General features: G+C 51.6%; 103 protein-coding genes, 1 tRNA gene, 4 other RNA genes, 14 pseudogenes and 1 riboswitch (2 of these 123 cut by a window edge). Of the genes and pseudogenes, 67 read left to right on the forward strand and 55 right to left on the reverse strand.

Features of this window, described 5'->3' with window-relative positions; genetic code table 11:
• Window positions 1–516, reverse strand: partial view of a thymidine kinase gene (gene tdk / locus ACQ29O_RS11830; RefSeq protein WP_000068095.1) — the 5' portion only. The gene continues 102 nt to the left of window position 1, outside the view; only the first 516 of its 618 coding nucleotides appear in the window; its start codon is at window positions 514–516; its stop codon lies beyond the left edge, outside the window.
• A gap of 662 nt (window positions 517–1,178) precedes the next feature.
• Here tdk and hns point away from each other — a divergent pair.
• A complete protein-coding gene (gene hns / locus ACQ29O_RS11835; RefSeq protein ID WP_001287383.1) occupies window positions 1,179–1,592 on the forward strand; it encodes a histone-like nucleoid-structuring protein H-NS in 414 nt (137 codons plus the stop codon).
• A 131-nt stretch (window positions 1,593–1,723) separates the two neighbouring features.
• Here the strand turns inward: hns and galU are convergent, their stop codons facing one another.
• The 3 genes and pseudogenes from galU to rssA form a co-directional block, all read right to left on the reverse strand.
• Window positions 1,724–2,632, reverse strand: coding sequence for a UTP--glucose-1-phosphate uridylyltransferase GalU (gene galU, locus ACQ29O_RS11840; RefSeq protein ID WP_000729450.1), 909 nt, complete (start codon window positions 2,630–2,632; stop codon window positions 1,724–1,726).
• Between the two features lie 202 nt (window positions 2,633–2,834).
• The gene (rssB, locus tag ACQ29O_RS11845; protein WP_000193432.1) at window positions 2,835–3,848 is read right to left on the reverse strand and encodes a two-component system response regulator RssB; all 1,014 of its coding nucleotides are present in this window, start codon (window positions 3,846–3,848) and stop codon (window positions 2,835–2,837) included.
• Window positions 3,849–3,938: 90 nt separating this feature from the next.
• A pseudogene (gene rssA, locus ACQ29O_RS11850) lies at window positions 3,939–4,844 on the reverse strand (patatin-like phospholipase RssA).
• Between the two features lie 110 nt (window positions 4,845–4,954).
• Here rssA and ACQ29O_RS11855 point away from each other — a divergent pair.
• The 7 genes from ACQ29O_RS11855 (at window position 4,955) to ACQ29O_RS11885 (ending at window position 7,256) form a co-directional block, all read left to right on the forward strand.
• Window positions 4,955–5,413: a YchJ family protein gene (locus ACQ29O_RS11855; protein ID WP_001540172.1), complete on the forward strand. Its 459-nt coding sequence runs from the start codon at window positions 4,955–4,957 to the stop codon at window positions 5,411–5,413.
• 50 nt (window positions 5,414–5,463) lie between these two features.
• Window positions 5,464–6,306: a formyltetrahydrofolate deformylase gene (gene purU / locus ACQ29O_RS11860; RefSeq protein ID WP_001191156.1), complete on the forward strand. Its 843-nt coding sequence runs from the start codon at window positions 5,464–5,466 to the stop codon at window positions 6,304–6,306.
• Window positions 6,307–6,476: 170 nt separating this feature from the next.
• Window positions 6,477–6,618: non-coding RNA, RtT sRNA (locus tag ACQ29O_RS11865), on the forward strand.
• Window positions 6,619–6,646: 28 nt separating this feature from the next.
• Window positions 6,647–6,731 (forward strand) — tRNA-Tyr (locus tag ACQ29O_RS11870).
• A gap of 44 nt (window positions 6,732–6,775) precedes the next feature.
• Window positions 6,776–6,907: non-coding RNA, RtT sRNA (locus tag ACQ29O_RS11875), on the forward strand.
• Window positions 6,908–6,950: 43 nt separating this feature from the next.
• Window positions 6,951–7,081: non-coding RNA, RtT sRNA (locus tag ACQ29O_RS11880), on the forward strand.
• 43 nt (window positions 7,082–7,124) lie between these two features.
• Window positions 7,125–7,256: non-coding RNA, RtT sRNA (locus tag ACQ29O_RS11885), on the forward strand.
• 102 nt (window positions 7,257–7,358) lie between these two features.
• Here the strand turns inward: ACQ29O_RS11885 and ACQ29O_RS11890 are convergent.
• The 6 genes and pseudogenes from ACQ29O_RS11890 to narK form a co-directional block, all read right to left on the reverse strand.
• Window positions 7,359–8,886 (reverse strand): annotated as a pseudogene (locus ACQ29O_RS11890) (tetratricopeptide repeat protein).
• A 241-nt stretch (window positions 8,887–9,127) separates the two neighbouring features.
• Window positions 9,128–9,805 (reverse strand): respiratory nitrate reductase subunit gamma, encoded by a 678-nt coding sequence (gene narI, locus ACQ29O_RS11895; protein WP_000545594.1) that lies wholly within the window; start codon window positions 9,803–9,805, stop codon window positions 9,128–9,130.
• The gene (gene narJ, locus ACQ29O_RS11900; protein WP_000571673.1) at window positions 9,805–10,515 is read right to left on the reverse strand and encodes a nitrate reductase molybdenum cofactor assembly chaperone; all 711 of its coding nucleotides are present in this window, start codon (window positions 10,513–10,515) and stop codon (window positions 9,805–9,807) included. Before narJ ends, narI begins: the two co-directional genes overlap by 1 nt.
• A complete protein-coding gene (gene narH, locus ACQ29O_RS11905) occupies window positions 10,512–12,050 on the reverse strand; it encodes a nitrate reductase subunit beta (RefSeq protein ID WP_000702615.1) in 1,539 nt (512 codons plus the stop codon). Before narH ends, narJ begins: the two co-directional genes overlap by 4 nt.
• Complete coding sequence (locus tag ACQ29O_RS11910) at window positions 12,047–15,790, reverse strand: nitrate reductase subunit alpha (RefSeq protein ID WP_000032882.1); 3,744 nt, start codon at window positions 15,788–15,790, stop codon at window positions 12,047–12,049. Before ACQ29O_RS11910 ends, narH begins: the two co-directional genes overlap by 4 nt.
• Before the next feature lie 387 nt (window positions 15,791–16,177).
• The gene (gene narK, locus ACQ29O_RS11915; RefSeq protein WP_000510134.1) at window positions 16,178–17,575 is read right to left on the reverse strand and encodes a nitrate transporter NarK; all 1,398 of its coding nucleotides are present in this window, start codon (window positions 17,573–17,575) and stop codon (window positions 16,178–16,180) included.
• A gap of 340 nt (window positions 17,576–17,915) precedes the next feature.
• Between narK and narX the strand changes: the two are divergent.
• Both narX and narL read left to right on the forward strand, forming a co-directional pair.
• Window positions 17,916–19,712: pseudogene (gene narX, locus ACQ29O_RS11920) on the forward strand (nitrate/nitrite two-component system sensor histidine kinase NarX).
• Window positions 19,705–20,355 (forward strand): two-component system response regulator NarL, encoded by a 651-nt coding sequence (narL, locus tag ACQ29O_RS11925; protein ID WP_001064598.1) that lies wholly within the window; start codon window positions 19,705–19,707, stop codon window positions 20,353–20,355. Before narX ends, narL begins: the two are co-directional and overlap by 8 nt.
• On the opposite strand, the gene ACQ29O_RS11930 is transcribed toward narL, so the two are convergent.
• Window positions 20,356–21,780: a YchO/YchP family invasin gene (locus tag ACQ29O_RS11930; protein WP_001116349.1), complete on the reverse strand. Its 1,425-nt coding sequence runs from the start codon at window positions 21,778–21,780 to the stop codon at window positions 20,356–20,358.
• A gap of 176 nt (window positions 21,781–21,956) precedes the next feature.
• On the opposite strand from ACQ29O_RS11930, the gene ACQ29O_RS11935 reads away from it, so the two are divergent.
• Window positions 21,957–22,310, forward strand: coding sequence for a DsrE/DsrF/TusD sulfur relay family protein (locus ACQ29O_RS11935; RefSeq protein ID WP_001179798.1), 354 nt, complete (start codon window positions 21,957–21,959; stop codon window positions 22,308–22,310).
• Window positions 22,311–22,389: 79 nt separating this feature from the next.
• Here the strand turns inward: ACQ29O_RS11935 and chaB are convergent, their stop codons facing one another.
• Entirely contained in the window at window positions 22,390–22,620 is a 231-nt protein-coding gene (gene chaB / locus ACQ29O_RS11940) for a putative cation transport regulator ChaB (RefSeq protein ID WP_001674919.1), read from the reverse strand.
• Between the two features lie 266 nt (window positions 22,621–22,886).
• On the opposite strand from chaB, the pseudogene chaA reads away from it, so the two are divergent.
• A pseudogene (gene chaA / locus ACQ29O_RS11945) lies at window positions 22,887–23,986 on the forward strand (sodium-potassium/proton antiporter ChaA).
• Between the two features lie 53 nt (window positions 23,987–24,039).
• On the opposite strand, the gene kdsA reads toward chaA, so the two are convergent.
• From kdsA to hemA, 6 genes are read right to left on the reverse strand one after another with little or no spacing between them, the layout of a single operon-like run.
• The gene (gene kdsA, locus ACQ29O_RS11950) at window positions 24,040–24,894 is read right to left on the reverse strand and encodes a 3-deoxy-8-phosphooctulonate synthase (RefSeq protein ID WP_000811046.1); all 855 of its coding nucleotides are present in this window, start codon (window positions 24,892–24,894) and stop codon (window positions 24,040–24,042) included.
• Window positions 24,895–24,931: 37 nt separating this feature from the next.
• Window positions 24,932–25,741: an invasion regulator SirB1 gene (sirB1, locus tag ACQ29O_RS11955; RefSeq protein WP_001257065.1), complete on the reverse strand. Its 810-nt coding sequence runs from the start codon at window positions 25,739–25,741 to the stop codon at window positions 24,932–24,934.
• A 3-nt stretch (window positions 25,742–25,744) separates the two neighbouring features.
• Window positions 25,745–26,134 carry an invasion regulator SirB2 gene (gene sirB2, locus ACQ29O_RS11960; RefSeq protein ID WP_000150667.1) on the reverse strand — a complete coding sequence of 130 codons (390 nt, stop codon included), beginning with the start codon at window positions 26,132–26,134 and terminating at the stop codon, window positions 25,745–25,747.
• Window positions 26,131–26,964, reverse strand: a complete 834-nt coding sequence (gene prmC / locus ACQ29O_RS11965) for a peptide chain release factor N(5)-glutamine methyltransferase (protein ID WP_000347317.1) — start codon at window positions 26,962–26,964, stop codon at window positions 26,131–26,133. The genes sirB2 and prmC overlap by 4 nt, the downstream gene beginning before the upstream one ends.
• A complete protein-coding gene (gene prfA / locus ACQ29O_RS11970) occupies window positions 26,964–28,046 on the reverse strand; it encodes a peptide chain release factor 1 (RefSeq protein WP_000804703.1) in 1,083 nt (360 codons plus the stop codon). Before prfA ends, prmC begins: the two co-directional genes overlap by 1 nt.
• Window positions 28,047–28,086: 40 nt before the next feature.
• Entirely contained in the window at window positions 28,087–29,343 is a 1,257-nt protein-coding gene (gene hemA / locus ACQ29O_RS11975) for a glutamyl-tRNA reductase (protein WP_000173208.1), read from the reverse strand.
• 313 nt (window positions 29,344–29,656) lie between these two features.
• On the opposite strand from hemA, the gene lolB reads away from it, so the two are divergent.
• The 4 genes from lolB (at window position 29,657) to dauA (ending at window position 34,151) form a co-directional block, all read left to right on the forward strand.
• Window positions 29,657–30,280, forward strand: a complete 624-nt coding sequence (gene lolB, locus ACQ29O_RS11980; RefSeq protein WP_000174484.1) for a lipoprotein insertase outer membrane protein LolB — start codon at window positions 29,657–29,659, stop codon at window positions 30,278–30,280.
• Complete coding sequence (ispE, locus tag ACQ29O_RS11985; protein WP_000988260.1) at window positions 30,277–31,128, forward strand: 4-(cytidine 5'-diphospho)-2-C-methyl-D-erythritol kinase; 852 nt, start codon at window positions 30,277–30,279, stop codon at window positions 31,126–31,128. Before lolB ends, ispE begins: the two co-directional genes overlap by 4 nt.
• A 265-nt stretch (window positions 31,129–31,393) precedes the next feature.
• Window positions 31,394–32,341 (forward strand): ribose-phosphate diphosphokinase, encoded by a 948-nt coding sequence (gene prs, locus ACQ29O_RS11990; protein WP_001518537.1) that lies wholly within the window; start codon window positions 31,394–31,396, stop codon window positions 32,339–32,341.
• Between the two features lie 124 nt (window positions 32,342–32,465).
• Entirely contained in the window at window positions 32,466–34,151 is a 1,686-nt protein-coding gene (gene dauA / locus ACQ29O_RS11995; RefSeq protein WP_001037184.1) for a C4-dicarboxylic acid transporter DauA, read from the forward strand.
• Between the two features lie 44 nt (window positions 34,152–34,195).
• Here the strand turns inward: dauA and ychH are convergent, their stop codons facing one another.
• Window positions 34,196–34,474 (reverse strand): stress-induced protein YchH, encoded by a 279-nt coding sequence (gene ychH / locus ACQ29O_RS12000; RefSeq protein WP_000823878.1) that lies wholly within the window; start codon window positions 34,472–34,474, stop codon window positions 34,196–34,198.
• Window positions 34,475–34,749: 275 nt separating this feature from the next.
• Here ychH and pth point away from each other — a divergent pair, with 275 nt between their 5' ends.
• The 16 genes and pseudogenes from pth (at window position 34,750) to ACQ29O_RS12080 (ending at window position 51,281) form a co-directional block, all read left to right on the forward strand.
• Window positions 34,750–35,334 carry an aminoacyl-tRNA hydrolase gene (pth, locus tag ACQ29O_RS12005; RefSeq protein WP_000985595.1) on the forward strand — a complete coding sequence of 195 codons (585 nt, stop codon included), beginning with the start codon at window positions 34,750–34,752 and terminating at the stop codon, window positions 35,332–35,334.
• A 116-nt stretch (window positions 35,335–35,450) separates the two neighbouring features.
• Window positions 35,451–36,542 (forward strand): redox-regulated ATPase YchF, encoded by a 1,092-nt coding sequence (gene ychF / locus ACQ29O_RS12010; RefSeq protein ID WP_000505850.1) that lies wholly within the window; start codon window positions 35,451–35,453, stop codon window positions 36,540–36,542.
• Between the two features lie 758 nt (window positions 36,543–37,300).
• Window positions 37,301–37,921, forward strand: a complete 621-nt coding sequence (locus tag ACQ29O_RS12015; protein WP_000376823.1) for a hypothetical protein — start codon at window positions 37,301–37,303, stop codon at window positions 37,919–37,921.
• Window positions 37,922–37,959: 38 nt separating this feature from the next.
• Entirely contained in the window at window positions 37,960–38,412 is a 453-nt protein-coding gene (locus tag ACQ29O_RS12020; protein ID WP_000487333.1) for a hypothetical protein, read from the forward strand.
• Between the two features lie 494 nt (window positions 38,413–38,906).
• Window positions 38,907–38,978 (forward strand): annotated as a pseudogene (locus ACQ29O_RS12025) (hypothetical protein); the annotation flags it as partial.
• 348 nt (window positions 38,979–39,326) lie between these two features.
• Window positions 39,327–40,445 carry a hydrogenase 1 small subunit gene (hyaA, locus tag ACQ29O_RS12030; RefSeq protein WP_001058309.1) on the forward strand — a complete coding sequence of 373 codons (1,119 nt, stop codon included), beginning with the start codon at window positions 39,327–39,329 and terminating at the stop codon, window positions 40,443–40,445.
• On the forward strand, window positions 40,442–42,235 hold the full coding sequence (gene hyaB, locus ACQ29O_RS12035; RefSeq protein ID WP_000070981.1) for a Ni/Fe-hydrogenase large subunit: 1,794 nt from the start codon (window positions 40,442–40,444) through the stop codon (window positions 42,233–42,235). Before hyaA ends, hyaB begins: the two co-directional genes overlap by 4 nt.
• Window positions 42,236–42,253: 18 nt before the next feature.
• Complete coding sequence (hyaC, locus tag ACQ29O_RS12040; RefSeq protein WP_000147027.1) at window positions 42,254–42,985, forward strand: Ni/Fe-hydrogenase b-type cytochrome subunit; 732 nt, start codon at window positions 42,254–42,256, stop codon at window positions 42,983–42,985.
• Entirely contained in the window at window positions 42,982–43,578 is a 597-nt protein-coding gene (gene hyaD, locus ACQ29O_RS12045) for a hydrogenase 1 maturation protease (protein ID WP_000993794.1), read from the forward strand. Before hyaC ends, hyaD begins: the two co-directional genes overlap by 4 nt.
• Window positions 43,568–43,972 (forward strand): hydrogenase-1 operon protein HyaE, encoded by a 405-nt coding sequence (gene hyaE / locus ACQ29O_RS12050; RefSeq protein ID WP_001262580.1) that lies wholly within the window; start codon window positions 43,568–43,570, stop codon window positions 43,970–43,972. The genes hyaD and hyaE overlap by 11 nt, the downstream gene beginning before the upstream one ends.
• The gene (locus ACQ29O_RS12055; protein ID WP_000063376.1) at window positions 43,969–44,817 is read left to right on the forward strand and encodes a hydrogenase expression/formation protein; all 849 of its coding nucleotides are present in this window, start codon (window positions 43,969–43,971) and stop codon (window positions 44,815–44,817) included. The genes hyaE and ACQ29O_RS12055 overlap by 4 nt, the downstream gene beginning before the upstream one ends.
• Before the next feature lie 74 nt (window positions 44,818–44,891).
• Window positions 44,892–46,436 (forward strand): cytochrome bd-II oxidase subunit 1, encoded by a 1,545-nt coding sequence (appC, locus tag ACQ29O_RS12060; RefSeq protein ID WP_253336062.1) that lies wholly within the window; start codon window positions 44,892–44,894, stop codon window positions 46,434–46,436.
• A gap of 11 nt (window positions 46,437–46,447) precedes the next feature.
• Window positions 46,448–47,584 (forward strand): cytochrome d ubiquinol oxidase subunit II, encoded by a 1,137-nt coding sequence (appB, locus tag ACQ29O_RS12065; protein WP_001747095.1) that lies wholly within the window; start codon window positions 46,448–46,450, stop codon window positions 47,582–47,584.
• A 12-nt stretch (window positions 47,585–47,596) separates the two neighbouring features.
• Window positions 47,597–47,686, forward strand: coding sequence for a cytochrome bd-II oxidase subunit CbdX (cbdX, locus tag ACQ29O_RS12070; RefSeq protein ID WP_000270301.1), 90 nt, complete (start codon window positions 47,597–47,599; stop codon window positions 47,684–47,686).
• A 394-nt stretch (window positions 47,687–48,080) separates the two neighbouring features.
• Entirely contained in the window at window positions 48,081–49,355 is a 1,275-nt protein-coding gene (locus tag ACQ29O_RS12075; RefSeq protein WP_001526439.1) for a Glu/Leu/Phe/Val family dehydrogenase, read from the forward strand.
• 213 nt (window positions 49,356–49,568) lie between these two features.
• Window positions 49,569–51,281, forward strand: a complete 1,713-nt coding sequence (locus ACQ29O_RS12080) for an alpha,alpha-trehalase (RefSeq protein WP_000612838.1) — start codon at window positions 49,569–49,571, stop codon at window positions 51,279–51,281.
• Window positions 51,282–51,343: 62 nt separating this feature from the next.
• Here the strand turns inward: ACQ29O_RS12080 and ACQ29O_RS12085 are convergent, their stop codons facing one another.
• Window positions 51,344–51,598 (reverse strand): GlsB/YeaQ/YmgE family stress response membrane protein, encoded by a 255-nt coding sequence (locus ACQ29O_RS12085; protein WP_000511321.1) that lies wholly within the window; start codon window positions 51,596–51,598, stop codon window positions 51,344–51,346.
• A 168-nt stretch (window positions 51,599–51,766) separates the two neighbouring features.
• Here ACQ29O_RS12085 and ycgR point away from each other — a divergent pair, with 168 nt between their 5' ends.
• Entirely contained in the window at window positions 51,767–52,501 is a 735-nt protein-coding gene (gene ycgR / locus ACQ29O_RS12090) for a flagellar brake protein YcgR (RefSeq protein ID WP_000017414.1), read from the forward strand.
• 13 nt (window positions 52,502–52,514) lie between these two features.
• On the opposite strand, the gene emtA is transcribed toward ycgR, so the two are convergent.
• Window positions 52,515–53,126: a membrane-bound lytic murein transglycosylase EmtA gene (gene emtA / locus ACQ29O_RS12095; protein ID WP_020937003.1), complete on the reverse strand. Its 612-nt coding sequence runs from the start codon at window positions 53,124–53,126 to the stop codon at window positions 52,515–52,517.
• A gap of 170 nt (window positions 53,127–53,296) precedes the next feature.
• On the opposite strand from emtA, the gene ldcA reads away from it, so the two are divergent.
• Both ldcA and ACQ29O_RS12105 read left to right on the forward strand, forming a co-directional pair.
• Window positions 53,297–54,211, forward strand: a complete 915-nt coding sequence (gene ldcA, locus ACQ29O_RS12100; RefSeq protein WP_000051603.1) for a muramoyltetrapeptide carboxypeptidase — start codon at window positions 53,297–53,299, stop codon at window positions 54,209–54,211.
• 96 nt (window positions 54,212–54,307) lie between these two features.
• A pseudogene (locus tag ACQ29O_RS12105) lies at window positions 54,308–56,023 on the forward strand (potassium/proton antiporter); the annotation flags it as partial.
• Here ACQ29O_RS12105 and ACQ29O_RS12110 read toward each other — a convergent pair.
• The 3 genes and pseudogenes from ACQ29O_RS12110 to ACQ29O_RS12120 form a co-directional block, all read right to left on the reverse strand.
• A pseudogene (locus tag ACQ29O_RS12110) lies at window positions 55,979–56,071 on the reverse strand (hypothetical protein); the annotation flags it as partial. The pseudogenes ACQ29O_RS12105 and ACQ29O_RS12110 overlap by 45 nt on opposite strands.
• A 32-nt stretch (window positions 56,072–56,103) precedes the next feature.
• Window positions 56,104–57,174 carry a catabolic alanine racemase DadX gene (gene dadX / locus ACQ29O_RS12115; protein WP_001747098.1) on the reverse strand — a complete coding sequence of 357 codons (1,071 nt, stop codon included), beginning with the start codon at window positions 57,172–57,174 and terminating at the stop codon, window positions 56,104–56,106.
• 13 nt (window positions 57,175–57,187) lie between these two features.
• A pseudogene (locus ACQ29O_RS12120) lies at window positions 57,188–58,485 on the reverse strand (D-amino acid dehydrogenase).
• A 322-nt stretch (window positions 58,486–58,807) separates the two neighbouring features.
• On the opposite strand from ACQ29O_RS12120, the gene ACQ29O_RS12125 reads away from it, so the two are divergent.
• Complete coding sequence (locus tag ACQ29O_RS12125; protein WP_001240771.1) at window positions 58,808–60,340, forward strand: SpoVR family protein; 1,533 nt, start codon at window positions 58,808–58,810, stop codon at window positions 60,338–60,340.
• A gap of 46 nt (window positions 60,341–60,386) precedes the next feature.
• Here ACQ29O_RS12125 and fadR read toward each other — a convergent pair whose 3' ends face one another.
• A complete protein-coding gene (gene fadR / locus ACQ29O_RS12130; RefSeq protein WP_000234826.1) occupies window positions 60,387–61,106 on the reverse strand; it encodes a fatty acid metabolism transcriptional regulator FadR in 720 nt (239 codons plus the stop codon).
• Window positions 61,107–61,325: 219 nt separating this feature from the next.
• Between fadR and nhaB the strand changes: the two genes are divergently transcribed.
• From nhaB to ACQ29O_RS12145, 3 genes are all read left to right on the forward strand, one after another.
• Entirely contained in the window at window positions 61,326–62,870 is a 1,545-nt protein-coding gene (nhaB, locus tag ACQ29O_RS12135; protein WP_000406438.1) for a Na(+)/H(+) antiporter NhaB, read from the forward strand.
• Window positions 62,871–63,011: 141 nt separating this feature from the next.
• The gene (gene dsbB / locus ACQ29O_RS12140; protein WP_020937004.1) at window positions 63,012–63,542 is read left to right on the forward strand and encodes a disulfide bond formation protein DsbB; all 531 of its coding nucleotides are present in this window, start codon (window positions 63,012–63,014) and stop codon (window positions 63,540–63,542) included.
• Between the two features lie 108 nt (window positions 63,543–63,650).
• Window positions 63,651–63,992, forward strand: a complete 342-nt coding sequence (locus ACQ29O_RS12145; RefSeq protein WP_253336064.1) for a DUF1971 domain-containing protein — start codon at window positions 63,651–63,653, stop codon at window positions 63,990–63,992.
• Between the two features lie 71 nt (window positions 63,993–64,063).
• Here the strand turns inward: ACQ29O_RS12145 and ACQ29O_RS12150 are convergent, their stop codons facing one another.
• The 5 genes and pseudogenes from ACQ29O_RS12150 to ACQ29O_RS12170 all read right to left on the reverse strand — a co-directional run bounded on the left by ACQ29O_RS12150 (window position 64,064) and on the right by ACQ29O_RS12170 (window position 66,458).
• Window positions 64,064–64,237 (reverse strand): GnsA/GnsB family addiction module toxin, encoded by a 174-nt coding sequence (locus tag ACQ29O_RS12150; protein ID WP_001083582.1) that lies wholly within the window; start codon window positions 64,235–64,237, stop codon window positions 64,064–64,066.
• Window positions 64,238–64,428: 191 nt separating this feature from the next.
• The gene (locus tag ACQ29O_RS12155) at window positions 64,429–64,566 is read right to left on the reverse strand and encodes a hypothetical protein (RefSeq protein ID WP_014341098.1); all 138 of its coding nucleotides are present in this window, start codon (window positions 64,564–64,566) and stop codon (window positions 64,429–64,431) included.
• Between the two features lie 351 nt (window positions 64,567–64,917).
• Window positions 64,918–65,364: a YcgN family cysteine cluster protein gene (locus tag ACQ29O_RS12160; protein ID WP_001285703.1), complete on the reverse strand. Its 447-nt coding sequence runs from the start codon at window positions 65,362–65,364 to the stop codon at window positions 64,918–64,920.
• Window positions 65,365–65,456: 92 nt separating this feature from the next.
• Window positions 65,457–66,116: a fumarylacetoacetate hydrolase family protein gene (locus ACQ29O_RS12165; RefSeq protein WP_001519895.1), complete on the reverse strand. Its 660-nt coding sequence runs from the start codon at window positions 66,114–66,116 to the stop codon at window positions 65,457–65,459.
• A gap of 49 nt (window positions 66,117–66,165) precedes the next feature.
• Window positions 66,166–66,458 (reverse strand): annotated as a pseudogene (locus ACQ29O_RS12170) (YcgL domain-containing protein).
• A 125-nt stretch (window positions 66,459–66,583) separates the two neighbouring features.
• Here ACQ29O_RS12170 and minC point away from each other — a divergent pair.
• Genes minC through minE form a run of 3 tightly spaced genes read left to right on the forward strand, consistent with a single transcriptional unit; the run spans window position 66,584 to window position 68,397 of the window.
• Window positions 66,584–67,291 carry a septum site-determining protein MinC gene (gene minC / locus ACQ29O_RS12175; RefSeq protein ID WP_000072527.1) on the forward strand — a complete coding sequence of 236 codons (708 nt, stop codon included), beginning with the start codon at window positions 66,584–66,586 and terminating at the stop codon, window positions 67,289–67,291.
• Between the two features lie 23 nt (window positions 67,292–67,314).
• Window positions 67,315–68,127 (forward strand): septum site-determining protein MinD, encoded by an 813-nt coding sequence (gene minD, locus ACQ29O_RS12180; protein ID WP_000101047.1) that lies wholly within the window; start codon window positions 67,315–67,317, stop codon window positions 68,125–68,127.
• A 3-nt stretch (window positions 68,128–68,130) separates the two neighbouring features.
• On the forward strand, window positions 68,131–68,397 hold the full coding sequence (minE, locus tag ACQ29O_RS12185; RefSeq protein ID WP_001185666.1) for a cell division topological specificity factor MinE: 267 nt from the start codon (window positions 68,131–68,133) through the stop codon (window positions 68,395–68,397).
• 121 nt (window positions 68,398–68,518) lie between these two features.
• Here the strand turns inward: minE and rnd are convergent, their stop codons facing one another.
• From rnd to ACQ29O_RS12210, 5 genes are all read right to left on the reverse strand, one after another.
• Window positions 68,519–69,646, reverse strand: a complete 1,128-nt coding sequence (gene rnd, locus ACQ29O_RS12190; RefSeq protein ID WP_001109121.1) for a ribonuclease D — start codon at window positions 69,644–69,646, stop codon at window positions 68,519–68,521.
• Between the two features lie 71 nt (window positions 69,647–69,717).
• Window positions 69,718–71,403: a long-chain-fatty-acid--CoA ligase FadD gene (fadD, locus tag ACQ29O_RS12195; protein WP_024143597.1), complete on the reverse strand. Its 1,686-nt coding sequence runs from the start codon at window positions 71,401–71,403 to the stop codon at window positions 69,718–69,720.
• A gap of 204 nt (window positions 71,404–71,607) precedes the next feature.
• Window positions 71,608–72,189 carry a Slp family lipoprotein gene (locus ACQ29O_RS12200; RefSeq protein ID WP_000290594.1) on the reverse strand — a complete coding sequence of 194 codons (582 nt, stop codon included), beginning with the start codon at window positions 72,187–72,189 and terminating at the stop codon, window positions 71,608–71,610.
• A 71-nt stretch (window positions 72,190–72,260) separates the two neighbouring features.
• Window positions 72,261–72,956: a tRNA (adenosine(37)-N6)-threonylcarbamoyltransferase complex dimerization subunit type 1 TsaB gene (gene tsaB, locus ACQ29O_RS12205; RefSeq protein WP_001221017.1), complete on the reverse strand. Its 696-nt coding sequence runs from the start codon at window positions 72,954–72,956 to the stop codon at window positions 72,261–72,263.
• Between the two features lie 57 nt (window positions 72,957–73,013).
• The gene (locus tag ACQ29O_RS12210; RefSeq protein ID WP_045161383.1) at window positions 73,014–74,924 is read right to left on the reverse strand and encodes an ATP-dependent DNA helicase; all 1,911 of its coding nucleotides are present in this window, start codon (window positions 74,922–74,924) and stop codon (window positions 73,014–73,016) included.
• A gap of 130 nt (window positions 74,925–75,054) precedes the next feature.
• Here ACQ29O_RS12210 and ACQ29O_RS12215 point away from each other — a divergent pair, with 130 nt between their 5' ends.
• Window positions 75,055–75,399 (forward strand): RidA family protein, encoded by a 345-nt coding sequence (locus ACQ29O_RS12215; RefSeq protein WP_000029550.1) that lies wholly within the window; start codon window positions 75,055–75,057, stop codon window positions 75,397–75,399.
• A 5-nt stretch (window positions 75,400–75,404) separates the two neighbouring features.
• On the opposite strand, the gene ACQ29O_RS12220 is transcribed toward ACQ29O_RS12215, so the two are convergent.
• The gene (locus tag ACQ29O_RS12220) at window positions 75,405–75,584 is read right to left on the reverse strand and encodes a YoaH family protein (protein ID WP_000457328.1); all 180 of its coding nucleotides are present in this window, start codon (window positions 75,582–75,584) and stop codon (window positions 75,405–75,407) included.
• Between the two features lie 80 nt (window positions 75,585–75,664).
• On the opposite strand from ACQ29O_RS12220, the gene pabB reads away from it, so the two are divergent.
• The 4 genes from pabB to ACQ29O_RS12240 all read left to right on the forward strand — a co-directional run bounded on the left by pabB (window position 75,665) and on the right by ACQ29O_RS12240 (window position 80,978).
• The gene (gene pabB, locus ACQ29O_RS12225) at window positions 75,665–77,029 is read left to right on the forward strand and encodes an aminodeoxychorismate synthase component 1 (protein WP_000978451.1); all 1,365 of its coding nucleotides are present in this window, start codon (window positions 75,665–75,667) and stop codon (window positions 77,027–77,029) included.
• Window positions 77,030–77,032: 3 nt separating this feature from the next.
• The gene (locus ACQ29O_RS12230; protein WP_000381544.1) at window positions 77,033–77,611 is read left to right on the forward strand and encodes a CoA pyrophosphatase; all 579 of its coding nucleotides are present in this window, start codon (window positions 77,033–77,035) and stop codon (window positions 77,609–77,611) included.
• A gap of 263 nt (window positions 77,612–77,874) precedes the next feature.
• On the forward strand, window positions 77,875–79,239 hold the full coding sequence (gene sdaA / locus ACQ29O_RS12235; RefSeq protein WP_000624273.1) for an L-serine ammonia-lyase: 1,365 nt from the start codon (window positions 77,875–77,877) through the stop codon (window positions 79,237–79,239).
• A 137-nt stretch (window positions 79,240–79,376) separates the two neighbouring features.
• The gene (locus tag ACQ29O_RS12240; RefSeq protein WP_001192535.1) at window positions 79,377–80,978 is read left to right on the forward strand and encodes an EAL domain-containing protein; all 1,602 of its coding nucleotides are present in this window, start codon (window positions 79,377–79,379) and stop codon (window positions 80,976–80,978) included.
• Between the two features lie 21 nt (window positions 80,979–80,999).
• On the opposite strand, the pseudogene yoaE reads toward ACQ29O_RS12240, so the two are convergent.
• Together yoaE and ACQ29O_RS12250 are read right to left on the reverse strand one after the other, a co-directional pair.
• Window positions 81,000–82,557, reverse strand: a pseudogene (gene yoaE, locus ACQ29O_RS12245) (CNNM family cation transport protein YoaE).
• The gene (locus ACQ29O_RS12250; protein ID WP_011233029.1) at window positions 82,545–82,877 is read right to left on the reverse strand and encodes a protein YoaL; all 333 of its coding nucleotides are present in this window, start codon (window positions 82,875–82,877) and stop codon (window positions 82,545–82,547) included. Before ACQ29O_RS12250 ends, yoaE begins: the two are co-directional and overlap by 13 nt.
• A gap of 152 nt (window positions 82,878–83,029) precedes the next feature.
• Between ACQ29O_RS12250 and manX the strand changes: the two genes are divergently transcribed.
• The 5 genes and pseudogenes from manX to mntP all read left to right on the forward strand — a co-directional run bounded on the left by manX (window position 83,030) and on the right by mntP (window position 87,208).
• The gene (gene manX / locus ACQ29O_RS12255; protein ID WP_000150523.1) at window positions 83,030–83,998 is read left to right on the forward strand and encodes a PTS mannose transporter subunit IIAB; all 969 of its coding nucleotides are present in this window, start codon (window positions 83,030–83,032) and stop codon (window positions 83,996–83,998) included.
• A gap of 52 nt (window positions 83,999–84,050) precedes the next feature.
• Complete coding sequence (gene manY / locus ACQ29O_RS12260) at window positions 84,051–84,851, forward strand: PTS mannose transporter subunit IIC (protein ID WP_000406920.1); 801 nt, start codon at window positions 84,051–84,053, stop codon at window positions 84,849–84,851.
• A 12-nt stretch (window positions 84,852–84,863) separates the two neighbouring features.
• Window positions 84,864–85,715, forward strand: coding sequence for a PTS mannose transporter subunit IID (locus tag ACQ29O_RS12265; RefSeq protein WP_001518647.1), 852 nt, complete (start codon window positions 84,864–84,866; stop codon window positions 85,713–85,715).
• 58 nt (window positions 85,716–85,773) lie between these two features.
• Window positions 85,774–86,232, forward strand: a pseudogene (locus ACQ29O_RS12270) (DUF986 family protein).
• Window positions 86,233–86,428: 196 nt separating this feature from the next.
• A riboswitch (yybP-ykoY riboswitch) is annotated at window positions 86,429–86,530 on the forward strand.
• Between the two features lie 111 nt (window positions 86,531–86,641).
• Entirely contained in the window at window positions 86,642–87,208 is a 567-nt protein-coding gene (mntP, locus tag ACQ29O_RS12275; protein WP_001518359.1) for a manganese efflux pump MntP, read from the forward strand.
• Here mntP and rlmA read toward each other — a convergent pair.
• The 6 genes and pseudogenes from rlmA to mgrB all read right to left on the reverse strand — a co-directional run bounded on the left by rlmA (window position 87,205) and on the right by mgrB (window position 91,559).
• Window positions 87,205–88,014 (reverse strand): 23S rRNA (guanine(745)-N(1))-methyltransferase, encoded by an 810-nt coding sequence (gene rlmA, locus ACQ29O_RS12280; protein WP_000010915.1) that lies wholly within the window; start codon window positions 88,012–88,014, stop codon window positions 87,205–87,207. The genes mntP and rlmA overlap by 4 nt on opposite strands.
• 65 nt (window positions 88,015–88,079) lie before the next feature.
• Complete coding sequence (gene ftsI, locus ACQ29O_RS12285) at window positions 88,080–89,825, reverse strand: peptidoglycan glycosyltransferase FtsI (RefSeq protein ID WP_000730310.1); 1,746 nt, start codon at window positions 89,823–89,825, stop codon at window positions 88,080–88,082.
• Window positions 89,826–90,044: 219 nt separating this feature from the next.
• A complete protein-coding gene (gene cspE / locus ACQ29O_RS12290) occupies window positions 90,045–90,254 on the reverse strand; it encodes a transcription antiterminator/RNA stability regulator CspE (RefSeq protein WP_001062678.1) in 210 nt (69 codons plus the stop codon).
• A gap of 12 nt (window positions 90,255–90,266) precedes the next feature.
• A complete protein-coding gene (locus tag ACQ29O_RS12295) occupies window positions 90,267–90,410 on the reverse strand; it encodes a DUF2627 domain-containing protein (RefSeq protein ID WP_001537930.1) in 144 nt (47 codons plus the stop codon).
• A 648-nt stretch (window positions 90,411–91,058) separates the two neighbouring features.
• Window positions 91,059–91,345 (reverse strand): annotated as a pseudogene (locus tag ACQ29O_RS12300) (YebO family protein).
• 70 nt (window positions 91,346–91,415) lie between these two features.
• Window positions 91,416–91,559 carry a PhoP/PhoQ regulator MgrB gene (gene mgrB, locus ACQ29O_RS12305; protein WP_000714548.1) on the reverse strand — a complete coding sequence of 48 codons (144 nt, stop codon included), beginning with the start codon at window positions 91,557–91,559 and terminating at the stop codon, window positions 91,416–91,418.
• A gap of 157 nt (window positions 91,560–91,716) precedes the next feature.
• Here mgrB and yobH point away from each other — a divergent pair, with 157 nt between their 5' ends.
• Window positions 91,717–91,956 carry an invasion protein YobH gene (gene yobH / locus ACQ29O_RS12310; RefSeq protein WP_001236777.1) on the forward strand — a complete coding sequence of 80 codons (240 nt, stop codon included), beginning with the start codon at window positions 91,717–91,719 and terminating at the stop codon, window positions 91,954–91,956.
• A 211-nt stretch (window positions 91,957–92,167) separates the two neighbouring features.
• Here yobH and kdgR read toward each other — a convergent pair whose 3' ends face one another.
• Entirely contained in the window at window positions 92,168–92,959 is a 792-nt protein-coding gene (gene kdgR / locus ACQ29O_RS12315; RefSeq protein ID WP_001262195.1) for a DNA-binding transcriptional regulator KdgR, read from the reverse strand.
• A gap of 175 nt (window positions 92,960–93,134) precedes the next feature.
• Here kdgR and ACQ29O_RS12320 point away from each other — a divergent pair, with 175 nt between their 5' ends.
• Window positions 93,135–94,508 (forward strand): MFS transporter, encoded by a 1,374-nt coding sequence (locus ACQ29O_RS12320; protein WP_001747327.1) that lies wholly within the window; start codon window positions 93,135–93,137, stop codon window positions 94,506–94,508.
• Between the two features lie 47 nt (window positions 94,509–94,555).
• On the opposite strand, the gene htpX is transcribed toward ACQ29O_RS12320, so the two are convergent.
• The 4 genes from htpX to ACQ29O_RS12340 all read right to left on the reverse strand — a co-directional run bounded on the left by htpX (window position 94,556) and on the right by ACQ29O_RS12340 (window position 98,979).
• Complete coding sequence (htpX, locus tag ACQ29O_RS12325; RefSeq protein WP_000984498.1) at window positions 94,556–95,437, reverse strand: protease HtpX; 882 nt, start codon at window positions 95,435–95,437, stop codon at window positions 94,556–94,558.
• Between the two features lie 192 nt (window positions 95,438–95,629).
• Window positions 95,630–97,678 (reverse strand): carboxy terminal-processing peptidase, encoded by a 2,049-nt coding sequence (gene prc / locus ACQ29O_RS12330; RefSeq protein WP_001091237.1) that lies wholly within the window; start codon window positions 97,676–97,678, stop codon window positions 95,630–95,632.
• A gap of 19 nt (window positions 97,679–97,697) precedes the next feature.
• The gene (gene proQ / locus ACQ29O_RS12335; RefSeq protein ID WP_000431401.1) at window positions 97,698–98,384 is read right to left on the reverse strand and encodes an RNA chaperone ProQ; all 687 of its coding nucleotides are present in this window, start codon (window positions 98,382–98,384) and stop codon (window positions 97,698–97,700) included.
• A 97-nt stretch (window positions 98,385–98,481) separates the two neighbouring features.
• Window positions 98,482–98,979 (reverse strand): GAF domain-containing protein, encoded by a 498-nt coding sequence (locus ACQ29O_RS12340; RefSeq protein WP_001674914.1) that lies wholly within the window; start codon window positions 98,977–98,979, stop codon window positions 98,482–98,484.
• A 128-nt stretch (window positions 98,980–99,107) separates the two neighbouring features.
• Between ACQ29O_RS12340 and yebS the strand changes: the two genes are divergently transcribed.
• From yebS to ACQ29O_RS12365, 5 genes are all read left to right on the forward strand, one after another.
• Window positions 99,108–100,391: a membrane integrity lipid transport subunit YebS gene (yebS, locus tag ACQ29O_RS12345; protein WP_001207294.1), complete on the forward strand. Its 1,284-nt coding sequence runs from the start codon at window positions 99,108–99,110 to the stop codon at window positions 100,389–100,391.
• Window positions 100,360–102,993, forward strand: a complete 2,634-nt coding sequence (locus tag ACQ29O_RS12350) for a PqiB family protein (RefSeq protein WP_014341101.1) — start codon at window positions 100,360–100,362, stop codon at window positions 102,991–102,993. Before yebS ends, ACQ29O_RS12350 begins: the two co-directional genes overlap by 32 nt.
• A gap of 77 nt (window positions 102,994–103,070) precedes the next feature.
• Window positions 103,071–104,510, forward strand: coding sequence for a 16S rRNA (cytosine(1407)-C(5))-methyltransferase RsmF (gene rsmF / locus ACQ29O_RS12355; RefSeq protein WP_023164993.1), 1,440 nt, complete (start codon window positions 103,071–103,073; stop codon window positions 104,508–104,510).
• 117 nt (window positions 104,511–104,627) lie between these two features.
• The gene (locus tag ACQ29O_RS12360; RefSeq protein WP_024131108.1) at window positions 104,628–104,864 is read left to right on the forward strand and encodes a YebV family protein; all 237 of its coding nucleotides are present in this window, start codon (window positions 104,628–104,630) and stop codon (window positions 104,862–104,864) included.
• A gap of 110 nt (window positions 104,865–104,974) precedes the next feature.
• Window positions 104,975–105,166, forward strand: a complete 192-nt coding sequence (locus ACQ29O_RS12365) for a YebW family protein (RefSeq protein ID WP_000457838.1) — start codon at window positions 104,975–104,977, stop codon at window positions 105,164–105,166.
• A gap of 18 nt (window positions 105,167–105,184) precedes the next feature.
• Here ACQ29O_RS12365 and pphA read toward each other — a convergent pair whose 3' ends face one another.
• The 4 genes from pphA to sopE2 form a co-directional block, all read right to left on the reverse strand.
• Entirely contained in the window at window positions 105,185–105,835 is a 651-nt protein-coding gene (gene pphA, locus ACQ29O_RS12370; RefSeq protein ID WP_000986172.1) for a protein-serine/threonine phosphatase, read from the reverse strand.
• Between the two features lie 17 nt (window positions 105,836–105,852).
• Window positions 105,853–106,068: a hypothetical protein gene (locus tag ACQ29O_RS12375; protein ID WP_001574231.1), complete on the reverse strand. Its 216-nt coding sequence runs from the start codon at window positions 106,066–106,068 to the stop codon at window positions 105,853–105,855.
• Entirely contained in the window at window positions 106,059–106,223 is a 165-nt protein-coding gene (locus tag ACQ29O_RS12380; protein WP_001134856.1) for a membrane protein, read from the reverse strand. Before ACQ29O_RS12380 ends, ACQ29O_RS12375 begins: the two co-directional genes overlap by 10 nt.
• 285 nt (window positions 106,224–106,508) lie before the next feature.
• Window positions 106,509–107,231, reverse strand: a complete 723-nt coding sequence (gene sopE2 / locus ACQ29O_RS12385) for an SPI-1 type III secretion system guanine nucleotide exchange factor SopE2 (protein ID WP_000182072.1) — start codon at window positions 107,229–107,231, stop codon at window positions 106,509–106,511.
• A 683-nt stretch (window positions 107,232–107,914) separates the two neighbouring features.
• Here sopE2 and ACQ29O_RS12390 point away from each other — a divergent pair.
• Both ACQ29O_RS12390 and ACQ29O_RS12395 read left to right on the forward strand, forming a co-directional pair.
• The gene (locus ACQ29O_RS12390) at window positions 107,915–108,310 is read left to right on the forward strand and encodes a DUF1398 domain-containing protein (protein ID WP_000422882.1); all 396 of its coding nucleotides are present in this window, start codon (window positions 107,915–107,917) and stop codon (window positions 108,308–108,310) included.
• A gap of 329 nt (window positions 108,311–108,639) precedes the next feature.
• On the forward strand, window positions 108,640–109,116 hold the full coding sequence (locus ACQ29O_RS12395; protein WP_000030934.1) for a hypothetical protein: 477 nt from the start codon (window positions 108,640–108,642) through the stop codon (window positions 109,114–109,116).
• 372 nt (window positions 109,117–109,488) lie between these two features.
• On the opposite strand, the gene ACQ29O_RS12400 is transcribed toward ACQ29O_RS12395, so the two are convergent.
• Window positions 109,489–109,908: a GNAT family N-acetyltransferase gene (locus ACQ29O_RS12400; RefSeq protein WP_253336066.1), complete on the reverse strand. Its 420-nt coding sequence runs from the start codon at window positions 109,906–109,908 to the stop codon at window positions 109,489–109,491.
• A 372-nt stretch (window positions 109,909–110,280) separates the two neighbouring features.
• Here ACQ29O_RS12400 and ACQ29O_RS12405 point away from each other — a divergent pair, with 372 nt between their 5' ends.
• Window positions 110,281–110,550, forward strand: coding sequence for a hypothetical protein (locus ACQ29O_RS12405; protein ID WP_001576019.1), 270 nt, complete (start codon window positions 110,281–110,283; stop codon window positions 110,548–110,550).
• A 165-nt stretch (window positions 110,551–110,715) separates the two neighbouring features.
• The gene (locus ACQ29O_RS12410; RefSeq protein WP_001576018.1) at window positions 110,716–110,856 is read left to right on the forward strand and encodes a hypothetical protein; all 141 of its coding nucleotides are present in this window, start codon (window positions 110,716–110,718) and stop codon (window positions 110,854–110,856) included.
• A gap of 145 nt (window positions 110,857–111,001) precedes the next feature.
• Here ACQ29O_RS12410 and ACQ29O_RS12415 read toward each other — a convergent pair.
• Window positions 111,002–112,209 (reverse strand): annotated as a pseudogene (locus ACQ29O_RS12415) (IS256 family transposase).
• Between the two features lie 69 nt (window positions 112,210–112,278).
• Between ACQ29O_RS12415 and ACQ29O_RS12420 the strand changes: the two are divergent.
• From ACQ29O_RS12420 to ACQ29O_RS12435, 4 genes and pseudogenes are all read left to right on the forward strand, one after another.
• Window positions 112,279–112,745: pseudogene (locus ACQ29O_RS12420) on the forward strand (tyrosine-type recombinase/integrase); the annotation flags it as partial.
• Window positions 112,746–113,994: 1,249 nt separating this feature from the next.
• Window positions 113,995–114,909, forward strand: coding sequence for a DMT family transporter (locus ACQ29O_RS12425; protein WP_001233445.1), 915 nt, complete (start codon window positions 113,995–113,997; stop codon window positions 114,907–114,909).
• A 132-nt stretch (window positions 114,910–115,041) separates the two neighbouring features.
• The gene (locus ACQ29O_RS12430) at window positions 115,042–115,200 is read left to right on the forward strand and encodes a DUF5993 family protein (protein WP_000480735.1); all 159 of its coding nucleotides are present in this window, start codon (window positions 115,042–115,044) and stop codon (window positions 115,198–115,200) included.
• A 9-nt stretch (window positions 115,201–115,209) separates the two neighbouring features.
• A protein-coding gene (locus ACQ29O_RS12435; protein WP_000848072.1) for a disulfide bond formation protein B crosses the window boundary here: on the forward strand, window positions 115,210–115,343 show its 5' end (the start). It continues 481 nt past the right edge of the window; the window shows 134 of its 615 coding nt (coding positions 1–134); it begins with the start codon at window positions 115,210–115,212; the stop codon falls past the right edge of the window.

A 115,343-nucleotide genomic window follows, 5' to 3' on the forward strand; every position in this document is an offset into this window, starting at 1 on the left:
AATAACCACCTGTTCGCCTTCGTTATAAGGCCTGCCGTCCTGATCAAGGCGCAGAACCATACTGGCTTTACGACCGCAGAAACAGATAGTTTTTAATTCCACCAGCTTATCTGACCATGCCAGCAAGTATTGGCTGCCGACAAAGAGCTCCCCACGAAAGTCTGTTCGTAGCCCATAGCAAAGTACTGGAATATCTAATTTGTCGACAACCTCGGATAATTGATAAACCTGCTGGCGAGTCAAAAACTGGCTTTCGTCGACTAACACGCAATGTATTGTCTGCCGCGCGCTCTCGGCACGAATCTCTTCAAACAAGGATGTATTTTGGTTAAACAATTTTGCCGGCGACGACAAACCGATACGAGAGCTGACTTTGCCTGCGCCGAAACGATCGTCGATTTCCGCCGTATATACGACGGTACGCATCCCGCGTTCCTGATAATTGTATGAAGATTGCAGCAGTGCAGTCGACTTACCCGCATTCATTGCCGAATAGTAGAAATATAGCTGTGCCATTGGTCGCAGGACCTCACCTGAGTGAAATAAAGATTGGCGGGATTGTACCATAATTTACCGACGCGACGGCGCGGCTCGCGCTCCGGTGAGTATTAAGAATTGTACAAACATCGCTCACTATACCCAAAATAATTCGCGTTGCTTAAAGGCGGCAAGGGAGTGAGTCCCTAGGAGCATAGATAACTATGTGACTGGAGTGAGCGAGCGTAGCCAACGCATAAGCAACTTGAAGTATGAAGGGTATATACACATTCCTTCACAAATTATGCCGTTAAAATTCATCAACAATGCTTATCATCACCCGCCAATATGAAAACCTTGTACTTATTGTTACCGTTACTCATACCCGGTGCAAAGTAATAGGGTTTTCTTGTAAGGAAATCTAATACAAGAGATTGATATCTCAGCAATGAGATCGTATTTCATCATGATAAAATGTGACCTGACTCCTAAATTTTTAGCGACAGACGGTGAGTATCCCCCCTGCCAATAAGCTCTTTTTTGTGCGGCGCCTCAAGGAAAATTTAAGTTGAGATAATTAAAACGTGTGCTTAATAAAGCGTAATTTTGAATTCCTTACATTCCTGGCTATTGCACAACTGAATTTATCGCTCTATTATTAGCTCAACAAACCACCCCAATATAAGTTTGAGATTACTACAATGAGCGAAGCACTTAAAATTCTGAACAACATCCGTACTCTTCGTGCGCAGGCAAGAGAATGTACTCTGGAAACGCTTGAAGAAATGCTGGAAAAATTAGAAGTTGTCGTTAATGAGCGTCGTGAAGAAGAAAGCGCTGCTGCTGCTGAAGTGGAAGAACGCACTCGTAAACTGCAACAGTATCGTGAAATGTTAATTGCCGACGGCATTGACCCGAATGAACTGCTGAATAGCATGGCTGCCGCTAAATCCGGTACCAAAGCTAAACGCGCAGCTCGTCCGGCTAAATATAGCTATGTTGACGAAAACGGTGAAACTAAAACCTGGACTGGCCAGGGTCGTACACCGGCTGTAATCAAAAAAGCAATGGAAGAACAAGGTAAGCAACTGGAAGATTTCCTGATCAAGGAATAATTTACTTCCTGGATGCTTAAAATCCCGCCGCTGGCGGGATTTTTTTTGCCTGAGTTCTCCGCTGACGACCCCAGGCATAAAAAAAGCGCCGGATTTACCAGCGCTTCTGTTAAAAAATTTATAACGTATCGTTACTTCTTAATACCCATTTCTTCTTCAAGCCAGGCTTTAAATTCAGCACCCAGCGAATTATGACGGATGCCATATTCAACGAATGCCTGCATATATCCTAACTTATTACCACAGTCATGGCTTTTACCCTTCATGTGGTAGGCTTCAACCGTTTCTTTTTCGATCAGCATATCGATAGCATCGGTCAACTGAATTTCATCCCCGGCGCCCGGAGGGGTTTTCGCCAGCAACGCCCAGATATCCGCGCTCAACACATAACGCCCGACAATCGCAAGGTTAGACGGCGCGACATCCGCTTTTGGTTTTTCAACCACGCCAACCATCGGCACACTTTCGCCCGGTGCCAGCTCAACGCCTTTACAATCGACCACGCCGTATGCAGTCACATCTTCTACTGGCTCAACCATAATCTGGCTATTGCCGGTTTCATCGAAACGGCGGATCATTTCAGCCAGGTTATCCTGAGACAGGTCGGACTCATATTCGTCAAGAATAACGTCTGGCAGAATAACAGCGACAGGTTCGTTTCCGACAACGGGATGCGCGCACAATACGGCATGGCCCAGGCCTTTTGCCAGCCCTTGACGTACCTGCATAATAGTGACATGCGGAGGGCAAATAGACTGAACCTCCTCCAGAAGCTGACGCTTAACGCGTTTTTCCAGCATCGCTTCCAGCTCAAAACTGGTATCAAAGTGGTTTTCAATAGAGTTTTTAGACGAGTGCGTAACAAGCACGATTTCAGTAATGCCAGCAGCGATACATTCGTTCACGACGTACTGAATTAATGGCTTATCAACCAGCGGCAGCATCTCTTTCGGGATAGCTTTGGTCGCTGGCAGCATCCTGGTTCCCAATCCCGCGACCGGGATAACGGCTTTTTTGACTTTCGAATTAAGGGCAGCCATTTAAAATTCTCCTGGACTGTTCATGTATTGAACGTGTTCATTAATCTGTATCGTGTTCCAGTATATCAGTACCAGAACAAGCCTCAGGTCCAAAAAGGACTTATATTGGTATAATTAAGACAAATACTTATAAATCTGCCGCAGATAGTAACACTCGTCGGGAAAGGCCGGTAAAGCAATTTCCGCTCACTCTTCCGTTTGGTCATTCCGCAGACAACATCAATCGCAGACGCCCTCCTGCGCCCCATATTTGACACTGCCACGAGTCGCAACGCTGGCTTAATTGGTTAAGGTAGGCGTTACCCAATGTTCCTAGCGGCACGCCGCTGCTAATTTGAACCTGATGAGCGCCCGTATTTAAGGTGGCGTTCAATCCGGCGGAGACGAGAATCAAATTTTTGAGCTCACTGTGATAGTAGCCGACAAATAGCGGGAATTGCCCAGGTAAATTGGCTTGTCTGAGCAGATGATTTACCTGTTTTAATAGCGCGCCTAACTCCGGTAAACGGTGCTTTTGTTGGCCGAGCTGATCCTGCAATAAGCCGTTAAATAGCGCCCGCAGCAACAATGCGGCTAACACGCCGTTATCGCCCGCCCGGGTGACATCCAGGCAATAAAATGCCAGTTCGTTATCAGATAGCGGCGCAATATCCAGCACCAGTCCAGGCTGATCGGCGGAGACGAGCTGCCGGTAATTAATGCGGCAATGAGAAATCACCTGCTGTACCGGGGGCTGCAATTCCTGCAACAATTGCGCTGCGGCGGTCGGATTACTCACCATTGCATCCCAGTCACGAAACAGGCGTTCTTCTTCTTCAACCCGCGAGTTAAACATATTAGGGTACAAGCAAGCGAATACGGTTTCCCGCAAGCGGTTGAGATCTTTTACCGGCTTCAGCAAGACATCTTCAACCCCAAGGCGTAACGCTTTGGCGATATCCGCCATATTTTCTGTTGCGGAAATAACCAGAATAGGCGTCTGGTCTCCGCGATTACGTAAGTTTTCTACCAGTTTGAGACCGTTCATTCTCGGCATAGCGATATCACATATCATGAGATCAGGGGTAAAACGCCCCATCAACTCCAGGGCATCTACCCCGTCGCCTGCCAATGCCGTTGTCGCTCCCAAAGAGGAAAACCACGAATCCAGAAGCGAGCGAAATACAGGCTCGTCTTCAACAATAAGAATCTGTTTTCCGACCAATGGCTGCGTCATGTTCTCTCCCCTGACTGGCTTTAATCAATAGTGGCATGGTATTGCCGCTTGCGCCTGTCAGAATTTGCTTAAGTGATCGTAAAAGGTACATTAAACGTCGGTACGCACCAAGGGTATAAGTTCGTCCATCTTTTTCTCTACGGCTAACTGACCCGCCGCAATAGCGGCATGGGCGCGATGAAAATCCAGCGTTGAGATTTGCGGACAGAATGGTTGAATGAGAATATCAGGCGGATCGCCAGCCATACGGTTACGTTTAAGACGATTTTCCAACACCTAGATGGAGGTTGTCATGATTTCCATTGCCCCAGGCGAACTCACGCCACGGCGTGAAGTCAGGCTACTGAAACGTTCTTTTAAACGCTTATGCCAGGGCAGCGCATCATCGCTCTCTTCATTGATATTCCCGACATTTACAGAGAGCAAATCTTGCTGCATGAGGTGGGCATCATGTTGCAGGTCTACCGCAATAACGATATCAGCCCCCAGCGCCCTGGTTAACGAAACAGGTACCGGATTAACGACTGCGCCATCTACCAGCCAGTAACCGTTATGCTCAACCGGAGACATCAGCCCTGGCATACTGCACGACGCGCATACAGCAAGGTGTAGATCGCCTTCAGTAAACCATAGCTCTCGTCCCGTGCTAAGATTCGTCGCGACCGCGCCAAAACGTCTTGAACAGTGGTCAAAATCCGTGACGGGCATAATATCCCGATAGTGATTAAATACGCGTTCGCCGCGAAGCAACCCTCCTCTGCCCCAGGATACATCCATCAGGCGTAAAACATCCCAGTAGCGGAATGAACATACCCACTGTTCAAGCGCCGATAATTTATTACAGGCATACGCGGCGCCGACCAGCGAACCTATTGAGCATCCTGCAACGATATCAATATCAATGCCTGTTTGCTTGAGGGCTTTGATGACCCCAATATGAGACCATCCTCTCGCTGCGCCAGATCCCAGCGCCAGCCCTATTTTCATTTTTCTCATCGTACTTAACGACTTCCCCTGGCTTCAAGACGTAGCAACATCGCCACTGCTCAGTTAACATAATGCCACCCTGGCGTTCAACGCCGTTTTTTATATTCAGGGAGATTATTGTGTCTCAGCCTTGTCCCTGTGGTAGCGCTGACGAGTATAGCCTATGTTGTGGTCGTATTGTGTCCGGAGAACGAGTAGCACCCGATCCGTCACATCTCATGCGCTCTCGTTACTGCGCTTTTGTGATGAAAGACGCAGATTACTTAATTAAGAGCTGGCATCCAACCTGCAATGCGGCCGCGTTTCGTGATGATATCATCGCCGGATTTGCCAATACCAGGTGGCTCGGCCTGACTATTTTTGAACATACCTGGTCAGAAGCAGAAAATACAGGGTATGTTAGTTTTATCGCGCGTTTTTCCGAACAAGGGAAAACCGGGGCGATTATCGAACGTTCTCGTTTTATCAAAGAAAACGGTCAGTGGTATTATATTGACGGTACCCGCCCGCAGTTGGGTCGAAATGATCCCTGCCCGTGCGGTTCAGGCAAAAAATTTAAAAAGTGCTGCGGCCAGTGACGCCTGACAGTATCGATACAGCAAACACTCTCAACAGGATTTTTCCGGCAATGCAATCACTACAACGTAAAGTTCTGCGTACTATTTGTCCCGATCAAAAAGGCCTTATCGCGCGGATTACCAACATTTGCTATAAGCACGAGCTTAATATTGTGCAAAACAATGAATTTGTGGACCATCGCACCGGACGCTTTTTTATGCGGACCGAGCTGGAAGGCATCTTCAATGATTCCACTCTCCTGGCCGATCTGGATAGCGCCTTACCGGAAGGCTCTGTTCGTGAACTCAATCCCGCCGGACGCCGTCGGGTAGTGATTCTGGTTACCAAAGAGGCGCATTGTCTGGGCGACCTGCTGATGAAAGCCAACTATGGCGGGCTGGATGTTGAAATCGCCGCGGTCATTGGCAACCATGAAACGTTACGCTCGCTGGTTGAACGTTTTGAGATCCCTTTCGAACTGGTCAGCCATGAGGGATTAACGCGTGAAGAGCATGACACGAAGATGGCGGACGCCATTGATGCCCATCAACCGGACTATGTAGTGCTGGCCAAGTATATGCGTGTTTTGACGCCAGGTTTTGTGGCGCGCTTCCCGAACAAAATTATCAATATCCACCACTCATTCCTGCCGGCGTTTATCGGCGCGCGTCCTTATCATCAGGCCTATGAGCGCGGCGTGAAAATCATCGGCGCTACCGCGCACTATGTGAATGATAATCTGGATGAAGGCCCAATCATTATGCAGGACGTGATTCACGTCGATCACACCTACACCGCAGAAGATATGATGCGTGCCGGGCGCGACGTTGAGAAAAACGTATTAAGCCGCGCGCTGTATCAGGTTCTGGCACAGCGAGTCTTTGTTTACGGCAATCGGACGATTATTCTTTAATCGTCAGTAATATGAATTGATTAGCTTTAATCCGTTACGGATGAAAAGTACGCAAACAGTTCATTTCAGGCAAAGGAATGCTTTACAGCGGCGTGTCATTTGATATGATGCGCCCCGCTTCCCAAAAGGAAGCGGGCCAGTATTAAGCATTACCCCGTGGTGGGGTTCCCGAGCGATCATAAGGGAGCTGACTGCAAATCTGCCGTCATCGACTTCAAGGTTCGACTCGAGCAATAGTGAGAGAACGTTGCCGCAGGCAACGGCCCGAAGGGTGAGGAGCTTTAGCTCCGAATAATCCTTCCCGCTATAGAATGCAAGCAGCATAATGAATTTATCCCGTGGTGGGGTTCCCGAGCGGCCAAAGGGAGCAGACTGTAAATCTGCCGTCATCGACTTCGAAGGTTCGAATCCTTCCCCCACCACCATTATTCACTACAGCGATGTAGTTAACTCGATGAGCAATGCAGAAGTCTGCACTTGTCGGGGAAGGGTGAGAACCCTCGATTAAGGTTCGACTCGAGCGAAAGCGAGAGAACGTTGCCAACGGCAACGACCCGAAGGGCGAAGCGCGCAGCGCTGAGTCATCCTTCCCCCACCACCATCACTTCCGTCGCGTATCTTATCCCCGTTAAGCACAGTGTCTCATATCTCTCCGTACGGGAAGGATGAGAAGCTTCGATTAAGGTTCGATTCGAGCGCAGCGAGAAAGCGTTGCCGCAGGCAACGACCCGAAGGGCGAAGCGCGCAGCGCTGAGTCATCCTTCCCCCACCACCATCACTCCCGTCGCGTATCTTATCCCCGTTAAGCATAGTGTCTCATATCTCTCTGTACGGGAAGGATGAGAAGCTTCGACTAAGGTTCGATTCGAGCGAAAGCGAGAAAGCGTTGCCGCAGGCAACGACCCGAAGGGCGAAACGCGCAGCGCTGAGTCATCCTTCCCCCACCACCATGACTTCATAAGGCACCAATTTCAAATCAATCAGCACTGCCCCGTATCCTTACCCCACAGGCAGACTTCACACCATGGCGCCATAGCTTATTGGCTATCTTATCAATACTTCTTCCTGGCAATCTTTTTCGCCTCCTTTGACTGGTTGATTTTTCGCCTGATGAGATCAAAGGCGGCATATGTCTCGCTAAGTTGATCTGGGGTAAGCGTTCCCTTGAGTCGGTTTCTTTCGGCAATGAGCGCTGAACAATCATCCTTAGATTTTTCCGTATATATACTTGCCATGTAATACCAAATATAGGCCTGCTTATTATCTTTAGGCACCCCCTGGCGCCCATGAGCATAAATTTCCCCAAGCGCTAATTGTGCCGGAGTAAACCCCTGCTCTGCCGCTTTAAGGTACCACTTCAGCGCATTCCGGCTATTTTCAGGCACGCCTCTTCCCGTGCTATATGCTACGCCAAGCTGATATTGCGCTTTCGCAAAATCCTGTTTTGCTGCTTTTCGATACCATGCGATAGCCTGTCTGTCGCTTTGCGCGACGCCGCGACCAAAAGCAGACATGATGCCCAGATGCGTTTGCGCAGCAGGCAGTCCCTGGCGTGCGGCTTTGCGATACCACGCCAGCGCCTGTTGGTAGTCCTGAGATACGCCCTCACCCTGCATAAACATCACGCCGATCGCATCCTGCGCCTCGGCCAATCCTTGCGCTGCGGCTCTGCGATACCACTCCAGCGCCAGGTTGTGATCTTTCAATAAGTGATAACCGTTGTAATACCATACGCCAAAATTGTACTGTACCTTTGCCATCACGCGTTGCGCTGTTTTTCGATACCACGTCTGAGAGTGAACCTGGTCAGCGGGATGCGCTTTATCATAGAGCGCATTCAGCGGAATGTGGCCTGGCGTATAGCTGCTTGGTATACCTTCATTAAGCCAGTAAACTGCCTGACGATAATCCTGAGGCACGCCTTCACCATAAAAATAGGCAACACCGAGATAAAGTTGCGCGGGGTAGTACATATTTTCCGCCGCTTTACGCATCAAGATCGCCGTTTGCTGATAATCCTGAGGGACGCCCTGACCGTGGGCGTACATTACTCCAAGCTTAAATTGTGCTGACGAATCTGAACCCTGGCCGCGGACAACGCCCGCATCATTGGTTGGAGAGGCGGCTTTTCGATACCACTCCAGCGCTAGCTGGGTATTTTGGGGAAACCCATCGCCATACATATAGGCGTCACCGAGGATTTCTTGCACTACTATCCCCTAGCTCTGCCGCCTTGCGATACCACTCCAGCGCTTTTTGTCGACTAAGTGGAAAATTTTCACCATAGTTGTAATGATAGCCAAGGATGAAATAGGAAAAATCAGAACCTTGTTTACCCGCTTTCTCCAGCCATTTTATGGCTAGTTTATAATCAGGCTTAACATATCGCCCCTCCGCATACCAGCTTCCAAGCGCGAACTGCGCGCTTTCATCTCCTTGTTCCGCTTTTTGCTCTAATTCCTGAACGTACTGGCATTCTTCTGAGTCGGGGGGATAGCGCTCCTCGCAGACAGCAGAGTGAGCCATTTTTGAAATAAATATATTTAATATTATTATTTTGAAAATTGATGAAAAACGCATACAACTATCCTTATTGTCGTTTATGGCGTGATTATATGCTGCATCATCCTTTTTCTGCTTACAAAAAACTCGCACAGATGCTGAATAAACTCAGAAACAAAGAGTCCGGATTCAGATGCCAGACATGGCAGATCCGCTGTAAACGAAACAAGGCGGCGGTCGATAAGGCATTTATGCCGCACTCCGGCAAACAGCCATAAAAAAACTCCGCCGAAGCGGAGTTTAGGGCATCGAGAGAAAATCAGTGACGTGCACGAACAATCTGGTATTTGCGGGTCAGGTACTCGACCGGCACGCTCCAGATATGCACCAGGCGCGAGAATGGGAATAACAGGAACAGCGTCATCCCCAGTACCAGGTGCATACGGAAGATAAAGGCCACACCGTCCAGATGTGCGGATGCGCCACCGTGGAAGGTCACAACTGACTGCGCCCACCCGACCAGCTTCATCATTTCACTCCCGTCCATATGCTGGGCGGAAAACGGAATGGTCAGCAGGCCCAGCGCGCACTGAATCACCAGCAGCGAGAGAATCAAAATATCTGCGCCGGTAGTGGTGGCGCGGACACGTGGGCTAAACAGACGACGCTTGAGCAGTAAAATACCGCCAACCAGTGTCAGCACGCCGCAGGCGCCGCCGGCAATCATCGCCATCTTCTGCTTCACGTCGACCGGCAGAAAAGCTTCATACATCCAGTGCGGCGTTAACATGCCCAGGAAGTGACCGGCGAAAATACCCAGAATCCCAATGTGGAACAGGTTTGACGCCAGGTTCATTCCTTTGCGATCCAGCATCTGACTGGAAGCCGCCCGCCAGGTGTACTGGCCGTAGTCGTAACGTAACCAGCTACCGATCAGAAATACCGATCCGGCAATGTACGGGTAGATATCAAAGAAGAACATATTCAGGAAGTGCATTAGTGCTGTCCTCCGGTGGTGATATTCAGATATTGCGGTGCCACGGCCCCGGCAAAACGACGCTGGTGAGCGGAGATTTCCGACTCACCACACCCTTGATCGGCGAAGAATTTCACCTGCTCTTCTTCCCAGACCGCATCCAACGCCTGCGGGGTATCATCACGTGCTTCATTCGCAATTTTTTCAGCCACTTTATCGCTGTCGATAACGGTATTCGCCAGTTTTAACAGCAGATCGAACAGCACCGCATAACGGCTGTCACGCTGTTGCAAACGTGCGCTGAGCAGCGCCAGAATCGGCGCGATATCCTGTAAACCCCCTAACGCTTCGCTTTTCGGCAATTGCGCAAGGTATTCCAGATACAGCGGCAGATGATCGGGAAGTTCGCGACTGTCGAGCTGCAAACCGTGCTGCTCATACTGTGCCATCAGGTCAACCATCGCCTGACCGCGATCGCGGGATTCCCCGTGTACATGTTCAAACAGCAGCAGCGATGTGGCGCGACCACGGTCAAACAGTTCGCTATAAGCGGCCTGTACATCCAGCAGGTCCTGCGCGGTTAAATCGCGCAGGAAAACGCCCAGAGTCTGGGCATCCTCTTTCTCCAGGTTCTCAGATGACGCGAGCGCATCGAACAACTCCTGCTGATGCTGCCACAGGGCAGCATCCGGGTACTCGAGCAGACGCGAAACAATGACGAGTTCAATCATGCGTGCGGCTCCGTTTTGCTGGTCACATCAACAGCGTCGATGCGGCGGCTGTTGAACAGATTGAATTTGGTATCAGACCCGTGGCAACCATCGCCGAAGGTAAAGCCACAACCGCTTTTCTCCGGGAATGCGTCACGCGCCAGTTCACGATGGCTGCTCGGCACCACAAAGCGATCTTCATAATTAGCAATTGCCAGGTAACGATACATTTCCTGCGCCTGGGCTTCGCTTAAACCCACCTCTTCCAGCGCGCGGGTATCCACTTTACCGTCTACGGTTTCCGCACGTTTGTAGTGACGCATCGCCAGCATCCGTTTCAGCGCCAACAGTACCGGCTGAGTGTCGCCAGCGGTCAACAAATTCGCCAGGTACTGCACCGGGATACGCAGACTGTCTACATCCGGCAGAATACCGTTGCTGCCCAGTTCACCCGCGTCGGCGGCAGACTGAATCGGTGACAAAGGCGGCACGTACCAGACCATCGGCAGCGTGCGGTATTCCGGATGCAGCGGCAGCGCCAGCTTCCAGTCCATCGCCATTTTGTATACTGGCGATTGCTGCGCCGCATCGATCACGCTCTGCGGCACGCCGTCCTTCAACGCCTGCTCAATGACAGCCGGATCGTTCGGATCGAGGAACACGTCCAGTTGACGCTGGTACAGATCTTTTTCGTTTTCCGTACTGGCGGCGCTTTCAATGGCATCGGCGTCATACAGCAGTACGCCAAGATAACGGATACGGCCCACGCAGGTTTCCGAGCAAACAGTCGGCTGACCCGCTTCAATACGCGGATAGCAGAAGATGCATTTTTCAGATTTGCCGCTCTTCCAGTTGAAGTAGATCTTCTTGTACGGGCAGCCGGTAATACACATCCGCCAGCCGCGGCACTTGTCCTGGTCGATCAGCACAATGCCGTCTTCTTCACGCTTGTAGATGGCACCGCTTGGGCAGGTCGCCACGCACGCCGGATTGAGGCAGTGCTCGCACAGGCGCGGCAAGTACATCATGAAGGTGTTTTCGAACTGGCCGTACATCGCCTTCTGCATGTTTTCGAAGTTCTGGTCTTTGGCGCGTTTTTCGAACTCGCCGCCCAGAATCTCTTCCCAGTTTGGCCCGCTGGTAATTTTGTCCATCCGCTGGCCGGTAATCAGCGAGCGCGGACGCGCGATCGGCTGATGTTTGCTGCCTTCCGGCGCGGTATGCAGGTTCTGGTAGTCGTAATCAAACGGCTCGTAGTAGTCGTCGATGCCCGGCAGATGCGGGTTAGCGAAGATTTTACCCAGCAGCAGCGCCCGGTTGCCCATGCGCGGCTGTAGTTTGCCGTTGATTTTGCGGATCCAGCCGCCTTTCCATTTTTCCTGATTTTCCCAGTCATTCGGAAAACCAACGCCAGGCTTACTTTCTACGTTGTTGAACCACGCGTATTCCATACCTTCGCGACTGGTCCAGACGTTTTTACAGGTGACTGAACAGGTATGACAGCCGATGCACTTATCGAGATTCAGCACCATGCCGACTTGTGAACGAATTTTCATTTTACGCTCTCCTGTACCTGGTCATTGCCTTCGCCATCCAACCAGTTAATGTTCTTCATCTTACGTACCACCACAAACTCATCGCGGTTGGAGCCGACGGTACCGTAGTAGTTAAAGCCGTAGGCTAACTGCGCATAGCCGCCGATCATATGGGTCGGTTTCGGCGTAATGCGCGTCACCGAGTTATGAATACCGCCGCGCTGCTGGGTAATTTCCGACCCCGGCAGGTTTACGATACGTTCCTGCGCGTGGTACATCATGGTCATGCCCGTCGGTACACGCTGGCTGACCACTGCGCGTGCGGTCAATGCGCCGTTGCTGTTGAAGACTTCGATCCAGTCGTTATCTTCAATGCCCAGATCTTTGGCGTCGGTTTCGCTCATCCATACAATCGGGCCGCCACGCGACAAGGTCAGCATCAACAGGTTATCGCTGTAGGTCGAGTGGATACCCCATTTCTGGTGCGGCGTCAGGAAGTTGAGCGCCTTCTCCGGATTACCGTTGGATTTACGCCCCATCACCGCTTTCACCGAGCGGGTGTCGATCGGTGGGCGATACACCAGCAGACTTTCGCCGAAGTCGCGCATCCACTGGTGATCCTGATACAACTGTTGACGACCAGACAGCGTACGCCACGGGATCAGCTCGTGAACGTTGGTATAACCGGCGTTATAAGAAACATGCTCATCTTCCAGACCAGACCAGGTCGGGCTGGAGATAATTTTGCGCGGCTGGGCCTGAATATCGCGGAAGCGGATTTTCTCTTCTTCTTTATTGGTTGCCAGATGCGTATGGTCGCGACCGGTAAACTCGCTCAGCGCCGCCCAGGCTTTCACCGCCACCTGACCGTTGGTTTCCGGCGCTAACGTCAGGATCATCTCTGCCGCGTCAATCGCCGTGTTGAGCATCGGCTGGCCTTTCGCCGGACCGTCCGCTTTGGTGTAATTGAGCTTACGCAGCAAGTCCATTTCGCTCTGCGTGTTCCAGGCAATCCCTTTCCCGCCGTTGCCGATTTTCTCCATCAGCGGGCCGATAGAGGTAAAGCGTTCGTAAGTCGCCGGGTAATCGCGCTCAACGGTCATGATGTGCGGCGCGGTTTTCCCTGGAATCAGATCGCATTCGCCTTTTTTCCAGTCTTTCACGTCCAGCGGCTGCGCCAGTTCAGCGGCAGAATCGTGCTGGATCGGCAGCGTCACGACGTCAGTCTCTTTACCCAGGTGACCTACACAGACTTCGGAGAATTTCTTCGCAATGCCTTTGTAGATTTCCCAGTCGCTTTTCGATTCCCAGGCCGGATCTACGGCGGCAGACAGCGGATGAATAAACGGATGCATATCCGAGGTATTCATATCGTCTTTTTCATACCAGGTGGCGGTCGGCAGTACGATATCGGAGTACAGGCAGGTGCTCGACAGGCGGAAGTCCAGCGTCACCACCAGATCCAGTTTGCCGTCCAGGCCATTGTCACGCCACTCCACTTCTTCCGGCTTCACACCGCCCTGTTTACCCAGATCCAGCCCCTGAATACCATGCTCAGTACCCAGCAGATATTTCAGCATATACTCGTGACCTTTACCGGAAGACCCAAGCAGGTTTGAACGCCAGATGAACAGGTTACGCGGGTGGTTTTTACCGTTTTCCGGCTGCTCGGCGGCAAAGCGAATCGAACCCTCTTTCAGGGATTTGACGGTATAATCTACCGGCGTCATACCGGCTTTTTCCGCTTCACGCGCAATATACAGCGGGTTGGTACCTAACTGCGGTGCCGACGGCAACCAGCCCATACGCTCGGCGCGCACATTGAAGTCAATCAGATGGCCGCTATAGCGGGATTTGTCCGCCATCGGCGACAGTAATTCCTCGGCGGTCACCGTCTCGTAGCGCCACTGGCTGGAGTGGTTATAGAAGTAAGAGGTGCTATTCATGTGACGCGCCGGACGCTGCCAGTCAAGGGCAAACGCCAGCGGCTGCCAGCCGGTCTGCGGACGCAGTTTTTCCTGGCCGACGTAGTGCGCCCAACCGCCGCCGCTCTGACCAACGCAACCACAGAACACCAACATATTGATCAGCCCGCGATAGTTCATATCGAGGTGATACCAGTGGTTCAGACCGGCGCCAACGATAATCATTGAACGCCCGTGCGTTTTGTCCGCGTTATCGGCGAACTCCCGTGCGATACGGATGATCTGCGCCCGCGGCACGCCGGTGATCTGCTCGGCCCATGCTGGCGTATACGCTTTGGTATCATCATAACTGGCGGCACAATTTTCATCGTTCAGGCCGCGTTCCAGACCATAGTTCGCCATGGTCAGGTCATACACGGTGGTGACTAACGCTGAAGAACCATCGGCCAGTTGCAGACGTTTTGCCGGCAGTTTATGCAGCAGGACGTTATCCAGCGCCACATGATTAAAGTACTCTGAACCCTCGCCGCCGAAATACGGGAAGCCCACGTCAGCAATCTCATCCTGGCTGCCCAGCAAGCTGAGCTGCAATTCAGTTTCTGCACCGGTAGTCCCGTCGCGCTGTTCGAGGTTCCATTTGCCTTTTTCGCCCCAGCGGAAACCAATTGAACCGTTTGGCGCCACCATTTCACCGTTGCTGTTGATAGCGACGGTTTTCCATTCCGGGTTATTTTCCTGCCCCAGCGAATCAACGAGATCGGCAGCGCGCAGCATACGACCTGCGGCATAATAACCATCACGCTCTTCAAGCATCACCAGCATTGGCATGTCGGTATAGCGACGGACATAATCGGTGAAGTACTGGCGCGGGTTGTCGAGGTGGAACTCGCGCAGCATGACGTGGCCCATCGCCAGCGCCATCGCCGCATCGGTCCCCTGCTTCGGCGCCAGCCACAGATCGCACAGTTTGGCGATTTCAGCATAGTCCGGCGTCACCGCGACGGTTTTAGTGCCTTTGTAACGTACTTCGGTAAAGAAGTGGGCATCCGGCGTACGGGTTTGCGGCACGTTAGAGCCCCAGGCGATAATATAGCTGGAGTTGTACCAGTCAGCGGATTCCGGCACGTCGGTCTGCTCGCCCCAGGTTTGCGGGGAGGCTGGCGGCAGATCGCAGTACCAGTCGTAGAAGCTCAGGCAGGTACCGCCAATCAGTGAAAGATAACGTGCGCCGGAAGCGTAGGAAACCATCGACATCGCCGGGATGGGTGAGAAGCCCGCGACGCGGTCAGGGCCATAGGTTTTCACGGTGTACACGTTGGAAGCGGCGATCAGTTCGTTCACTTCCTGCCATGAGGAGCGAACAAAGCCGCCACGACCACGCGCCTGTTTGAAGCTTTTGGCTTTATCGGCATCTTCAATGATGGAGGCCCATGCCTCTACCGGATCGCGATGCAGTTTTTTCGCCTCGCGCCACATCTTCATCAGACGTTTGCGCATCAGCGGATATTTCAGTCGGTTAGCGCTGTAGAGATACCAGGAGTAGCTTGCGCCGCGCGGGCAGCCGCGAGGTTCATGGTTTGGCATATCGGGACGGGTGCGTGGGTAATCGGTTTGCTGTGTTTCCCAGGTCACCAGACCATTTTTGACATAAATTTTCCAGCTACAAGAACCGGTGCAGTTCACCCCATGGGTTGAGCGCACAATTTTGTCATGCTGCCAACGTTGGCGGTATCCGTCCTCCCAGTCCCGGTTTGTTTCGAGAAGCTGGCCGTGCCCATCGGCAAAGGTTTCGCCCTTCTGCTTGAAGTAGCGAAACCGGTCCAGGAATTTACTCATCGGGTTTCTCCTGTGTGGAACCTTACGGCTCTCTGATAAATCGACATTGCTTAACTAAGGGCGAAGGTAACGCGCTGAATGGGCGTGAGAATTGATAACGATCAAGGCGGACAGGGATGCAAATGGCGCGCAAACCTCCTGCATACTCCTTTTGGAGGAGGAGTTTTATTTATATATATTACTGATTTAATTACATAAAATTAAATTTACGCACAAATTGAATGTTAAATTTTCAACAAGTGGGTATTAAGGGGTATCCCCCTGGATGACCGATAAAAATGTGCGTGGTCAGCCCTGTCGCGCCTCTCTTCTTGACTATAAGTATGTTGTAACTAAATACAGGTAAAAAAAAGCGCGGTCTAACGCCGCGCAAAGGATAATCAAAAATTACTTTTTATTTTTAGAATGACGTCCATATACCGCCCAGGTAATAACGACGCAGGCGATATAGAAAATAAGAAAGACTTTCATCGCGCCGACTGGAGAACCAGTTAATGCTAAAGATGAACCAAACGCTTTCGGAATAAAAAAGCCGCCAATCGCGCCAATCGCGGAAATAAAGCCCAGCGCCGCCGCCGTATCGGTCGCCGCTTCACGCATGGCTCTTTCGTCCGACCCGCCTTCCGCTTTAACCCGGTCCATCGTCAGTTTACGGAAGATAACGGAGATCATCTGGAAGGTAGAACCACTCCCCAACCCCGCCGTCAGAAATAGCGCCAGAAATACCCCGTAGAACGCGATAAAGCTACCTCCAACGCCGCCAGTAGGTAATGTCAGGAACAGCAGACCGCTGAAAATCGCCATCAGGACAAAGTTGATAAGCGTGACGCGAGTCCCCCCCAGACGGTCAGAAATTGCGCCGCCTGCCGAACGCGCCAGCGCGCCGATAAACGGACCGAAAAACGCATAATGCAGGATCTGCACATCCGGGAATTGTGTTTTAGACAGCATAGCGAACCCCGCGGAGAAACCGATAAACGATCCGAAGGTCGCCAGATACAGCAGACTCATGATCCACAGATGACCACGTTTGAGCACCGGCAGTTGCTCTTTTAGCGAGGCCTTAGACGTCGCCAGTTCGTTCATGCCGAACCACGCCGCCAGCGTAAAAATGGCCAGGAAAGGCACCCAAATCCAGGCTGCGTTCGCCAGATAGAGCTGAGAACCGTCCGGCTGCTCTACACCGTGGCTGCCAAAGGCGGCAAAGATAGAGAGCGAAACCACCAGCGGCGCAACCAGCTGCATCACACTCACGCCCATATTGCCCAGACCACCGTTCAGACCCAGCGCGCCGCCCTGCTTTTGTTTAGGAAAGAAAAAGCTGATGTTCGCCATACTGGAGGCAAAGTTCGCGCCGGCAAAACCACACAGCAAGGAAATAATAATGAAAGTGCTAAATGGCGTACTGGTATCCTGAACGGCAAAGCCTAACCATACGCAGGGCACGATGAGGATACCGGTACTGAACGCTGTCCAGCGACGTCCGCCAAATAGCGGCACCATAAAGGAGTAAGGCACCCGTAGCAGCGCGCCGGAAACAGATGGCAGCGCAGTCAACATAAAGAGCTGATCGGTCGTAAAATTAAATCCCACTTTCGGCAGGTTCACCGCCACTGCGCTGAATAGCATCCAGACGCAAAACGCCAGCAGTAAACACGGGACAGAAATCCACAAATTACGGCTGGCGACACGATGGCCGTGCTGCTGCCAGAATGCCGGATCTTCCGGACGCCATTCCGTGATAACAGCGCCAGTTGCCCTTTCCGGGGCGGATGAGTGACCCATAGACACCTCTGATTCTTGATTTGATGTCTGCCACATTAGGGCTTACTGCCGAAGGTAAGTTGATATAAATCAAAGGAAAAGTCGTCATCACCGGCGACTAAAAAGCGTTATTACCCTTAATGAGTAGGCTATTTTGGTAAAAAAGCTGTGGTTTTTCACCATGCTGTGTCTGTCTACTCCTTCCCGTCGCAGATACCTCTCTACGGCGGCAATTAAGGAGTAACTCGTTATAGGTATGGGTATACTCCGCTGTATCGTTGAGAATAGCGGCACAGCCGATTGACGCCCCTCTTTTTTGCTACGTTTTTTCGGCGACATTACCCCGAAGAAAGAAGGTAACATGTTTAAACGGTGTTTCTCTCCTCTTACGCTGGTTAACCAACTGGCGCTGATTGTCATGCTCTCTACCGCTATCGGCGTGGCGGGGATGGCGGTTTCCGGCTGGCTGGTTCAGGGCGTGCAGGGTAGCGCTCATGCTATTAATAAAGCGGGCTCATTGCGTATGCAAAGCTATCGACTACTGGCCGCTGTCCCGCTGGATGCTAAAGATCAAAAGCTGCTGGATGAGATGGAGCAAACGGCATTCAGCCCGGAACTGACCCGCGCCGCTGAGCGAGACGGGCAGCAAAAGCAGCTTAAAGCGTTGCAGGATTACTAGCATAACGAACTCTCGCCAGGGCTACAGCACGCGCAAAACGCGCACGCGGTCGCAGAAGATGTCACGCGCTTTGTGGCGGGCCTGGATCGCCTGGTGACGTCGTTCGACCATACTACTGAATTGCGTATCGAACGCGTGGTATTAGTTCACCGGGTAATGGCGATCTTTATGGCGCTATTGCTGGTATTTACGATTATCTGGCTACGTGTTCGCCTTTTGCAGCCCTGGAAACAGTTGTTATCAATGGCGCGCGCCGTCAGTCAGCGCGACTTTACCCAACGTGCCAATATCAGTGGACGCAATGAGATGGCCGCGTTGGGTTCTGCGCTCAATAATATGTCTGAAGAACTGGCCGAAAGTTATGCGGTACTGGAACAGCGCGTACAGGAAAAAACAGCCGGTCTGGAACATAAAAACCAGATTCTCTCGTTTTTGTGGCAAGCCAACCGCCGACTGCATTCACAGGCTCCGCTATGTGAGCGTCTTTCTCCGGTACTGAATGGCCTGCAAAATTTAACCCAGTTGCATGATATTGAGCTGCGAGTCTATGACCTGGAAGATGAAGATAATCACCAGGAATTTACCTGTCAGTCGGACATCAGTTGCGATGATAAAGGCTGCCACCTTTGCCCACGTAGCGCCCTGCCGATGATTAACGGCGGCACCACCTTAAAATGGCGGCTCACCGACTCTCACACCCAATACGGTATTTTGCTGGCGACGCTGCCCTATGGACGCCATCTCAGCCACGATCAGCAACAGTTGGTGGACACGCTGGTTGAACAGCTTACCGCGACTCTGGCGCTCGACAGGCATCAGGAGCGCCAGCAGCAGTTGATTGTCATGGAAGAGCGTGCCACCATTGCCCGCGAACTGCATGATTCTATTGCCCAGTCGCTCTCTTGTATGAAGATGCAGGTGAGCTGCCTGCAAATGCAGGGCGACGTGTTACCGGAAAGCAGCCGTGAGTTACTCAGCCAAATTCGCAATGAGCTGAACTGCTCCTGGGCGCAACTGCGCGAACTGTTAACCACTTTCCGCTTACAGTTGACGGAACCCGGGCTACGTCCGGCGCTGGAAGCAAGCTGCCAGGAGTTCAGCGCCCGGTTTGGCTTTACGGTAAAACTGGATTATCAGCTTCCCCCCCGCCTGGTGCCTTCACACCAGGCGATACACCTGTTGCAAATTGCCAGGGAAGCCCTCAGCAACGCCCTTAAACACTCTCATGCCGACGATGTGGTGGTGACAGTGACGCAATGTGGCAAACAGGTCAAACTAAAAGTACAGGATAATGGCTGCGGCGTCCCGGAAAACGCCGAACGCAGTAATCACTACGGCATGATTATCATGCGCGATCGGGCGCAAAGTTTGCGCGGCGATTGCCAGGTACGCCGACGCGAGACTGGCGGAACAGAGGTCACTGTTACTTTTATTCCAGAAACAAACTTCACAGAAACCCAGGGAGATACCCATGAATAATCAGGAACCGGCAACCATCCTGTTAATCGACGACCATCCGATGCTACGCACGGGTGTAAAGCAGCTTGTGAGTATGGCGCCCGATATCAGCGTGGTCGGAGAAGCCAGCAACGGTGAGCAGGGTATTGACCTGGCGGAATCGCTCGATCCCGATCTGATCCTCCTTGATTTGAATATGCCGGGAATGAATGGCCTCGAAACGCTGGATAAATTACGCGAAAAAGCGCTGTCAGGACGTATTGTCGTTTTCAGCGTATCCAACCATGAAGAAGATGTCGTCACGGCGCTAAAGCGCGGCGCGGACGGTTACCTGTTGAAAGACATGGAGCCGGAGGACTTGCTCAAAGCGTTACAACAGGCCGCCGCCGGCGAAATGGTATTAAGTGAAGCGTTAACGCCGGTACTGGCGGCCAGCCTGCGGGCCAACCGCGCCACCACCGATCGCGATGTAACGCAACTCACCCCGCGTGAGCGCGATATTCTGAAGCTCATCGCGCAGGGATTGCCGAATAAGATGATTGCCCGGCGTCTGGATATCACCGAAAGTACGGTCAAAGTGCACGTGAAACATATGCTCAAGAAAATGAAGCTGAAATCGCGCGTGGAGGCCGCCGTCTGGGTACATCAGGAACGCATCTTTTAATTATTGCTCCTGGAACGGTTGCCAATGCGGATTATCGTCCGGCATCGTGATAAACGGTTCAGTCAGCGCGAGCGTGATCTCATTGGAAGAGACACGCTGATCTTTTTCATCCTCAACCACCACCGATAAACGCCAGCGATTTGCCGCGCCTTCGCGGTGATCCCAGGCCGGCATAATGATTGTCCAGCCCTCGGTACTGCGGGTGTCCGTTCCTGCCGTCAAACTTAATGCCTGTGTATCGCCCTGCCAGCTCAAATGACGAATACCGTGCACGCTGCGCACCTGCAATTTTAACGCAACCGTCTCACCAGGCGTAAGATCCCAGGGCGGCGTCGCCAGAAAAACCGTTAACGTTTTACGCTGCCGATACTCCATTGTCGGCAGCGAGTTACGTTGCGGCGTATCATAGCGGCTACCGCGTAATGACTGGCTTTGCGCCACTTCACTGGCGGCAAGCTGCTTTTTGAGCGGCACGCCGAAGCGGTAGTTAAGCGTCAGCCCCAGGTTATTTTGACTGACCCCGCTCTCGCCCTGTTTGTGCTGGGCGGTCATGGTAAGCAAAGGTACTGGCGTATAGTTGAGACCCAGTTTTAACGCGACAGGATTGTGATACCCCGTTCCGGAGTCAAACAGATCCACGCTATCGCCAAAGTACTGCTCCAGACTAACGCTGGTATTGATATGCTGGTAAAACGGCAGCCGCATTTGCGCGTTGATATCATACCCGCGCGCCATTCGCTGTTCTAAGGTCGCCGTATGCGTCTGCCAGTCGGCAAAAGGCTGATAATAGTTGGCGGATAAACGCAAATATTCTCCCCACGCCTCCGCGCCAAAGCCGGCGCGCTGCAGATTTTCATCCAGCAGATTATCGTAAAAGGTATTATAGCCAAGAAGCCAGCCATCCTGCGCCCAGCGCTGTCCTATGCCAACGTTGCTTACCAGTCCATCAGTCTGTTGCGTAAGACCAAGCTGGCTCCAGGTCAGATAGCGCTGTTTATCCTGTAAAGGGATAAACCAGCTTCCGTGACTGCCGTTAAAATGACCTTCGTTATCGACGTTAATATCCACGCTGGCGCTGCCCCAGGCTGATAGCCAGCTTTCAAGCTGCTGGTTAACCTGCTCGCTGACCACATCGCGTACCTGTCCGAAAGCGAATTGCCGCGCCTGTTCACCAGTATCCAGATCGTTATTTTTCATGCTGGCTTCGCCAAACGCTTTGGCCATCTCGGCAAAATGCTTTTCCCCTTCGTGGGATTCCGGCATCATGCCTAAATCCGGCAGACGGTTTTGCGTGAAAGGGTCTTGCGCCTGCGCACGGATCGTACCGCTGGCAGCCAGCAAGAGAAGCGAGAGTGAGAATGAACGAAAAACAATACGGCTCAACGTGTCGGCAACTTCTACAACAAAAGATAAGAGGAATGGCATCAGAGTAAACCATAACGTGTCCGGACAGGTTTTGCAGCCTTTTCTCGTGCTTCCAGGAATATCCTTATTTTTTCCGCAGAGCGTCCCGGGATTTTATCCACGCATTTGGCGGTACCCGGTTCCCGAGGTAACATAACGCCATTGCCGACAAAATTTCTCAAGGAGAAGGGTTATCCATGCAAAATATCGTCATTGTCGCTAACGGCGCCGCCTACGGCAGCGAATCATTATTTAATAGCCTGCGTCTGGCCATTGCGCTGCGCGAGCAGGAAAGCCATCTCGATTTACGCCTGTTTTTGATGTCAGATGCCGTAACCGCAGGGTTACGCGGTCAAAAACCAGCCGAAGGCTACAATATTCAGCAAATGCTGGAAATTCTGACCGCGCAAAACGTACCGGTAAAATTATGCAAAACCTGTGCGGACGGACGTGGTATCACTCCCCTGCCGCTGATTGACGGTGTGGAAATCGGAACGCTGGTCGAGCTGGCGCAATGGACGCTGGCGGCGGACAAAGTGCTGACATTTTGAATCTGTACGCGGGAAAAGCTCCCGCGTCAGGATAGACTTCCGGCAAGAAAATCAGGCTAACACGTGAGTAATACCGCGTTTATTTTTTCTTATGCCATTTATCATTCTCGCCTTTTTCATAATCGTTTTTAACCGCCGCCCAGGCGACTTTGTGTGCGGTTTCCTCGCGGCTGGCGTCATCACGACGATCGGCTTTATCTTTATATTGCTCCCAGGCGCTATTAAAGGCTTCTTTGTAAATGTCCTGGGCATGGGTTGGAAGAACATTCCGCACATTATCGGGTAAATCACTTTTGGCTTTATACGGCATCAGCGCCTCCGTCTTCAGGGAAAACATTAAGTGTGGTAAACAATGCGTTATTACGCCAGTCGAGGAGGATTTTTGCTTTTTACGGAAATTAACTTTTTGTTATTTAAACACTGTTAAAACAAGATCGTTGTTTTACTGACCTTGAAAGAAAAAAATCGTCTACGCCGTAAAACTACGTAAAAAACCACTAAAAAAATACAAATTTCTGCTATTTTTACCTTCTTTACTCTTTCCAAAATATTAACACCTGCACAAGGGAGACCCTCATGACACATGCCTGTGAGGCGGTGAAAACCCGCCATAAGGAGACTTCGCTTATTTTCCCGGTTCTTGCGCTGGTAGTGCTGTTCCTTTGGGGAAGCAGCCAGTCACTACCAGTGGTTATTGGCATCAATATCCTTGCACTTATTGGTATTTTAAGCAGCGCATTTAGCGTGGTCCGTCATGCCGATGTATTAGCGCACCGACTCGGCGAACCCTATGGATCGCTTATTTTAAGCTTGTCCGTCGTTATTCTTGAGGTGAGTTTAATTTCCGCGCTGATGGCTACCGGCGATGCTGCGCCAACGCTTATGCGCGATACGCTCTACTCTATTATTATGATTGTCACCGGGGGACTGGTCGGTTTCTCGTTGTTGTTGGGCGGGCGTAAATTCGCAACGCAATATATGAATTTATTTGGGATTAAGCAGTATCTTATTGCGCTATTTCCGCTGGCGATTATTGTGCTGGTTTTTCCCATGGCATTGCCGCAAGCCAATTTCTCTACCAGTCAGGCATTATTGGTCGCGTTAATTTCCGCCGCGATGTACGGCGTATTTTTGTTGATTCAAACCAAAACGCACCAGAGCTTATTTATCTATGAACATGAAGATGAAGGCGATGATGACAATCCACACCACGGTAAACCCTCCGCGCACAGTAGCGGCTGGCATACGGTCTGGTTACTCATTCATTTAATTGCGGTCATTGCCGTTACCAAAATGAATGCCAGCCCCTGGAGGCGTTGCTGACCAGCATGAACGCCCCGGTCGCCTTTACCGGTTTCCTGGTCGCGCTGTTAATTCTCTCGCCGGAAGGACTGGGCGCGCTGAAGGCGGTACTGAATAATCAGGTTCAGCGGGCAATGAATCTGTTCTTCGGATCGGTGTTGGCGACGATTTCATTAACCGTGCCGGTCGTCACGCTCATCGCCTGGGCGACAGGTAATGATCTGGTGTTTGGTTTAGGCGCGCCGGAAATGGTAGTGATGGTGGCCTCGTTAGTGCTGTGCCATATTTCGTTCTCTACCGGACGCACCAACGTGCTAAACGGCGCGGCGCATCTGGCTTTATTTGCCGCCTATCTGATGACGATTTTTGCCTGATATAAAAAAGCCGGATAGTATCTTATCCGGCCTACACAAGCTAAAAACCGCAATCAGTTCTCGGTATCCAGCTCGTCGAAGCTTTTCACCAAATCATCAATCGCTTTTATCTGGGTCAGGAACTGCTCCAGTTTCGCCAGCGGCAGCGCGGAAGGACCGTCGCACTTCGCGTTAGCCGGGTCCGGATGCGACTCCAGGAACAGGCCCGCCAGACCGACAGCCATACCGGCGCGCGCCAGCTCGGTCACCTGACCACGACGACCGCCCGAGGCAGCGCCAAATGGGTCGCGGCATTGCAGCGCATGGGTAACGTCGAAAATCACCGGCGAGTTGCCGGAGACCTTTTTCATCACGCTAAAGCCCAGCATATCCACCACCAGGTTGTCATAACCGAAGTTCGCGCCGCGGTCGCACAGAATCACCTTATCGTTACCGCCCTCATGGAACTTATCCACGATATTGCCCATCTGACCCGGGCTTACGAACTGCGGCTTTTTCACGTTAATCACAGCGCCGGTTTTCGCCATCGCTTCCACCAGGTCGGTCTGGCGCGCCAGAAACGCCGGGAGCTGAATCACGTCAACCACATCAGCCACAGGCTGCGCCTGGCTGGCTTCATGGACGTCAGTGATCACTTTTACGCCAAATGTCTGTTTGAGTTCCTGGAAGATTTTCATCCCTTCTTCCAGGCCCGGCCCACGGTAAGAGTGAATAGAGGAACGGTTGGCTTTATCAAAAGAGGCCTTGAACACGTAAGGAATACCCAGCTTCTGGGTAACGGTTACGTAGTGCTCACAAATGCGCATTGCCAGATCGCGTGACTCCAGCACGTTCATACCGCCAAACAGCACAAACGGCAGGTCATTTGCCACCTTAATGTCACCAATGTTAACCACTTTTTGTTTCATAGGATCGCCTTACACTTATAGGTAAAATGTCGGTTAATTAATGTAGAACAATTTGCTTGTGCGCAATGGTGTTGATCTGCGCACGAATCATTTCGCTGATCGGGTCTTCCGGACACTGTTCAACGAAGTAGCTTAAATCAGTCAGCGCAACGTGTTCACACTCAAGCTGCGCGTAGATCAACCCGCGGTCACGGATTTCGTAAGGATCTTCCGGGTTAAATTGCAACAATGCTTCGCTAACGCGTAGCGCCAGCTCCATTTGCCGTTCCTCCATCAGCGAGGATTTCAGCGTATCCAGTAGCTTACGAATCACTTCGGCGTTATCCGCCTCGTCCAAATCTTCGTTAAACAACTCGGCGACCGGACTAATATTGCCTTTTAACCAGACTTCGAGGGTATGTTCATCAAGCGTTTCACCGTTGAACGGGTTAATCAGCCACATTTCCCCTTCCAGCGATTCAATACGCAAAATCAACTGCGTTGGGAAGATAACGGGCACCAACGGCAAATCAAGACGGTTTGCTATCCATAATAAAATAGCGCCCAACGATACCGCGCTACCCTGGCGTTTTTTCAGGACTTTATCGAGCCATAAAGCATCAGAAAGACGGTAGACGCCGCGGGAGTCCGTGAACCCCCACTCGCCGTAAAAAAGTGCCAGCAATTTTTCCAGTTGCTCATCCTGAGACAGGAGCTGGCTAATTTCTTCCTGCGCCAGACTGACCAGACGTTCCAGTTCGTCGTAGACAAACTGCGTGGGAAAATCCAGGCGAATCATCTCTGATGCCAGGATCATGCCATCACACAGCGGCGCATTGTTAAATTCGAAATCAGCTAACGACCTCATGACTTACCCCAGTAACGGTATTTTTGTGGTGGCGAGTTTAATGATGATGTACAGCACCACCAGCGCCAGCGGGAAAGCGATAAAACGCGCCTGCTGGCTGCGCGCCTGACGATAATCAAGCGCAATAAAACCCAAAACGATGTAGATGATAACGCCAAACAGTTTTTCAGTCAGCCATGAGCCCGACTCCGTGAATGGCAGGATGTGCGTTTTAACGATTAACCCAATACCGCTAAGCAGTAACAGGGTATCTATGACGGGAGGCACGATTCGTGTCCAGCGCGCGGCGGCCAACGCATGGCCGCAATAGCGCCACCAGTAACGAGCGACAAACAAACTGACGGAGAGCGCAACACAGATAAGATGAAGCGTGAGCAACATTGCAATTGTCATGGCGTAAAACGTCCGCAGGTCACGCGTTCATTACCGCCATAATCACGACACGTTTCTACATCCGAGTAACCAGACCGCCTGAAAACCGCTCTTACCGCTTCGCCCTGCTGCCAACCGTGTTCCAGCAGCAGGAAGCCGCTGGGCGTTAACATCTGGCGGGCGTTATCGATAATATGCGTAAGATCCGCCATACCGTTTTCGTCCGCCACCAACGCCGAGCGCGGTTCAAAGCGTACATCGCCTTCGCTAAGGTGCGGGTCCTGCGCGTCAATGTAGGGCGGATTGCTGACAATCATGTCGAACTGCTGCCCCGATAGCGCGCTGAACCAACAACTTTGCAGTATACGCACACTCCGGATAGCCAAATGTTCCGCGTTGCGTATCGCCAGCGCAACCGCATCAGGCATACGATCGACCGCAGTCACCTCGCAATCCGGTCGCTCGCAGGCCAGCGCCAGCGCAATCGCGCCGGTTCCGGTGCCTAAATCCAGAATACGACAGGTTTTTACCGGCAATCGCGCCAACGCCTGTTCAACCAGACATTCGGTATCCGGGCGCGGGATTAGCGTGGCGGGAGAAACGAAGAGCGGCAGCGACCAGAATTCGCGTAAGCCCGTCAGGTACGCAATAGGTTCGCCCTGTTTACGCCGCTGCAGCAGGTCCGCGAGCTGTTGTTGCTGGACGTCGGTAAGCGGCGTTTCGCCAAAGGCCATGATATACGTCCGCCCCTTGCCCGTAACGTACTCTAGCAGGATCTCGGCGTCGCGCCGGGGGCTGTCGCTGTCCCGGAGCTGGTTTACCGCCTCATGCAGCCAGTGCTGAAAATCCATTATTCCTGCTCGGATAAGGCGGCTAACAGGTCAGCCTGGTGTTCCTGAACAATCGGCTCAATCAGCATATCCAGCTTACCCTCCATCGTTTCATCAAGGCGATATAACGTCAGATTAATACGATGATCGGTCACGCGCCCCTGCGGGAAATTATAGGTCCGGTTACGATCGCTGCGATCGCCGCTGCCAAGCAGGTTGCGGCGCGTTGACGCCTCGGCCTGCTGGCGTTTTGCCGTTTCGGCGGCGTGAATGCGCGCCCCTAGCACCGAGAGCGCTTTCGCTTTGTTTTTATGCTGCGAACGCTCGTCCTGGCATTCCACCACGATGCCGGTCGGCAAGTGGGTAATACGGATAGCGGAGTCGGTGGTGTTAACGTGCTGACCGCCCGCGCCGGAAGAACGAAACGTATCAATGCGCAGATCCGCCGGGTTAATATCCGGCAGCTCGGCTTCCGGCAGCTCCGGCATCACGGCGACGGTACAGGCGGAGGTATGGATACGCCCCTGCGACTCGGTCGCCGGAACACGCTGTACGCGGTGTCCGCCGGACTCAAACTTCAGTCGGCCATACACCCCGTCGCCGCTGATTTTGGCGATGATCTCTTTATAACCGCCATGCTCGCCTTCGCTCATGCTCATGATCTCCACGCGCCAGCGGCGCGCTTCGGCATAACGGCTGTACATGCGGAACAGATCGCCGGCAAACAGCGCGGCTTCGTCGCCGCCGGTACCGGCGCGAACCTCAAGGAACGCGTTTCGTTCATCGTCCGGATCTTTCGGCAGCAGCAGTACCTGTAACTGTTGCTCCAGTTGTTCGCTTTTTTCTTTCGCTTCGCGCAGTTCTTCCTGCGCCATTTCTCGCATTTCAGGATCGTCGAGCATCATCTGAGCCGTCTCGATATCGTCCTGAACCTGTTGCCAGTCCGTAAAACAGCGAGAAACGTCGCTTAATTGCGCATATTCGCGCGACAATGCGCGAAAGCGGTCCTGGTCGGCAATAATTCCCGCATCGCCCAGCAACGCCTGAACTTCCTCATGGCGTTCGTGCAGGGCTTCCAGTTTGGCAACGATAGAAGGCTTCATAGGCGTAAATTCACCCTGTAAAAAAGTGTGGTGTGTGCTGCTACTCCAGCCCGAGGCTGTCGCGCAGAATATTCAGGCGTTCGTCATCCCCGTCACGGGCAGCCTGTTGAAGTGATTTCGTTGGCGCATGAATCAGGCGGTTGGTCAGTTTCCATGCCAGATCCTGCAAGATAGCTTGCGCATCACCGCCCTGTTGAAGGGCCGACAGCGCTTTGGTAGTCAGTTCGTCACGAATCTGCTCCGACTGACTACGGTATTCCCGAATGGTCTCGCTGGCCCCTTGGGCGCGTAGCCAGGCCATAAACTCGCTGGCTTCCTGCTCAACAATCGTTTCCGCTTCCACCGCCGCAGCCTGACGCTGCGCCAGATTATGCGAAATGATGCTCTGTAAATCATCGACGCTATAAAGATAAGCGTTCGCCAGTTTGCCGACTTCCGGCTCAACGTCGCGCGGTACGGCGATATCCACCAGCAGCATCGGCTGGTTGCGACGGCTTTTTAATGCGCGCTCCACCATGCCTTTACCGATAATCGGCAGCGGGCTGGCGGTCGAACTGATGATAATATCGGCATCCTGCAAGCGGGCGTCGATATCGCTGAGCGAGATAACCTCAGCGCCTACCTCATCCGCCAGGGCTTGCGCGCGCTCGCGGGTTCGGTTGGCGATAATCATCTTTTGTACTTTATGCTCGCGCAGGTGACGCGCCACCAGTTCAATGGTTTCGCCCGCGCCAACTAACAGTACGGTGACCGTCGACAGCGATTCAAAGATTTGTCGGGCGAGCGTACAGGCGGCAAACGCGACGGAGACGGCGCTGGCGCCGATATCGGTTTCAGTCCGCACTCGCTTGGCGACGGAAAAAGACTTCTGAAACATTCGCTCCAGCGCGCTGGCGTTAAGGTGGCCTTTTTGCGAATCCGCAAACGCTTTTTTCACCTGACCGAGGATTTGCGGTTCGCCCAGCACCAGTGAATCCAGACCGCTGGCGACGCGCATCAGGTGGCTGACGGCGTCATTGTCCTGATGCCAGTACAGACTGTTGCGCAGATCGTCCTCGTTCAGGTTATGGTAATCGCATAACCAGCGGATCAGCGCTTCTTGCAGGTTATCCTGCTCTTCCACGCTCAGATACAGCTCTGTACGGTTACAGGTTGACAGCACGACCCCGCCCTGCACCATTGGCTGCGCAAGCAGGCTGTCCAGCGCCTGATCAAGCGTGTCCGGCGAAAACGTTACGCGTTCTCGCAGCGATACAGGTGCCGTTTTATGGTTAATACCGAGCGCTAAAAGGGTCATGTCTGCGGGAGTAGTACCAGCGTTGATATGGTTAGTCTGCTTGCATCATACAGGATGCGCGTGGTCAATAAAAGAGAGAGCCCCCTTTTGGAGTAATTGGCAGCGCTCGCTAATTTGATGATTTAAGACAACTTGAAAGTAGACGATGTCACCAGGCGGCGCTAGCATTAAAGGCTATAACTGTAACCGATAGCAAAAATTTGCCGAATCGCGGCGCGAACGTTTTTACAGCCTGCAGGTTCAGTTTTCAGGCCTGATAAGCGTAACGCCATCAGGCAATTATTGCACCGTATCACAAGGATTCGTCATCACTATGACCCTGCCCGACTTTCGCCTGATTCGTCTACTGCCGTTAGCAAGCCTGGTTCTCACCGCCTGTACGCTTCCTGGGCATAAAGGCCCGGGCAAGAGCCCGGATTCCCCTCAGTGGCGCCAGCATCAGCAAGAGGTGCGTCATCTGAATCAATACCAGACGCGCGGCGCCTTTGCTTACATCTCAGATGATCAGAAAGTCTATGCGCGCTTCTTCTGGCAACAGACCGGACAGGATCGCTACCGCCTGCTGCTTACCAACCCGCTGGGCAGCACCGAGCTGGAGCTTAACGCCCAGCCGGGCAACGTCCAGTTGGTGGATAACAAAGGCCAGCGTTATACCGCCGATGACGCCGAAGAGATGATCGGCAAACTCACCGGGATGCCGATTCCGTTAAACAGCCTGCGGCAGTGGATCCTCGGTCTGCCTGGCGATGCCACTGACTACAAACTGGACGACCAGTACCGCCTGAGCGAAGTGAACTATCGCCAGGATGGTAAAAACTGGAAAGTGGTTTACGGTGGCTATGACAGCAAAACGCAGCCTGCCATGCCTGCCAATATGGAGCTTTCCGACGGCAGTCAGCGCATTAAGCTGAAAATGGATAACTGGATTGTGAAATGATGACCCATTGGCCTTCTCCGGCAAAATTAAATCTGTTTTTATATATCACCGGACAGCGTGCAGACGGCTACCACACGCTGCAGACGCTGTTTCAGTTTCTGGATTATGGCGACACACTCCACATCGAACCGCGTCGCGATGGCGAAATCCATTTATTAACGCCGGTAACCGGCGTTGAAAATGAAGACAACCTGATCGTCCGCGCCGCGCGGCTGTTGATGAAAGTCGCCTCGGAGAGTGGACGCCTGCCCGCCGGAAGCGGCGCGGATATCAGCATTGAGAAGCGCCTTCCCATGGGCGGCGGTCTGGGCGGCGGCTCGTCTAACGCCGCGACCGTTCTGGTGGCGCTCAATCATCTTTGGCAATGCGGGCTTTCCATTGATGAACTGGCGACGCTCGGCCTGACGCTCGGCGCCGACGTCCCGGTCTTTGTTCGTGGCCACGCCGCGTTTGCCGAAGGCGTAGGCGAAATATTAACGCCGGTGAATCCGCCGGAAAAATGGTATCTGGTCGCGCACCCTGGCGTAAGCATTCCGACGCCGGTTATCTTTAAAGATCCTCAATTGCCGCGTAATACGCCAAAAAGGTCAATAGATACGTTACTAAAATGTGAATTCAGCAATGATTGCGAGGTTATCGCAAGAAAACGTTTTCGCGAGGTTGATGCGGCGCTTTCCTGGCTGTTAGAATACGCGCCGTCGCGCCTGACTGGGACAGGGGCCTGTGTCTTTGCTGAATTCGATACAGAGTCTTGTGCTCGCCAGGTGCTTGAGCAAGCCCCGGAATGGCTCAATGCTTTTGTGGCGAAGGGTGTCAACCTTTCCCCATTGCATCGAGAGTTACTCTAACGCATTCGGGTTTCAGGAAGATGGCGAAATGACGAGTCGCCGGTCATATATGCCGTATTTGACCGGTGTGAGGCATTGATACCAGCGCACATGAAACGTGAATGAAGACGAGTAAGCCGGGCAAGCTGAGCTTCGGTGACAACGTCACCTTGTTCCAGACGTTGCATCGCGCTCTTTAATACACCGCCTGGATAGGATTTTGCCTGGCCCGCACAGTTTTCGGCAGATTCTTTCCACCAATGGACGCATGCCTGAGGTTCTTCTCGTGCCTGATATGAAGCTTTTTGCTGGTAACGCCACCCCGGAACTAGCACAACGTATTGCCAACCGCCTGTACACTTCTCTCGGCGACGCCGCCGTAGGTCGCTTTAGCGACGGCGAAGTCAGCGTACAAATCAACGAAAATGTACGCGGTGGTGATATTTTCATCATCCAGTCCACTTGTGCCCCAACCAACGACAACCTGATGGAATTGGTCGTTATGGTTGATGCCCTGCGTCGTGCTTCCGCAGGTCGTATCACCGCCGTTATCCCCTACTTTGGCTATGCACGTCAGGACCGTCGCGTACGTTCCGCCCGTGTGCCGATTACCGCAAAAGTTGTCGCTGACTTCCTGTCCAGCGTCGGCGTTGACCGCGTTCTCACCGTAGATCTGCATGCTGAACAGATCCAGGGCTTCTTTGACGTTCCGGTTGATAACGTGTTCGGTAGCCCAATCCTGCTCGAAGATATGCTGCAACTGAATCTGGATAACCCGATCGTGGTTTCCCCGGATATTGGCGGCGTGGTTCGTGCCCGCGCTATCGCTAAGCTGCTGAACGATACCGATATGGCTATCATTGATAAACGTCGTCCGCGCGCGAACGTTTCTCAGGTGATGCACATCATCGGCGACGTCGCTGGCCGTGACTGCGTGCTGGTTGATGATATGATCGATACCGGCGGTACTCTGTGCAAAGCAGCAGAAGCATTGAAAGAACGTGGCGCTAAACGCGTGTTTGCCTACGCGACGCACCCGATCTTCTCAGGCAATGCGGCAAACAACCTGCGCAACTCCGTCATTGATGAAGTCGTTGTCTGCGACACCATTCCGCTGACCGACGAAATCAAAGCGCTGCCGAACGTGCGTACCTTGACCCTGTCAGGTATGCTGGCCGAAGCGATTCGCCGTATCAGCAACGAAGAATCGATTTCCGCCATGTTCGAGCATTGATCGAACCCGGATCTGAAACCCGCTGCGGCGGGTTTTTTTGTCTGTAACACCCTTTTGTATGACTTATGCCTCCTTCACCTGCCATTTAGTTGACAGATGATGCGCTCATGGATGAAACATTATTGTGAACAAATTATTTTCCTCACATGTGATGCCTTTCCGCGCTCTCATCGATGCTTGCTGGAAAGAAAAATATACCGCCTCCCGGTTCACCCGCGATGTGATAGCCGGGATCACCGTCGGGATTATTGCTATCCCGCTGGCGATGGCGCTGGCAATTGGCAGTGGCGTTGCGCCGCAGTATGGCCTCTATACCTCCGCTGTCGCCGGGATCGTGATCGCGCTAACCGGCGGCTCGCGCTTTAGCGTTTCCGGCCCTACCGCCGCGTTTGTGGTGATTTTGTATCCGGTATCGCAACAGTTTGGTCTGGCGGGCCTACTGGTCGCCACGCTGATGTCGGGCTTCTTCCTGATCCTTTTCGGCCTGGCGAGACTGGGGCGATTGATTGAATATATCCCGGTGTCGGTCACGTTGGGTTTTACCTCAGGGATTGGTATTACCATCGGTACCATGCAGATTAAAGATTTTCTTGGTCTGCAGATGGCCCATGTGCCAGAGCACTATTTGCAGAAAGTCGGCGCGCTGTTTATGGCGTTGCCCACCGTCAATATTGGCGATGCCGCCATTGGCGTGGTAACGCTGGGAACGTTGATTTTCTGGCCGCGTCTCGGTATTCGTCTGCCAGGACATCTTCCCGCGCTGCTGGCCGGTTGCGCCGTAATGGGGATTGTTAATCTGCTGGGCGGCAATGTGGCGACTATCGGCTCACAGTTCCATTACGTTCTGGCTGACGGCACTCAGGGCAACGGCATCCCGCAGCTCCTGCCGCAACTGATGCTGCCGTGGAGTCTTCCTGGCTCCGATTTCACGCTAAGCTGGGATTCACTGCGCGCGCTGCTGCCAGCGGCCTTCTCGATGGCAATGCTGGGGGCAATCGAATCATTGCTCTGCGCCGTCGTGCTGGACGGCATGACCGGCACCAAACATAAAGCTAACAGCGAACTTATCGGCCAGGGGCTGGGGAATATGGTCGCGCCGTTCTTTGGCGGCATCACCGCCACCGCCGCGATTGCCCGCTCTGCCGCCAACGTCCGCGCTGGCGCGACCTCTCCCATCTCGGCGGTAATTCACGCTATCCTGGTCATTCTGGCGCTACTGGTCTTGGCCCCGCTACTCTCCTGGCTGCCGCTTTCCGCGATGGCGGCGCTACTGCTGATGGTGGCATGGAATATGAGTGAAGCCCATAAAGTGGTGGATCTGTTACGCCATGCGCCGAAAGACGACATTATCGTTATGCTGCTGTGCATGTCATTAACGGTTCTGTTTGATATGGTCATCGCCATCAGCGTGGGGATTGTCCTTGCTTCCCTGCTGTTTATGCGCCGTATTGCGCGAATGACTCGACTTGCGCCGGTCAATGTTGATGTACCTGAAGATGTGCTGGTGCTGCGTGTTATCGGTCCGCTCTTTTTCGCCGCGGCGGAAGGGCTGTTTACCGACCTTGAGTCACGTATTAAGGGCAAACGTATCGTCGTTCTGAAATGGGACGCAGTACCAGTGCTGGATGCAGGCGGGCTTGATGCTTTTCAGCGTTTTGTGAAGCGTCTGCCGGAGGGTCGCGAATTGCGTATCAGTAATCTGGAGTTCCAACCGCTGCGCACAATGGCGCGTGCCGGTATCAAACCTATTCCTGGGCGTCTGACCTTCTTCCCAAACAGGACGGAGGCGTTAGCGGATTTACTAAGTTAATGGACAATGCCCGGTGGCGATAACGCTTACCGGGCCTGAACCGGTTAGCTATGACGACGATTGTCGTTACGGCGGCAACGTTTGTCATAGTGACGTACCCACCAATATTTGTCGCTCACCTGCTCATGCCCCCCTACACGAGCCCCTGCCAGCCAAAGAACCGCCCCGACAAAAATACTCAGTATTGCGCCATGCGCAAAAAATTGCGGCAAATTAAACTGCGGCAGTTGGTTTAAAATAGAGTAACCCACGCCGACAACCATCACGACCAGCCCCAACCCCATCAGCACGTTACCGAATAACGAAGCGTTTTTGCGTTTCATATGTCACCTCCGGAACTTTTGGGTTGTTTTTAGGAAATCCCCCTAAACTTTATGTGTAAAGTATAGACAACACTTTCGTTTGTAAGTGCGGGTGCGATCACAAATGTAAAGTTTCATTTAACAAAACTTTACAAATAACACTCTGAACAGTTTACATTTTTAATAATCAATGCTGGCAATTATTTAATTTACTTCAGAGTGCCGCTGTGTTTTGTCAAGCGGGCAGACAGACAGTAAACTACGCGCCAGTTATGGATCTACTCAGGACAAAAAACGTGGCAATTAAATTGATTGTTGGTCTGGCGAATCCCGGCGCGGAATATGCTGCGACGCGACACAATGCAGGCGCATGGTACGTCGATTTACTGGCGGAGCGCCTGCGCGCGCCGTTGCGTGAAGAGCCTAAATTCTTTGGCTATACCTCACGCATCACGCTGGAAGGGGAAGATGTTCGCCTGCTGGTACCCACCACGTTCATGAACCTCAGTGGTAAAGCAGTTGGCGCAATGGCCAGTTTTTACCGTATTCAGCCGGACGAAATTCTGGTCGCTCACGACGAGCTGGATCTCCCGCCGGGCGTCGCGAAATTTAAACTTGGCGGCGGCCACGGCGGCCACAATGGTCTGAAAGACATCATCAGCAAGCTGGGCAATAATCCCAACTTTCACCGCTTACGCGTTGGAATTGGTCATCCAGGCGATAAAAATAAAGTTGTTGGTTTCGTGCTGGGTAAACCCCCTGTTTCTGAACAAAAATTAATTGATGAGGCCATTGACGAAGCGGCACGCTGTACGGAATTGTGGTTCAAAGAGGGTCTGGCCAAAGCAACAAGCCGTTTGCATACCTTTAAGGCGCAATAACCAGTGATGTGCGGCATTTTTGCCGCACGCCGTGTATAATAGGCGAAGTTATTTCCATTTCTGCAATCTGTTTTCTATAACAGGTTGATTATTAAGATATTAAGGTGAGTTAAATCATGGGATTCAAATGCGGTATCGTCGGTCTGCCCAACGTCGGGAAATCCACCCTGTTCAACGCGCTGACAAAAGCCGGTATTGAAGCGGCAAACTTTCCGTTCTGCACTATCGAACCGAATACCGGTGTCGTGCCGATGCCCGATCCGCGTCTGGACCAGTTGGCTGAGATTGTTAAACCGCAACGCATTCTACCAACCACGATGGAGTTCGTGGATATCGCCGGTCTGGTAAAAGGCGCGTCCAAAGGCGAAGGGTTGGGTAACCAGTTCCTGACCAATATCCGTGAAACTGAAGCTATCGGTCACGTGGTTCGCTGCTTTGAGAACGACAATATCATCCATGTGGCGGGTAAAGTAAACCCGGCAGAAGATATTGATGTTATCAATACCGAACTGGCGCTGGCTGACCTCGATACCTGCGAGCGCGCTATCCATCGCGTACAGAAGAAAGCCAAAGGCGGCGATAAAGACGCCAAAGCGGAACTGGCCGCGCTGGAAAAATGCCTGCCGCACCTGGCCGAAGCGGGGATGCTGCGTTCGCTGGACCTGACGGACGAAGATAAAGCGGCTATCCGTTATTTAAGCTTCCTGACGCTGAAGCCGACAATGTATATCGCTAACGTCAATGAAGACGGTTTTGAAAATAACCCGTATCTGGACCAGGTTCGCGAAATCGCCGCGAAAGAAGGTTCGGTCGTGGTTCCGGTGTGTGCCGCCGTCGAAGCTGATATTGCTGAGCTGGATGATGACGAGCGCGACGAATTTATGGCTGAACTGGGTCTGGAAGAGCCGGGGCTGAACCGCGTTATTCGCGCAGGTTATCGCCTGCTGAACCTCCAGACCTACTTTACCGCCGGAGTGAAAGAAGTTCGCGCATGGACCATTCCGGTTGGCGCAACCGCGCCGCAGGCAGCAGGTAAAATCCATACCGACTTCGAAAAAGGCTTTATCCGCGCCCAAACTATCGCCTTTGACGACTTTATTACCTATAAAGGTGAACAAGGCGCGAAAGAAGCCGGTAAGATGCGAGCGGAAGGCAAAGATTACATCGTTAAAGATGGCGATATAATGAACTTCCTGTTCAACGTCTAAATAACATTTGTTGTCTTATGAGGTTTCATTGAACCTCATGACAGCGGTAAAACTCTATAAAATCCACGCAATGGCGTGGATTTTTCATTTCATAATGTCTCAACTCATCTCGTAACAATGCTGTCAAAAATGAGTACAACATTCTTCCATCTTCATTTTAAGTAAGTACAAGAACGGTATAATAAATAAACAAGGCCCCGTTATGCTCACCGATACGCAATGCCGCACTGCCAGGGCCATAGTGTGAATGTTGTTTCGTCTAAGGTTTTGACTCTATACCAGCGAAAAGCTTTTTAGAAAGGTATAGATACCGTATAGCCTGTTTGGGTTAACTCATATCACAGTATCGTACATAGCCTCAGATCTTGTTCAGGTGTTCCCCCCTACACTCACCACCGGGGCTCTTAGGGCAACGGCATGAACTACAAAATTATAATCATTTTGCAATTCTGAAACTAATTATAATTTGCGATTGCACTGCCATTAATTTAATACGCATAATGAATGAATAAAAAATCATTAAAATCGTAGACTGTAATACTCCAGAATCGCGTGAAGGAATTCATATTAAAATATTGAGATGTTTTTTTAACAAAGAATCAACCCTGTTTGCTCTGTGACTATAGAGAAATACCGAAAGTTTTATTTTAGATCAAATCCAACCGGCTGGACGCACCATCATCAATTTTAGATTGACATTCATTAATAATAGTAGAATAGTGACCATAGAAATTTCGGTAAATATACAGGATGATGCCGTGGATAGTTTTATTTATAATTTAATCATTTTCTTATTTATTGCCTTTTTGATAACGTTTTTTATATTCATACAAAGGATAAAAGCTAAAGCAATAGATAAAATTGACAATAGTTTGACGCTTTACAGCATTATCTTTAACAAGGGCGTTCAGGACCATGTCACATCTCCTCAGAATATCATATCACATTTAAAAATCGATCGTTTTTACCCGTTGGTCACTTACCTCCCTGCAATCCCACTCTTTTTTCTTGTTTTATATTGCCAGGAAGGCTTGTCATTAGCAATATTAACAATTTCCATCATAGCATTACTTTCATTTGCTGCATTGAGTCTTACAATGTCACTTGATATATATGAAAATGCTATTGTTCATAATACTTTGCTAAGGAAAAGAGTCTTTTTATTTAGCCAACTTGACTCTATTGATGAAAAAATAGACTATGACGGTGTTTCAAACACAAAAGAAGAAGCACTAATGTATCCAAGATATTATGCCATAGTAAAAAATGGGCGAGTCATCTTTTGCATACCGAAAACACTTAGCAATTACTCCAGTTTCAAAAAAAATTTCAATGAATCGTCTATTTTTATAAAAGAAATAATAGACAACGAATATTAACCAGATAATTAACCCAGTATTTATCAGGAAGGTATAAAATGTTTCAGAATTCAGGCGAAGTGATTATGTACTTCGGTTGTTTTTTATTTTCCTTACCATTTATTCTTGTTTTAATTAGAAAAGTGTTTTTTGTTGGGCTACAATATAATTTTCTTCATAGCCACAAAGCAGGTGTCGCTTTTGGATTGCTACTTATATATGGACTTATCATCGCATACATAGGGCAGTCGTATAAAGACAGGATCTGCAATGATGTGATGCTTTCTTATTATGAACAAGGTATAAATTATTCTGAGCTAACGCCATCGCAGAGGATAAATATATTATATGCGAGTATTCATATGCCTATAGATTTCAAAAAAGGTAACGACGTCTCTAAGTACTTACCTGCGTTAGAAAAATACACATACCAATCAAAAATATATAAACATAAATCAATAGAAAAGGCCAAAGAAGAGACAAATCAATTTATGAAAACATTCACGCAATAATTATACATACTGCATACCAAGCCACAAGTGCGGTAAACACATCGACCTTTGGTGTACATTAACACTAAGAGCCTATCCCACCAGGCGTTATTGGCGCAGCCTGTTTGGACACGGACAGCGCGCAAAAACCGGAGCGTACACGTTGTACGTGAGGTTTGACTCGCTACGCTCGCCCTTCGGGCCGCCGCTAGCGGCGTTCAAAACGCTAACGCGTTTTGGCGAGCACTGCCCAGGACCAAAATGGCAAGTAAAATAGCCCTAATGGGATAGGCTCTAAGCGTCAATCCCTCTTACACAGTTATAGCAGCGCACTAGGTACAATGCATTGATGCTTAAAGACTGGTGTAGAAATTCATAATTGGAAACATCGAAGATTCAGAGTTTTCGTCAGAGATCGGGCCAGGCGGTGAGCGAGGAGAATTTATATGGTCGGTGGACTACATTATCGTCAGAGCACACCACGAAGAACGTAAAACTGACAACAGGCCAGGTTTATTCACTTTACGCCCGTCAAGATCCGGGGGATGCGTGACTGCATCGTGATCACGCAACATACCCGCAAACTCTTAAGCCTGGCTCTGATATTAGGCCAGGGTCACTCGCTAAAAACCTCATCCCGGAACAAGCTCAACCGTCCTTCCCCGCCGCGGCCCTTTCGCCGAAAAACCGATAATGGGTATAAATATACCGCTATAAGCTATACCCACACACTTCACATTGTTTCTTATCGTTAATCCGATACGCTTTTTTTACATTATTTCTGGCGATATACGCCGGTGCAAAGTGAATCGGGCTCGTTTCCGCGCTCGCGCGTAACCCAATGATTTACCTTGCTGGCGGAACGTCAACGGACCCGCAAAAGCGCCTTATGCCCCTGACGGAGCGTGGTGCAAAAAGGAGAAAAAATACGCGTTATGAATAACGAGGAGACCTTTTATCAAGCCATGCGTCGTAAGGGAGTGACCCGACGCAGCTTTCTCAAATTCTGTAGCCTTGCTGCCACATCGCTGGGGCTGGGCGCCGGAATGACGCCAAAGATCGCCTGGGCGCTGGAGAATAAACCGCGGATTCCGGTGGTCTGGATTCATGGACTGGAATGCACCTGCTGTACCGAATCCTTTATCCGTTCCTCGCACCCGCTAGCCAAAGATGTGATCCTCTCGCTGATTTCCCTCGATTATGACGACACCCTGATGGCAGCCGCCGGCGCACAGGCCGAAGAAGTCTTTGACGATATTACCACTCGCTACGCCGGGAAATACATTCTGGCGGTGGAAGGCAATCCGCCGTTAGGAGAGCAAGGAATGTTCTGTATCAGCGGCGGCCGCCCGTTTATTGAAAAACTGAAGAAAGCCGCCGCGGGCGCCAGCGCTATTATCGCCTGGGGAAACTGCGCCTCCTGGGGTTGCGTCCAGGCCGCCCGCCCCAATCCGACCCAGGCAACGCCTATCGATAAAGTGATCACCGACAAGCCGATCGTGAAAGTCCCTGGATGTCCGCCAATCCCGGATGTCATGAGCGCCATTATCACCTATATGGTGACGTTTGATCGTCTGCCGGAACTCGATCGCATGGGCCGTCCACTGATGTTCTACGGTCAGCGTATCCACGATAAATGCTACCGCCGCGCCCATTTTGACGCCGGTGAATTTGTCGAGAGCTGGGATGACGCCGCCGCCCGCAAGGGATACTGTCTGTACAAGATGGGCTGTAAAGGGCCAACCACCTATAACGCCTGCTCCTCCACACGCTGGAATGACGGCGTCTCCTTTCCTATCCAGTCCGGTCACGGATGTCTGGGATGTTCAGAAAATAGTTTCTGGGATCGCGGCTCGTTTTATAGCCGCGTGGTGGATATTCCCCAGATGGGTACCCATTCAACCGCCGATACGGTGGGGCTGACCGCGCTGGGCGTGGTCGCGGCGGGCGTTGGCGGTCACGCTGTCGCCAGCGCGCTCAACCAACGTAAACGCCACAAACAACAGTTAGCGCAAGCCGAACAACAGCCGGACAATGAGGATAAACAAGCATGAGTAACCAGTATCAAACCCAGGGTTATACCGTTAACGACGCCGGCCGTCGTCTGATCGTGGACCCGATTACCCGCATCGAAGGGCATATGCGCTGCGAAGTGAACATTGATGAGCAAAACGTCATTACCAATGCCGTTTCCTGCGGCACAATGTTCCGCGGGCTGGAGATCATTCTGCAAGGCCGTGACCCGCGTGACGCCTGGGCGTTTGTTGAACGTATTTGTGGTGTATGTACCGGGGTACATGCTCTGGCATCGGTGTACGCTATCGAAGATGCGATTGGTATCCAGGTGCCGGATAACGCCAATATTATACGTAACATCATGCTGGCTACGTTGTGGTGTCACGATCATCTGGTCCATTTTTATCAGTTAGCCGGTATGGACTGGATTGATGTTCTGAATGCGCTGAAAGCCGATCCGCGCGCCACCTCGCAGTTGGCGCAAAGCCTTTCCGCCTGGCCGATGTCATCGCCGGGCTACTTCTTTGACGTACAAAATCGATTAAAGAAATTTGTCGATGGCGGCCAGCTTGGGATATTCCGTAACGGCTATTGGGGACATCCACAGTACAAACTGTCGCCAGAGGCTAATCTGATGGGCTTTGCCCACTATCTTGAAGCCCTCGACTTCCAGCGCGAGATCGTCAAAATCCATACCATATTTGGCGGTAAGAACCCCCATCCTAACTGGATCGTCGGCGGAATGCCGTGCGCGATCAATCTCGATCAAAGCGGCGCGGTCGGGGCTATCAATATGGAGCGCCTCAACCTGGTGCAGTCGATCATCACCCGCACCGCCGACTTCATTAACAACGTGATGGTTCCGGACGCGCTGGCTATCGGCCAGTTCAATAAAGCATGGAGTCAAATTGGCACCGGTCTGTCGGATAAATGCGTGCTGAGCTACGGCGCATTTCCGGACATTGCCAACGACTTCAGCCAGCAAAGCCTGTTAATGCCGGGCGGCGCGGTGGTCAATGGCGATTTTAAAAATGTCATGCCGGTAGATTTGGCCGATCCGCAGCAGATACAGGAGTTTGTGGATCACGCCTGGTACCGCTATCCGGACGATCGGCTGGGGCGTCATCCTTTTGACGGCATTACCGATCCCTGGTACAACCCGGGTGATGTCAAAGGCAGCGATACGCATATCCAGCAGCTCAACGAGCAGGAACGTTACTCCTGGATTAAAGCGCCGCGCTGGCGGGGTCATGCCATGGAAGTCGGCCCGCTTGCCCGAACGCTTATCGCGTACCACAAAGGGGATGCCGCCACCATAGAGTCGGTAGATCGCATGATGTCTGCCCTTAAACTGCCGCTCTCCGGTATCCAGTCTACGCTTGGCCGTATTTTATGCCGCGCGCACGAAGCGCAATGGGCCGTCGGTAAGCTGCAGTATTTTTTCGACAGGCTTATGACCAACCTGAAAAACGGCGACCTGGCCACCGCCAATACCGAGAAATGGGAACCGGCCAGTTGGCCGCAGCACTGCCGCGGCATCGGTTTTACCGAAGCGCCTCGTGGAGCGTTGGGACACTGGGCGTCAATACGCGATCAGAAGATTGAACTCTATCAGTGCGTGGTCCCCACCACCTGGAACGCCAGCCCGCGCGATCCTAAAAAACAGATCGGCGCCTATGAAGCGGCATTGATGGGAACGCAAATGGCGATTCCCGACCAACCGTTAGAAATCCTGAGGACGCTGCACAGCTTCGCCCCCTGCCTCGCCTGTTCAACCCACGTGCTCGGCGACGACGGCAGCGAACTGATTGCCGTCCAGGTACGCTAAGCGTTAAGGAAAAGAACGATGACTGGAAAGCTATCTCCACGCGTCGGGGAGGCGCGTGATACTGCCGTCAACCACTATGTGTTTGAAGCGCCGGTACGCCTGTGGCACTGGCTAACGGTGGCCTGCATGTTGGTACTGATGGTAACAGGCTACTTCATTGGCCGGCCCTTGCCGTCGGTGAGTGGCGAGGCGACCTATCTGTTTTACATGGGCTATATCCGGCTGATCCACTTTGCCGCCGCGATGATCTTTACCGTGTTACTGCTGGGGCGAATTTATTGGGCCTGTGTCGGCAACCGCTATTCGCGAGAGCTGTTTATCGTCCCGGTCTGGCGTCGCAGTTGGTGGCAAGGCGCTTTCTCCGTGGTCCGCTGGTATCTGTTTCTGGAGAAAAAACCGGGGAGCGACATCGGACATAACCCTGTCGCGCAGGCCGCGATGTTCGGCTATTTCCTGTTGTCGGTATTTATGATCCTCACCGGTTTCGCTCTGTTTGGCGAGCATAGCCAGTACGCCATCTTTGCGCCGTTCCGCTATGTGGTTGAATTTTTCTACTGGACCGGCGGCAACTCCATCGATATTCACAGCTGGCACCGACTGGGTATGTGGCTGATCGCCGCCTTCATCGTCGGGCACGTTTACCTCGCTATCCGGGAAGACATTATGTCCGACGATACGGTGATCTCCACCATGATCAATGGCTATCGCAGCCACAAATTCCCCAAACCGCACGACAAGGAGCCCTCATGAATGCGCAACGCGTAGTGGTGATGGGGTTAGGAAACCTGCTGTGGGCCGATGAAGGATTCGGTATCCGGGGCGCGGAGCGTTTGTATGCCCGATATCACTGGCCTGAAGAGGTAGAAATTGTGGACGGCGGTACGCAAGGGCTAAACCTGTTAGGTTATGTTGAGCAAGCCAGCCATCTCCTGCTCCTTGACGCGATCGATTACGGCCTGGCGCCGGGCAGCCTGCGAACCTATGCCGGCGAGAAAATCCCCGCGTATCTCAGCGCCAAAAAAATGAGCCTGCATCAAAACAGTTTTTCCGAAGTTCTGGCGCTGGCCGACATCCGCGGGCATCTGCCCTGTCACATTGCGCTGGTCGGTCTGCAACCGGCGCACCTGGACGACTACGGCGGTAGCCTGAGCGAAATAGCTCGCGGCCAGCTACCGGCGGCGGAACAGGCCGCCCTGGCGCAACTGGCCGCCTGGGGGATCGTACCGCAGGCAAACGAGGTCGCACGCTGCCTGAACTATAAATGCCTGTCGATGGAAAATTATGAGGGAGTGCGCATACGTCAGTATCAGACACGTCTGGAGGGCAAAAGAAGTGGCGAATGACACCCCGTTCTCTGCGCTATGGCAACGCCTGTTAACCCGTGGATGGCAACCGGTAGAGGCTTCTACGGTAGACGACTGGATCAAACGGGTTGGAGATGGCGTCATCCTGTTAAGTAGCGATCCGCGGCGTACGCCGGAAGTCAGCGATAACCCGGTGATGATTGCCGAACTCCTGCGTGAGTTCCCGCAGTTTGACTGGCAGGTGGCGGTGGCCGACCTTGAACAAAGCGAAGCTATCGGCGATCGCTTTAATGTACGTCGGTTTCCGGCGACGTTGGTTTTTACAGACGGCGAGCTACGCGGCGCGCTCAGCGGCATTCATCCCTGGGCTGAACTGCTCACGCTGATGCGTTCGATGGTTGACACTCCCGCAGCGCAGGAGACAGTACAATGAGCAACGCCTTTTTTCATCTGCTGGGGCCAGGTACGCAGCCTGATGACGCTAGTTTCTCGATGAATCCCTTACCGCTCACCTGTCAGGTCAATGGCGACCCAAGTATGGCGGCGCTGGAGCGCTGCGCTCACAGCCCGGCGGTGATGGCATTGTTGACCGATCTGCGAGGTCAGCTTGCCCGGCGCATCCCGGAAGTCGGCGACGTGCTGGGATGGGAGTTATCTCCCCTGAATGCCGATGATCTCTCATTCCTCAATACGCTATTGGGCGAAGGCGAAGTCTCGGTACGCATTCAGCATCCGGACGGGAGTGAAAGCGAGATCCAGGAGACCATCTTCTGCGGCCTGTGGCGGGTACGCCATCTGCATAACCGACGTCTGCTGACGGATCGTCTGGAAGCGGGTAGCGCGCCCCTGACATTATGGCAAGCGGCTACCGCCGATACGCTGCCTGACGACTCTCTACTGCCTCCGCCTGTCGCTGGCCTGATGAATGGACTGCCGCTGGCCCATGAATTATTGGCGCACGTACGCGATCCGGCGTTGCAACCTCACAGCATCAATTTGACCCAACTGCCGCTCAGCGAGGCCGATCGCCTTTTTCTGGCGCGTTTATGCGGACACGGGAACATCCAGATTCGCATCTCCGGGTATGGCGAAAGCCAAATCAACGCCACAGCATTGCGCCATCTCTGGCATGTGCGCTGTCTGGACGCCCTTAAAGGGCCATTGCTCGATAGCTATGAGATTTGTCTTTTGCCGGAGCTGGTACTGGCGGCCCCGGAAGATCTGGCCGATTCGCGCCAGCGCCTGGATGAAGTCTGCCGATGGCTGGAGACGCGCTAACGCTCTCAACAGGAACGTCACCGGTGTCCGGTACTGATTAGCTTTTTACTCTCTTTCTGCCTACAGGAGTTAGCATGTGGGATGTCATTGACTTATCGCGCTGGCAGTTTGCGCTGACCGCGCTGTATCACTTTTTATTTGTTCCTCTTACGCTTGGGCTGATTTTTTTGCTGGCCGTCATGGAGACGATCTATGTGATGACGGGGAAAACCGTCTACCGCGATATGACGCGTTTCTGGGGCAAGCTCTTCGGGATCAATTTTGCTCTCGGTGTGGCTACCGGCCTGACCATGGAGTTTCAGTTCGGGACTAACTGGTCGCTCTATTCGAACTATGTGGGCGATATTTTCGGCGCGCCGCTGGCGATGGAAGCGTTACTGGCCTTCTTTCTCGAATCCACTTTTGTCGGCCTGTTCTTTTTCGGCTGGCAGCGGCTGAATAAATACCAACACCTGCTGGTCACCTGGCTGGTGGCCTTCGGCTCCAATATTTCAGCATTATGGATTCTGAATGCCAATGGCTGGATGCAGTATCCTACCGGCGCTCATTTCAACATCGATACGTTACGGATGGAAATGAGCAGCTTCAGCGATCTGGTCTTTAACCCGGTGAGCCAGGTGAAATTCGTCCATACCGTCATGTCCGGTTATGTCACCGGCGCCATGTTTATTATGTCTATCAGCGCCTGGTATCTGCTACGTGGCCGCGAGCGTGAGGTGGCCTTGCGCTCGTTTGCTATCGGCTCAGTATTCGGCACCCTGGCCATTCTGGGAACCCTGCAACTGGGCGACAGTTCGGCCTACGAGGTCGCCCAAATTCAGCCGGTGAAACTGGCGGCGATGGAAGGCGAATGGCAAACCGAACCCGCGCCCGCGCCGTTTCATCTGATTGCCTGGCCGCAGCAGGAACAGGAGCGTAATGCATTTGCCGTGAAGATCCCTGCTCTGCTGGGTATTCTGGCCACCCATTCGCTGGATACGCCAGTTCCGGGGTTAAAAAACCTGATGGACGACGCTCTGCCGCGCCTGAAGCGTGGCCGGGAGGCCTGGCTGCTCATGCAGGATATAGCGCAAGGCAATCGCTCGCCACAGGTACTGAATGCGTTTCACGCCGTTGAGGGCGATCTGGGGTACGGCATTCTGCTGGCGAAATATGCCCCGGATATGAACCATGTGACGCCGGAGCAGTATCGTGCGGCCCAGCGTGGCGCTATTCCTCAGGTGGCGCCGGTGTTCTGGAGTTTCCGTATTATGGTCGGCTGCGGTTCGCTGCTGTTAGTGGTGATGTTGATTGCGTTGATACAGACGCTGCGAATGCGTATCGACCAGCATCGCTGGGTATTGCGTATGACGCTGTGGAGCCTGCCGTTACCGTGGATTGCCATTGAAGCCGGTTGGTTTATGACGGAGTTTGGCCGTCAGCCCTGGGCGATTCAGGACATTCTGCCGACCTGGTACGCTCACTCCGCGCTGACGCCGGGCCAGTTGGCCTTCTCAATGGGGCTTATCCTCGGACTTTACACCCTGTTTTTAATCGCGGAAGTCTATCTGATGCAGAAGTACGCGCGTCTTGGGCCGAGCGCCATGCAACATCAACAACAAGCGCAACAACAGGGATAAAGGAGACAATCATGTTGGATTATGAAACGTTGCGGTTCATTTGGTGGCTGCTGATCGGCGTCATCCTGGTGGCATTTATGGTAACTGACGGGTTTGATATGGGTGTCGGTTGCCTGCTCCCGCTGATAGCGCGCAACGATGACGAACGCCGGGTATTGATCAATAGCGTGGGCGCCCACTGGGAAGGAAACCAGGTATGGTTGATTCTCGCGGGCGGGGCATTATTCGCCGCCTGGCCACGGGTCTATGCCGCCGCGTTTTCCGGTTTTTATGTGGCGATGATCCTGGTGCTGTGTGCCCTCCTCTTTCGCCCGCTGGCCTTTGATTATCGGGGTAAAATCGCCAATGCCCGCTGGCGCGCGCTGTGGGATACCGGTCTGGTTATCGGCAGCCTGGTTCCCCCAGTCGTATTCGGCATCGCGTTCGGCAACCTGTTTTTAGGCGTGCCGTTTGCCTTCACGCCGCAGCTTCATGTTGACTATTTTGGCACCTTCTGGCAGTTACTCTCGCCCTTTGCCCTACTGTGTGGATTATTGAGCCTGTCGTTGGTGATTATGCAAGGAGGCGTCTGGTTACAGTTGAAAACGGAGGGCGTTATTCGTCAACGGGCTCTGTCGGCCACCCGCCACAGCGCGCTGCTGATCGTGATCTGCTTCCTGCTGGCCGGTTACTGGCTGTGGGCCGGCGTTGATGGCTTTGTCTTGCTCACGCAGGATGCCAACGGCCCTTCCAATCCGCTCTTAAAAGGCGTGGCGATACTCCCTGGCGCATGGATGAACCACTTTATACGCTCGCCGCTACTGCTCATCATCCCGTTGCTCGGTATGATCCTGCCGATTCTGGCTTTCTATGCCTGCCTTCGCGGTCAGACTATTCGTGGATTTCTGTTCGCTTCCCTGACCCAGGCCTGCGTCATCTTTACCGCCGGCATAACGCTATTTCCTTTTGTGATGCCGTCGAGTGTTAGTCCTCTCTCCAGCCTGACGGTGTGGGACAGCACCTCCAGCCAGATGACGCTCGAAATCATGCTGGTGATTGTGCTGATTTTTCTGCCAATCGTACTGCTCTATACGCTGTGGAGCTATTACAAAATGTTGGGGCGTATCAACCTGGAGACCCTCCGCCGCAACGATCATGAACTTTATTAGGGAGCGGGAGCGATGTGGTATTTACTGTGGTTTGTCGGCATTCTGCTGATGTGCTCACTGTCGACACTGGCGCTGGTATGGCTTGAGTCGCGTCAACAATAAAGAGGTAAACCGGGGCCAGCGCCGTCTGACTCCGGTTATTTTTATCTTTATACGCGCCTGGCGAAGACGTTTCCCCGCCGACAGGACGACATAACATTGATACATGTCGTTATCATAATGTTTACTTTTAGAGGTGCGTCATAATTATGACAAATAGCCACCTTGCACATATTTCGCATATTTAAGCAATTAATTGCATAATTAGCAATATATCACCTCTTATAGCGGATAGTTAACCACTTCCCATCCAAAATCATAACGAAAATCCAACTGCCTGCCATTTTTGATCTGAGTTAATTGTTTAAAAAAGTGTTAAATTTATCGCTACATGGTGTGATCTACTATGTACCACGGTCAATTAAAGAACATATTACTTTTATCACTAAGGTTTATCATGGATAAGTTATCTTACGCTTCAGATAGCAGCACATCTGCCTGGAATACCTACCTGCAACAAATCGAGCGTGTGGCCCCTTATCTGGGCGAGTTATCCCCCTGGGTGGATACTCTGCGCCACCCAAAACGCGCTCTGATCGTCGATATTCCGGTACAAATGGATGATGGCACTATTCGTCATTTCGAAGGATATCGCGTGCAGCACAACCTCTCCCGAGGTCCGGGTAAAGGCGGTGTTCGCTACCATCCTGACGTTGATCTCAATGAAGTGATGGCCCTGTCAGCATGGATGACCATCAAATGTGCCGCGCTGAACCTGCCATACGGCGGCGCTAAAGGCGGTATCCGCGTCGATCCGTTCTCGCTGTCGGAAGGTGAACTGGAGCGTTTGACCCGCCGCTATACCAGCGAGATCGGCATTATCATCGGGCCGCAGAAAGATATTCCTGCGCCGGATGTCGGCACCAACGGTAAAGTGATGGCCTGGATGATGGATACGTATTCCATGAATCATGGCACGACGGTCACTGGCGTCGTCACCGGTAAGCCTATCCATCTTGGCGGTTCGCTGGGCCGTGAAAAAGCGACGGGGCGCGGCGTTTTTGTCAGCGGGCTGGAAGCCGCACGTCGGGCGAATATTGCTGTTGAAGGCGCTCGCGTTGCGGTTCAGGGTTTTGGTAACGTCGGCAGCGAAGCCGCGCGTCTGTTTGCAGGCGCTGGCGCCCGTGTCGTGGCGATTCAGGATCATACCGCGACCCTGTTTAACGCCACCGGTATTGACATGAAGGCGCTCACGGCATGGCAGACAGAACACAAACAGATAGCCGGTTTCCCGGGCGCGGAAACTATCGCCAGCGATGCGTTCTGGCGTCTGGAGATGGATATTCTGATCCCGGCGGCGCTTGAAGGTCAGATAACTCGTCAGCGCGCGGAAGCCCTGACGTGTAAGCTGGTGCTGGAAGGGGCTAACGGCCCGACCTATCCGGATGCTGATGATGTTCTGGCCAGCCGTGGTATCCTTGTGGTGCCTGACGTGGTCTGTAACGCAGGCGGCGTAACCGTCAGCTACTTCGAATGGGTACAAGATATGGCCAGCTTCTTCTGGAGCGAAGAAGAGATCAACGCGCGCATGGACAAAATCATGACCGACGCGATCGTCCATGTCTGGGAGAAAGCGGCTGAGAAATCCTGTTCTCTGCGCACCGCAGCCTATATTGTCGCCTGTGAGCGCATTCTGTTGGCCCGTAAAGATCGCGGTATCTATCCGGGTTAAGGCTACAAGTTATTGCGCTAAAATCCACGTCCCGGCGTGGATTTTTTGTCTGTATCCCCCGTTTTCCACGCGCGCGCCGATAAATTCTGTCTCAATAAAATGTCTGTTTGTTCGCAAAATAGCGGTTCAATCACGCGTATCTGGTCATCGTAGACTAAGGTTTTGTCATGGTAAATGCCGTTGGCTTTGGCTCACCGCTAAGGAGATAACTTGATGATACCCCCAGAGATTCGCCGTTCTGTTCTACTACAGAAAGCCATAAAACTGGCGCTGGCAGGGACGCTGCTGACGTTTGCATCGTTTTCGGCGACTGCCGCAGACCCGTCTTCCGACACTGAAACTCCGCAGCCGCCGGATATTTTGCTTGGCCCGCTCTTTAATGATGTCCAGAATGCAAAACTCTTCCCCGATCAGAAAACCTTTGCTGACGCCATACCTAATAGCGATCCGCTCATGATTCTTGCGGATTATCGTATGCAGCGGAACCAGTCCGGCTTCGATTTGCGTCATTTTGTTGATGTTAACTTCACCCTGCCGAAAGCGGGTGAAAAATATGTCCCGCCTGCCGGGCAGTCATTGCGTGAACATATTGATGGCCTGTGGCCGGTGCTGACCCGTTCAACTAAAAACGTCGAAAAGTGGGACTCGCTCTTGCCGTTGCCTGAATCCTATGTCGTACCGGGTGGGCGATTCAGAGAGATTTACTACTGGGACAGCTATTTTACGATGCTGGGGCTGGCGGAAAGCGGGCACTGGGATAAGGTGGCGGATATGGTAGCGAACTTTGGTTACGAAATTGACGCCTGGGGGCATATTCCTAACGGCAACCGTACCTACTACCTGAGTCGTTCGCAGCCGCCTTTCTTTGCGTTTATGGTTGAGTTACTGGCGCAACATGAAGGTGACGATGCGCTGAAAGAATACCTGCCGCAACTGCAAAAAGAGTACGCCTACTGGATGGAGGGCGTTGAGACATTGCAGCCAGGGCAACAAAACCAACGCGTCGTCAAACTGGAAGACGGTAGCGTTCTCAACCGCTACTGGGACGATCGGGATACGCCCCGCCCTGAATCCTGGGTTGAAGATATCGCTACCGTCAAAAGCAACCCCAACCGCCCGGCAACGGAGATCTATCGGGACCTCCGTTCTGCTGCCGCCTCCGGCTGGGATTTCAGCTCCCGCTGGATGGATAATCCGCAGCAGCTCAGTACCATTCGTACCACCACTATTGTCCCTGTCGATCTTAACGCTCTGCTGTATCAGCTGGAGAAAACCCTCGCCCGCGCCAGCGCTGCGGCGGGCGATCGGGCCAAAGCCTCGCACTATGACGCGCTGGCCAACGCGCGGCAAAAAGCCATTGAAATGCATCTGTGGAATAACAAAGAGGGTTGGTATGCCGACTACGATCTGAAGAACAATAAAATCCGTGACCAACTCACCGCTGCCGCGCTGTTCCCGCTCTATGTAAACGCCGCCGCGAAAGATCGCGCCGCGAAAGTGGCGGCGGCGGCCCAGGCGCATCTGCTACAGCCTGGCGGGCTGGCTACCACCTCGGTTAAAAGCGGACAGCAATGGGATGCGCCAAACGGCTGGGCGCCGTTACAATGGGTCGCTGCCGAAGGATTGCAAAATTATGGGCAGGATGACGTGGCAATGGAAGTCACCTGGCGCTTTTTAACCAATGTGCAGCACACCTACGATCGCGAGAAAAAACTGGTCGAAAAATATGACGTCAGCAGCACCGGAACCGGCGGTGGCGGCGGCGAATATCCACTTCAGGACGGCTTTGGCTGGACCAACGGCGTGACGCTGAAAATGCTCGATCTGATTTGTCCGCAGGAAAAACCGTGCGATAGCGTACCGTCTACTCGTCCGGCATCGTTAAGCGCAACGCCGACAAAAACGCCGTCTGCAGCGACGCAGTAACGCGTGTTTATAGTAGGTTGACCCGGCGCTGACCGGGTCAACGCTTACACGTTCTGCAGCGGTTAGCCGCGTCGCAGAAGGCGGAAAATCACCAGCACCATAATCGCGCCCACCACGGCGACCAGGAAACTGTGCAGATTAAAGCCGCTGATACTGCCGCCAATACCAAACATCGTCGCCAGCCATCCGCCAACGACCGCCCCGACAATACCGAGAATACAGGTCAGGATAAATCCCCCGCCATCGCGCCCCGGCATAAGCAATTTGGCGATAACGCCGGCAATCAAACCAAAAACAATCCAGGCGATAATTCCCATTTGCGAACCCTCTTTCCAGTAAAAACGTTTTAAGTATAGGCAAAGTCGAGCGTCGCATTTCTGAACACTGATTTATCTCGCGGACATAAAAATTTATTTATCGCTATTAAGTTCTTTCTACCGATGCCGATAACCCAACGATAGTCTGCGTATCAGGGGTTATTTCGTGTGAGTGGTTACAATGAGCAGTTCCTGAAAAAAAATCCATTAGCGATATTAGGCGTGCTACGGGATTTAAATAAAAATCAGGTTCCACTGCGTATTTCATGGGCGCATGGTCAATTCATTAGTAAAATTTTGGCGGTAGACCCGGAAAAACTCATCGTGGATTACGGCAGCCAGGAATATGAAAATAGCGCCGTATTACGTGCCGGGCAGGTAGCCATTATCGCAGAAACACAGGGCGCAAAAGTCGAGTTCACGTTGCCGCAACTCGTTACAGGCGAATATCAGCGGCTGCCGGCCTTTATCACGCCCCTGCCGTCGTCACTGTGGTTTGTCCAGCGCCGGGAGTATTTTCGTATTGGCGCACCGCTGTATCCGCCTTATTACGGCGTCACCACGCTACCGGACACCCGTACGTTACGTTTTCGCCTGTTTGATCTTTCCCTGGGCGGCATGGGCGCGCTACTGGAATCCGCCATCCCCGACGGACTAATCGAAGGCGCGCGCTTTTCGCAGGTTGAACTGAACATGGGGCCATGGGGTATTTTTCACGTTGACGCCCAGCTTATCGCCATCAGCGAGCGTAAGGTGATTGATGGGAAAAATGAAACGATCACCACTCCCCGCCTGAGCTTTCGTTTCCTTAACGTCAGCCCGGCGGTAGAGCGGGAGTTGCAGCGGATTATTTTTTCGCTTGAGCGCGAGGCCCGAGAAAGAGCGAATAAAGTGCGAGAATAATCTTCACGCTAAACTACATGGCGTCCAGCGCCTGCTGAAGCTTCCAGATATAGCGCGGCGCCTGCGGCGCGGGATGATTATCAACAACATGTTCAAAAAACTCGTCCGCATCCAGATCGTTAATTTTTTCTATCGCCTTCTTCCTGTCGGATGAAAAAGTACGCAATAACGCGCCTGAGCCGTTAGCATAAGAGACGACCAGCGCATATTGCATCACCTGCGGATCTTTGATGCCGGCCAGCGGCCCATTTTCCAGAATGCTCAGATACGCCGCGCCCATTGAGATGTTACGCTCAGGGTTTTTCAGCTCGCTGGTGGTCGGTTCGCCACGCCAGCCCATACGACGGTAAACGTCGCGCCCGGAGGTCGACGCCTTTAACTGCATCAGGCCAATCGCATTGGACTTACTAACCGCGTTAGGGTTGCCGCCGGATTCAATGGCGATAATCGCGGTGATTAAATGCGGATCAACCCCCCATGCCGCCCCGGCTTTTTCACTGATGGGCATCCACTGCATCGCACGCTTTACAGGCACTTCGGCATTCCACGGCGGATTCCTGTAATCCTGTTTTGAGCTACAGCCAGCGAGTATTACTACCAAAAAAGCAAACCATCTTAATTTCACGTCATCTATCCTTATAGCCGTAACTTATCTGCCGAAGAGGTCATACCGCCCCGGCCAGGCACTTAGGTTGCCTCCCTGGTGCGCATCCAGAAACGTCGCACAACGAGGGACATCGCCTAATATATGCGGCATGATATACATTTGCATTCTATTGTCAGCAAGGAATTACCATGTCTCTGTTTCATTTAATCGCCCCGTCGGGCTACTGTATTAACCAACAGGCCGCGTTACGCGGCGTTCAGCGCCTGACTGACGCGGGTCATCAGGTGGAGAATGACGAGGTGATTCGTCGCCGCTTTCAGCGTTTTGCCGGTACGGACGCGGAACGGCTGGCCGATGTTAATTCGCTGGCCTCGCTAACGTCGCCGGATACAATCGTCATGCCGGTTCGCGGCGGCTATGGCGCCAGCCGCTTGTTGGATCGTATCGACTGGCAGGCGCTCGCCTCCCGGCAACAGCGCGATCCCTTACTGATTTGCGGTCATAGCGATTTTACGGCGATTCAGGCTGGACTCCTGGCGCAGGCCAATGTCATCACCTTTAGCGGTCCTATGCTGGCGGCAAATTTTGGCGCCGAAACGCTGAATACGTTCACCGAGCAACATTTCTGGCTGGCGCTACGCAAGGCGCAATTTACCGTAGAGTGGCAAGGCGACGGCCCTCAGTGCGACGTACAGGGCACCTTATGGGGCGGAAATCTGGCGATGTTGATTTCCCTTATCGGTACGCCCTGGATGCCGACTATCGATAAAGGAATTTTAGTGCTGGAAGATGTCAATGAGCATCCTTTCCGGGTGGAGCGTATGCTTTTGCAACTGGAGTACGCCGGAATTTTAAACCGCCAGAGCGCCATCGTTCTCGGCAGCTTTAGCGGCGCGGCGCCCAACGAGTATGACGCCGGCTATTCTCTGGAGAGCGTCTACGCGTTTTTACGTTCCCGTCTGTCCGTTCCGCTGATTACCGGTCTCGACTTCGGGCATGAACAGCGTACGGTAACGCTCCCTATCGGGGCAAACGCGACGCTTAAAAATACGCGCCAGGGGACTCAACTCACTTTATCTGGTCATCCTACGCTGCAATTGTAAAAAAAGTCCCCGACAGGCTAAGTAAAACGCTGCCCTGGCCGTTATTATGTTAATGTTAAATAATACGAAGTCGTGTGAGTCAGGAGATATAAAACGTTGGATGCTGCAACAATTATTAGTCTATTTATTTTAGGTTCCATCCTTGTAACCAGCAGTATCCTGTTAAGTTCATTCTCATCGCGACTGGGTATCCCGATTCTGGTCATTTTTCTCGCCATTGGGATGTTAGCGGGTGTGGATGGCATTGGCGGTATTCCTTTCGATAATTATCCTTTCGCTTATATGGTCAGTAACCTAGCGCTGGCGATTATTTTACTCGATGGCGGCATGCGCACCCAGGCCAGCTCTTTCCGGGTAGCGCTGGGCCCCGCGCTGTCGCTGGCGACGCTCGGCGTACTAATCACGTCGGGGTTAACAGGTATGATGGCCGCCTGGCTGTTTCATCTGGATCTTATCGAAGGTCTGCTTATCGGCGCGATAGTCGGTTCCACTGACGCCGCAGCGGTCTTTTCTCTGCTTGGCGGCAAAGGGCTAAACGAACGTGTAGGCTCCACGCTGGAGATCGAATCGGGAAGTAACGACCCGATGGCCGTTTTTCTGACCATTACATTAATTGAGATGATCCAGAAGCATGAAACCGGCCTGGACTGGATGTTTGCCGTCCATATTATCCAACAGTTCGGTCTCGGTATTGTTTTTGGCCTGGGCGGCGGTTACCTGCTACAGCAGATGATCAACCGTATTTCTCTGCCCAGCGGCTTGTATCCGATGCTGGCGCTCAGCGGCGGTATTCTGATTTTTGCTTTGACGACCGCGCTTGAAGGCAGCGGCATTCTCGCGGTCTATTTGTGCGGATTCCTGTTAGGAAACCGCCCGATTCGCAACCGTTACGGCATCCTGCAAAACTTTGACGGACTGGCCTGGCTGGCGCAGATCGCGATGTTCCTGGTCCTGGGGCTGTTGGTGACGCCTTCCGATCTGTGGCCGATTGCCGTCCCTGCGCTTATTCTCTCCATCTGGATGATTTTCTTCGCCCGCCCACTGTCGGTGTTTACCGGCCTGCTGCCATTTCGCGGCTTCAATCTTCGGGAGCGCATTTTCATCAGTTGGGTCGGACTGCGCGGCGCGGTGCCGATTATTCTCGCCGTTTTCCCGATGATGGCCGGGCTTGAAAACGCTCGCCTGTTCTTTAATGTCGCTTTCTTTGTGGTACTGGTGTCGCTGCTCCTGCAGGGAACATCGCTGTCATGGGCGGCGAAGAGAGCTAAAGTGGTCGTGCCTCCGGTTGGCTGGCCAGTATCGCGCGTGGGGCTTGACATCCATCCTGATAATCCGTGGGAGCAATTCATTTATCAGTTGAGCGCCGACAAATGGTGCGTCGGCGCGGCGTTGCGCGACCTGCATATGCCGAACGAAACCCGCATTGCCGCGCTATTTCGCAATAATGAACTGTTTCACCCCACGGGTAGCACTCGCCTGCAGGAAGGCGACGTACTCTGCGTGATTGGCCGGGAGCGCGATCTGCCAGCGCTGGGCAAATTGTTTAGCCAGTCGCCGCCGGTTTCGTTAGATCAGCGTTTCTTTGGCGATTTTATCCTCGAAGCGAATGCGAAATTCGCCGACGTGGCGCTTATCTACGGGCTGGAAGAAGGAACGGAATACCGGGATAAACAACAAACTCTGGGTGAAATCATACAGCAGCTGCTGGGCGCTGCGCCGGTCGTCGGCGATCAGGTGGAGTTTGGCGGCATGATTTGGACGGTAGCTGAAAAAGAAGATAACGTGGTACGCAAGATTGGGGTACGCGTCGCCGAAGACGAAGCAGAATAAGGTCGCCTGGCAACGTCGACCCGCCCCCAGGTGGACCGGTCGACGCCTTAGTCTGAGTTAGGTTACGTTGTCACAAATGGCACGCGCGGCGCTACGGCGCACAGTAGCTCATAGCCCAGCGTGCCTGCCGCAGAGGCGACATCATCGACCTTAATTTCTTTGCCCCATAATTCAACCGGCGTGCCGATTCCCGCCTGCGGACACGGCGTCAAATCCACCGCCAGCATATCCATTGAAACGGTGCCTACTGTTCTGGTACGGATACCGTCCACCAGCACAGGCGTCCCGGTCGGCGCATGGCGTGGATAGCCATCGGCATAACCCGCCGCGACGATGCCAATGCGTTGTTCCTGAGTCACAGAATACCCTCCGCCATAGCCTACCCTTTCACCCGCGTTCAGCGTCTGCACGCCAATAATTTCGCTACTCAGCGTCATCACGGGTTTTAGTCCGGTATCGGCAATATCCCGCCACTGTCCTGACGGCGACGCGCCGTACAAAATAATGCCCGGCCTGACCCAGTCATAATGCGCCCAGGGATGCCACAGCGTCGCTGCCGAATTTGATAACGAGTATGAACATTGAAGGCCTTCTGTCGCCAGCGCAATACGCCTCATCGCCTCCCCGATACCTTCCGGATGATCGGCCTGAGCAAAATGTGACATCAGGGTCATTTCACCGACATTGCGCATTGCCCGCAATTGCTGCCAGACGGTCTGCGCCCGCTCAGGCTGAAAACCGAGTCGGTTCATGCCGCTGTTGACTTTGACATAGATATCCAGCGGCGCGTTAAGCCGCGCATTTTGCAGCGCTTTCAACTGCCAGTTACTGTGGATGCAGGTGGTCAGCCGATAAGTGTCATACGCCTCCAGGTCTTGCGCATGGAAAAACCCCTCCAGCATCAATATCGGCCCTTTCCACCCGCGCTCACGCAGGGTAATCGCCTCTTCAAGGTTGAGCATAGCGAAACCATCTGTGGCGCCCAGCGCGCTCCAGACGCGTTCAATACCGTGGCCGTAGGCGTTGGCTTTCACTACCGACCAGACGCGCGCCTCTGGGGCCGCCCGGCGCACAATAGCCAAATTTTGTTTCATTACCTGTAAATCAAGGCTGGCCTGTATAGGGCGGGTCATTTCACTTCCTTTATCAGTTATGCGCGCTATGCAAACGTTGCGGGGGGTGGGCGTAAAATCGGAACGGTATCGCGCCACGCTCAGATCGTCGTAGGGTATCGCTGGCGTGCGACCCGACAAGATATCGCTTAACAACTGGCCTGAACCGCAGGCCATCGTCCAGCCTAAGGTGCCGTGTCCAGTATTAAGCCACAGATTTTTATAACGGGTGCGTCCTACTACCGGCGTGCCGTCCGGCGTCATGGGGCGCAGGCCGGTCCAGAATGTGGCCTGCTCAATATGACCGCCGCGCGGAAAGAGATCGCGCACAACCATCTCCAGCGTCTCGCGGCGCGGTTGCAGTAAGTCGGTATTAAAGCCCACGATTTCCGCCATTCCCCCCACGCGAATACGCTTATCAAAACGCGTAATAGCGATTTTGTAGGTTTCATCAAGAATCGTCGATACCGGCGCGCCGTCTGGCTCGACGATTGGGATGGTTAATGAATAGCCTTTCAGCGGATATACCGGGATATCAACAATGCCTTTAAGCATCGCCGTCGAATACGATCCAAACGCCATAACATACGCATCTGCTTTAATGATCTCATCGGCGCATTTCACGCCGTAAATCTGATCATTTTCGTACAGTAATTTTTCCACGGGAGTATTAAAGCGAAAGGTTACGCCCGCCTGCTCCGCCATGCGCGCCAGACGCTGGGTAAAGAGCTGACAGTCCCCGGTTTCATCATTCGGTAAGCGCAGTCCGCCGGTTAATTTATGCGCAACCTCAGCCAGAGCGGGTTCAACTTCCGCCAGTCGGCTGGATTCCAGGAGCTGATACGGCACCCCGGCATCTTCCAGCACGGCGATATCACGGGTGGCGTTCTCATACTGTTGCGCGGTGCGGAAGAGTTGTAGCGTTCCCCCCTGGCGGCCTTCATATTCGATACCGGTCGCGGCGCGTAGCGTTTTCAGACAGTCGCGACTATATTCCGCCAGGCGCACCATGCGGCCTTTATTTTCCATATAATGCCGGGTATCGCAGTTACGCAGCATTTGCCACATCCACTTCAGTTGAAATGGGGTGCCATCCAGACGCACCGCCAGCGGCGCATGGCGCTGGAACATCCATTTTATCGCCTTCAGCGGTACGCCAGGGGCCGCCCAGGGCGCCGCATATCCCGGTGAAATTTGTCCGGCATTCGCCGCGCTGGTTTCTTGCGCCGGGCCGGATTCGCGATCGATGACGGTGACATCATGCCCCGCCTGACTCAAGTACCAGGCGCTGGTCACGCCAACTACGCCACTCCCCAGGATGACAACTCGCATAGCCACTCCGTTAATAGTAAAAGAACAATCTTCTGATTACATCTTGATAACCCAGATGAAAATATTATTCAACATATGACTTTTTTATGGTGACGTGCTTCACATATACCCTAAAGACAAGCGATCCCACTGGTTTGGGATCTCCTGCTACGCGGCATGGCTATACAGCATAAAATGATGCCAATACCCGATTTTTTGCCGTTCAATGTGGAGGAAATCGCAAAGAAAAGTTTTCACGATCAAGTCGTTTTTTAACATGGTGTTCTATGCTTGAAAGGAGGCGCTCCATACAGAGAGCGTCGCCAACAATGAGGGTGCGCGAATGGCAATGATTGATTCCATGAACAAGGACACCACACGTTTGAGCGATGGACCCAACTGGACATTTGATCTGCTGGATGTCTATCTGGCAGAGATAGACCGCGTGGCGAAGCTCTACCAACTGGATACTTACCCGCACCAAATTGAAGTCATCACTTCCGAACAGATGATGGACGCCTACTCCAGCGTCGGGATGCCGATCAACTATCCGCACTGGTCGTTTGGCAAAAAGTTCATTGAGACGGAACGTCTGTATAAGCATGGTCAACAAGGACTGGCTTATGAAATTGTGATCAACTCTAATCCCTGCATTGCCTACCTGATGGAAGAGAACACCATCACCATGCAAGCGCTGGTCATGGCGCACGCCTGTTACGGCCACAACTCCTTTTTTAAAAATAATTATCTCTTCCGGAGCTGGACGGATGCCAGCTCTATCGTCGACTACCTGATTTTCGCCCGGAATTACATTACCCGCTGTGAAGAACGCTACGGAGTGGATGAAGTAGAAAAACTGCTCGACTCCTGCCACGCGCTGATGAATTACGGCGTCGATCGCTATAAGCGCCCGCAGAAAATCTCGTTGCAGGAAGAGAAAGCGCGACAAAAAAGCCGGGAAGAGTATCTACAAAGCCAGGTGAATATGCTGTGGCGCACGCTGCCAAAACGCGAGGAAGAAAAAACTGTCGCCGAAGCACGCCGCTTTCCCGCTGAACCGCAGGAAAACCTGCTCTATTTTATGGAGAAAAACGCCCCGTTGCTCGAGCCGTGGCAGCGCGAAATTCTGCGCATCGTGCGTAAAGTCAGCCAGTATTTTTATCCGCAGAAACAGACGCAGGTCATGAACGAGGGCTGGGCGACCTTCTGGCACTACACCATCCTGAACCATCTGTATGATGAAGGCAAAGTGACGGAACGCTTTATGCTGGAGTTTTTACACAGCCATACCAATGTCGTATTTCAGCCGCCCTATAATAGCCCCTGGTATAGCGGAATTAACCCCTATGCGCTCGGCTTTGCCATGTTCCAGGATATCAAACGTATTTGTCAGTCGCCCACGGATGAAGATAAATACTGGTTTCCGGATATTGCCGGTTCCGACTGGCTGGAAACGCTGCACTTCGCCATGCGCGATTTTAAAGATGAAAGCTTTATCAGCCAGTTCCTGCCGCCAAAAGTGATGCGTGATTTCCGTTTCTTCACGGTACTTGATGATGACAGGCATAATTATCTGGAGATCTCCGCCATTCATAACGAAGAAGGTTATCGGGAGATTCGATCAAAACTGTCGTCACAGTATAACCTGAGCAACCTGGAGCCGAATATTCAGGTCTGGAATGTGGATTTACGCGGCGACAGATCGCTGACGTTGCGTTATATCCCGCATAACCGCGCACCGCTGGATAAAGGCCGCAAAGAGGTGCTGAAACATGTGCATCGGTTATGGGGCTTTGATGTGATGCTGGAGCAACAAAATGAGGATGGCAGCGTAGAACTGCTGGAGCGTTGTCCGCCGCGCATGAACACGCTGTAATCGAGATGCTGCCCGGTAGTGTTTGCGCCTACCGGGCATCGCGGGATTATCGTCCCTGAATCGCTAAATCGCCGGGCAGATTTTTCTGCATCCGATGCCAAATCTCGCCGCTGTCATGCCCGTAACGTCGCACCGTTTCATACACCTGGTCGTGCGCGCCCTGCTCGCATAACGACGATAATTTATGATAGAAACCCAGTGCCAGACTGCGCGCTTCCGGATTGGCGAAATAGTGGCGACCAATGCGGGTGTATAACCCTTTCATGCCGTTCAGGATCAAGCCGTAAATAGGATTGCCGGAGGCGAATGCCAGACCACGAAAGATGTTATAGTCCAGATCGGCGAATGCATCGGCATGGTCGGCCACTTCGTGGGCAGTGGCCAGCACTTCCTGCGCCTTATCCGGGTGTTGACGCAACGCGGTACGAATAAAGATAGTAGAAATATTGGTACGCACCGACAACAAATTGTCGATCAGTTGCGGAACGCTTTCATGATCAAGGCGGGCCAGCGTTTCAAGGATATTCAGCCCTGACGTTTCCCAAAAATTATTAACCTTTGTCGGTTTGCCATGCTGAATGGTCAGCCAGCCATCTCGCGCCAGCCGCTGTAACACCTCGCGTAATGTCGTGCGCGTCACGCCGATCAGTTCGGAGAGTTCTCGTTCTGCCGGTAAGATCGTGCCAGGAGGAAAGCGGTTATTCCAGATACTTTCAATAATATACTCTTCCGCGAAACCCGCCGGGCTCTGCGCCTTAATGACCATAGTGAGATTTCCATTACACAGCAAAACATAGTTGCACTCATCATACCAGACGGGCGTAACACCTGATAGCGGACGCAATGAAGAAAAAGGGGATCAAGGCACCATTTCTGATATCGCCTGCCAATATCGTTAAGGACTTGCTTGCATTCGTCGCGCTCGCTACTCTCTGTGTTTAAACATAAAAACGCTATTTCATTTTTCTAGGTAAGGAAAAATTTCATGGAGATCTCATGGGGTCGCGCCATGTGGCGCAACTTTTTAGGCCAGTCGCCCGACTGGTACAAACTGGCACTACTTGTCTTTTTAATTGTTAACCCATTCATTTTCTTAGCTAATCCCTTTATTGCCGGTTGGCTGCTGGTGGCAGAGTTTATCTTCACTCTGGCGATGGCGTTAAAGTGTTACCCCCTGCTGCCCGGCGGGTTACTGGCCATTGAAGCCGTTATCATCGGTATGACCAGCGCCGCCCATGTACGTGAAGAGGTTGCCGCCAACCTGGAAGTCTTGCTGCTGCTGATGTTTATGGTGGCAGGCATCTACTTTATGAAGCAGTTATTGCTGTTTATTTTTACCCGTCTGTTACTCAGTATCCGCTCGAAGATGGTTCTGTCGCTGGCCTTTTGCGTCGCCGCCGCGTTCTTGTCGGCTTTCCTTGACGCGCTTACCGTCGTTGCGGTGGTGATCAGCGTCGCCGTCGGTTTTTACGGGATTTACCATCGTGTGGCCTCATCGCGCGGCGAAGAGAACGATATGCTGGACGACAGCCATATCGATCCGCATTACAAAACGGTGCTGGAGCAATTCCGCGGATTCTTGCGTAGTCTGATGATGCATGCAGGCGTGGGGACGGCGCTGGGCGGCGTCATGACCATGGTCGGGGAGCCGCAAAACCTGATCATCGCTAAAGCGGCTGGCTGGCATTTCGGCGACTTCTTTTTGCGGATGTCGCCTGTCACCGTCCCGGTACTGGTATGTGGACTGTTAACCTGTATGCTGGTCGAGAAAATGCGCTGGTTTGGCTATGGCGAAACGTTGCCCGAAAAAGTCCGCGATGTTTTACAGCAATTCGACGATCAAAGCCGTAAGAAGCGCACCCGCCAGGATAAAATTAAACTAATAGTCCAGGCGGTTATTGGCGTCTGGCTGGTTACTGCCCTCGCCCTCCATCTCGCGGAGGTGGGACTGATTGGTCTGTCGGTCATTATTCTGGCCACCGCGTTAACGGGTGTAACCGATGAACACGCCATCGGCAAAGCGTTTACCGAGTCGCTGCCGTTTACTGCGCTGTTAACCGTTTTCTTCTCCATTGTGGCGGTTATTATCGATCAACATCTTTTCGCGCCGATTATTCAGTTCGTCTTGCAAGCCTCTGAACACGCGCAGCTAACGCTGTTCTATCTCTTTAACGGCCTGTTGTCTTCCATCTCAGATAACGTCTTTGTCGGCACCATTTATATCAACGAAGCGAAGGCGGCAATGGAAAACGGCGCAATCAGCTTAAAACAGTTTGAGCTGCTAGCCGTGGCCATCAATACCGGTACTAACCTGCCATCGGTAGCGACGCCAAATGGTCAGGCGGCATTCTTATTCCTGCTGACCTCCGCGCTGGCGCCGTTAATCCGTCTCTCCTATGGCCGTATGGTCTGGATGGCGTTACCGTACACTATCGTACTGACCCTGATAGGGCTACTGTGCGTCGAATTCACTCTTGCGCCGGCCACCGAATGGATGACTCAGGCAGGATGGTTAGCAACGCTTTCGTAACGTTTGGCCGGGCAATACACCGCCCGGCTCCGATTTTTGCCTGATAATTATCCAATTACACATTATTTCATTTCCCGCTAGTGGCGCACGAATTGAATTGGTTTACACTGCGGTCTCTACGCATGTTGCAGGGAAATTATTATGTTGCGATTTTTAAACCAGTGCTCACGGGGTCGGGGCGCATGGTTACTGATGGCGTTTACCGCCCTGGCGCTGGAAATGGTGGCGCTGTGGTTCCAGCACGTCATGTTACTTAAACCTTGCGTGCTATGTATTTACGAACGTTGCGCCCTGTTTGGCGTGATGGGCGCGGGTCTGGTCGGCGCTATAGCGCCGAAAACACCGCTGCGATACGTGGCCATGGTTATCTGGATTTACAGCGCATGGCGGGGTCTACAACTGGCGTATGAACATACGATGATTCAGTTGCATCCCTCGCCGTTCATGACCTGTGACTTTATGGCGCGCTTTCCAGACTGGTTGCCGTTGGGTAAATGGCTGCCGCAGGTGTTTGTGGCATCCGGTAATTGCGCCGAACGCCAGTGGTCGTTTTTAACGCTGGAGATGCCGCAATGGCTGTTGGGGATCTTTGCCGCTTACCTTGTGGTGGCGATAGCCGTCGTCATAGCCCAGGCATTTAAGCCTAAAAAACGCGACCTGTTCGGTCGTTGATACACACGCTCCTTCGGGAGCGTTTTTTTTGCCCGAAGCGTTGTTTGCCAGTAATTAAAAGGTGTATATTAAATACATCTTTTAATCACCACATCAGGGAGATGTCTTATGTCCCTCTTACGCATCCCGGCAAACTGGAAAGTTAAACGCTCTACCCCCTTTTTCACCAAAGAGAATGTTCCGGCGGCACTGCTCTCTCATCACAACACATCGGCAGGCGTTTTCGGACAACTCTGCGTGATGGAAGGCACCGTGACCTACTATGGCTTTGCGAATGAAACCGCGACAGAACCCGAAGTGAAAGTGGTGATTAATGCCGGGCAATTCGCCACCAGTCCGCCGCAATACTGGCATCGGGTAGAGCTGAGCGATGATGCGCGGTTCAACATTCATTTTTGGGTAGAGGAAGACCATCAGGGCGAGGAAATGTATCAACAGAAAAAAGCCTGACATCGGTAAACCAGTCACCACTGGGCGGCGTCCCGCCCAGTAGCCAGGTGATTAATGGCGCTAATTAAACGCTAGAGTAGTTTAATTTTAACGTGGTATCCCTCAAGCCCTTTCATCGTTTCTCGCGGCGCGAACTCTATTTCGGAAACCTCTTGCCCGGTTTTCTTCCGTAGTTCGGCGACCTTTTTGCTAATGAGTGCCGCGATTTCCTCTTCTGCTTTATGTGTCAACTCTTCGCTGTTCATTGATTTCCTCCTTTGAACTCGCAAACGGCTAAGCGCAATAAGACAGTGTCGTCATGGACGCGCTACTATTTTAACGTACAAAAAATTATAGGCTATCTTTCTGAGGATTATCAGGATGTTTCGCTTTAGAAGATGTAAAAAACCGCCTGGCACAGACGGTGCATCAGGCGGTTGGTTAATAGCACAAGACGCTATCTACGAGGATCTTCAACCTCATTCTGGGTATCCGGGTCGAGAGGATCGTCTCCCTCTGGTGTATCCGGAATATTTTCACCAAGAAGCGGCTCATCCTCTGGTAATGGATCGACTAAATCAGGACGTTCAGACATAAAGCCTCCAACGAACCATAGTTATTAAAGATACCCTACAGCACTACTTTTGGTTTTTCTTTGGATTTTTTCCTTCGTCTTCGGGTGTCTTATCAGGCTTCCTGGGCTGATCCTTTGAAACGCGCAACGGTTGGTTATTCATGGGGTAACTCCTCAGGATAGGCAGCGATATACTGCTTTGAAAGTATAGAGTCGCCGCCATACGTGCGCGAGCGCAGCGACAAGGCGCGTCAGGGAAGAAGAGAAGGCAGTGATAACGCCAGGTGACGGAATTTGCACGCAATTCCTGGCTTCAGGGGCCGCCCAGCGTAAATTAAAGAATTGTAAACAATCAGCCGTTTTGCCGAAGACTTATTCTGCCCACGACGGTTTATTTAAAATATGATCCTGCCAGTCCCGTACTTCAGATTCTTTAACCGCGATATGACGGACAGAAATTCGCTCGCCATGCATAGCAGCTTTCGATCCAGTCAGCAGCGGATGCCACGTCGGCAAGGGCTTACCTTCCGCCAACAAACGGTAGGCGCAGGTCATCGGCAACCATTCAAAGTCTGGCAAGTTTTCGCGAGTGAGTTTGATACAGTCGGGTTCAAATTCAAAACGGCGCTCATAATGACGGCACTGGCACGTTTTGATATTTAATTGCCTGCACGCCACGTTGGTGAAGTAGATTTCATCTGTATCTTCATCCATCAGCTTATGCAGGCAGCATTGACCGCAGCCATCGCACAGCGACTCCCACTCGGCATCGGTCATTTCATCCAGGGTTTTACGTTGCCAGAAAGGTGTATCGCTCATTAAAGTATCCGCCATTGCACTAAAGCTGCACCTTATAACCAGTCTGGCCTGCAGATGCAAGTTTTACCGCCGCTGAAGGCGGCAAGCAGATTTTACAGAACGCGGGTAGACAACGTTTCGCCATTAAAACGAATGTCCAGCTCATCGCCGCTTAATAATGGCCCCACGCCTGCCGGCGTGCCGGTTAGCACCACGTCCCCGGCTTTGAGCGTAAAATAGCGGCTCATATAGGCGATAAGGGGCACAATAGGATGAATCATATCCGCGGTCGACCCTTGCTGGCGAACCTCGCCATTAACGTTAAGTCCGATAACCGTATTTTGCGGATCGCCGCAGAAGGCCGCGACAGGGATGAAGCCTGAAATCGGACATGCGTTATCAAAACCTTTGGCTTTTTCCCAGGGCTGTCCGGCCTTTTTCATTTTCCCTTGAATATCGCGCAGGGTTAAATCAAGCGCCACGCCATAACCGGCTATCGCTTTACGTACATGATCTTCGGTCGCCTGGCGGAGCGTTGCGCCAATCAGCACAGCAAGCTCAACTTCATGATGAACAGCCCCCATATCCGCCGGAATCGCCAGCGGCTGGCGAATATCACACAATGCGGTTTCCGGCTTGATAAAAAGCACGGGTTCTTCCGGCGTCGCGCTGCCCATCTCCTTGATGTGATTTGCGTAATTACTGCCCACGCAGACCACTTTACTTACCGGGTAATCAAGCAAGGCGCCTTGCCAGTTACGATGTTGATACATATTTTCCCCTAAGATCATGATGGAATTCAGGCGCGGCGCCGAATACCGTTTAACGGTCAGCGGGCGACGTATTTTGTCCTACCGAAGAAAGATGTTGTTTCAGCAAATCTTCCGGCGGCGGCGGCAATTGTAAATAATAGCCCTGCTCGCTTAACGCCTGTTTTACTTTTTCGAGCTCGGCATTGACTAATTTTTTACGTCCATCAAGCGGCAGCATCATCGCTAACTGCGGCTGACCGAATCCTTTCATCAATGCTTCAGGCACCCGCGAAAAATCGTCTTTTTTTCGACATACAAATAGGTTTGATCGCGCTTGCTACTTCTATAGATCACACAAAACATACTTTTACTCTGAATTAACGGGATGGTGACTTGCCTCAATATAATACTGACTATAACATGCCTTCTGGACTTCGGAATATCACTCCGTATCGGAGATGATAAATAGCAAATTGAGTAAGGCCAGGATGTCAAACACGCCAATCGAGCTTAAAGGCAGTAGCTTCACCTTATCAGTGGTTCATTTGCATGAAGCGGAACCAGAGGTTATTCGTCAGGCGTTAGAAGACAAAATAGCGCAGGCTCCTGCGTTTTTAAAACACGCCCCTGTCGTTATTAACGTTAGCGGTCTTGAAAGCCCGGTAAACTGGCCGGAACTGCATAAGATCGTGACCTCAACCGGCTTACGCATTATCGGCGTGAGCGGCTGTAAAGACGCCAGCCTGAAAGTAGAAATCGATCGGATGGGTCTTCCTTTACTGACTGAAGGTAAAGAGAAAGCGGTTCGGCCTGCGCCCGTTGAGCCGGCAACGCCCAGCGAACCGCCGCAAAACGCCAATCCCATCACAAAAACGCGATTAATTGATGTTCCGGTTCGTTCCGGTCAGCGCATTTATGCTCCACAATGTGATCTGATTGTTACAAGTCACGTCAGCGCTGGCGCAGAGCTTATCGCTGACGGCAATATCCATGTCTATGGCATGATGAGAGGTCGCGCGCTGGCAGGAGCGAGCGGCGATCGGGAAGCGCAAATTTTTTGTACCCATCTGACGGCAGAACTGGTCTCTATCGCAGGTGTTTACTGGCTGAGTGATAAAATCCCGGCAGAATTTTATGGCAAAGCGGCGCGCCTGCGTTTAGCAGACAACGCTTTGACAGTTCAACCGTTGAATTGATCCCTTTTTAACAAGGAATTTTTATGGCACGCATTATTGTTGTTACTTCGGGTAAAGGGGGCGTTGGCAAGACCACCTCCAGCGCGGCCATCGCTACAGGTTTGGCCCAGAAGGGAAAGAAAACTGTCGTCATTGATTTTGATATCGGACTGCGTAACCTCGATCTGATTATGGGGTGCGAACGTCGTGTCGTTTACGATTTTGTAAACGTCATTCAGGGCGATGCGACACTGAATCAGGCGCTGATCAAAGATAAGCGTACTGAAAATCTCTTCATTCTTCCGGCGTCGCAGACCCGGGATAAAGACGCGCTAACGCGCGAAGGCGTCGCTAAGGTACTGGACTCACTGAAAGCGATGGACTTTGAGTTCATCGTTTGCGACTCGCCGGCGGGTATCGAAACCGGGGCGCTGATGGCGCTCTATTTTGCCGATGAAGCGATCATCACGACTAACCCGGAAGTCTCTTCTGTCCGTGACTCGGACCGTATTCTGGGTATTCTGGCATCGAAATCTCGTCGCGCAGAAAATGGCGAAGAACCGATTAAAGAACATCTCCTGTTGACGCGCTACAATCCAGGCCGCGTCAATAAAGGCGACATGCTCAGCATGGAAGATGTACTGGAGATTCTGCGTATTAAACTCGTCGGGGTGATCCCGGAAGATCAATCCGTACTGCGCGCATCTAACCAGGGTGAACCGGTGATTCTTGACGCCACTGCGGATGCGGGTAAAGCCTATGCAGATACCGTAGATCGTCTGTTGGGAGAAGAGCGTCCTTTCCGCTTCATTGAAGAAGAGAAGAAAGGTTTCCTCAAACGCCTGTTCGGAGGATAAATTATGGCATTACTGGATTTTTTTCTCTCGCGGAAAAAGAGTACCGCTAATATTGCAAAAGAGCGGTTGCAAATCATTGTCGCGGAACGTCGCCGTAGCGATGCCGAACCGCATTATTTACCGCAGTTACGTAAAGATATTCTTGAGGTCATTTGTAAATACGTACAAATCGATCCGGAAATGGTTACCGTCCAGCTTGAGCAAAAAGATGGTGATATCTCCATCCTTGAACTTAACGTAACGCTGCCGGAAGCCGAAGAGTCAAAATAAGCTCTTTTATGGGAAAATTCCTGGATTAAAAAAGGCAGAAGAATCTGCCTTTTTTATTTTTTTACATTATTCCGAATACGGACATTTATTTCACTGGCCGTTTTCCCGGCAATTACCGCCGTTAACGCGGATACTCCTGCAACAGAAGAGTTAACTTCTCCGCCATCAGTTCGGCGCGCCAGCCGGAAATCAATTCCGGTTGCCCATTTTGCGGTTTTAATTTCCAGTGCCAGTTAAGCAACTGATTAATCTGCCGACGCGATGCCAGTAGCTCGCCGCTGACGTGATGCGACGCGCTCACCTCCGCCACCAGCGCTTTGATGGCCTTAAACGCTTTGCGATAGCCCGGCATGTCCATCAGATTCAACAGGGGTTCCGGCAATGCCTCTTCCGGTAACGCCTGTGCTTTCGCCACCAGCGATATCAACGTCTTGCCGTGAAAACGAATCTCGCTGCCGGAAAGCCCCAGGCTATCCAGCTCACCGAGACTGCCCGGCATATAACGCGCGACCGCCCACAGGTTTTCTTCACGCACAACAAAGTTCACCGCCATATCGCGCTCACGCGCCTTACGTATCCGCCAGTCAGCTAAAAGTTGCAGACAGGCTAACTGGCGAGTACGCAGTTGCCAGGCATTGGTGATATCCCGCCATGCTTCTTCCGGCGCCTGAATCTCCTGACGACGCTGCTGCATCAATCGGCATTCATCAAGCGCGGCAGGCAGCCATCCTGCGGCTTCAGTTTCAATCATCAGCTTTTTGGCGATCGGTAACAGATACCAGACATCCGCCGCCGCGTATTCACACTGACGTTCGCTTAAAGGCCGGGCTAACCAGTCGGTACGAGACTCGCTTTTATCCAGCGCCACGCCCGTATACTCTTCTACCATCGCCGCAAACCCCCACGACAGCGGACGCCCGCAAAACGCCGCCAGAATTTGCGTATCAATCAGGGGCTCCGGCAGTTCGCCAAACGCATTCAGAAATACTTCCAGATCTTCGCTACCCGCGTGCAGAAATTTGGTGATTCCCGTATCGCGCAACACCGCTTTTAACGGCGACCAGTCGCTGATGCCGAGCGGATCGATCAGGGCGACATTTGCCCCGTCAAATAACTGGATCAATCCTAACTGCGGGTAATAGGTGCGGGTACGGACAAATTCCGTATCTAAAGCAATAGCCGGACATGCGCGGACAGCCTCACACAGGCTCGCCAGCGCATCGTCCGTTTCAATCATTTGGTAATTCAAATCGTGTTCTCTTTGGTTCGCGCCAAAAAAACGCCGGCTTAACCGGCGTCTCTCGTTAGCTGACTTAACGCTCAGGCTTTATTGTCTACTTTGCCACGGGCTTCGTCACGCAGTTCTCGTCGTAAAATTTTCCCAACGTTAGATTTTGGTAATTCCTCGCGAAACTCTACCTGTTTGGGCACCTTATATCCGGTCAGATGGCGACGGCAGAAGGTGATCAACACATCGTCAGTCAATGCCGGATCTTTCTTAACCACAAAAAGCTTCACCGCTTCGCCGCTACTACCGGAAGGCACGCCAACCGCCGCGACTTCCTGCACGCCAGAATGCTGCATCACCACATCTTCAATTTCGTTTGGATAAACGTTGAAACCAGAAACCAGAATCATATCTTTCTTACGATCGACAATCCGCAGAAAGCCATCTTCATCCATAACCGCAATATCGCCCGTATGCAGCCAACCATCTTTAATGATTTCATCCGTCGCGTCAGGACGCTGCCAGTATCCCAGCATAACCTGAGGGCCTTTCACGCAAAGCTCTCCGGCCTCACCCGGCGCGACTTCGTTATCATCGTCATCCACCAGTTTGGCTTCTGTTGACGGTACAGGCAGGCCGATACTGCCGCTGTGATAATCAATATCATGCGGGTTGACGCTCACCAGCGGGGCGCACTCGGTCAGCCCGTAGCCTTCCAGCAGGTATTGCCCGGTCAGCTTTACCCAACGTTCCGCAACGACGTTTTGCACCGGCATCCCGCCGCCGGCTGACAGATGCAGCGAAGAAAAATCCAGCTGTTGAAACTCTTTATTATTGAGCAGGGCGTTGAATAGCGTATTAACGCCAGTCATCGCCGTAAATGGATATTTCGCCAGCTCCTTGACCAGGCCGGGGATATCACGCGGATTGGTAATCAGCAGGTTTTGCCCACCCAGCTCGATAAAAAGCAGACAGTTCATGGTTAAGGCAAAAATGTGATACAGCGGCAGCGCGGTCACTACCAGCTCTTTCCCCGGGTGCAGCAGCGGCCCATAGGTCGCTTTCACCTGCTCCAGATTCGCCAGCATATTGCGGTGGGTCAACATCGCGCCTTTCGCCACGCCCGTCGTACCGCCGGTATATTGCAGGAAAGCCAGATCTTCAGCGACAACCTCGGGTTTGACATACTGCATACGGTAGCCATGCTGTAGCGCGCTGCGAAACGAGATCGCATCTGGCAAGTGGTATTTTGGCACCAGACGCTTGATGTATTTCACGACAAAGTTAACAACCGTACCTTTGGCGGTAGAAAGCTGGTCGCCCATCCGCGTCAGAATAACGTGCTGTACCGACGTTTTCTCGACTACTTTTTCCAGCGTATGGGCAAAGTTAGAAACAATAATGATTGCCGCCGCGCCGCTATCGTTAAGCTGATGCTCAAGTTCGCGCGGCGTGTACAGCGGGTTAACGTTCACCACAATCATGCCAGCGCGTAAAATACCAAATAGCGCGACAGGATACTGCAACAGGTTTGGCATCATCAGCGCCACACGGTCGCCTTTTTTGAGTCCCAGCCCTTGTTGTAAATAAGCCGCAAATGCCCGACTACGTTCTTCTAATTTACGGAAGGTCATTACCTCCCCCATATTGACGAACGCAGGCTGATCGGCATAGCGCGTCGCCGCATGTTCAAACAGCTCAACCAGGGATTGATAACGGTCAGGGTTGATCTCCGCCGGAACATCAGCAGGATAACGGTTAAGCCAAACCTTCTTCAATGCATCACCTCTAAAATGAGTGTTCGTCGTCATCACAACCCCAGTTAATAAACAAGTCGTTAACATTATATTAACTCAGCGTACCAGTTTATTAATTACGCAACTGAAAGGTTGCGAAGCGCGTCACTATTTATTTTTATTATGTCTCTATGAATGCAGAAACAGCGGACCAGCCGCTGTTTCTTTTATTGATAAAACAAAGGGTTACTCTGTTACTATCGTCTGAACCTCTGCGGGTCCAGGGTTATACCATCCCCAACCGCCATAGCCATAAGGCCAGGCGCGTCCGCCGTAAAACCACGGATCGATCGGCTGTGGAGGCATGACGACCTGCTGAACAAGATGCCAGCGTTTATAGCCGGTAGCCTGCATCAGCATAAATTTATACGGCGTATTGCCGATTTTACCGTCAACCGTGCCGGTTATCGGGCCGACAACGGTAACTAACTGGCCACGGAAGTCCACCGGGTCCAGAAAACCGTTCACATCGGCAAAAATTCTGCCGCGCGAGGCTTCGCCCAGAACAGGACGCGCGCCGCTGTCGAGCGGTACGGTCGCGATTTCAAGCCGGGTTTTTCCCTGCTGATTTTGTACCGCCACAACTTTGCCGCCAAAACGCGCCTCTTGCCCGATATAGAGCTGCGGCGCATTCATCACCCGCACCAAATCCTGCTGCGGCGTCGGACTCGAACCTTTAATGGCATCCGGGATAGTCACGCAACCGCTCAGCATAAGCGCAAAAGCGCACGCCAGCGCCCCTTTTATTAACCGTTTTTGAACCGCCATGATGCGACTCCTTTTTCTCGACCTCTATTCCACCCCACAGCATAAAGTATGGGGGGTAATAGTAGTGAGAGTCATTCTTTGCCGGGAAGTTTCTTCCACGCCACTTCGTTACGCAAATAAACCGGCTCGGCATGTTCCACGGCAACGGTCTCTCCTGCCGCCAGCTTTTGACTGGCGATGGGCAACATATCTTCCGCTGCCGGGAGCGACACCTCCCCATCATGAAGCGTCAGGCCGCACTCCTTCGCCAGATCGGGCCATGCGGACCAACCCGTTCCTACCGTCGCCCACTCGCCGGAAAGCTGTTTCAACCGCTCACCGACCCGTTCCGGTTTCAGCACCGCTTCCGTCTCTTCGCCCTGCCAGACGCCCTGCGCATCACGCTGGTATTCCGCCCAGTACACTTCGCCCATCCGCGCGTCAATCGCGGCGAGTACGCGGGTCGCGCCGGTTTTACGCCACGCGCCCTGCGCCATCGTGGCAAGCGTCGAAACACCGATCATCGGCAGATTTGCCCCTAACGCCAGCCCTTGCGCAATCCCAATGCCGATACGCACGCCGGTAAAGCTGCCCGGACCGCGCCCAAACGCCAGCGCATCTATCTCATTGAGCGAGACGCCGCTGGCGGCCAGAATCTCCTGCACCATGGGCAGGATACGTTGAGTGTGTTCTCGTGGACAAAGCTCAAAGTGAGCATTGATAGTACCGTTGTTCCACAGGGCGACAGAACAGGCCTCTGTAGCGGTATCGATAGCCAGAATTCGCATGAGGTTTCGTGCTTAGATCAATAAAATAGCGCGCATCTTACCATACTCCGTAACAAATTACTCGGCGGATGGAATCGCAAGAAAGCGAACGGCACGGGCGATATCACGCGTGCGCGGCGCAGGAGGCAGGCTGGCGAGAAACGTGGCGCCATAGGGCCGCATCACCAGCCGGTTATCACAAATCACTAACACCCCGCGATCGTCCGCATCGCGAATTAGCCGCCCCACCCCCTGCTTCAGCGTAATCACCGCATCGGGCAGTTGAACCTCATCAAACGGATCGCCACCGCGCAAACGACAGTCTTCCATTCGCGCTTTTAACAACGGGTCGTCCGGGGAAGTAAACGGCAATTTGTCGATAATCACCAAAGATAACGTATCGCCGCACACGTCCACCCCTTCCCAGAAGCTGCTGGTGGCGACGAGCAGCGCGTTGCCGGCGCTAACAAATTGCTGTAACAGTTGGCCTTTACTGGTTTCCCCTTGCAACAATACCGGCAGCGTCATGGTGGCGCGAAACTGCTCCGCCAGATCGCGCATCATGGCGTGTGAGGTGCACAGCATAAAACATCGCCCGTTATTGGCTTCAATAATCGGCCTGAGCATAGCCGCCAACTGTCGCGCCGCGCCGGGCTGGTTGGTTTGCGGTAGGTTACGCGGTACGCAGAGTAACGCCTGGCGCGTATAGTCGAATGGGCTGGGCAGCAGCATGGATTCTGCCTGTTCAATTCCCAGACGGGCGGTAAAGTGGTGAAGATCATCATTTACCGATAACGTGGCTGAGGTAAAAATCCAGCTACCGGGTTTCTGTTCCATCACCTCTTTGAATTTGTCCGCCACGGTGAGCGGCGTCAGCGCCAGGGTGAAATGGCGCGAGGTGCACTCATACCAGTAGCTGTATCCCGGCTGATTGATCTCTTTTAAGCGTTTCAGCCGTGAACGGTATAGCGTGGCGCGTTCAAAAGCCGCATCCAGCAGCGCCGAACGGCCCAGCGACAGCTTCGCCACGTCGTAACAAAGCTCCAGCGTATCATCCAGCAGTAAAAATGCCCGTTGGATACGCGAGTCGGCTAACAGTTCACGCAAATTTCCCCGGTAGCCGGGCTCCCCCAGTTGCAGACGAAAATCCTGGACGCTCTGGGCAAGGCGATCGGCGCATTTTTGCAACTGTTGAGTGTCTTTCAGTTCCGTCCGGTAGGCGATGGTGATGTCTTTTGCTAAATCCAGTAACTGACGGCTGGAGAGCGATTGTCCGAAATACTGGCTGGCGATGTCAGGCAGTTGGTGGGCTTCATCGAAGATCATTACTTCAGCCTGAGGGATAAGTTCGCCAAACCCGCTCTCTTTAACCACCATATCCGCAATAAAAAGGTGGTGGTTTACAATCACCACATCCGCGTCCATCGCCTTTTTACGCGCTTTCACCACAAAGCACTCTTTGTAGAGCGGGCAATCGCTGCCAAGGCAGTTGTCGTTGGTACTGGTGACCAGCGGCCAGGCCTGGGAATCCTCCGCCACGCTGACGCAGGTGCTGATATCGCCATCCCGCGTCTGATTTGACCAGGAGCGCAGCAATATCACGTCGCTTAACGTTTGTACCGGTAAATCGCCGCCCGCCAGCGCTTGTTGTTCCAGACGCTCCAGGCAGAGGTAGTTTGAACGTCCTTTCAACAGGGCCGTCTTACCGGTAAACGCCAACGCTTTTGCTACCGTCGGCAGATCGCGGCTGTAGAGTTGATCCTGCAACGCTTTCGACCCGGTCGAAATAATGACTTTTTTCCCGGCGCGCAACGCCGGAGCGAGGTAAGCATAGGTCTTCCCGGTTCCGGTGCCGGCTTCAACAACCAAAGGCTGCGCATTTTCAATCGCTTGTGTTACGGCAACCGCCATTTGTCGCTGTGGTTCGCGCGGTTTAAAGCCGGTTATCGCTTTGGCCAGTTGGCCATCTGCTGCAAAATCGTCCGTCACACTGCCCCCTGTTAATTTGCACAGGGATTATGTCAGGGTAGAAAGGCTTACGCCAGTTACAGAGGTGACGGCGACGCCACATTGTGGCAGTCTTGAACCATTCAAATGAAAAGCAAATGAGGAATAAGTAATGTCTATCGTGCGTATTGATGCCGAAGATCGTTGGTCAGACGTGGTGATCTACAATAATACGCTGTGGTATACCGGCGTGCCGGAAAACCTGGACGCCGATGCTTTTGAGCAAACGGCGAATACTCTGGCGCAAATTGATGCGGTGCTGGAAAAACAGGGCTCCAGTAAGTCACGTATTCTGGATGCCACTATTTTCCTGAGCGATAAAGCGGATTTTGCCGCCATGAATAAGGCGTGGGATGCGTGGGTCGTCGCAGGCCATGCGCCGGTACGCTGTACCGTACAGGCCGGGTTGATGAACCCGAAATATAAAGTTGAGATTAAGATTGTCGCGGCAGTATAAGCCGGTTATTCGTCTTCATCCTCAAAACGCGCCACTATCCGTTCGCCGGTATGGTTGGCGCGAAGTTCGCCCGCCACCTGGGCAATCGCTTCTCCGCTGCTCATACCTTGCGACATCAATTCCTGGATACGTTCTACGGCTTTTTGCTGTTGTTCATGACTGAGTGAAGGTAAACCTGCAAACATGATTAACTCCTGCTAAATTGTTAGCGCTAATTATTTCACGCTACCCGGCGGTAAGCCAGTAGTGTTGTAACGAGTCAGGAATGATGAAGACGTTATCTCCCACTGTTATCACCTTACCCTGGCGTCCGGACGCCGCTGAACACTATTTTGCGCCCGTAAATCATTTGCCCTGGGCGATGCTGCTGCATTCAGGTGATGCTATTCATCCCTATAACCGTTTTGATATTCTGGTCGCCGATCCTGTCACCACACTGACCACGCGCGCACAGGAAACCACGGTATGTACTGCGCGCACGACTACCGTCACTTTCGACGATCCGTTACACGTTTTGCAGACTCAACTGGAGGCGCTGCCTTTTCATCCTCAGCCTGACCCTGACTTACCCTTTCAGGGCGGCGCGCTGGGTCTGTTTGGTTATGATTTAGGGCGGCGTTTCGAAATTCTGCCCGATACTGCTGCGCGCGATATCGCTTTACCCGATATGGCGATTGGCCTTTACGACTGGGCGCTGATTGTCGATCACCAAAAACAGGTGGTGTCGCTGATAAGCTATCACGATGCAGACGCCCGATATCGCTGGCTCACCAGCCAGCACGCGCCGACCCGCACGCCCTTCAGGCTTACCTCGGCCTGGCAATCCAATATGACGCGTTGCGAGTATGGCGAAAAGTTTCGTCAGGTGCAGGCCTGGCTGCACAGCGGGGACTGCTATCAGGTCAATCTTTCCCAGCGTTTTCAGGCGAGCTACGAGGGTGATGAGTGGCAGGCTTTCGAACACCTTAACCGCGCCAATCGCGCCCCGTTCAGCGCCTTTCTTCGTTTACATGACGGCGCCATATTGAGCCTTTCTCCCGAGCGTTTTATCCAACTGGAGAATGGTCATATTCAGACGCGCCCGATCAAAGGTACGCTCCCACGGCTTAACGATCCGCAGGCGGATCGTCAGCAGGCGCAGAAACTGGCCAACTCAATGAAAGATCGCGCTGAAAATTTGATGATCGTCGATTTGATGCGTAACGACATTGGCCGGGTCGCCGTGCCGGGTTCGGTGAAAGTGCCGGAACTGTTCGTCGTCGAACCATTTCCTGCCGTTCACCATCTGGTTAGCACCATTACCGCCCGTTTACCGGACTCACTTCATGCTACCGACCTGCTGCGCGCGGCTTTCCCCGGCGGCTCCATTACCGGCGCGCCTAAAGTGCGGGCGATGGAAATTATCGACGAACTGGAGCCGCAGCGACGCAACGCCTGGTGCGGTAGCATCGGTTATCTGAGTTTCTGCGGCAAGATGGATACCAGTATTACTATCCGCACCGTCACGGCAACGCAGGGCCAACTCTATTGCTCAGCCGGCGGCGGTATCGTGGCCGATAGCAAGGAAGAAGCGGAATATCAGGAAACTTTTGATAAAGTTAATCGTATCCTGCACCCACTGGAGAACTAATACGTGGATACCAGCCGTCTGACGCTCGATCATTTCTTATCGCGCTTTCAGCTTTTGCGCCCGCAGATGACTCATGAAACGTTAAATCAACGTCAGGCCGCCGTACTGATCCCTGTGGTTCGCCGCCCCCAGCCGGGGCTGCTGTTGACCCAGCGGGCTATTCATTTGCGCAAACACGCCGGACAGGTCGCCTTTCCCGGCGGGGCCGTGGACAGTACCGATGCTTCGCTTATCGCCGCAGCGCTTCGCGAAGCGCAGGAGGAAGTCGCCATCCCGCCGCAAGCCGTGGAAGTGATTGGCGTTTTACCGCCGGTAGACAGCGTGACCGGTTTTCAGGTCACCCCGGTGGTCGGCATTATTCCGCCAAATCTCCCCTGGCGCGCCAGTGAAGATGAAGTGTCTGCGGTGTTTGAAATGCCGCTGGCGCAAGCGTTGCAACTGGGTCGATATCACCCGCTTGATGTTTACCGTCGCGGCAATTCGCACCGCGTATGGCTCTCCTGGTATGAGCATTATTTCGTCTGGGGCATGACCGCAAACATTCTTCGTGAGCTGGCGCTGCAAATCGGCGTAAAGCCCTGACTGTACACAACGCCATTCACGTTGCCTCAAGGTGGTAACAATCGCCTCCCCCAAAGAGGCAGCCTGAAGGGCAACGTGTATATACTTAACTTTACGCGCGCAAGACACGACTTGAGATTACTGTCGCAATATTAGTAAAAACGCGGTTATTCATTAGTTTAATTCATGTGAATAGTTAAGCTGATGCCAGCGTTCCCTCTTACACTATGCGCAGTTATAACATCGTAACCGGAAGCCCCGGTTGCCCTGTCAGGAGTATTATCGTGATTAGCCTATTCGACATGTTTAAGGTAGGGATTGGTCCCTCCTCTTCCCACACTGTTGGCCCGATGAAGGCCGGTAAACAGTTCGTCGATGACCTGGTCGAAAAAGGATTACTGGATAACGTTACCCGCGTCGCTGTCGATGTCTACGGCTCGCTGTCGCTGACGGGGAAAGGTCACCATACCGATATCGCCATTATTATGGGTCTGGCGGGTAATGAACCCGCTACCGTGGATATTGATAGTATCCCCGGTTTTATTCGCGACGTCGAAACGCGCGAGCGTCTGTTACTGGCCCAGGGACGTCACGAAGTCGACTTCCCGAAAGATGACGGAATGCGTTTTCACAACGGCAATTTGCCGCTGCATGAAAACGGGATGCAGATCCACGCCTGGCATGACGACACAGTCATTTATAGCAAGACGTACTATTCCATCGGCGGCGGCTTTATCGTTGATGAAGCGCATTTCGGCCAGGAAGCGACGAATGAGGTTACTGTACCTTATCCGTTTAAATCGGCGAAAGAAATGCTGGAGTATTGCAACAGTACCGGCCTTTCACTCTCCGGCATGGTGATGCAAAACGAACTGGCGCTGCATAGCAAGAAAGAGATTGAAGAGTATTTCGGTCACGTCTGGCAGACCATGCAGGCCTGTATTGATCGTGGTATGAATACCGAAGGCGTGCTGCCGGGGCCGCTGCGCGTACCGCGTCGCGCCTCTGCGCTGCGTCGTATGCTGGTTTCCAGCGATAAGCTTTCCAACGATCCGATGAACGTCATTGACTGGGTGAACATGTTTGCTCTGGCGGTGAACGAAGAGAACGCCGCAGGCGGCCGCGTCGTGACGGCGCCAACCAACGGCGCGTGCGGTATCGTTCCTGCGGTACTGGCTTACTACGACCATTTTATTGAATCAGTCAGCCCGGATATTTACACCCGCTACTTCCTGGCGGCAGGCGCTATTGGCGCGCTGTATAAGATGAACGCGTCTATTTCCGGCGCGGAAGTCGGCTGTCAGGGCGAAGTCGGGGTCGCCTGTTCGATGGCGGCGGCAGGCCTTGCTGAACTGTTGGGCGCCAGCCCGGAGCAGGTTTGCGTTGCCGCTGAAATCGGCATGGAGCATAACCTGGGGCTGACCTGCGACCCGGTTGCCGGTCAGGTGCAGGTGCCGTGTATCGAGCGTAACGCCATTGCTTCGGTTAAAGCGATCAACGCTGCGCGTATGGCCATGCGTCGAACCAGCGCGCCGCGCGTCTCGTTGGATAAAGTCATCGAAACGATGTACGAGACCGGAAAAGACATGAACGCAAAATACCGCGAAACGTCGCGCGGCGGGCTGGCTATTAAAGTCCAGTGTGATTAAACGCCGTTTCCCCTCCCTTCGCCCATCTGCTACGGATGGGCGAAATTTTTATCTCTTCCTCGTCGACTCCACGTTTCCCCACTACACTTGCTGTGTCGCGGTTGGCTTTTGTCGCCAACGCTTATTGGGCGGCCCGCATGCAAACAGCACAACGGATCATCAATCATTATCGCCGTAATCGTTTCATTGTTTGCACGATTTGTGCACTGGTCACGCTCATTCTTACGCTGAGCATCCGATTTATTTCGGAGCGGAACTTAAATCACCATCGCACGGTTGCATTCGCGAATCATGCCGTTGATGCGCTGGACAATGTTTTGCATCCTCTCCAGGTCGGACGAAACGTACTGCTCCCCTTGCTTGAGCTTCCGTGCGCGACCGCGCATCTGCCGTTGCGTAAGCAAGCCGCCCGTCTGCAAACCGTTCGTTCTATCGGGCTGGTGAAAGAGGGAATTCTCTATTGCTCAAGCATTTTTGGCGCCCGTAATACTCCCATACGCCAGCTTCAGCCCGATCTTCCCGCAGTCGGCGATCTGCTGCTACTTTCCACAGACCAATCGTTACTCAAGGGAAGCCCGATCCTCATTCAGTGGTATCCCGCCTCTGCCGATGGCCAGGATGGCGTGATGGAAATTGTGAATATTGACTTGCTGACGACTATGCTACTTGAGCCGCAGCAGCCGCAAATTACCAGCGCCAGCCTGACGGTCGGCAAACGGCACCTGTTATATGGTCGGGGCGTGGTCGATACTCTTCCGGAATTAAAAAAAGATGAAGAGCGTTACCAGCTTTCATCGCGACATTTCCCTTTTACTATCAGCGTCAGCGGGCCGTCGGCAGGCGTACTGGCGTTCAAACATCTCCCGACGCAGTTACCGCTGGCCGTATTGCTTAGCCTGTTGATCGGTTATATCGCCTGGCTGGCAACGGCCAGCAGAATGAGCTTTTCCTGGGAAATTAATCTGGCCCTTGCCGAACGGGAGTTTGAGCTATTTTGTCAGCCGTTGCTTAATGCCCGCACGCAGCAGTGTACCGGCGTTGAGATCCTGTTACGCTGGAACAACCCGCGCCAGGGCTGGATCTCACCGGATGTTTTTATTCCTATCGCCGAGGAACATAACCTGATAGCGCCGCTGACCCGCTATGTGATTGCGGAAACCATTCGGCAGCGGCACTACTTCCCCATCAACCATCAGTTTCATATCGGCATCAATGTGGCGGCAAGCCATTTCCGACACGGCGTGCTTCTCAAGGATCTTAATCAGTACTGGTTTAGTGCGGAACCTGTTCAGCAACTGGTGCTGGAGCTCACGGAACGCGACGCGTTGCTTGACGTTGATTACCGCCTGATGCGCGAGCTGCATCGTAAAGGCGTGAAGTTAGCCATCGATGATTTTGGCACAGGAAACAGCTCGCTCTCCTGGCTGGAAAAACTGCGGCCGGATATTTTGAAAATCGATAAATCCTTCACCGCCGCCATCGGTACCGATGCGGTCAATTCAACGGTGACCGATATTATTATCGCTCTGGGGCAAAGACTGAATATTGAACTGGTGGCGGAAGGGGTCGAAAACCAGACGCAGGCACAGCATTTGCGCCAGCATGGCGTGCAAATGTTACAGGGCTATCTCTATGCGAAGCCGATGCCCATTAGCGAATTTCCACAGTGGCTGGCGGGCAGCGCGCCGCCGCCCGCCCGGCATAACGGACAGATTATGTCCGCGATGCCGCATCTATAGACTTGATTCCTGCGTGTGACGTCATTCCTCTTCGTCGTGGGCAGGCTGTTCTTTAACAATTCGAACCAGATCGACACGATAGTCGTTGGCCTCGACAATGGTGATCCGCAGGGGCGGAACATCAATGACATCGCCTACACGAGGAATATGGCCATTAGCGGCGATCACTAACCCCGCGACCGTCGCAATATCGCCCTCTTCGTTCACCAGATGATCAACTTCCAGCGCCTGCTGTAGCGCATGGAGATCAGTGCCGCCCTTCACTATCCAGCCCTCGGCATCGGCAACGATTTCCGGCGTTTCATCGGCATCCGGGAACTCACCGGCAATCGCTTCCAGCACATCCAGCGGCGTAACCAGCCCCTGCACCACGCCGAACTCGTTAGTGACGATAACGAAACTGCCGCGCGCGGCGCAAAACGCCTAACAGATTGATAGGATCAAGCGTTTCCGGCACCACTATCGCCGGGGAAGACGCGGCGATAGCCGCAACGTCCGCGCCCTCTTCCAGCGCCACCAGCAACTCTTTCGCCCGAACGATACCGATAATTTCATCCAGCTCGCCCCGACATACCGGGAACAGGCTATGCGGAGAAGAGAGTAACTGCTGACGGATTTCAGCTACGCTGAGATTCGCATCCACCCAACTAATTTCGCCTCGCGGCGTCATAATGCCGCGCAGGGAGCGCGACGCCAGAGTCAGTACGCCGTTAATCATGTAGCGTTCTTCTTCGGCGAAGGCGCCTTCCGACACCGATATCGCGGCCGGGCTATCCGTTTCATGTTGCGTACTCGCCTGGCGTTTACCGCCCATCAGACGCAGGATAGCGTCCGCAGTACGCGCGCGCAGCGGCAACGTGGACTGATGACGAATAAAGTTGCGGCGCGCAATCTGGTTAAACACCTCGATAACGATCGAGAAACCAATTGCCGCGTACAGGTAGCCTTTCGGAATATGGAAACCGAACCCTTCCGCCACCAGGCTCAAGCCGATCATCAGCAGGAAACTCAGACAGAGCACCACCACCGTCGGATGCTGGTTGACAAAACGGGTCAGCGGTTTTGACGCCAGTAGCATCACCGCCATCGCAATCACCACCGCCGCCATCATAACCGGCAGATGGTTTACCATACCTACCGCCGTAATCACGGCGTCCAGAGAGAAGACCGCATCCAGGATGACAATCTGCGTGACTACCACCCAGAAGCTCGCATAGCCTTTACCGTGTCCGGTGTCATGCTCGCGGTTTTCCAGACGTTCATGCAGCTCGGTGGTCGCTTTAAACAGCAGGAATATACCGCCCAGCAGCATAATTAAATCGCGGCCGGAGAAGGTAAAATCCCAGACGGTAAAGAGCGGCTTTGTTAAGGTCACCAGCCACGAAATAATGGACAGCAGCGCCAGACGCATAATCAGCGCCAGCGAGAGCCCGATAAGACGCGCTTTGTCACGCTGCTTTGGCGGCAATTTATCGGCGAGGATCGCGATAAAGACCAGGTTATCGATACCCAGAACAATTTCCAGGACGACGAGCGTGAGTAAACCCACCCAAATTGAGGGATCCATTAATAATTCCATGACAAGCTCCTGCTTAAGGAATGACTAAACGGCGCCCACAACATCTCAAAGGATGCAGGCGGTAACGCAATAAACAAAGTAAGGCTATGGCAAGATATGCCAGATTGACAGGCGCAAAACGGCCAAAGAGTGAAATGACGTCGGTGACGATCCATACAACGGGCTGCTGCCCTATACCCCATTCTAATTAAACGGAAACTAAACATAACAGAGACAACTGGTTTTTGGCAAAGATTTACCTTCCTTTGCAAAGAGATGTAACCGGGATATTTTACACTTCGAAATTTCTCATTATCGAAAACAAAATTACGGATCTCCATCACACAAAATATTTTTTTCGATATCTAAAATAATTCACGAAAATCATGCGTTTTTCGTTGTAACCCTCATCTGAATCGATTCGCTTGCGGACGGCGATTCAAAAAATACATCTGTCAAGTTGATGTGTTGACAATAATAAAGGAGGTAGCAAGTGACCATTGCTATTGTTATAGGCACACATGGTTGGGCTGCAGAGCAGTTACTTAAAACAGCCGAAATGCTGTTAGGCGAGCAGGAAAACGTCGGCTGGATCGATTTCGTTCCAGGCGAAAATGCCGAAACGCTGATCGAAAAGTACAACGCTCAGTTGGCTAAACTCGATACCAGTAAAGGCGTGCTATTTCTCGTTGATACATGGGGAGGCAGTCCGTTTAATGCTGCCAGCCGCATTGTCGTCGATAAAGAGCGCTATGAAGTTATTGCCGGCGTCAACATCCCGATGCTGGTCGAAACGTTTATGGCTCGTGACGACGATCCAAGCTTTGACGAGCTGGTCGCACTGGCGGTAGAAACTGGTCGTGAAGGCGTAAAAGCGCTGAAAGCGAAACCGGTAGAAAAAGCCGCGCCAGCGCCAGTCGCCGCCGCGCCAAAAGCGGCCACGCCGGCAAAACCGATGGGCCCGAATGATTATATGGTTATCGGGCTTGCCCGTATTGATGACCGTCTCATTCACGGTCAGGTCGCTACCCGCTGGACCAAAGAGACCAATGTCAGCCGTATTATTGTTGTGAGCGATGAAGTCGCGGCGGATACCGTACGTAAAACGCTGCTGACGCAAGTTGCGCCGCCGGGCGTTACGGCGCATGTGGTTGACGTCGCGAAGATGATTCGCGTCTACAATAACCCGAAATACGCCGGCGAACGCGTGATGCTTCTGTTTACCAATCCTACCGACGTCGAGCGCATCGTTGAGGGCGGCGTGAAAGTCACCTCCGTGAACATTGGCGGTATGGCCTATCGTCAAGGTAAAACGCAGGTGAACAACGCCGTTTCCGTCGATGAAAAGGATATCGAAGCCTTTAAAAAGCTCAACGAGCGCGGCATCGAGCTTGAGGTGCGTAAAGTTTCCACCGATCCGAAACTGAAAATGATGGATTTAATTGCCAAAGTAGCGAAATAACCGCCGGCATTTAATTAGCTTTCACACTTAAGATAGCAATAGGAGAAGTACAATGGAGATTACCACTCTTCAGATTGTGCTGGTGTTCATCGTCGCATGTATCGCGGGTATGGAGTCGGTACTTGATGAATTTCAGTTCCACCGTCCGCTGATCGCCTGTACCTTAATCGGCGCCGTTCTGGGGGACATGAAAACCGGTATTATCATCGGCGGTACTCTGGAAATGATCGCTCTGGGCTGGATGAACATCGGTGCTGCCGTTGCGCCTGATGCCGCACTGGCGTCCATCATCTCTACCGTTCTGGTCATCGCCGGGCATCAAAGCATTGGCGCCGGTATCGCGCTGGCGATTCCGCTGGCGGCGGCAGGCCAGGTACTGACCATTATCGTTCGTACCATCACCGTGGCATTCCAGCACGCGGCGGACAAGGCGGCTGAAAACGGCAACCTGACGGCGCTCTCCTGGCTGCACGTTTCTTCTCTGTTCCTGCAGGCAATGCGTATCGCTATCCCGGCGGTTATCGTTGCCATCTCCGTAGGCACCAGCGAAGTACAGGGAATGCTGAATGCGATTCCTGAAGTCGTCACGGGCGGTCTGAACATCGCCGGCGGCATGATCGTCGTGGTTGGTTATGCGATGGTTATCAACATGATGCGCGCAGGCTACCTGATGCCGTTCTTCTACCTCGGTTTCGTCACCGCGGCTTTCACAAACTTCAACCTGGTCGCACTGGGTGTCATCGGCGCAGTGATGGCTATTCTTTACATCCAGCTGAGCCCGAAATACAACCGTGTAGCGGGCGCGCCTGCAACGGCTGCTGGCAATAACGATCTCGACAACGAACTGGACTAACAGGTGAGCGAAATGGTTGATATGACTAAAACTACCACCGAGAAAAAACTCACTCCGAGCGATATTCGCGGCGTATTTCTTCGTTCTAACCTGTTCCAGGGGTCATGGAACTTCGAACGTATGCAAGCGCTGGGCTTCTGCTTCTCTATGGTGCCAGCGATTCGTCGCCTGTATCCGGAGAATAATGACGCGCGTAAACAGGCGATTAAACGTCACCTGGAGTTCTTTAACACCCATCCTTACGTTGCGGCGCCGGTACTGGGCGTAACGCTGGCAATGGAAGAAAAGCGTGCGAATGGCGCAGAGATTGACGATGGCGCTATCAACGGTATCAAAGTCGGTCTGATGGGACCGCTGGCAGGCGTCGGCGACCCTATCTTCTGGGGTACCGTCCGTCCAGTATTCGCGGCGCTGGGCGCAGGTATTGCAATGAGCGGCAGCCTGCTTGGTCCGCTGCTGTTTTTCATCCTGTTTAACCTGGTGCGTCTGGCGACCCGTTATTATGGCGTGGCTTATGGCTACCGCAAAGGCGTCGATATCGTTAAAGATATGGGCGGCGGCTTCCTGCAAAAACTGACTGAGGGGGCGTCAATCCTCGGCCTGTTTGTCATGGGGGCATTGGTTAACAAGTGGACGCATGTGAATATCCCGCTGGTGGTCTCCACCATCACCGGTCAGGATGGTCAGACACGCGTTACCACCGTGCAAACCATTCTCGACCAGCTGATGCCGGGTCTGGTTCCGCTACTGTTGACCTTTGCCTGTATGTGGCTGCTGCGTAAGAAAGTTAACCCGCTGTGGATTATCGTGGGCTTCTTCGTCATCGGTATCGCCGGCTACTCCGTAGGACTGCTGGGTCAGTAAGGCTGTTGTACACTACCGGGGCCAAACGGCCCCGTTTTTTTATTTCTCTGGAGGATAAATGACTATCACGGACCTGGTGCTGATTCTCTTTATTGCCGCATTATTGGCTTACGCTCTCTACGATCAGTTCATCATGCCCCGTCGCAATGGCCCCACTCTGCTTTCTATAGCCCTGCTCCGCCGCGGTCGCGTAGACAGCGTTATCTTCGTTGGGCTGGTCGCCATCCTTATTTATAACAACGTAACCAGCCACGGAGCGCAGATGACCACATGGTTATTAAGCGCGCTGGCGTTAATGGGGTTTTATATATTCTGGATCCGCACGCCACGGATCATCTTTAAATAACGTGGCTTTTTCTTCGCCAATGTCTGGATAGAATATAACCGTATTAAAGAGATGAATTTATCGGAAGACGGCGTACTGGTGATGCAATTAGAACAACGACGCTTGCTTATCCGTGTACGCAATATCGACAATCTGGAAAAAATATATAAAATTCTTATTGAAAATCAATAGCTTAAGATATAGCCTCAACTATGTTTTTCGAATTTTATTTCGAATCATAATATAGCTAAGGCTATATTTTCTATTGACCAATTGTTATTTAATTTAACGTTTTATTGATGAATAAATCTAAATGAAAATCGTTTTCAATTAGAAGGCAAATAATATTTTATCGCTGTTGTTTTATATTCTAAAAATATGTTAATGTTGCGCCGTCAATTGGGGAGTAGCCGATTTCCAGACTCCGGAAATGTACGCGTCAACATACTCGTTGCAAAACGTGGCGCGTACGGACCAGCCGCCGCTGGTCAGGCGAGACCATAGGCGCATCAACTGCTGTGTATTTCGTCACAGAATGGCGACATGCATGTTTGCTGGGGGCAGTGATGTGTTTAATGGATACCCCGGTCAGGACGTTGTCATGCACTTTACTGCTACTGTTCTTCTCGCTTTCGGTATGTCGATGGATGCTTTCGCGGCATCAATTGGCAAAGGCGCCACCCTACATAAACCCAAATTCTCAGAAGCGTTGCGTACCGGCCTTATCTTTGGCGCGGTTGAAACGCTGACCCCGTTAATCGGCTGGGGGCTGGGGATATTGGCGAGTAAATTCGTTCTGGAATGGAACCACTGGATAGCCTTTGTTCTGCTGATCTTTCTGGGCGGACGCATGATCATCGAAGGTATCCGCGGCGGTAGTGATGAAGATGAAACACCGTTACGCCGCCACAGCTTTTGGCTATTAGTCACGACGGCTATCGCGACCAGCCTCGATGCGATGGCGGTTGGCGTCGGTCTGGCGTTTTTGCAGGTAAACATCATCGCTACCGCATTAGCTATCGGTTGCGCCACGCTTATCATGTCCACTCTCGGAATGATGATCGGTCGCTTTATCGGCCCAATGCTGGGTAAGCGTGCTGAAATTCTCGGCGGGGTCGTACTGATAGGAATTGGCGTCCAGATCCTCTGGACGCATTTTCACGGTTAACGGTTACGCTGCCAGAGATGAAGGTTGAAATCCGTCTGGCAGCTAAGTCCGGCGCTGGCGGCCAGTTGTTCCCACACGTCTGGCCTGGCGCGCCAGGCAAATGGCGTCATTTGCAACAGTGCTACAGCCGCTTCGGCGGTGAGCTGCATGTGATAAGCAAGGCGGGTACTCTGCTGCAATGTGAATCCGTCGAGCTGCTCGGTATACGGAGCATGTAAACGCACCTCATCATAAATGAGCCCTTTTAGTTCCATCAGATGATGCGGCCCTGGCGTGGCGGTAACGACCCAACCACCAGGTTTCACCACACGCGCCAATTCCTGCGCCTTACACGGGGCGTAGATTCTGATCACCGCATCCATTGACGCATCTGCAAAGGGCAGTCGATGGCTTGACGCCACACAAAACTTCACCTGCGAATAGCGCTTCGCCGCCGCTTTGATCGCCGTTTTAGCAACGTCCAGTCCAAACGTGGTGACTCCCGGCAACGCCTCGGCAAAAGCATGAGTGTAATACCCCTCGCCGCAGCCGATATCCAGAATCGCCGTGGCCGACTGATCCAGCCGCTCGCGCAACAGGTTAATCACCGCATCGCGCAGCGGCTGATAATGGCCCGCATCAAGAAACGCTCTCCTCGCCTGCATCATTTCGGCGCTGTCGCCCGGATCGCACGAACGTTTATGCTGTACCGGCAGCAGATTGATGTAGCCCTCTTTCGCCACATCAAACTGATGGCGCTGTGGACATATAACGCTGTTATTAATCTGCGTAAGCGGCTGATGGCAAAGCGGACAGGTAAACGACATGACAACTCCGGACTGGGGCGCTAAAGGGCGCAAGTGTAACGCGAATTGCGCCCCGGGAAAATCCTTTACGAGCCCGGAACCGCAACGTGGCTGCCATGCATCACCAGAAGGTGATCTGAATCGGCTGGCATACCGTCTGGCTCAACATTTTCCAGCCGCAGCACATCGCCCATGATCTGGCTGAATACGGGCGCAGATACCGCGCCGCCATAATAAGCCCCGTTTTGCGGATTATTAATCACCACCACCAGCGCAAATCTGGGGTTACTTGCCGGCGCGACGCCTGCGGTATATGCCACATATTTATCGACGTATTTACCATCATCGCCAATTTTTTTCGCCGTCCCGGTTTTGACCGCAATACGGTAGTCTCTTACTGCGGCTTTTGTTCCGCCGCCGCCAGGCAACGCGACGCTCTCCATCATATGTTCCACCTCGTGCACCAGTTCTTCCGGCATTACCCGCGTGCCGATCACGGGCGGATCAACTTTGGTGATCGATAACGGACGGTAGATACCAAAGCTGCCAATCGTGGCATAAACATGCGCCAGTTGCAGCGGCGTCACCATTAATCCATAGCCAAAAGCGAAGGTAGCGCGATCTAAATCACTCCAGTAACGGCGTTTCGGTAATAACCCGCTGCTCTCTCCGGTGAGACCCAGTCCGGTAGGCACGCCGAAACCAAAGCTTTTATAAGTATCCATTAATTTCTGCACCGGCATCGCCAGAGAAAGGTGAGAAACGCCGGTATCGCTGGATTTTTGCAAAATGCCGGTTAATGTCAGTTCCGGATAGTAACCGACGTCGCGGATACGGTGTCCATCGAGAGTAAAAGGATGGGTATCGATAACGCTGTCCGGCTGCACGATGCCCTGCTGTAACGCAGTCATAATGACCAATGGCTTCACAGTAGAACCGGGTTCGAAAGTATCGCTAATCGCGCGGTTACGAAAATCGTCCAACTGCGCGCCTTCACGGTTGTTCGGGTTGAAATCCGGGTAGCTCGCCATCGAGAGAATTTCACCCGTTGGGATGTTAATCAATACGGCAGCGCCGGATTCCGCTTTGTTCCAGATGACGGCGTTATCCAGCGCATCTTCGGTAACCGTTTGCAGACGTTCATCAATGCTAAGCTGAAGTTCATGAGCAGGAACCGGATTCACTTCCGTAATGTTCTCAATAACGTGACCAAATTTATCTTTACGCACCAGTCGGGAGCCCGGTTTTCCCGTCAGTTGCGCGTTAAAGCTCTTTTCAATACCTTCTATTCCCTGCCCGTCGATATTGGTAAAGCCGATCAAATTGGCCGCTACGTGTCCGGCAGGGTAAAAACGGCGCGACTCTTCCCGCAGGTTAATACCCGGTAGATTCAGTTTATCTATCCATTCGGCTTGCTGGGGTGAAACCTGGCGCGCGAGGTAGATAAAACGACCTGCCGGGTTACTGTTTACCCGTTCCGCAAGCGTACTGAGCGACAGATGCAGGGCGCTGGCCAGCGCCTGCCAGCGCTCATTGTAGCCAACGCCGCCTTTGCTTATGATAGTCTTCGGATCGGCCCAGACAGCATTAACCGGAACGCTCACCGCTAAGGGCCGCCCTTCTCTGTCGGTGATCATGCCGCGTAGAGAGGCCGTGGTCACTTCACGAAGCGAGCGCATATCTTCTTGTTTCACCAGTTTCGACGGCGTAACAATTTGCAGCCATGCCACCCGCCCTAACAACAATGCCATACTGAGCAGAATGGCAGTGCAAAGTAGTGCAAAACGTATGGGCGTAAAATTACGGGTATCGCCGTCGCTTTTCTTTTTCACCTGATCTCCAGCCGAATCATTTTTCAGGTGATTGATTTAACGGGAAACGGCCGGAAAAACCAGAAAAAACAATGCTAATAACATCGCGCCTTTGCAACAAATCGCTAACGAGAGCGCATCCAGACACATTTTGAAGGATATTGAATTAAAAAGCCCCGCTTTTAGCGAGGCTTTATATCTGAGGCTGACGCGACAAACGCATCAAATCAGTGGTGTCGATCAGATAGCTGTTACGTTAACAGCAGCCGGACCTTTCTGGCCGTCCTGAATTTCGAACTCAACGTTCTGGCCTTCAGCCAGAGTTTTGAAACCATTGCCCTGGATAGCGGAGAAGTGTACGAACACATCTTTGCTGCCGTCAGCCGGAGTAATGAAGCCAAAACCTTTGGATTCGTTGAACCACTTAACTTGACCTTTAATCTTTGCCATTTGCAAAATTCCTTAGAGTGTTTTCTTTGCCCGTAGGCATAACATAGATAAAACTGAGACATTACTGCTTGAGGCACTAATATAAGGTTCGGCAGAGAAGCGGTATTCAACGTCAACGTGTTTACTCAGGACTTCTTTACTGAAAATGCCACACATAAACAGAACTGTACCTCGTTTAACCCAAAGCCTGTTATCACATACAACGTTAATTATGGCAAGCCATTTTTAAACGTGTCTCGATCCGTCGCACAAATTACGAGAACCTTCACAAATTGACAGCACGTTTATGCAACAAAATTGCGAAAGATATATCCTCACGCGCTGACGGACTCCTGACAACGTCATTGCTGAAAAGCCATTTTTCTACCATAGCTCAATAACTTCGCTTCTTCCAGTGCATCAAATCACATTTAAAAGCTGTATTTTTCATATCACTTTTTATGCTGAGTTATGCATAAATTGTCACAATGATAAAAAACACCTTTTAATCAAAATAATAGAAAAGAAAAGCGATTTTCGACACCGCTTTTTGTGATGTTCTGCGTCTTTACAGAATGCCTTAAAATAATGAACAAACAATGACAATCCATAAAGAGAGAGAAACGTTTCGCTTTTAATAGAGAATGAGCGGTATCACAAAAATGCCATATGTCCATTTGTTATACATATAAAACTATGTTGCATATAAAGCCATATATTAGGTAAGGTGTTGATGCTGTAGTATCAGTTGCAAACGGCAACGCGGAGAGATCCGACGGGGAAATGGGGCGTATGGCACTGGCGCCATTTGCGCCCCGGTAAGCATTATCGTTCAGCAACCAGACAATGATGTCCTCATCCTCTTTCGGTTCGCTTGCCGCTGTTGCGGGTTCCGCTTCTTTTTCTGGTTCGTTTGCTTCGCAAAGGCGGCGTAACAACGCGTTTTGCCGCTTCTGTTGATCCAACAACGCTTCGAGCAGTTCTATCTGCTCGTTGGCACGGGAACTTGCCCGGTTGACAAAGAACCAGAGCGCCAGCCCCACCACCAGAACCACCATTGATACTATTAAAGATGCAAGAGAAAACGCACCAGAGTTTAAAACGTCGTTCATTTCACCACCTCAATGTAGAGACGTCATTCTACCACTGCTACACGGGAAGGAAATCTCTGGTGTAAAACGTTTACCAGGGAATAAATTTATTGATGGCGCAAATACCGCTGAAAAATTGTACATCCTGATTGCACATGATATTAAACACCTGCGCCCACAGCAACAGGCATACTACCACCACGATGCCGAGAACGACCCATCGAAATTTTTTCACTCCACTCTCCGATCTTACATCTTATGTCGCTAAATTATCATGAGTTACTTAAACCAGGAGTAACTGTAGCGGCATTATATGTTTTTAGGAATGATTCACTTGTTTCAATCAATGTACACGCTACTCTTATTCTAACTAAAAAAGAAAAGAGGTAGTAATGCGTTTGATCATTCGCGCAATTGTATTGTTTGCCCTGGTGTGGATAGGCCTGCTGATGAGCGGCTATGGCATCCTGGTGGGAAGTAAAGTGAACGCTGCGGGGCTGGGTTTACAGTGCCATTACCTGACCGCACGCGGCACCAGCACGGCGCAATATCTCCATACCAACAGCGGCATTATTGGCTTTTCCGACTGTCCCATTTTCAGAAAAATCGCCACCGTGGTGGATAATGGCTAAGCGGCAATAAATAATTTCACAGTGAAACTATCACCAATAATTCCCCTATATTGGCTGTTGTTCATAAGTACTGTTAAATAATATTTTAATAACCGTTAAATAAGCCGACAGATATTATCTACTTTTACGATTTCATCCCACCCGATGTTATAAAAAAAGCAGCTACATTTTTCGTAGCTGCTTTTTTTTAACGTCATGCTAATAACGTTGCTTAGAAGGGATAATCGTTGTAACCCATTTGTTCAGAAATTTTACGCGCGGCGGCGTGTAACATAGCCACATATTCCTGTAGGCGTTCTTCTGAAAAACGCAGCGTCGGGAACGAAATGCTTAACCCTGCGATGACTACGCCAAAACGGTCAAATACCGGTACGCCGATACAACGTAATCCTTCTTCCTGTTCTTCGTTATCTTCACCGTATCCTTGCGCACGCACTTCATCCAACAGCGGCAGCAACGCTTCAGTGCTGGTAATCGTGCGTCCCGTGCTTTGCTTATACTCTACGCCGTCGAGAATCTGCTTAACCTCATCACGGTCGCGCCAGGCCAGAAGCACTTTACCGATGGCCGTACTGTACAGCGGATTACGACGCCCAATACGTGAGTACATCCGCAGATTGTACATAGAGTCAATTTTATGGATATAGACAATGCTGTCTTCATCCAGCGCGCCAAGATGGATAGTTTCTTTTGTCAGACGAGACAGTTCGCGCATCTGAATGTCCGCACTGCGGATGAGATCAACATTTTGCAAAGCTCGCGCGCCCAGCTCAAACAGCTTTAGCGTCAGAGAGTATTTTTCAGACTCCCCCTCCTGAGCCACGTAGCCCAGCGTTTTCATGGTTTGCAAAAAGCGATAAACGGTGCTTTTCGACATCATGACGCGCTGCGATAGCTCGGTAATCCCTATTTCACGCTCTTCACCCAGCGCCTGCAGAATGCCGAAAACTTTCAGCACAGAAGATACAGAATCAGGCTGCTTATCCAGATCTGCGTTTGCCATTTATCACCTCATTACGAGCGTTTTATAAAATTCAGAACGAGTTTTTATTATAATTTCACGCCAGGTCGCCCGCAATCCATCTTTGCTTACTTCGTTACAAATCTGCGACATAACAACTCAGTATTAATGCTAACATTATTATTCAGCCCATAATTCCCCTTATTACAAAATACTTATGGAAAAAACACGGGCCGATGGCCTGCCCCTCCCGCAGAGATACGGCGCTATCCTGACGATTATTATCGGTATTTCGATGGCGGTTCTGGATGGCGCAATCGCTAATGTCGCGCTGCCAACCATTGCGACTGATTTACATGCCTCCCCTGCCAGCTCTATCTGGATTGTCAATGCATACCAAATCGCCATTGTCGTCTCACTGCTTTCCCTGTCTTTTTTAGGCGACATGTTTGGTTATCGCCGGATCTACAAATGTGGTTTAGTGGTATTTCTGCTTTCATCATTGTTTTGCGCGCTTTCAGACTCGCTGCAGATGCTGACGCTGGCGCGCATCGCGCAGGGATTTGGCGGCGCGGCGCTAATGAGCGTAAACACGGCGCTGATTCGTCTTATCTACCCCCAGCGTCATCTGGGACGAGGCATGGGAATTAACTCTTTTATCGTCGCAGTCTCTTCCGCCGCGGGTCCGACGATCGCCGCAGCGATTTTGTCCATCTCATCATGGAAATGGCTGTTTCTGATTAATGTCCCGTTAGGTATCATCGCGTTAATTCTGGCCATACGCTTTTTACCAGCAAACATCGCCCATGACACTAAGCCGCGCTTTGACTTACCGAGCGCGGTAATGAATGCGCTCACATTTGGCCTGCTGATTACCGCATTGAGCGGATTTGCCCAGGGACAGTCGCTAACGTTGATTGGCGCAGAGCTGCTCGTTCTGGTCGTGGTCGGGTTTTTCTTCGTGCGCCGCCAGCTTTCTTTGCCCGTCCCTTTGTTACCCATCGACTTGTTACGCATTCCGCTTTTTTCACTCTCGATCGGCACGTCAATTTGCTCGTTCTGCGCGCAAATGTTAGCCATGGTCTCGCTACCTTTTTATCTGCAAACCGTGCTGGGCCGTAGCGAAGTAGAAACCGGCCTGTTATTGACGCCCTGGCCGCTGGCAACGCTGGTAATGGCGCCGCTGGCGGGATACCTGATAGAACGTCTTCATGCCGGTTTGCTGGGGGCGCTGGGAATGGTGATAATGGCAGCCGGGTTGTTTGCGCTGGTCATGTTGCCAGCCTCCCCCTCCGATCTGAATATTATCTGGCCGATGATCCTTTGTGGCGCAGGGTTTGGCCTGTTCCAGTCGCCGAATAATCACACCATTATCACTTCCGCGCCGCGTGAGCGCAGCGGTGGCGCCAGCGGGATGCTGGGCACGGCGCGACTGTTAGGCCAAAGTACTGGCGCCGCGCTGGTAGCGCTGATGTTGAACCAGTTTGGCGATAGCGGTACGCATCTTTCTCTGCTCGCAGCGGCGATCCTGGCGACTCTCGCGGCGGTGGTGAGCGGTTTACGTATTACGCAACCACGCGTTCAGGCGTAAAAAAAGCGCGTCATTCGACGCGCTTTTCATACTTGCCAGTGGGCTTATTATTTCAGGTACTCACCGCTACGCAGCGCTTCAATGCGTTTATCCAGCGGTGGGTGCGTCATAAACAGCTCGCTTAACGATTTCGATTTACCGTTAATACAAAACGCCATCATGCTGGTCGCTTCTTGCGGCTCGTAGCTGGTTTTCAGGCGCTGCAACGCGGCAATCATTTTTTCACGGCCAACCAGCTTCGCCGATCCCGCATCGGCATGAAACTCACGGTAACGGGAGAACCACATGGTGATGATGCTCGCCAGAATACCGAAGACCAGTTCCAGCACCGTCGCAACGGCGAAATAGATTAGCGGATTACCGTTACTTCCTTCGCCTTCATCGCGGTTGCCGCCCAGAAAACCAGCAGCAATTTGCGCGATAATGCGCGAAATAAAGATAACGAAGGTGTTAACCACCCCCTGAATCAACGTCATCGTCACCATATCGCCATTGGCAATATGGCTGATTTCATGCGCAATGACGGCTTCCGCTTCGTCAGGGCTCATGTTTTGCAACAAACCGGTGCTCACAGCGACCAATGAGGCGTCACGGCGTGCGCCCGTCGCAAACGCGTTAATGTCCGGCGCATGGTAGATAGCAACCTGCGGCATGGCGATACCGGCCTGGCGCGCTTGCGTTGCTACGGTGTTCATCAACCAGCGTTCTCTTTCATTGCGAGGCTGTTCAATAACTTCCCCTCCTACGGATTTTAACGCCATCCATTTGGACATCAGCAATGAAATAAAAGAACCGCCAAAACCAAACAGCAGCGCCATGATCAGCAAGCCTTGCACGCTGCTCGACTGTATCCCTGTCAGGCTCAGAACCAGCCCGAAAACGACCATCACGGCCAGGTTCGTCAGCAGGAAGAGCGCGATTCGCATCATAATTTTCTTTTAACCTCAATTTAACAAAGCGCACTATGCGATTACCCACATCGTATGGGTCTTATGGCTATTTTCAAGCATCACCAGGCGGTAAGTCACGAGAAAAACACAACTTTACATTTTGTAGCATTATCCTGACGACTTCTGCGCTTGTTAAAAAAAACAGGCACAATTTTTTGTGCCTGTTTAGCGTTACTTATTGGCTGCCGCCTGCTCCGCTGGTTTTTCTTTTTCAAGATGCGCCAGGTCCAGAGCAATCTTCACCGTTTCATCAAGGTACGGGTCCGGCTCCTGGTAATCCTTTGGCAGATCGTCCAGTTTCTTCAGCAACGGTTTACCCTCACGTTTAAACCGATCGTTAATACGCGCCAGACGCAGAGCGTCTTCTTCATTGTTCTCTTTCTCACGCTGCGCATAATTCAGAGAGACGATGTTGCGCTTATCCTTCATGGCATTGAAACGTGCAATATCCTTCATGATGTACTGAAACTCAGGATCTTTGGCGATACGCGCGTTGTGTTCTTTCAATAATTCCGGGCCAAACGGGGCCAAATCGTCCGATTTCACGTATTTCGCCGCATCAATGCTATCCCACGGCAAGGCGTTATCTTCAAATTTTTCTCCGGTTTCCGTCTCTTCATTGCCAGTCGGCATGATGATATCCGGCGTGACCCCTTTACGCTGCGTACTACCGCCGTTGACACGGTAAAACTTCTGAATGGTGTACTGCACCGAACCCAGCGCAGGCCATTCCGGGCGAAGCATCTGATCGTAAATTCGGTTTAGCGAACGATATTGCTGTACCGTCCCTTTACCGAAGGTCGGCTCACCGACAATCAGCGCGCGACCATAATCCTGCATCGCGGCAGCGAAGATTTCCGATGCCGAGGCACTGAAACGATCGACCAGCACCACCAGCGGGCCTTTGTAGTAGACCACGCCGTCGGTGTCGCTATCCTCACGCACTTTGCCGTTATTGTCGCGCACCTGAACTATCGGACCAGAAGGGATAAACAGACCGGAAAGCGAAACGGCTTCCGTCAGCGCCCCACCGCCGTTTGAACGCAGATCGATAACGATGCTGTTAACATTCTGTTTTTCCAGCTTCTGAAGCTGAACTTTGACATCATCGGTCAAGCCAACATAGAAGCCTGGAATATCCAGTACGCCAACTTTTTCCTTGCCGACGGTTTTCACCGACATTTTAACCGCGCGATCTTCAAGACGAATCCGTTCACGCGTCAGCGTGATGATACGCGTTTTCGTCCCTTTACCAGCCGGCAGTATTTCCAGTCGGACCTTGCTGCCTTTTGGCCCTTTGATCAGCGCCACCACATCGTCAAGACGCCAGCCAATGACGTCGACCATCGGTTTTCCGGCCTGCCCTACGCCGACGATACGATCGCCGACGCTAATCGACTTGCTCTTCGCTGCTGGGCCGCCGGCGACCAATGAGTTAATGACAGTGTAATCGTCATCCATTTGCAGCACCGCGCCGATACCTTCCAGAGACAGGCTCATTTCGGTATTAAACTGCTCGGTATTGCGGGGAGAAAGATAATTCGTATGCGGGTCGATTTCACGCGCAAAAGCGGTCATCGCCAGCGAGAACACATCTTCACTGTTGGTCTGCGCCAGGCGGCGAATAGCGAATTTGTAGCGACGCGTCAGCGTTTCGCGAATTTCTTTGTCGCTCTTGCCGGTGAGTTTCAGACTGAGCTCATCGAATTTCACTTTACCATCCCACAGCGCATTTAGCTCAGCCTCATCTTTCGGCCAGGGCGCTTTACTGCGGTCCAGGTTAAACGTATCGTTTCCGGTGAAATCCATTGGCCGTTCCAGCACTTTTAGCGCGTACTGGTAACGTTCAAACCGGCGCTTTTGCGCCAGGTTATAAAGATCGTAAAAAACATCCAGCTTACCCGTGCGCAGCTCATCGCCCAACACGGTTTTCTTTTTCGCAAACTGCTCGACATCGCTCGCCAACAAAACGTTGTGGCTATAGTCGAGAAGATTCAGATAGCGATCAAAGATCTTTGCCGAAAATGCCTCATCCAGATCGAACTGGCGATAGTGGGAGCGGGTAAAACGCGACGTTACGCGCTCGCTCACCGTCGCATGTTGCGTCTCTTCCTTTAGTACGGGAATTTGATCGGCACGCGTAATATCTTCCACGGCGAAGGACTGGCCTGCTAATGCAAGCAGGCCAGCTAACGCGGTAAGCCTAAAAAAAGTGTTCATGCCAGGCCTGGCCTCCGTTTCAGAACACCAGGTGTTCTGCGCGTACAATCAAAGACATACCCGAATTCAGCTGTACACGGACACCATCTTTGGTGATTTCTAATACGGTGGCATCCATCGCATTATTACCCGCTTTCACCTTGAGGGACTGCCCTACGGTCAATACTGAAATATCAGAAACCGGCGTGTGCTTCTCTTCGCGAGGCGCACGCGGCGCTTTCGTCGTCGGTTTATCAGCGCGAGGTTTACGTTCAGCGCCTTCTTTACGACGCGCTACCGGGCGAGGTTTACGCTCGCGTCGCGGCGCGTCTTCTTTTTCGCCAGCCGCCGCGGCAGCTTCGCGTTTTTTCGCTTGCTGCTCTGCGCGCTGCGCCTGAACACGGGCTTTGGCTTCTTCAAGCTGCTTACGCGCATGTTCGACATGCTGTTCTTCCAGCTCGCCGCACGGATTGCCATCAAGGTCGACGCGCGTTGCGCCCGGCTTAACGCCGTACAGGTAACGCCAGCTTGAAGTATAAAGACGTAAAGCGGAACGAAGTTGCGTTTTGCTGAGGTTCATTTCGCCCCCAACTCGCTCTACCAGATCCTGAAAAATACCAATTTTCAGCGGGCGAGCTTCGCCTTCCGCACTAAAACAGTGAGGAAAACGCTCGGCCAGAAACGCGATAACTTCTTTACTGCTATTCAACTTAGGTTGATTTTCCATGAAATTTCCTGATTACAACGGACGTAGCCAACAAGCAGCAGGCATGAACAGGCGTCATTATAATGACGCCATCAGTAATTGCTACGTTATCCGTTTATTATCCTGCAACGCTCGCAAAGAATTTTTTGTAATCCGTCGTTGCAAGCACGGTTTCAAGCTGTGCGACCAGCGTACGCAGGCCGTGTTCATCTTCTTCGGTAAAACGGCCAAACGCTGTGCTATCTATATCCAGCACGCCGATAATCCGTTCGCCAACCGTGACAGGCAGCACAATTTCGGCGCTGCTGGCGGCATCACAGGCAATATGGCCGTCAAACGCATGAACATCATCAATACGTTGAACCTTATTCTGCGCTACCGCTGCGCCACACACGCCGCGACCAACCGGAATCCGCACACAGGCGATTCGCCCCTGAAACGGCCCCAACACCAGCGTATCGCCTTCGAGGAGATAAAATCCCGCCCAGTTCACCTCGGTAAGGCGTTCGAACAGTAGCGCGCTGGTATTCGCCAGCGTGGCCAGAAAACTGGTTTCACCTGCCATTAACGACTGAAAATCGCGGTTTAACGCCGCGTATAGTTCTGTTTTGCTCATTATATAATCACTTCGTGGTCTTACTCCTAAACACAGGCTATTAAAATAAGCATTAAATGCGTTCTTGCTCAAGATTATTCCTGTCATGAGTTAAGATTACATTATTCTAACACTTTGATTCACGATACATGGCTCTGAACACCTCACACGTCACGCCAACAAAAAAGCTAACGATCAGGTCAATTAGCGAAGCGCTGCCGCGCAGCCACTACCAGCGCTGCCCTGAATGCGACATGCTGTTCAGCTTGCCGGAGATGAGCGCTCATCAAAGCGCTTATTGTCCTCGTTGCCAGGCCAAAATTCGCGATGGGCGCGACTGGTCGCTGACGCGGCTGACCGCGATGGCGGTAACCATGCTGCTATTGATGCCGTTTGCCTGGAGCGAACCGTTACTCCATATCTACCTGTTGGGCGTACGCATTGATGCCAATGTGATGCACGGCATCTGGCAAATGACGCAGCAGGGCGATCCGTTAACCGCCGCAATGGTGCTCTTTTGCGTGGTGGGCGCGCCGCTTATTCTGGTTTTTTCAATTGCTTACCTGTGGTTTGGCAGCCTCCTCGGCATGAATCTGCGTCCAGTCCTGCTGATGCTGGAAAAACTGAAAGAGTGGGTGATGCTGGACATCTATCTGGTCGGTATTGGCGTTGCCTCTATCAAAGTGCAGGACTATGCCTTTCTGCAGCCGGGCATCGGGCTTTTAGCGTTCGTCTCGTTGGTGGTTCTTAGCATTCTGACTATGATTCATCTGAATGTGGAGCAACTATGGGAACGATTTTATCCGCAGCGCCCTGCTCAACGTGCGGACGAAAGATTGCGCGTCTGTCTTGGCTGCCACTTTAGCGGCTATCCGGATGCGAAAGGACGCTGCCCGCGTTGTCATATTCCGCTACGGTTACGCAGAAAACAGAGCATACAGAAGTGTTGGGCGGCCTTGCTGGCGTCTATTGTCTTTTTGCTGCCGGCAAACCTGCTGCCTATCTCGGTAATCTACATTAATGGCGGGCGTCAGGAAGATACTATCCTGTCGGGCATTATGTCGCTTGCCAGCAGCAATATCGCCGTCGCCGCCGTCGTTTTTATCGCCAGTATTTTGGTGCCGTTTACCAAAGTCATCGTGATGTTTACGCTACTGTTGAGTATCCATTTTAAATGCCAACAGGGACTGCGGACGCGAATTCTGTTGCTGCGTCTGGTGACATGGATAGGCCGTTGGTCGATGCTGGATCTTTTCGTTATCTCGTTAACCATGTCTCTGATTAATCGCGATCAGATTCTGGCTTTTACTATGGGACCGGCTGCGTTTTATTTCGGCGCAGCGGTAATTTTGACTATTCTTGCAGTGGAATGGCTGGATAGCCGCTTACTTTGGGATGCACATGAGTCAGGAAACGCCCGCTTCGAAGACTGAAGCGCAAATTAAAACCAAACGCCGTATTTCACCTTTCTGGCTGCTACCGCTTATCGCGCTAATGATCGCGGGGTGGCTGGTATGGGATAGCTACCAGGATCGCGGCAATAGCGTGACTATCGATTTTATGTCGGCGGACGGTATCGTACCGGGCCGTACTCCCGTGCGTTATCAGGGAGTAGAAGTCGGCACCGTGGAAGATGTCAGTCTGAGCAAAGATCTGCGCAAAATTGAAGTTCGCGTCAGTATCAAATCAGATATGGAAGATGCGTTGCGCGAAGAGACGCAATTCTGGCTGGTGACGCCCAAAGCCTCGCTGGCGGGCGTTTCCGGCCTGGATGCGTTGGTCGGCGGGAATTACATCGGTATGATGCCAGGTAAAGGCAAGCCCAGAGATCATTTCGTCGCCCTGGATACACAGCCTAAATACCGGCTTAGCAACGGCGATCTGATGATTCATCTCAATGCGCCGGATCTCGGTTCGCTTAATAGCGGTTCACTGGTCTATTTCCGTAAAATCCCTGTCGGACGGGTGTATGACTATTCGATTAACCCTAACAAACAGGGCGTGACGATTGACGTTCTGATTGAGCGACGGTTTACCGATCTGGTGAAAAAAGGCAGCCGTTTTTGGAATGTCTCCGGCATTGACGCCGATCTAAGCCTGAGCGGCGCGAAGGTGAAACTGGAGAGCCTCGCGGCCCTGGTCAATGGCGCGATTGCGTTTGACTCACCGGACAATTCCAAACCCGCCGCCCAGGATGACACGTTCGGCTTATATAAAGATTTAGCCCACAGCCAACGAGGGGTAATCGTTAAACTTGAGCTGCCCAGCGGAGACGGTCTGAAAGCGGAATCTACGCCGCTCATGTACCAGGGACTGGAGGTGGGTGAGCTTTCTAAACTGACGCTCAACCCTGGCGGTAAAGTCACCGGAGAGATGACCGTCGATCCCAGCGTTGTTCCGCTGATGCGGGAAAATACGCGTATTGAGTTACGCAATCCCAAACTGTCGCTGAGCGACGCGAATATCAGTTCGTTGTTAACCGGAAAAACCTTCGAGCTGGTGCCGGGCGACGGCGAACCGCGCAGTGAATTTGTGGTGGTGCCGGGTGAAAAGGCCCTGCTGCATGAGGCGAATGCCTTAACCCTGACGCTGACGGCCCCGGAAAGTTACGGCATCGAACCGGGCCAGCCGTTAATTTTACATGGCGTAAAAATTGGCCAGGTCATTGAGCGCAACTTATCCAGTAAAGGCGTGTCATTCACCGTCGCGATTGAACCGCAGCACCGGGATTTGGTACAGGGCGACAGTAAATTCGTGGTCAACAGCCGGGTGGATGTCAAAGTCGGCCTTGACGGCGTAGAGTTCCTCGGCGCCAGCGCCAGCGAGTGGATTGACGGCGGAATTCGTATTTTACCCGGTACGAGCGGGAAGATGAAATCCACCTACCCGCTCTATGCTAACCTGGAAAAAGCGCTGGAAAATAGTCTCAGTGACTTACCGACTACCACCCTGACGCTGACAGCCGAAACGTTGCCGGATGTCCAGGCAGGTTCCGTCGTGCTGTATCGAAAATTTGAAGTAGGCGAAGTCATCACCGTTCGCCCACGCGCCAATACCTTTGACATCGACCTGCATATTAAGCCGGAATATCGCCACCTGTTAACCAGCAATAGCGTGTTCTGGGCGGAAGGCGGCGCGAAGGTGCAACTTAACGGCAGCGGCCTAACGGTACAGGCCTCGCCACTCTCCCGCGCGCTGAAAGGGGCCATTAGTTTTGATAACCTGAGCGGCGCCAGCGCCAGTCGGCGCAAAGGCGATAAACGCATTCTTTATGCTTCAGAAACTTCCGCCCGCGCGGTAGGCGGACAAATTACGCTGCACGCGTTCGACGCTGGAAAATTGGCGGAAGGGATGCCCATTCGTTACCTCGGTATTGATATCGGCCAGATCCAGACGCTGGAATTGATCACCGCACGTAATGAAGTGCAGGCAAAAGCCGTACTTTATCCGGAGTATGTACAGACATTTGCCCGCGCCGGGACACGTTTTTCCGTTATCACGCCACAAATTTCCGCGGCGGGCGTCGAGCATCTGGATACGATTCTCCAGCCCTATATTAACGTTGAGCCAGGACGCGGCGCGGCACGGCGCGACTTTGAACTGCAGGAAGCCACGATTACTGACTCACGCTATCTGGATGGGTTAAGCATCGTCGTGGAGGCGCCAGAAGCAGTCTCGCTTAATATTGGTACCCCCGTCCTGTTTCGCGGTATCGAAGTGGGAACCGTCACCGGAATGTCCCTGGGGTCGCTCTCCGATCGCGTGATGATCACCTTGCGCATCAGTAAGCGTTACCAATATCTGGTGCGTAATAACTCCGTATTCTGGCTTGCCTCCGGCTATAGTCTCGACTTTGGTCTGACAGGCGGCGTGGTGAAAACGGGGACATTTAATCAGTTCATCCGTGGCGGTATCGCCTTCGCTACTCCACCAGGTACGCCGCTGGCGCCAAAAGCGCAAGCCGGTAAGCATTTCCTGTTACAAGAGAGCGAACCGAAAGAGTGGCGTGAATGGGGTACCGCTCTGCCACGTTAAACACCCGGCTCCGGCGTACTCGCGCCGGAGCGTTTTATGCTACACTGCGCGCCTGTTTTTTTGCCGGCGATACACCTGTGGCTCAACACGCTGTCTATTTTCCTGACGCTTTTCTGACGCAAATGCGTGAAGCAATGCCTTCCACGCTCTCTTTTGATGAATTTATTTCGGCCTGCCAACGCCCGTTGCGCCGCAGTATACGCATCAATACGCTTAAAATATCCGTGGCTGATTTCCTTGCCCTAATCGCGCCCTACGGCTGGTCGCTCACGCCAATTCCGTGGTGTCATGAAGGATTCTGGATCGAGCGCGATGATGAAGAGGCATTGCCGCTTGGCAGTACCGCTGAGCATTTAAGCGGCCTGTTTTACATTCAGGAGGCCAGTTCGATGCTGCCGGTCGCGGCCCTGTTCGCCGATGATAATCATCCGCAGCGGGTCATGGATATGGCAGCGGCGCCTGGCTCCAAAACCACGCAGATCGCTGCCCGCATGGGGAACCGCGGCGCCATTCTGGCCAACGAATTTTCGGCCAGCCGCGTCAAAGTTCTGCACGCTAATATCAGCCGATGTGGAATCGCCAATACCGCACTGACGCATTTCGATGGCCGCGTATTTGGCGCTGCGTTACCGGAGATGTTTGACGCTATCCTGCTGGATGCGCCCTGCTCTGGCGAAGGCGTAGTACGTAAAGATCCTGATGCGCTAAAAAACTGGTCGCCAGAAAGCAATCTGGATATCGCGGCGACACAGCGGGAACTGCTCAACAGCGCTTTTCATGCTTTACGACCCGGCGGCACGCTGGTCTACTCCACCTGCACGTTAAATCGCCAGGAAAACGAAGAGGTCTGCCTCTGGCTGAAAGAGACCTACGCCGACGCCGTTGAATTTTTGCCGCTGGGTGATCTGTTTCCTGACGCTGACCGTGCCCTCACCCCGGAAGGCTTCCTGCACGTCTTCCCGCAAATTTACGACTGCGAAGGACTCTTCGTCGCACGTCTGCGTAAAATGTCATCCCTTCCAGCCATGCCCGCGCCGGGGTATAAAGTGGGGGCGTTTCCTTTTACCCCCCTCAAAGGCCGCGAAGCATTACACGTTACCCAGGCGGCCAACGCCGTCGGACTGTTATGGGATGAAAATCTCCATCTTTGGCAGCGTGAAAAAGAGGTCTGGCTGTTCCCGGCAGAAATTGAATCACTGATCGGAAAAGTCCGTTTTTCCCGGCTCGGCATTAAGCTGGCCGAAAGTCATAATAAAGGCTATCGCTGGCAACATGAGGCGACGATAGCCCTTGCCTGCCCGACTCATGCTCACGCGTTCGAACTTTCTGTGCAAGAGGCGGAGGAGTGGTATCGCGGTCGGGATATTTATCCGCAAACACCCCCTGCCGCTGATGATGTCCTGGTGACGTTCCAGCATCAGCCACTTGGTCTGGCAAAACGTATCGGCGCCAGAATAAAGAACAGTTACCCGCGTGAACTGGTACGTGATGGCAAACTCTTTACTGGTAATAGTTAAAAGGCGCACAAAAAAACCGCACTTTTTGACTGGCGCTTTTGCGTACGTTGACTACGCTGAAAAATGGACGGCTAAACTGGTCGTACCACAATTAGCGTATTAACGGAGAGCACGATGATGAAAACCAGTGTGCGCATTGGCGCTTTTGAAATCGACGATGCCGAATTACATGGCGAATCGCCGGGGGAGCGAACGTTAACAATCCCCTGTAAATCCGATCCGGATTTATGTATGCAACTGGACGCCTGGGATGCCGAAACCAGCGTTCCCGCCATTCTCAACGGGGAACATTCCGTTTTGTTCCGTACTCATTACGATCCTAAATCTGATGCCTGGGTCATGCGTCTTGCCTGACTCAAAAAGAACCCGTCGCCAGGCGGGTTATTTATTCTTCCTTTTCTCATTTCCCCCCTGCGCTAACCTCTCCTACACTATCGTGTAAAGTAGTTAACATTGAGGATGTAATGTTCGCGCTGGTACTTTTTGTATGTTACCTGGATGGAGGATGCGAGGATATTGTCGTGGACATCTACGATACCGAGCAGCAATGTCTTTATTCGATGGACGATCAACGGATTCGCCATGGCGGCTGTTTTCCGGTAGAGGATTTTATCGATGGCTTCTGGCGGCCTGCGCAGCAATATAGCGATTTTTAACCCTGGGCGCTGATACCGCTATTGTATCCGCGCTAACGTCAATTGCCCGCCAAATACCGCGCCCGTATCAATATAGTGTACGTTGGCAAAATCCATGCGCCGGCGCAACGGCGTATGGCCAAACCAAAAATGATCGGCTCCGCTAATCCCGCCGCGCTTATTTATGAGCCGTTCGCGACTCCAGAGAACCTGATGTAAATCGACTTTTCTTTGCCATTGATAGGTTGACGCGGGGTAATCAGCATGAGCGATCACATGCGTGCTATGGCGGCAGTGAACTTCCAGTATCCAGGGCAGCCGCTGACAAAGGATAAAAAGCGCTTCAGCTTGCGCAGCGTGTTCAGCGGTCAGGCGGGTAAACCAGTCGCCACCATTCATCAACCACAGCGTCGACTGCAATGAGGCCCGCGCATCCAGCGCCATTTGTTCATGATTGCCGCGAACCGCCATCATCCAGGACTCACGCAGTAAAGCCAGGCAACCCAAGCTGTCCGGGCCTCTATCAATGAGATCGCCCACAGAAACTAACAAGTCTTGTTGCGGATCAAATCGACACTCACGTAACCTTTTCATTAACATTGAAAAACAGCCGTGAATATCGCCAACCACCCAGACATGCCGCCAATTCTTTGCCTCTATTCGCTGATAAATCTCTTCAGGCCGCATCATGTTTTTCCTGTCGTTCATTATCCAGGACAGATATAAAAAGATAGCGTGTGCAGATTTTTTTGCTTAGTAAGCGTGCGCTGTTGTAAATAGCGAATTTCACCATTAGCGAGTAAATGCTTTGTTATCATCGCAATAAAATATAACTGGCTGCGCCAGGGGAGGGTTATCCCCTGGCGCAGCGAGCTACTCACTATCGCCTGTTCACCTTCAATACTCTTCCTCCTTAAAAACATATCGGAAACATAAACCACATCGCCTCAGCACACGATATAGCACACTCTTTAGCGGAGTGATCCTCAAGGCAAACCAGCGCCAATGCAGGTGTCGTTACCGTGGCGACCATCGCCCCCACAAACAGGCGCAGCACAATTTTTTTTAAAGGCGGCATAACCTCTCCTGACAGTTAACAGACCATTAATCCTTATCGAGACATCATCCGTGCGCGGGTATCATAGACTTAACAACACGCAGCGTTACGAAAAAAGCTGTCTGGTTGTGCAGGTATTTAGAGTAATAACAATTATTTTAAGTTTTAAGGTTATCCATTTGATTTTTTATATTAAAATAAAGATGACGACGTTTTGTTAAAAGCGTCGCCATAAAAACGAATATATAGTTTCAGAAAATCTGCTATTAATTCATATGGTTAATAGCAGTATTGTATTTACTACCATCAGGAGGCATTCTGAAGATACTTATTCGCAATATTTTCTATAGTTAACTGAAATTGTTGTGGCGTTGGCATCGTCCCCTTATTAAACAGCGGCGTAACCTCTTTCATAACGATTTTCTCAGCATACGCTTTAAAAGATACCTGCTGATTATGATTTATAAACATATGCGGATATTTAATACTCGCGGAAGCAATGAGGGGGACGACAAAAGGATTCGCCCCTGCCCCACCTGGAGTAAATACGCCATTTTTTATCTCCCCAGGTAGCCCCGCATTCTGCGCAGCCTCTCCTATCTCTTTCAAAAAGGGGGTAATACTGACCCCTTTACTGATGAGTAATTTACAACATTGATCTTTATTATTACTGTACACGGCTGATAATATGGCTTCGCATGTCTGACGAGCATAGGCCGGATCTTTACTCGCATTACCTTTGATATCCAGACTATTGAGCTTTTGCAGCATAAAATCTTTAACAGTTTTACTGGTTAATACCGCCCTACCCTCAGAAGCGTTCCCACGATGAAAATGGGTAGTCGGTATGTCTGTTTGTTGATGCAGGCTAAAACGATCTGACAGACTCGTCGACAGGCTGATAAAGCTATTTCTAACGGCAGTAATACTTTTTGCAAAAATGTCCTTCTCCGTTGTTTTTTCTTTTACTGGTTCAACGTCACTTCTATGGATTCTGTAGTGCTGGGTGGATAGTGTTATGTTAGTCACGGTAGTTCTCCTTTTAGATAACTATGCATAGCTACACTTTGTTTATATTTCTTGCTTTCAAAAAATAGCCACCTTCTCCACAACCATTTTTACTCATTGATATTTATAAATTTTATTTTCCTGATGGATTTTGTTCTTCTGTCACTTAGCCTGTTTTTTTTCGGCGCAAGGTGATCGACTTTTATCGAGGAACATTTTTATCGGGACAATCCTGAACAGGTAAAACATCACTTCAATTCAACTACTGCGTCACATAAAACATTCATGAATATTATTATTTATGCTGATGTTGTTACGATTTTGCCCCCATTCGCAGGCTGGCTACCAATTATCCTGCCAGTGAGTTAGCCGCTTTTTCAAAACCTATAAAGTCGCCACGCCAAATCTCTCCGTCACTGTAATCCTTATCTAAACATCAATTAATTAACTGATTTTTATATATTATGACTTTTCATGACGTTCAGAAAAACTACAAATGAAATGGATTGACGCATCTATTAGTGGTCAAAAAAACGCGCTACGAGAAATAATCAGTAACAATTGCAACACTATTCCAATCATAACGTAAACTATATGATACCAGGTGATTATTATTGCTTTTAGGTAACATATCTGTATGGCTGCTTTTAAGCAACAATACTCTAACACAACATATAACATTATAACTTACAATAGGTTAACAAATGGAATTACAGCTTATGCTTAACCACTTTTTCGAGCGCGTCAGAAAGGATGCAAATTTCAACGCATTTCTAATCGATCTGGAATATAATAATATCGCTTATTACATCTATTTTGTTGCTACCGGCAATGTGAAAATTATCACTCATGCAGGCCACTTCATTTCTATTAAAAGCAATAGAAAGCTGATTAAAGTCAATTCAACACCGAATACGCAATTAATAAAATTGATTTCAGCTAAACACTTTTCGGGGGAGCATTCCTATGAAAAATACTGTACTGATCTGGCAACGGCAGGCGTTTTTAAATGGATTGTTGAATTAAACCAAAAAACTCGACAATACTGGTCGAAAGACAACCAATTATTATATATAGAAAATGTGGTCATGCCGCTTTAACAAGCCAGGGTAATAATAGCGTCAGTCGTGACATCCGGCGTGTTACGACTGCGGGTTATCCAATTTAGAGACCATAATGAGAGTCTGACTGCGAGAGTTACCCTGTGCAGTCCGACCGACGCAGCAACGTTTGACACGATTCTCGACAACAGCATCTCCTGGTGCAGGAGAAATGATATTCAAAGCGATATCGACTAAAAGCTCAAAATATTTGCCTTCTATTTATATTCTATCTAATTAATACCCTCCAGAAAGTGTGGCATAATTGCAGAATCTGTCAGGATTCCGGGAGCATACCGGAGCGTAATCGAAAAAACATCTGGAGATGTATGAGCAAGGATGAAATCAGTTATCAAATTCTTTACCGGTACTCTCTGGAAAAGCTATACAGTACTCTTGCCAGAAGAGTAGATAACGTGCTGTCATTCGCCCTCGTTTTTCTCGGGGTCGGCGTCACCATAAACGTCGGGAGTCCCTTTATTCTGGGGCCAGGCATTGTGGGTATCGCCATACTAAAAAGAGTACTCCGCTTCGGCACGCGATCAGCACAGGCCGACCGGCAGTCCCGCGCCTGGCTGAAACTTTTTAATACTCAGCACCGCTTTCCTTCAGATAAAACACTGTTCCTTGCCTTCACATCGCTTGAGCAAGACGCGAGTGAAGTATGGTCCATGCTTATTGGTCCTGCCATCGTCATGACTGAGACCGCCCTCGGAAAAACTCCCATTGAGCCATTGACGGCGGGTGAAAAACTCTGTGCATTTTTGAGCGGCGCGACGAAATCCCAGCTAGCAGATCGCAATTGACCTGTCTTCTAAACGCCTGTGCCATACCACAGAGATTTAGTACAAAATTAATTAATGGAGTACTAACGCTGTCAGCAGGTTTCTCTGAGTGAAAGATTCGTATTATACGCACAGCCCAGTTTACAGTTTATATAACAGCGCAATATGTTTTTGTATCCGTACCATGCCGCCTACAAGCGGCTGTCTGAGTATCTCTAGCCGTGCCAGGGGGTATTAGCTCAAATGTGAGCTGACAGCCAAACCTAATCTGACTGTCCGCCCTGTGCCAGAAGCGGACGCTGATCATGGTGTGTACAGGCCAACGGTACGATATATTTTAAAGCTACCTGATTACAGCTTTCATAAAGCTATGGGTATTCAAATGCAGCAAAGCTATAAACCGAGCTTAATTAAATAATGCCTTTGCGAACCTACTTTAGGAAAGTCCGGTAGCGACATTTGAAGTATATAACCCTGTTTTTCATAAAAAGGGAGAGCCTGGAAGCTAAAGGTATCTACAAGTCCATGAACACAGCCTTTCCGCAAACCTTCTTTTTCGGCCATCGCCATAAGTTTGCTCCCCAGACCGCAATTCCTTGCAGATTCACTTACCCAAAGATAGTCGATGCAGAGCCACGGACCTTTTCTGTCAGCAATTAATCCGCCTACCATTTCGCCGCTTTCGTTTCTGCAGTAGACCCCAAGCTGCCCATTTTTACTAAAATCGACGAACTGAGCATTGTAGCTTCTTAATCCGGCTAATAGTTCTTCTTTATCAAATTCAGTAATTTGATGTGTGATTTGAATGTTCATACATATCCAATTGAACAAGTTTGCATTTGGAATATAACGTTATAAATAAGTTAATTAAATGTATCAATAGAAAGTTTGTTTTTACTCCTGGGGGCAGGCCACGTCCGCTACTCACAGCTTAAAGCAGACTGTCAGCTGGAGTCTGAGCCGGTACAATTAATGTGCCACTGGTTAGAAATCAGTAATACGATTTTATCAGGCTGGTGCTCTGGCCTGTCAGGATTTGAGGTATCCACCCGGTTTACCAGCCCCCTGTATTTGGCACCAGTGGAACCCACTTCCCGATCCAGGATATCCAGTACCCACCACCGAACCTCTTTCCCCAAAAGACATGAGCAACCTCAAGCGCCTTGTCTGGATGATAACCACGGTATGAAGTTTGATAACACGTGGAATCAGGGCGTATGGTTCGCTCTCCGTTCAGCAACTGGACGCCCTTCTCCCCAGCCTTTCAGCGTTGAAGATTTGCCAGCGCAGGGTGAAGAGTGTAGGCGAATTATGAAAATCACTTCTGCCGTTTATACTTCGAAAAAGACGTTATCAGAAAGGTGGTTCGCAAGCGCGGAGTTATTAAACCTTTACTTAACGAAATACGGTTTAAGTTGCTTGAATTGCAGCAGAAAGAAAACGACGGCTTGCTGATGCTGGACAAATTAAGCGAGCATGGCATCAATGGACTGATACGCCGTCAATAAAAGGAAGGGTGCATGGATGATCCCGTCACATCACCAATCACAACAGAAGAGCACAAAACAACATTTCACAGCGTAAAGGATAAAACACGATGCCATTTTCAATCAAAAACATATGTTCAGGTCCACAAGGACACTACCCAGAAATCTCCAGACCTATACAGAACAAGCCAGTACCGAGGAATTGCACACTGATCTCAACAACATGCAAAATACAGGAGTATACAGTATTCAGCAGATGTTCCTGCAGTTTTGAAATGCGACCACCCGGTACAGAAGAAAGAACCCCACGACTAAAACTCTCAGCAACAGAGCTCTCATGGCTATCTAAAACAATAGAAACAGAGATGCGCAACACAAAAGAATGAGCCTGTCAGTAATTCTGTGTAACTGCCCAGTTATTAAAGGTGATCGCTCAGGCGGTCACCGAACTCGATAATAAAACGGCTCATCGCCAGCCACCAGTTCTGGATCGGCATACTCCATTTTTTGACGCATCCTTGATTGCCAGATAAATAACTTTTCGTACTGAGTCATCCGTCGGGAACACCTTGCGTTTCTTAATCGCGGCACGGATCACGCTGTTCAAGGGTTCGATTGTGTTTGTCGTGTAGATGGCCTTGCGGATATCCGGCGGATAACTGAAGAGCGTATTGAGGTTTTCCCAGTGCGCACGCCAGCTTTTGCTGATTTGCGGATATTTATCGTCCCGGGCTTTCGCGAACGCATCCATCGCCATCAGTGCCGCCTCTTCGGTCGGGGCCTGATAGACCATCTTCCGGCCGCTGGTGACGGCTTTGTAGTCTTTCCAGGCTACGTATTTCAGGCTGTTACGCACCATATGGATAATGCACAGCTGGATATGGGTTTGCGGGAAGACGCTGTTTATCGCATCCGGGAAGCCCTTCAGACCATCCACACAGGCAATCAGGATGTCCTGAACGCCCCGGGTTTTCAGCTCCGTCAGCACGCTTAGCCAGAACTTTTCGCCTTCATTTTCGGCCAGCCACATACCCAGTAACTCTTTCTGGCCTTCGGTGTTGATACCCAGTGCCAGGAAGACGGCTTTGTTGATTACGCTGCCATTCTGACGGACTTTGACGACAATGCAGTCCATATAAACAATGGGGTACAGCGCATCCGGTTGCCGGTTTTGCCTCTCAGTGACCTGCTCTTTTACGGCGTCGGTGACTTTAGATATCAGCGAGGGTGACACATTGGCGTCGTACATCTCTTTGAAGGTGGCGACGATTTCGCGGGTAGTCATGCCTTTGGCGTAGAGGGATAAAATTTGGCTGTCCATCTGCGTAATGCGCGTCTGGTGCTTCTTAATCAGCTGCGGTTCGAAGGTATTTTCACGGTCACGCGGCGTGTTCAGTTCTATCTCGCCGTCATCGCACAACACCGTTTTGGACGAGTAGCCATTGCGGGTGTTTGAGCCTGTTTTGGGCGCATTTTTCTCATACCCGGGGTGGTCAGCCAGCTCCGCATTGAGCGCCGTTTAGACGGTTAATTTCGTCAGCATACGGGAAAACGGATTGAGGTCGGCTTCGGTATTAAGGCCTTTAGCCAGTTCAACCACAAGGGCTTTGAGTTTCTTTTCGTCCATAATTGCCTGTCTCCGTTACTGGAGTGAACATATCAAAAACAGGCAATTACACAATTTTAATTACAGTCTCAGTTCAGCCACATTATTGATGAGCGACTGTACGTTAAGCAAATCAAGACCGAGATGAAAATCGCTCTGCCACTTTCGCTCACCCCTCCTTCCATGGGTTTACGCCTCAGTACGGTGATTGATCGTTGCCGCCTGGTAAGCCGTAGCGAATACCTTATCAGCGCTGGCATACGCAAAAACCGCCCGAATGGGAGTATTCATCCTGACAGCCTGACTAAAAAATTTGTTGCGGCACGAAAATTTACCGGAATAAATTTAGTGATAACCCACCGACATTTCACGAGATCCGCAGCTTATCCGGACGACTATATAAAGATGCTTACGGGGAAGGGTTTGCTCAGAAACTCCTGGGACATACTTCCGAGAACACCACGAAACTCTATCTCGATGAACGCGATAATAAAGCTTACGTGATGCTCTGCTTTTGCTGTAAAAGAAATGTTAAACTGGATTTGGATCTGATATAACGAAAAAGCCCGGAATACAGAAATTCTGGAAAATTTCGGAAATTTTGGATTATTGATCATAAGCAACTGATTTATAAGGAAAAAAGGGACAGAATACGATTCCTGTTTACGGCAACAATTGATCTTTCTCTTTAAATTCATAATGTTACATATTAATTAAGTGATTTTAACGATTAGAACACGTTATTTTTGATTCTAATAGATTCAATTAGTTATCACTTTTTACGTTTTAATTCGGACATATTTCGGGCCATTTTGCGTATAAATCCCCCGACCAAACAAATTAACTGCCCAATACATCACTCCCCTCTTCCATTGGGGGACTCCCGATGCCAAATACCCATGTAGACGAAGGCTTAATAGTGATGCCAACAAAAGCGATCGCGAAAAGTTGAACAGGTGGCTAGTTTCAGATTAAACACATTGGTTAGTCATCCTGAACAAGTAAAATCCGCCGCAACTGGCAACCATTCAATACTCGCACTATCGAACGATCGCCAGCTTGCCGCAGCCCGTTCTTGCATACGATGTGGCTGCGGTTCCATCACATCAGGAATGTGAAAATCGGGATAAACCTGCCACTTAACCTGAAGCAGGTCTTCATAGCGGGTGGTATACCGAGGCGAAAGCATTTCTCTTAAGGTCGCCATATAAAAACATTCTATTACAACGAGTTATCTCCTCCTGCCTCCGCCCCGGCGCAAAGCTATAGTTTTTTCTATCTCCTTGTGAAACAAACAATTATTCTTGCTATGGCGCTGATTAACAATCGTTGGCGGGCAACGTACATTCAGCGAGTTTCAGAGCTTCCTGACGGAATTCCGCCGGTGCTGTTTCCGGGGCTTCTTACTGGTTGATACAGATCCTGCCTCTTACTTGAGAATTTACTCATTTAGCCGTATGTCCATTATGGGTGGATAAGATCATTTATCATCGTAAGGGTTGAAAGCGATAAGTTAAACTTGTCCTGGCTCAACAAGGGACCCGACTAATGATGAGCTCTTCATCTTCAAGGCGTTTTATGCCTTCCAGCAAGAATAGACATTAAATCGACAACTGCTGCCAGGTCTTACAGGCGCAGTGGACAATCGTGTGGTAACAGCCTGAGTCATTTATTATTTTTCTCATTCAGCATAACTGCGTCTTCTGATAGAGAAATTTTTATCTAAACATATAAAAAACACAGTGAAGAAAACGCTACTTTTTTCTAGCTAAAAAGCTAAAATAATTTTTTTACGGAGAGGATCTTATGCGCAAGGTGTCGATATCTATATTATTCATGCTAGTTTCACTGACTTGGGGGACTACATGGTTGGCCATGCGAATTGCCGTTGAAACTATCCCTCCAGTGTTTGCAACCGGAATGAGGTTTATGTTTGCAGCACCTTTTTTAATCATCATTGCATGGTTAAGAAAAAAAACACTGTTGTTTCCTCCCGGACAACGATTATTCCAGTTTGTGATATGCATCTTTTATTTTTGCATTCCTTTCTCACTAATGATTTATGGTGAAACCTATGTCAACTCTGGGCTTGCCGCCATTATCTTTGCGAATATGCCTGTGGCCGTTTTGATAGCATCGGTTTTGTTTCTAAATGAAAAAGCGAAACTAATGCAGATCGCGGGCTTAACTATCGCAATCACTGCATTGACGGGGATACTTCTTGAAGAAACGAATACAAGTACAGAGAGTCACTGGCAGGGTATCACTGCGCTTATTTCTGCTGTGTTAATCCATGCCATAATATATACACAATGTAAGAAAAGAAGTTGTACTGTCTCTGTTATCACATTTAATGCGCTCCCGTGCCTTTTAGCTGGGTTGATACTTTCTGCGACAGGATGGTTTTTTGAAAGACCACAAGTATCAACCTTCTCAGTACACTCAATATTAGCTACCCTGTATCTCGGGGCTTTTGCCGGAGTTTTTGGTATCCTGTGCTACTTTGCGCTTCAGCAAAAGGCTAATGCCTTCCAGGCTTCGCTTGTATTTCTTATCTTTCCGCTGATTGCGGTAAGTCTGGAAGACTATATTTATGGATATGCTATTTCAACACACTCAATGCTGCTTATTATACCATTAGTTATCGGGATATTTCTTACTCTTGTCGCCAGAAATATCCCTGTAACCAGCAGATGCCGGGATAACTCATCACAGAAATAATCGATTTATAGTAACGCAAATAATTCCTGATGCCTTACTGAGCTCCGGCTAATGCGGGGTGGATAAGCTGGAATACAGACCCGGTAATACACAGCGATTATATTAACAAGCAATGTAATAAAGGAGTTTTTTATGTTCATGTTTCTGCCATTCTTGCTTGCACTGAGCGTGGCAATGGGGGCCATAAACAGAAAGGATAAAGTCAGCTACATTCTGTGGGCCGTTTTACTCATCGTCACTATTTTATCATTCATTCATCATATGACCAATTCGCTGACTTTGTCATTTTAAGGAGTGTGTATGAAAACGCATCATCATCCAACAACACTTGTTCATCTGATTAATCAGGTGGGACTCCTTGGGATATGCGTTGCTCTGGTTGTAGCCTTTTATTATCAACTCGTCAGGCATGAGCTGCCTTGTCCAATTTGCTT

This window comes from Salmonella sp. GDC200615 (assembly GCF_050574145.1).
GTDB lineage: Bacteria > Pseudomonadota > Gammaproteobacteria > Enterobacterales > Enterobacteriaceae > Salmonella > Salmonella enterica.

Coding starts and splice junctions, on each gene's coding strand:
- hns (WP_001287383.1), top strand. CDS start 1,179: ATGAGCGAAGCACTTAAAATTCTGAACAACATCCGTACTCTTCGTGCG.
- galU (WP_000729450.1), bottom strand. CDS start 2,632: ATGGCTGCCCTTAATTCGAAAGTCAAAAAAGCCGTTATCCCGGTCGCG.
- rssB (WP_000193432.1), bottom strand. CDS start 3,848: ATGACGCAGCCATTGGTCGGAAAACAGATTCTTATTGTTGAAGACGAG.
- purU (WP_001191156.1), top strand. CDS start 5,464: ATGCAATCACTACAACGTAAAGTTCTGCGTACTATTTGTCCCGATCAA.
- narI (WP_000545594.1), bottom strand. CDS start 9,805: ATGCACTTCCTGAATATGTTCTTCTTTGATATCTACCCGTACATTGCC.
- narJ (WP_000571673.1), bottom strand. CDS start 10,515: ATGATTGAACTCGTCATTGTTTCGCGTCTGCTCGAGTACCCGGATGCT.
- narH (WP_000702615.1), bottom strand. CDS start 12,050: ATGAAAATTCGTTCACAAGTCGGCATGGTGCTGAATCTCGATAAGTGC.
- ACQ29O_RS11910 (WP_000032882.1), bottom strand. CDS start 15,790: ATGAGTAAATTCCTGGACCGGTTTCGCTACTTCAAGCAGAAGGGCGAA.
- narK (WP_000510134.1), bottom strand. CDS start 17,575: ATGGGTCACTCATCCGCCCCGGAAAGGGCAACTGGCGCTGTTATCACG.
- narL (WP_001064598.1), top strand. CDS start 19,705: ATGAATAATCAGGAACCGGCAACCATCCTGTTAATCGACGACCATCCG.
- ACQ29O_RS11930 (WP_001116349.1), bottom strand. CDS start 21,780: ATGCCATTCCTCTTATCTTTTGTTGTAGAAGTTGCCGACACGTTGAGC.
- ACQ29O_RS11935 (WP_001179798.1), top strand. CDS start 21,957: ATGCAAAATATCGTCATTGTCGCTAACGGCGCCGCCTACGGCAGCGAA.
- chaB (WP_001674919.1), bottom strand. CDS start 22,620: ATGCCGTATAAAGCCAAAAGTGATTTACCCGATAATGTGCGGAATGTT.
- kdsA (WP_000811046.1), bottom strand. CDS start 24,894: ATGAAACAAAAAGTGGTTAACATTGGTGACATTAAGGTGGCAAATGAC.
- sirB1 (WP_001257065.1), bottom strand. CDS start 25,741: ATGAGGTCGTTAGCTGATTTCGAATTTAACAATGCGCCGCTGTGTGAT.
- sirB2 (WP_000150667.1), bottom strand. CDS start 26,134: ATGACAATTGCAATGTTGCTCACGCTTCATCTTATCTGTGTTGCGCTC.
- prmC (WP_000347317.1), bottom strand. CDS start 26,964: ATGGATTTTCAGCACTGGCTGCATGAGGCGGTAAACCAGCTCCGGGAC.
- prfA (WP_000804703.1), bottom strand. CDS start 28,046: ATGAAGCCTTCTATCGTTGCCAAACTGGAAGCCCTGCACGAACGCCAT.
- hemA (WP_000173208.1), bottom strand. CDS start 29,343: ATGACCCTTTTAGCGCTCGGTATTAACCATAAAACGGCACCTGTATCG.
- lolB (WP_000174484.1), top strand. CDS start 29,657: ATGACCCTGCCCGACTTTCGCCTGATTCGTCTACTGCCGTTAGCAAGC.
- ispE (WP_000988260.1), top strand. CDS start 30,277: ATGATGACCCATTGGCCTTCTCCGGCAAAATTAAATCTGTTTTTATAT.
- ychH (WP_000823878.1), bottom strand. CDS start 34,474: ATGAAACGCAAAAACGCTTCGTTATTCGGTAACGTGCTGATGGGGTTG.
- ychF (WP_000505850.1), top strand. CDS start 35,451: ATGGGATTCAAATGCGGTATCGTCGGTCTGCCCAACGTCGGGAAATCC.
- ACQ29O_RS12020 (WP_000487333.1), top strand. CDS start 37,960: ATGTTTCAGAATTCAGGCGAAGTGATTATGTACTTCGGTTGTTTTTTA.
- hyaA (WP_001058309.1), top strand. CDS start 39,327: ATGAATAACGAGGAGACCTTTTATCAAGCCATGCGTCGTAAGGGAGTG.
- hyaB (WP_000070981.1), top strand. CDS start 40,442: ATGAGTAACCAGTATCAAACCCAGGGTTATACCGTTAACGACGCCGGC.
- hyaC (WP_000147027.1), top strand. CDS start 42,254: ATGACTGGAAAGCTATCTCCACGCGTCGGGGAGGCGCGTGATACTGCC.
- hyaD (WP_000993794.1), top strand. CDS start 42,982: ATGAATGCGCAACGCGTAGTGGTGATGGGGTTAGGAAACCTGCTGTGG.
- ACQ29O_RS12055 (WP_000063376.1), top strand. CDS start 43,969: ATGAGCAACGCCTTTTTTCATCTGCTGGGGCCAGGTACGCAGCCTGAT.
- appC (WP_253336062.1), top strand. CDS start 44,892: ATGTGGGATGTCATTGACTTATCGCGCTGGCAGTTTGCGCTGACCGCG.
- appB (WP_001747095.1), top strand. CDS start 46,448: ATGTTGGATTATGAAACGTTGCGGTTCATTTGGTGGCTGCTGATCGGC.
- cbdX (WP_000270301.1), top strand. CDS start 47,597: ATGTGGTATTTACTGTGGTTTGTCGGCATTCTGCTGATGTGCTCACTG.
- ACQ29O_RS12075 (WP_001526439.1), top strand. CDS start 48,081: ATGGATAAGTTATCTTACGCTTCAGATAGCAGCACATCTGCCTGGAAT.
- ACQ29O_RS12080 (WP_000612838.1), top strand. CDS start 49,569: ATGATACCCCCAGAGATTCGCCGTTCTGTTCTACTACAGAAAGCCATA.
- ACQ29O_RS12085 (WP_000511321.1), bottom strand. CDS start 51,598: ATGGGAATTATCGCCTGGATTGTTTTTGGTTTGATTGCCGGCGTTATC.
- ldcA (WP_000051603.1), top strand. CDS start 53,297: ATGTCTCTGTTTCATTTAATCGCCCCGTCGGGCTACTGTATTAACCAA.
- dadX (WP_001747098.1), bottom strand. CDS start 57,174: ATGACCCGCCCTATACAGGCCAGCCTTGATTTACAGGTAATGAAACAA.
- ACQ29O_RS12125 (WP_001240771.1), top strand. CDS start 58,808: ATGGCAATGATTGATTCCATGAACAAGGACACCACACGTTTGAGCGAT.
- fadR (WP_000234826.1), bottom strand. CDS start 61,106: ATGGTCATTAAGGCGCAGAGCCCGGCGGGTTTCGCGGAAGAGTATATT.
- nhaB (WP_000406438.1), top strand. CDS start 61,326: ATGGAGATCTCATGGGGTCGCGCCATGTGGCGCAACTTTTTAGGCCAG.
- dsbB (WP_020937004.1), top strand. CDS start 63,012: ATGTTGCGATTTTTAAACCAGTGCTCACGGGGTCGGGGCGCATGGTTA.
- ACQ29O_RS12145 (WP_253336064.1), top strand. CDS start 63,651: ATGTCCCTCTTACGCATCCCGGCAAACTGGAAAGTTAAACGCTCTACC.
- ACQ29O_RS12150 (WP_001083582.1), bottom strand. CDS start 64,237: ATGAACAGCGAAGAGTTGACACATAAAGCAGAAGAGGAAATCGCGGCA.
- ACQ29O_RS12155 (WP_014341098.1), bottom strand. CDS start 64,566: ATGTCTGAACGTCCTGATTTAGTCGATCCATTACCAGAGGATGAGCCG.
- ACQ29O_RS12160 (WP_001285703.1), bottom strand. CDS start 65,364: ATGAGCGATACACCTTTCTGGCAACGTAAAACCCTGGATGAAATGACC.
- ACQ29O_RS12165 (WP_001519895.1), bottom strand. CDS start 66,116: ATGTATCAACATCGTAACTGGCAAGGCGCCTTGCTTGATTACCCGGTA.
- minC (WP_000072527.1), top strand. CDS start 66,584: ATGTCAAACACGCCAATCGAGCTTAAAGGCAGTAGCTTCACCTTATCA.
- minD (WP_000101047.1), top strand. CDS start 67,315: ATGGCACGCATTATTGTTGTTACTTCGGGTAAAGGGGGCGTTGGCAAG.
- minE (WP_001185666.1), top strand. CDS start 68,131: ATGGCATTACTGGATTTTTTTCTCTCGCGGAAAAAGAGTACCGCTAAT.
- ACQ29O_RS12200 (WP_000290594.1), bottom strand. CDS start 72,189: ATGGCGGTTCAAAAACGGTTAATAAAAGGGGCGCTGGCGTGCGCTTTT.
- tsaB (WP_001221017.1), bottom strand. CDS start 72,956: ATGCGAATTCTGGCTATCGATACCGCTACAGAGGCCTGTTCTGTCGCC.
- ACQ29O_RS12215 (WP_000029550.1), top strand. CDS start 75,055: ATGTCTATCGTGCGTATTGATGCCGAAGATCGTTGGTCAGACGTGGTG.
- ACQ29O_RS12220 (WP_000457328.1), bottom strand. CDS start 75,584: ATGTTTGCAGGTTTACCTTCACTCAGTCATGAACAACAGCAAAAAGCC.
- pabB (WP_000978451.1), top strand. CDS start 75,665: ATGATGAAGACGTTATCTCCCACTGTTATCACCTTACCCTGGCGTCCG.
- ACQ29O_RS12240 (WP_001192535.1), top strand. CDS start 79,377: ATGCAAACAGCACAACGGATCATCAATCATTATCGCCGTAATCGTTTC.
- ACQ29O_RS12250 (WP_011233029.1), bottom strand. CDS start 82,877: ATGGAGATCCGTAATTTTGTTTTCGATAATGAGAAATTTCGAAGTGTA.
- manY (WP_000406920.1), top strand. CDS start 84,051: ATGGAGATTACCACTCTTCAGATTGTGCTGGTGTTCATCGTCGCATGT.
- ACQ29O_RS12265 (WP_001518647.1), top strand. CDS start 84,864: ATGGTTGATATGACTAAAACTACCACCGAGAAAAAACTCACTCCGAGC.
- mntP (WP_001518359.1), top strand. CDS start 86,642: ATGCACTTTACTGCTACTGTTCTTCTCGCTTTCGGTATGTCGATGGAT.
- rlmA (WP_000010915.1), bottom strand. CDS start 88,014: ATGTCGTTTACCTGTCCGCTTTGCCATCAGCCGCTTACGCAGATTAAT.
- cspE (WP_001062678.1), bottom strand. CDS start 90,254: ATGGCAAAGATTAAAGGTCAAGTTAAGTGGTTCAACGAATCCAAAGGT.
- ACQ29O_RS12295 (WP_001537930.1), bottom strand. CDS start 90,410: ATGTGTGGCATTTTCAGTAAAGAAGTCCTGAGTAAACACGTTGACGTT.
- yobH (WP_001236777.1), top strand. CDS start 91,717: ATGCGTTTGATCATTCGCGCAATTGTATTGTTTGCCCTGGTGTGGATA.
- kdgR (WP_001262195.1), bottom strand. CDS start 92,959: ATGGCAAACGCAGATCTGGATAAGCAGCCTGATTCTGTATCTTCTGTG.
- ACQ29O_RS12320 (WP_001747327.1), top strand. CDS start 93,135: ATGGAAAAAACACGGGCCGATGGCCTGCCCCTCCCGCAGAGATACGGC.
- htpX (WP_000984498.1), bottom strand. CDS start 95,437: ATGATGCGAATCGCGCTCTTCCTGCTGACGAACCTGGCCGTGATGGTC.
- prc (WP_001091237.1), bottom strand. CDS start 97,678: ATGAACACTTTTTTTAGGCTTACCGCGTTAGCTGGCCTGCTTGCATTA.
- proQ (WP_000431401.1), bottom strand. CDS start 98,384: ATGGAAAATCAACCTAAGTTGAATAGCAGTAAAGAAGTTATCGCGTTT.
- ACQ29O_RS12340 (WP_001674914.1), bottom strand. CDS start 98,979: ATGAGCAAAACAGAACTATACGCGGCGTTAAACCGCGATTTTCAGTCG.
- yebS (WP_001207294.1), top strand. CDS start 99,108: ATGGCTCTGAACACCTCACACGTCACGCCAACAAAAAAGCTAACGATC.
- ACQ29O_RS12350 (WP_014341101.1), top strand. CDS start 100,360: ATGAGTCAGGAAACGCCCGCTTCGAAGACTGAAGCGCAAATTAAAACC.
- ACQ29O_RS12360 (WP_024131108.1), top strand. CDS start 104,628: ATGAAAACCAGTGTGCGCATTGGCGCTTTTGAAATCGACGATGCCGAA.
- ACQ29O_RS12365 (WP_000457838.1), top strand. CDS start 104,975: ATGTTCGCGCTGGTACTTTTTGTATGTTACCTGGATGGAGGATGCGAG.
- pphA (WP_000986172.1), bottom strand. CDS start 105,835: ATGATGCGGCCTGAAGAGATTTATCAGCGAATAGAGGCAAAGAATTGG.
- ACQ29O_RS12375 (WP_001574231.1), bottom strand. CDS start 106,068: ATGTTTTTAAGGAGGAAGAGTATTGAAGGTGAACAGGCGATAGTGAGT.
- ACQ29O_RS12380 (WP_001134856.1), bottom strand. CDS start 106,223: ATGCCGCCTTTAAAAAAAATTGTGCTGCGCCTGTTTGTGGGGGCGATG.
- ACQ29O_RS12390 (WP_000422882.1), top strand. CDS start 107,915: ATGGAATTACAGCTTATGCTTAACCACTTTTTCGAGCGCGTCAGAAAG.
- ACQ29O_RS12395 (WP_000030934.1), top strand. CDS start 108,640: ATGAGCAAGGATGAAATCAGTTATCAAATTCTTTACCGGTACTCTCTG.
- ACQ29O_RS12400 (WP_253336066.1), bottom strand. CDS start 109,908: ATGAACATTCAAATCACACATCAAATTACTGAATTTGATAAAGAAGAA.
- ACQ29O_RS12405 (WP_001576019.1), top strand. CDS start 110,281: ATGAAGTTTGATAACACGTGGAATCAGGGCGTATGGTTCGCTCTCCGT.
- ACQ29O_RS12410 (WP_001576018.1), top strand. CDS start 110,716: ATGTTCAGGTCCACAAGGACACTACCCAGAAATCTCCAGACCTATACA.
- ACQ29O_RS12425 (WP_001233445.1), top strand. CDS start 113,995: ATGCGCAAGGTGTCGATATCTATATTATTCATGCTAGTTTCACTGACT.
- ACQ29O_RS12430 (WP_000480735.1), top strand. CDS start 115,042: ATGTTCATGTTTCTGCCATTCTTGCTTGCACTGAGCGTGGCAATGGGG.